This window comes from Sphingobium sp. WCS2017Hpa-17 (genome assembly GCF_031843765.1).
In the GTDB taxonomy this organism is placed as follows: Bacteria; Pseudomonadota; Alphaproteobacteria; order Sphingomonadales; family Sphingomonadaceae; genus Sphingobium.
In genome coordinates this window covers 1-112,435 of sequence record NZ_JAVTIV010000011.1, presented here as the reverse complement: position 1 = coordinate 112,435, position 112,435 = coordinate 1, and the positions used below count along the sequence as shown (strand labels likewise).

Below are 112,435 nucleotides of genomic sequence, written 5' to 3'. Positions count from 1 at the left end.
CATATGCGCATCGCGTCGCCGCCGACCAAGCATAGCTGCTTCTACGGCGTCGACACGCCCGAACGCACCAAGCTGCTGGCACACAAGCTGGACGTGGGTGGCATGCAGGACTTCATCCACGCCGACAGCCTGTCCTTCATCTCGATCGACGGCCTGTACAAGGCGCTGGGCGAAGCCAAGCGTGCGGACATCCGGCCGCAATATTGCGATGCCTGCTTCACCGGCGACTATCCCACCAAGCTGACTGATCAGGATGATGCGGTGGTGACCAACCAGCTGGAATTGCTGGCAGAGCGCGTCGTCTGACAAGCATCAAGTCCCCGTTCGTCCTGAGTAGCCACTGAGCGAAGTCGAAGTGGCGTATCGAAGGATCCTTCGATACGGGTCTTCGCCAAGCTCAGACCCTACTCAGGACGAACGGATTTCTATGTCTACTTCCAACCTTCCGCTTTCCGGCAAACTGGCCCTCGTCACCGGCGCGAGCCGCGGCATCGGCGCCGCCACGGCAGAGACGCTGGCCGCTGCCGGCGCGCATGTCGTGCTGACCGCCCGGACCAGCGGCGGGCTGGAGGAAGTGGAGGATCGCATTCATCAGGCCGGCGGCAGCGCCACGATCGCCCCGCTCGACCTTGCCGATGGCGAAAGCATCGGCCGGCTGGCGCAGGCGATCGGCGGGCGCTGGCGCGCGCTCGACATATTGGTGCTGAATGCCGCCACCCTTGGCTCGCTCGCGGCGGTGCCGGCAATCGACGCCAAGGAATTTGCCCGCCTTCTCACCCTTAACATCGCCGCACCGCAGGCGCTGATCGCCGCGTTCGACCCCATGTTGCGCGCCAGTGGCGACGCGCGGGTGGTGGCGCTAACCTCCTCCGTGGCTGCACCGCGCGCCTATTGGGGCGCCTATGGTGCGTCGAAGGCTGCGCTGGAAACGCTGGTCGGCGCCTATGGCGAGGAGGTGAAGAATATCTCCGCGATCCGCACCCATGTCGTCGATCCCGGCGCGACCCGCACGGCGATGCGCGCCCGCGCCTTCCCCGGCGAAGATCCGGCAAGCCTGAAGGGGCCGGAAGTGGTCGGCAAGGCGATCCTCGATCTGGTCCTGTCCGACGCCTCCACCGGCCACCGGATGCGCGTCGAGGGCTGACGCCGTCAGATGGGCTTGACCAACGTCACCTGCGCCACGTCGATCCCGCCGCCGCGAAAGCCGCCCTCGCAATACATCAGATAATAGCGCCACAAGGCCACGAAATGCTGGTCGAAACTGGCGGGTAGCAGGCCCTCCTCGATCGCCTGATCGAATTGTACCCGCCAGCGGCGTAGCGTTTCGGCATAGTCGATGCCGAAACGATGAACGTCGCGCCACTCCAGCCCGCCTTGTTCCGCCAGTGTGCGAAAGCGACTTTCCGACATGAGCATGCCGCCGGGGAAGATATAGGTCTGGATGAAGTCGGCACCGCGTGCATAGGATTCGAAAATGGCGTCGTCGATCAATATATATTGGATCGCCGCCTTGCCGCCGGGCTTCAACAGGCGATGGATGGCGGCGACATAGTCGGGCCAGTAGCGCTGCCCCACCGCCTCCACCATCTCGACGCTGGCGATGGCATCATATTGCCCCTGCGCGTCACGATAGTCGGTCAGCAGGATTTGCGCACCTGATCCCAGCCGGTCGCGCACATAATCGGCCTGTTCGGTCGACAGGGTCAGCCCGCTATAACGGATGGCGGCGCGCTCCATCGCCTGTTCCGCCAGCCCGCCCCAGCCGCAGCCGATTTCCAGCAGCGATCCACCGTCGCGCAGGTCCAGCCGATCGAGGATCGCATCCACCTTGCGCCGCTGCGCCTGCTCGAAATTCTCCAATGGGTCATTAGAATTGATAAATAAAGCGCTGGAATAATGCATATTTCTGTCCAGCCACAGGCTGTAGAAATCATTCCCCAGATCATAATGATAAGCGATGTTGTAGCGCGATCCGGCGCGGCTGTTGCGGCGCGCCCAATGCGCGAGTCGGCCGATCCAGCGCCCCGGACCATGTGGCCGTGCAACCTGCCCCAGCGCCACGGCATTGCGTATGAACAGGGCAAAGAGCGGCACCGGATCGGGACTGCTCCATTCCCCCGCTGCCCAGGCGCGATACCAGCCGGCCGATCCGCCAACGGCCAGCCGCACCAGCGCCCGCCAGCTTTGCAGGTCGACCTCGCATTGCGGCCCCGTCGCCCGACCGCCCAGCAGGCGGCGCGTGCCATCGGGCAGGGCCGCCTCCAGCGCGCCCTGCTCCAGCCCCAGGTCGATTCGATCCAGCAACCGGTGGAAGAGCGGCGCCAGCAGCCGGGACAACCATCGCGGCGCGCCCGATCGCGGCGGTCGTCGCACGGATAGCGCGCGCCTGCCGCGCCGGGGGTCGGTTGCATTCATGACGTCAATCTGCCGCAAGCCGGGCGCCGCTGCAATCACCCCTTGCTGCGGCGATAGGCCTCCAGCGCACGCTCGCGCCCTTCGCGATGGCCGATGATCTTGGCGGGATAGCCTGCGGGCCGTGCATCATGGGCGTCGGGATCGTGAATAGCCTCATCCGACAGGTCCGCCAGTTCCGGCACCCATTCGCGAATATAGCCGGCCGCATCGAATTTTTCCGACTGGGTCAGCGGCGCCATGATCCGGGTGAACAGATTGGCGTCGACGCCGCTCCCCGCGACCCACTGCCAGTTGACGCTGTTATTGGCATAATCAGCATCGACTAGCGTATCCCAAAACCAGCGTGCACCATGGCGCCAGTCGATCAGCAGATGCTTGATGAGGAAGCTGGCAGCGATCATGCGCACGCGGTTATGCATCCAACCCGTCGCCCAAAGCTGCCGCATACCCGCGTCCACGATCGGATAGCCGGTACGCCCTGCCTTCCACGCGGTGAAGTCCGCACCCGCTTCCCGCAGGTCGCGCCAACTCAGCCGATCGAAATCCGACCGCGCATTGGCCGATCCATAGGTCGGCAACTCGCAAATCTGGACATGGGCATAATCCCGCCAGATCAATTCCTTGAGGAAGATCGTTGCATCATGGCCTGAACTTTCGACCCGATGCCAGACATAGGCGGGGGACACTTCCCCAAAATGCAGATGCGGCGACAGGCGCGACGTCCCCTCGATCGACGGAAGGTTTCGCGCAGTCGGATAGTCACCCGCCTCATCCAGAAAATTGGCGACATTGGCTCGCGCGCCTTTCTCGCCCGGCGTCCAGTCGGCGGCAAAACCCTCCGCCCAATTGGGCTTCTCCGGCAGCAATCCCCACTCCCCCAGCGAATCACTCTTCGGCCACTGCGCCGGCGCCGCGATATGCGCGGGCGCCGGATGCGGCGGCGGGGGTGGCATATGCTCCATCACCGCGCGGGCGAAGGGCGTGTATATCCGATACATGCCGCCCGCCCCGGTCCGCACTGCGCCGGGCGGCAGCAACAGGCCGCCATCATGCAGGCACAGGTCCAGTATCTTCGCGACGGCCTTTTCGGCATTGCGCCACCAGGGTTCGTAATGATGCAGCGCATGGACCCGCGACGCGCCCACTTCCTTTGCCAGTGCCGCCAGCACATCCACGCTCTTGCCGCGGCGCAGAATCAGGCGTGATCCCTTTTCCCGCAGGCTTTCGTCCAGCCGGGTCAGACTATGGTGCAACCACCAATGGGAAGCGCCACCCATAGCCCATGCGCGCGGACTGTCATCATCCAACACATAGATCGGAATGACCGGCCCCTCGCTGACGGCAGCGGCAAGGGCGGCCTGATCGGACAGGCGGAGATCCTGGCGGAGCCAGAGCAGGACAGGTTCGGACATGGAACAGGCAATGCGCCCCGCCGCGCACGGTTCCAAGCGGCCCTTGGGGCATATTGCCTTCGATTTGGCGGTAACGCTTGTTCGCAAATCGGCAGTTCGATGATTCGTCCGGTGGACGCGGAGGCTTGCCGCGCTTATTCTGGTCCTGACGCCGATATGCGGCGGGATGGCGGCCCTTCAGGGGACGGGACGCGCCGTGACCATATTTTTTGGGGAAATCATGGCTTCGATGCCGAACGAACAGGACATAGGATACCGGCCATGCGTCGGGATCATGCTCGTCAATATGGATGGCAAGGTTTTCGTCGGCCAGCGGCTCGATAATGTCGTCGAAGCCTGGCAGATGCCACAAGGTGGCATTGACGACGGCGAAGACCCGAAGGCCGCCGCGCTGCGCGAACTGGAAGAAGAAACCGGCATCCGCAGCGATCTGGTCGAGATCATCGCTACCGCGAAGGACGAGCATTTTTACGACCTGCCGCCCGAACTGGTAGGCAAGCTGTGGGGCGGCAAATATCGCGGCCAGCGCCAATATTGGTTCCTCGCCCGCTTCGTCGGCAAAGATAGCGACGTCAATATCCAGACCAAGCATCCCGAATTTCGGGAATGGCGCTGGACGGCTCCCGACACGCTGCCGGACCTGATCGTCCCCTTCAAGCGCAAGCTGTATCGCGACATATTGCAGGAGTTTCGCGCACTTATATGATGAATTTGCGCATTAAGGCTTAAAATTCGCGGTCGGATGGTTATGACGGGGGCATGCGTGCCTGCCTGATCCCCCTGTCGTTGCTGACCGTCGCCCTGCCTTCGTTCGCAAGTGCGGCCGAATCGCCGCTGCTGCCGCCCTCTGTCCGCGAGATGATGGAAGCGGCGATCGCCAACGGTAACGAGACAGATATCGCCACCGTTGCTAAGATCGCCAAGCAGACCAATCCTGCATCCGCCGACGAAATCCAGCGCATGGTCAATAGCTGGAAGGAGCGGACCAAAGCCACGCATGACACGGTGATTCGCGAGGCGCGTTTCAACGAATTGTGGACCGGTCGCGTTGAAGCCGGCGGCTTCCGTTCCACCGGTTCCACCAGCGAACTGGGCATCAGCGCATCGGCCACCGCGACCCGCGCCGGCCTGCAATGGTCGCACAAACTGACTGCCGCCGCCGATTATCGCCGCGCCAACGGTGTCACCTCCCGCGAACGCTATTTCGCCGGCTACGAGCCGCGCTACGAATTCGACCCGCGCGGTTTTGCCTATGGCCTTGCCCAGTTCGAACGCGACACCTCCATCGGCTATGACGAACGCTACACCGCCTCAGTCGGCGTCGGTTACAAACTGATCGTCAGCAAACCGGTCGACCTGTCCGCCGATATCGGTCCGTCAGTGCGTCATGCCAAATATCTGATCGGCGATCGGGAGACAAAACTCGGTGTCCGTGGGTCGATGGCGCTGGCGTGGCGGGCCACGCCGACGGTGACGTTCAAGCAGACCGCGTCCGGCTATGCCGAAAGCGACGTCTACACACTCAACGCCCTGTCCTCGGTCGAAACCAAGGTCAGCACGCGGCTGTCGGCGGCCTTCTCCTATAATATCCAGTATGAGTCGGAGACGTTGTTGACGACCCGCGATCTCGATACGCTGAGCCGCCTGACCCTAACCTATGATTTCTGAACCACGCAATTTTATTGCGGGGGTGGAGAGACGCCCGACGCTCTGATAGATCAGAGCGGATGACGGATTTTTCATCGCAGGAACGGCTATTGCTCGACCATGCCGCGGCCGCGCCCATGTTGGCGCAGACGCAGGCCTGGGCGGCGATCAATAGCGGCTCGCGCAATCTGGACGGCCTCGCCCGCATGGCGGAGGTGCTGGCCGGCACTTTCTCCATCCTGCCCGGTGACCTGCGCCTGATCGACCCTGCACCGGTCGAAAGCGTGACGCCCGATGGCCGCGTCCAGCCGATCGCCCATGGCCGGCATCTCCACCTGTCTGTCCGGCCTAGCGCGCCGATCCGGGTACTGCTGACCGGGCATATGGACACGGTCTTTCCTGTCGACCACCCTTTTCAGGACCAGCGCTGGCTGGAGCCGGGCATATTGAACGGCCCCGGCGTGGCTGACATGAAGGGCGGGATCGCCGTCATGCTGGCGGCACTGGCCGCGATCGAGCAGACGGACGCCATCGCGACGCTCGGCTATGACGTCATCATCAACAGCGACGAGGAAGTGGGCAGTGCTTCCTCCGCACCGCTGCTCAGGACGGCAGCGGCCGGCAAGCTCGCCGCCTTCACCTACGAACCTTCCGCTCTGCCGGATGGCACGCTGGCCGGCGCGCGGGCGGGGAGCGGCAATTTCTCGATCATCGTCACGGGCCTGAGCGCCCATGCCGGCCGCAATCCCGATGATGGACGCAACGCCTTACTCGCCGCCGCCGACCTGGCGTTGCGGCTGAAGGCTGGCAGCGGGACAGGTTTCTCCTGCAACCCGGCGAAGATCGACGGCGGTAGCCCGAATAATGTCGTTCCCGACCATGCGGTGCTTCGGGTCAATTTCCGGCCCCGGACGCCAGCGGACGAAATCGCCGCCCGCGCCCTGATCGACCGGGCCATGGCCGATGTCGCCCGCGACCATGACGTCAGCCTGCATCTGCATGGCAGCTTCGGCCGCCCGCCCAAGCCGATGGATGCGAAGGCGCAAGCGCTGTTTGGACTGGTTCGCCAATGCGGCGCGGACCTTGGCCTCAGCATCGGCTGGCGCGACACCGGCGGCGTGTGCGACGGCAACAACATTGCCGCTTGCGGCGTGCCGGTGGTCGACACCATGGGCGTGCGCGGCGGCAGCATCCATAGCGACGCCGAATTTCTGCTGACTGACAGCCTGCCCGAGCGGGCGCAGCTGTCGGCGCTGGCCCTTTGGCGCATCGCGCAGGGGCAATTCATACCACGACATAATCAGACAGAGGGGATGACCGCTTGAGCTTCATCATGCGCATCGCGCGCGCGGACGATCTGCAAACGCTCTATGAAATGGCCAAGCTGACCGGGGGCGGCTTCACCAACCTGCCGCCCGACCGCACGTCGCTGGCCGCCAAGCTGGAACGCACCGAAAAGGCATTGGCGCGCGAAGGCGACGGGATCGAGGACGAACTGATCGTCATGGTGCTGGAAAATGTCGAGACGGGGCAGGTGCGCGGCACCTGCCAGATTTTCTCGACCGTGGGGCAAAGCTGGCCCTTTTACAGCTACCGCCTGGGCGTGCTGACCCAGCATAGCCGGGAACTGGGTCGCACCTTCCGCGCGCAAATGCTGTCGCTCACCACTGATCTGGAAGGATCGGCGGAGGTCGGCGGCCTCTTCCTCCACCCACGAGAGCGGGCCGAGGGGCTGGGCCTGCTGCTGGCGCGCAGCCGCTATCTCTATATCCGCGCCCATCGCAGCCGCTTCGGCGACAAGGTGCTGGCCGAATTGCGTGGCGTCATCGACGAAGCGGGCGGATCGCCCTTCTGGGATGGCCTCGCCGGCCGCTTCTTCGGCATGAATTTTCAGGAAGCGGACGAATTCAATGCCGTGAACGGCAACCAGTTCATCGCCGACCTGATGCCCAAGACGCCCATCTATACCGCCATGCTGACCGACAGCGCCCGCGCCGTCATCGGCCTGCCCCATCCCAACGGCCGCGCGGCGATGCGCATGCTGGAGACGGAGGGGTTCGACAATGCCGGCTATGTCGATATTTTCGACGGCGGCCCGACCATGGTTGGGCAGATCGACCAGTTGCGGACCATCGCCGGCGCACGCGACGTCACCCTGTCCGCCACCCATGAAAAGGGCGGGGAGAAAATGCTGATCGCGACCGGTCGGCTCGCCGATTATCGCTGCACCTGGGGCTTCGTGCAGCAGGATGAAAAGGGCGACATATCGCTCGATGCGGCCAGCGCCGCACGGCTTGGCCTCGACATCGGCGGTTCCTTCACCATGGCGGGGCGGGCATGAGCGTCAGGGAAATCAATTTCGACGGGATCATCGGTCCCAGCCATAATTATGCGGGCCTGAGCCTTGGCAACCTCGCCTCCGCCCGCAATGCCGGTGCGGTGTCGCATCCCCGCGCAGCAGCGCTGCAAGGGCTGGAAAAGATGCGCGGCAATATCCGTCTTGGCCTGACGCAGGGTATCTTCCTGCCGCAATGGCGCCCCGATGTCGCCTGGCTGACAAAGCTGGGCACGGACGTCGGCAATGCGGAACCGCATATAAGGGCGGCGGCGATGTCGGCCTCCTCCATGTGGGCAGCCAACGCCGCGACCATCTCCCCGGCCAGCGACACGGCGGACGGACGCACCCACCTGACCGTCGCCAATCTCGTCACCATGCCGCATCGCAGCCATGAATGGCCGCAAACGCTGGCGCAGCTCCGCATCGCCTTTTCCGACAGCCGCGCCTTTGCCATACATGATCCGATCCCCGCCCCCTTCGGAGACGAGGGCGCCGCCAACCATATGCGGCTGGCGCGAAGCCATGGCGAGGCTGGCGTGGAAGTCTTCGTCTACGGCCGGTCAGGCGGTGCTTTCCCGGCGCGCCAGCATGTCGAGGCCAGCAAGGCGATCGCCCGCAACCATGGCCTCGATCCCGCCCGCACCCTGTTCGTGGAACAGTCCGAAGCAGCCATCGCCGCCGGTGCCTTCCATAATGACGTCGTCGCCGTGGCGAACGAACATGTGCTCTTCACCCATGAACAGGCCTTCGCCGACAAGGCGACCTTCTATGCCGACCTGCGCGCCGCGCTGCCCTGCGTCGAAATCGTCGAGGTGCCGGCCAGCGCCGTCAGCCTGACCGATGCGATCAAATCCTATCTGTTCAACGCGCAACTCGTCACCCTGCCCGATGGCGGCGGCATGGCGCTGATCCTGCCGACCGAGGCACAGGAGACGCCGGCCGTCTGGGCATGGCTGGAACAGATGATAGCCGGCAACGGCCCGATCCGCCGGCTGGTGCCGGTCGATGTGCGCCAATCCATGGCCAATGGCGGTGGCCCGGCCTGCCTGCGCCTGCGCGTCGTCGCCGATCCCGCCGACATCGATCCCCGCTTCCTGGTCGACGAAGCACGGCTGGACGATATTGCGCAGATCGTGTCCCAATATTGGCCAGAATCCATCGAACCGCAGGATTTGAGCGATACACGGCTGATTGCCCGCATCGAACAATCATGGTTAACTCTTGTTGACCATTTGCAGCTGTCGGGCGACTTGTCTCCCTGACGGCGGGCAAGCCGGATGGGATGACATGGAACGGATCAAGAGCCTCTTCATCATCAAGACCAAGTTCGAGGCGTTCCTGGTCATCTACGCGCTGGCGCTGGGCGCGGCCGAGCGCGGTCATGTCTATATGCAGCAATATCCCGGCACAGGCGGCCATCTGTTGGCGCTCGCCTGTTCGGGTGCGGTCTTCATGGCAGGCGGCAAGATACTCGACGCGCTGGATTATCAGCGCGGCCTGTGACCACCGTCTGTAACTGCCACCTTCTTCCATAACGGATCGAACTGAACGATCCGATCGTCGCAGTCTCGCTTATCCTGCCCGCCATCCATGGCAAGGGAGGGACAGAGACATGCTCGATGATCGTCGCAGGCGCAGCGTGCCCGCAGCCGAACTGGTGCGCAACTTCGCCCATTGGCGGGAGGTCGGATCGCGCGAGCCGGTGATGGTCACGCATCATGGCCGCGAAACCCATGTCTTCATGGGGCTGGACCGGTTCCAGACGATGGCGCTGGGGGACGAAGACGCGCCAGCGCCCGACCGCACCTTCGAGTTGGCGGCGCGCATCCATCAGGGGCTGGTCCTATGCGGCCCTGACCTCAACATCGATTATGTGAACGGCGTCGCGCTGGCCATGGCCAAGCGCTGGGACCGGCATCTGGAGGGACATTCGCTATGGGATGCCTTCCCCGAATTGGCCGGCACCTTGACGGAGGCGCATATCCGCCACAGCCTGTCCTCCGGCGAGGCCAGCGCAGCCGATATCCCCTCGCCCTTCCGCGATGACGTCTGGCTGCATGTCCAGACCTTTCCCTTTGCCGGCGGCGTGGCGCTGCTGCTGCGGGACATTACCGCCGACATGCAGCGCCACCGGCTGGCCGACGTCAAATCGGCGATCCTCAAGGCGATGGGGGTGCATGGCGGCGTGGGCTATGTCCGCGTGTCGATGCGCGGCTTCATCGATGTGGTGAACGACAGCTTCTGCGCCATGGTGGGCCTCAGCGCCGATCGGCTGGCCGATGTGCCGGTCGCCGATCTGGTCGAACTGCCCGCCCGTCCGCTTTTCCGCGAGCGGCTGGAGCGGGTATTGCGCGGTGAAGGCGACATGCGCTTCGCGACGCAATTGCTGACCAATGAGGGCGCCGTCGCGCCGGTCGATGCCGCCATCGCCCGCCTGCACGGCATTTACGGCACGGAAGGCGCCGTGATCGTCGTCACCGCGCCCTGATTTGCCGATAACAGCGTCCATATCGGACGGAGTGCGCCGGTTCGACGCAAGCTTTGCGCGAAACTGCCCTTCCAGGCGCGATATGCAGCCGCCAGCCTGTGTAAAATCCATCAAACCCGGCGGGCGCTGGGCAAACCCGATCTTGAACAGCGCGTCCTATCATCGCTCTCATGACCTACGAAAGCATCCTTGCCCGACCGCGCCGGCTGCTGACCCGGCTCCTCCACCATCAGGCCGGCAGCAGCCTGATCGAGGCGGCCTTCGCCCTGCGGCTGCTGATGCTGCTGCTGATGGGCCTATTGGGCTATGGCAGCTGGTTCATGACCGCCCACAGCCTGCAACAGGCGGCCAATGACGCCGCCCGCGCTTCAGTCGCCGGACTGACCACGACCGAGCGCCGCACTCTTGTCGACCAGAGCATCCTTGCCGCCCGCGCGGCTTTCCCTGCACCTGCGGCTCAGACGATCGGCGTCAACACCGGTGAAAGCAGCGGCTATTACAGGGTCACATTGCGCTATAATCTGGCCAACGCCCCACTGTTCGCCGCCATCCCTGTGCCGCTACCCGGCAGCACGCTGGAACGCAGCGCAATCGTGCGGATCAGCAGCCAATGACCCGCCTTTGCCTCGCTCGGGCGCTGGCGCGCGATCGGCGCGGCGGCGTGACGCTAATCCTCGCCGGATCGCTTTTCATGCTGGCCGGTGCAGCAACCGTGGCCGTCGATCTCGGCTCCGTCTACCTCGCCCGGCGCCAGTTGCAGGGCGTGGCGGATGCCGCCGCCCTCGCCGCCGCGACAAGCGGGCGCAGCGCCGCAGAACAATTGATCGGCCAGAGCGGCGTCAGCGGCGTTACCCTCGCTACCCTCGACACCGGCAGCTATGCCGCCGATCCCGCCGTGCCAGTGGAGCAGCGTTTCCGCGCCAATGACCCCGCCGGCGGCGCGATGCGGGTCGAACTGCGCCGTCGCACGCCGCTCTTCTTCGGCCGGCTGTTGGTCGGGCGCGACGGCATAGACCTGAGCGCTCGCGCCACCGCCGCGCGCTCCGATGCCGCTGCCTTCTCCCTCGGCACCGGTCTTGCATCGCTGAGCGGCGGCTTGCCCAACATGCTGTTGTCCAATCTGGCAGGGACAGAACTCAACCTGTCGGTGATGGACTATAATGGTCTGGTCAGCGCCAATCTCGACCTGTTGGGCGTTGCTGATGCCCTGCGTGTGCGGACCGGGCGAGACGACGAAGCCTATGGCGCGCTGTTCGACCGGGAAATCCCTCTTTCCGACCTGCTGGGCGCGATGGCCGACAATGCCGGCAATAGCGCCGCCGCCCACACGCTGCTGGCACTGGCGAGCCGCATACCCGGCCGGTCCGTGCGGCTGAGCGACATCATCGATCTTGGGCCGATGCGCGGCGCCGCCAGCGCCAGCGGCCAGCCCAATATCTTGGTGGATGCCTTTTCGATGCTGCGCATGGTACTCAGCCCGCCATCGGGCACCAGCATCCCCATGGACCTGCGCGTCGCCGTGCCGGGCCTTACCAGCACACGGCTGATGCTGGTAACGGGTGAAGGCCAGGCCCGCTCCCCGCTGATCAGCGTTACCGCCAAGCGCGATGTGGTCCTGCGTACCGCCCAGACGCGTATCTATCTGGAAAGCACGGTCGCCACCGCCCTGTCGGGCATCGCATCGGTGCGCATCCCCCTCTATATCGAACTGGCCGCGGCCGAAGCACGCCTGTCCGACATCCAGTGCGGCGACAATGGCGGCGTCACGCTGGCGGTCACGCCGTCGGTCGGTTCTGTGGCACTGGGCGATATAGACTTGAACGCGCTCACCAACTTCTCCGTCCCGGCCAATCCGCGTGCTGCACTGCTGGCGCAAGCGCTGGGCACACGGGTCACCGGCTATGCCCATATCGGCCTGGGCGGCACGCAGACCCATAATGTCCATTTCTCGCCCGCCGAAATCAGCGCGCAGCAAGCCAAGACCGTCAGCACGCAGGATCTGACCCAGGGCATCGCCGCCAGCCTGACGGGGCAGACGCAGGTTCAGGTGTCGCTGCTGGGCCTGACCGTCAGCAACAGCCCGCTCAGCCCGCTGGTCGGCACCGTGCTGGGCACCACCGCGCCTTTGCTGGACGGCATCATCAACAGCGTCACCGCCACGCTGGGCGTCCGGGTGGGATCGGCGGAGGTGCGCGTGCATCAGCGCCGCTGCGGCATGGCGGCCGTCGTCGCCTGATCCTCTTGCTATCGCGCCGCTCCGCCTTCAGGAGCAATCTATGGGCGCTATCATGTTGCAGGGAACCGGATCGGACGTCGGCAAATCGGTGCTGGTGGCGGGGCTATGCCGCGCGCTGCTGCGCCGGGGCTATAGTGTCCGCCCGTTCAAGCCGCAGAATATGTCGAACAACGCCGCCGTCACCAGCGACGGGGGCGAGATCGGCCGAGCGCAGGCCTTGCAGGCCATCGCCTGCGGCGTGACGCCGCATACAGACATGAACCCGGTGCTACTGAAACCGCAAGCCGATCGCACGTCGCAATTGATCGTCCATGGGCAGGTGCGCGGCGCGCTGGGCTCCGGCAATTTCCGCAGCGCGCGCGGTGAACTGCTGGGCGCCGTGCTGGAAAGCTACGAGCGGCTTCGCGCTCAGTGCGACATCGTTGTGGTCGAAGGTGCAGGATCGCCCGCCGAAATCAATCTGCGCGGCGGCGACATCGCCAATATGGGCTTTGCCCGCGCTGCCGGCGTCCCCGTCATTCTGGTCGGTGATATCGACCGGGGCGGCGTGATCGCGGCGGTAGTCGGCACCCGCACGGTGATCGACCCGGACGACGCCGCGATGATCCGGGGCTTCCTGATCAACAAGTTTCGCGGCGATCCGGCCCTGTTCGAGGATGGTTATCGCCAGATCGAAACCCTGTCGGGCTGGCGCGGCTTTGGCGTGGTGCCATGGCTGAGTGCCGTCGCCCGCCTGCCGAGCGAGGATGCAGTCATATTGGAACGGCGCAGTTTCTCCGCCGCCGCGCCGCTCGTCGTCGCCTGCCCGGTCCTGCCGCGCATTTCCAATTTCGACGATCTCGATCCGCTGAAACTGGAGCCGGGCATCGACCTGCGCATGATCGGCCCCGGCCAGCCCCTGCCCGGTGACGCCGCGCTGGTGATCCTGCCGGGATCGAAAGCAACGATCGCCGATATGCACGCGCTGGTGGCACAAGGATGGGATATCGACATTCGTGCCCATCACCGGCGCGGTGGCGCCGTGCTGGGCCTGTGTGGTGGCTATCAGATGCTGGGGCGGACCATCGCCGACCCGGACGGGCTGGAGGGACCGGCGGGATCGGTCGCGGGCCTGGGCCTGCTCGACATCGAAACCCGCCTGACAGCGGGCAAGACGCTGGAACAGGTGCGGGGTTGCGCGCTGGACGCCGCTTTCAGCGGCTATGAAATGCACTTGGGCGTCACGACCGGTCCAGATTGCGAACGCCCCTTCGCGCTGCTGGATGGCACACGACCGGATGGCGCGATCAGTCGGGATGGCCGGGTAATGGGCAGCTATGTCCACGGTCTGCTGGGCAGCACCGCCCTGCGCGATGCCTTGCTGCGGCGGTTGGGTAGCGAATCGTCGGGGGCAGACTATGACCGGTCGGTCGAGGACGCACTGGACGAGATTGCCGCGCTGCTCGAAACGCATGTCGATATCGACGCGATGATCGCGCTGGCAATGGCGTGAGAGCAAAGAAAAAGGCGGCTCTCGCCGCCTGATCTTTCATCCCTCCAAAGGGAGAATGGTGCACCCGGAACGATTCGAACGTCCGACCCTCAGATTCGTAGTCTGATGCTCTATCCAGCTGAGCTACGGGTGCACTTTTCTCTGCAAAGGCAAAGGCTTGAAGCCCTGACCTATCAAGATGTTTCCAATGGTGCACCCGGAACGATTCGAACGTCCGACCCTCAGATTCGTAGTCTGATGCTCTATCCAGCTGAGCTACGGGTGCGTTGGAGAGGCGCAGATAGAAGCGCTTAGCAGATTGGGCAAGCCCCTTTTTTCCCTTTCTTGCACTTTTATGGCCCGGCAACTTTTAACCCCCGTTTTTCGTTGATGCGGTCAGGAGGATTCGATGATGAGCTTCAATCTGAACGAGGCGGCGCTGCTGCTGATTGCACTGGTGATCGGCTGGCTGCTGGGCCTGATGATGAGCGGTCGCGGCAAATATCGCCGGCTGTGGCGTGACGAGCAGATTGCCCATCGGCAGGCGATCAAGGATCGTGATGCACGCATCGAGGCGTCCAATGCCCGCATTGCGGAGCTGGAGCGACAGTCGGCCGGCCCGATCGGCGCGGGCACGGCGACAGCGGTTGCGGGCGCGGTACATGGCCGCGACGATCTGAGCCGCATCAGCGGCGTCAGCCAGACGCAGGAGGTCGCCCTGAACGAGGCCGGCTATCATCGTTACAGCCAGATCGCCGCACTCAATGCCGAGCAGGAAGCCACGCTGGAGGCTCGGCTGGGCCTGAAGCCTGGCACCATCACCCATGAGGATTGGCGCAAGCAGGCCGATGATCTGGCGCATGGCCGCAAGCGCGGCCTGTTCGGCTAATACGCATAGCCACAACGAAAAAGGGCGGGGTTTGATGCCCCGCCCTTTTCATATCATTTCTTCGCGAGCGCGGCCTGCGCCGCCGCCAGTCGGGCGATCGGCACGCGGTAGGGCGATGCCGAGACATAATCGAGGCCGGTCTGCTCGCAGAAGGCGATCGAGGCCGGGTCGCCACCATGCTCGCCGCAAATGCCGAGCTTGATGCCCGGACGGGTCTTGCGACCCCGTTCCGCCGCCAGTTCGATCAGTTCGCCCACGCCTTCAACGTCAATGCTGACGAAGGGATCGCGGGCGAAGATGCCCTTGTCCACATATTGCGTCAGGAAACGGCCGGCATCGTCGCGACTGATGCCGATCGTCGTCTGCGTCAGGTCGTTGGTGCCGAAGGAGAAAAATTCGCCGACTTCGGCGATCTCGCCAGCCTTTAGCGCCGCGCGCGGCAGTTCGATCATGGTGCCGACCAGATAATCGACGCTGCTGCCCTGCTCCTCGAACACTTCGGCCGCGACGCGATCGACGATCGCCTTCATTAGCTCCAGTTCCTTGCGGGTAGCGACCAGCGGGATCATGACTTCGGGGATCGGCGCGTCGCCCGAACGCTGCTTGACGATCAGGGCCGCTTCGAAGATCGCGCGAGCCTGCATCTCGTAGATTTCGGGATAGGTGACGCCAAGGCGGCAGCCGCGATGACCCAGCATCGGGTTGAATTCATGCAGTTCCGACGCCCGGCGCTTGAGCGTGTCAACGCTGACGCCGGCGGCCTTCGCCACTTCCTCGAACTCCGCTTCGCCATGCGGCAGGAATTCGTGCAGCGGCGGATCGAGCAGGCGGATGGTCACGGGCAGGCCGGCCATCACCATGAATATCTGGGCGAAATCGTCCCGCTGTTCGGGCAGCAGCTTGTCGAGCGCGATACGGCGGCCCTTCTCGCTGTCGGCCAGGATCATTTCACGCACGGCAGTGATGCGCGCCGCGTCGAAGAACATATGTTCGGTGCGGCACAGGCCCACACCTTCCGCGCCGAATTCGCGCGCGACCTTGCAGTCCTGCGGCGTTTCGGCGTTGGCGCGCACCTTCAGGCGACGAACCTTGTCGGCCCACACCATCAGCGTGCCGAAATCGCCGGCCAGTTCGGGCTGCACGGTCGGCACTTCGCCGGCCATGACTTCGCCGGTCGACCCGTCGATGGTCAGGATATCCCCTTCCTTCAACTCGCGGCCACCGATCTTCAATACTTTGTTGGCATTGTCGATCGACAGGCCACCCGCGCCGGACACGCAGGGGCGACCCATGCCGCGCGCCACAACGGCGGCGTGGCTGGTCATGCCGCCACGCGCGGTCAGGATGCCCTTGGCCGCGTGCATGCCGTGAATATCTTCAGGGCTGGTTTCGACGCGGACCAGGATGACCGCATCACCCAGTTCGTTGCGACGCTCGGCCGTGTCGGCGTCGAACACGATCAGGCCCGATGCAGCACCCGGCGAGGCCGGCAGGCCCTTGGTCAGCACATCGCGCGGCGCGCTGGGGTCCAGCGTCGGGTGGAGAAGCTGGTCGAGCGCGGCGGGATCGACGCGGGCAACGGCCTCTTCCTCGGTGATCAGCCCTTCGCTCGCCATGTCCACGGCCATCTTCAGCGCGGCCTTGGCGGTGCGCTTGCCCGAACGGGTTTGCAGCATCCACAGCTTGCCCTGCTGCACCGTGAATTCGATGTCCTGCATGTCGCGATAATGGGTTTCTAGGATTTCGAAGACCCCTGCCAGTTCGGCATAGGTTTCCGGCATCGCCTCTTCCATCGACAGCGGCTTGGCCCCGGCCCGCTCGCGCGCCGCCTTGGTCAGATATTGCGGCGTGCGGATGCCGGCGACGACGTCCTCACCCTGCGCATTGATCAGATATTCGCCATAATAGGCATTCTCGCCGGTCGACGGATCGCGCGTGAAGGCAACGCCGGTGGCCGACGTTTCGCCCATATTGCCGAACACCATCGCCTGTACGTTGACGGCGGTGCCCCATTCGCCGGGGATATTGTTCAGGCGGCGATAGACCTTCGCGCGCTCCGACTGCCACGATCCGAACACGGCCGAGATCGCGCCCCACAGCTGGTCATGCACATCCTGCGGGAAAGGCTTGTTCCACAGCTTTGCAACAAGCGCCTTATATTCGGCGACCAGCGCCTTCCAGTCGTCGGCCGTCAGCTCGGTATCGAGCGTATAGCCATTATCTTCCTTTGCGATTTCGAGCGCTTCCTCGAACGCGCCATGATCCAGTTCCAGCACAACGTCCGAATACATCTGGATGAAGCGGCGATAGCTGTCCCAGGCAAACCGCTCGTCACCTGACGTCGCGGCCAGCCCGACCACGGTTTCGTCGTTCAGGCCGAGGTTCAGGACGGTGTCCATCATACCCGGCATCGACGCGCGGGCGCCCGAACGGACCGACACCAGCAGCGGATCGGCAGCATTGCCGAACGTCTTGCCGGTGATGCCCTCGATATGGGCGATGCCGTTCGCGACTTCGGCGTTCAGGCTTTCGGGATATTTGCCGCCATCGACATAATAGCGGGTGCACATTTCCGTGGTGATGGTGAAGCCCGGCGGCACCGGCAGGCCGATCGCGGCCATGCCGTCCAGATTGGCGCCCTTGCCACCCAGCAAGTTGCGATCACCCTGCCCACCATCATCGACGCCGCCGCCGAAACGATAGACATAGCGCGTCGCGGTGCTGTTCATGATGGCCTCTTCCGTCGTAACCATGGTACCGGCTCTCCCTGCACTGATTGCCGTGTTGTGCGATGCAATAATAATGTCGCAAATAGCGACCTATGATAGAATAGAATAGGAAATAACGCGCTTAACTTCGCATATTTCCCACTCGTTTCGGAATTTAATTTCCTTATCCCGTAATTTTCGAAAAGTCCGCGACGTTGTGCACCGCAGCACGCACCCGCGCCAGCAGCGCGAGACGAGTCGTGCGCTTCGCCGGATCGGCGTCGTTGACCGTGACAGTTTCAAAGAAGGCATCGATCGGCGTGCGGAGCGTCGCGAGCGCGGCCATGGCACCCTCGAAATCCTCGGCCGCGACCGCCTGCGCCGCCCGCGGTTCCGCCGCATCGAGCGCGGCAAGCAGGTCGGCTTCGGCCTGTTCGGGCGTGTAGGACAGCGAAATCGCTTCGACGGTTTCGACGCCTTCCTTCTTGAGGATATTGGCGGCACGCTTGTACCCGGCGAGCAGGTTAGCGCCGTCATCGGTCGCGACGAAGGACTGAAGCGCCTTCACGCGGGCGAGCAGGCGGACGAGGTCGTCCTCGCCACCGAGCGCAAACACCGCGTCAATCAGGTCGTGCCGAACGCCGGCTTCCTTCTGCTGGACCTTGAGACGGTCGCCCGCGAAAGAAATAGACGCTGGGATGACTGACTTAACATCATCCCAATCTGCAAACCATTTATGCCACCCAGCATAACTCCGGAACATCGCTCCCAAGCGTCGCTCTTGATTGAATCTATTTTCTGCATCATCCGCAGCCGTGGGCATTTCTGGCAATGAGGCCAGATATGTCTCTTTAGCGGTTTCGTACATGCGATCTAATGCTTCAAAAGCGGCTCGGTCTTTTTTCAAACCCAAGTAAAGATACGCGTCGAGTTCTTCGGTTAGGCCTGGGATGTCCATCCCCATGGCTTTAACAAATTGCTCATGATAAATGACACCAAGCGCTTCAAAAACTTGCACGAAGCGCAGACGAAGTCCGTTGTCAAAAATTATTGCCAGAATACCAAGCGCTTGCCGACGAAGAGCAAATGGATCGCGTGATCCTGTCGGCCCTTCTTCAATACTAAAGAAGGCAAACAAACTATCCAGCTTATCCGCCAAACTCACCGCCACCGTAACCGGCGCCGTCGGCACATCATCGCCCTGCCCGACAGGCTTGTAATGGTCGCGGATCGCGTCGGCCACCGCATCGGGCAGGCCTTCGGCGCGGGCATAATAGCCGCCCATCACGCCCTGCAATTCGGGGAATTCGCCGACCATTTCGGTGACGAGGTCGGCCTTGGCCAGACGGGCGGCCTGTTCGGCGAAGTCGGCCAACTCTTTCTTCGTCATGCCAGCGAAGGCTGGCATCTCACTGCCTTGAGCGCCGGAAGAAGGAAGAGAGATCCCAGCTTTCGCTGGGATGACGGGATTAGAGGTAACGATCCCCTCTTCCACCAGCCAGCGGGCCAGCTTGGCCACCCGCTCCACCTTGTCCGCAACCGTGCCCAGCTTCTCGTGGAAAGTGATGCGCGTCAGCTTCTTCGCCTGCTCGGCCAGCGGCGTCTTGCGATCCTGCTCCCAGAAGAAGCGGGCGTCGCTCAGGCGCGCGGCCAGCACCTTGCGGTTGCCGGCGATGATCGCCGCGCCGCCATCCTTCGCCTCGATATTGGCCGTGCAGATAAAGGCCGGCGCCAGCTTGCCTGCCGCGTCACGCAGCACGAAATATTTCTGGTTGATCCGCAGGGTTAGCTGAATGACTTCAGGCGGCACCTCAAGGAAGGCCGGGTCGAAATCGCCCAGCAGCGGCACCGGCCATTCCGTCAGCCCCGCATTTTCCGCGATCAGGCCCTTATCCTCGATCACGCTGTAACCGTGCGCGGCGGCGGCCTCGTCGGCCTTCGCCGCGATGATCGCCTGCCGCTCCTGATGGCTGGCGATCACATGACAAGCGCGCAGCTTCTCGACATAGTCATGCGCGCCGCCGATGGTGATTTCGCCCACATGGTGGAAGCGATGGCCGAGCGTAGCATAGCCGGACCGCACGCCCTCAATCTCGATATCGACCAGCTCTTCGCCCAGGATCGCGACGATGCCCTTGAGCGGGCGGACCCAGCGCAGGCTTTCGGTCGTCTGGCTGGCCGCGCCCCAGCGCATCGACTTGGGCCATGGGAAAGCGCGGATGACGGCGGGCACGGCTTCGGCCAGCACATCGGCGGTCGCGCGGCCGGGCTTGTTCACCACGGCGAACCACACGCCGTCGCGATCTTCCAACTGGTCCTGCGTCAGGCCGGTCTTGCGCAGGAAGCCGTCCAGCGCCTGTGCCGGGGCGCTGGTGCGCGGGCCTTTAAATTCTTCGCTGACTGCGGCGGTTTCCAGCGGCAGGTCGCGCGCGATCAGCGCCAGACGGCGCGGCGTCACGAAACTGTCGATCGACGCGGGCTTCAGGCCGGCCTTGGCCAGTTCTTCGGCAAAGAGGCGGGCGAGGTCGTCGGAGGCCTTCAACTGCATCCGCGCCGGAATTTCTTCGCAGCGAATTTCAAGGAGGAAGTCAGTCATGGGTCAATACCATAATCCGTTCGCCCTGAGCCTGTCGAAGGGCGCGAGAGGAGGAAGCGTTGCGTGCGTGCTTCGACAAGCTCAGCACGAACGGAGATGGGGGCAGGACGGATTGTGCGGTCACGCGGCCCACCCGTTCACTTCCATCCACTTTTCGCAACTGCCCTTCGCCATGTCGCGCACCTGGCCCATATAGCTGGCGCGCTCCTGCACGGAGATCACCCCGCGCGCCTGAAGCAGGTTGAAGGTGTGACTGGCCTTGATCGCCTGTTCGAACGCGGCCAGCGGCACGCCATTTTCGATGCACTGGTCATATTCCGCGCGGCAATCCTTGAACCAGCGGAACAGCTTCTCCGTGTCGGCGACCTCGAAATTCCATTTCGACATCTGCCGCTCATTTTCGAGGAACACCTCGCCATAGGTGACGCCGGCATCGTTGAATTTCAGGTCATAGACGCTGTCGACGCCCTGAATATACATAGCGAGCCGTTCGAGGCCGTAGGTCAGTTCGCCCGCGACCGGCTTGCAATCATAGCCGCCCATCTGCTGGAAATAGGTGAACTGGGTGACTTCCATGCCGTCGCACCACACTTCCCAGCCCAGCCCCCAGGCGCCCAAGGTCGGACTTTCCCAGTCATCCTCGACGAAGCGGATGTCATGGACCAGCGGGTCGATGCCGATTTCCACCAGCGACCCCAGATAGAGTTCCTGAAGGTTCGCCGGCGACGGCTTCATGATCACCTGATACTGGTAATAATACTGGAGCCGGTTGGGATTTTCGCCATAGCGACCGTCGGTCGGGCGGCGGCTGGGCTGCACATAGGCGGCGTTCCAGGCGTTCGGCCCCAGCGCGCGCAGCGTGGTCGCGGGGTGGAATGTGCCCGCGCCGACTTCCATGTCGAGCGGCTGGAGAATGACGCAGCCCTGCTTCCCCCAATAGGCATGCAGGGTCAGGATCAGGTCCTGGAAGGAAAGCACTTTGCCTTCGGCCACGGATAGTCCTCAAAAATTGCTCTATAGAATGTCGCGCGCCTTGGCGCATGGCATGCTTATGGTCAAGGGAAAGCGGCGGGAAACAGGGTTAAGCGGCTTGCCCTGACGCCGCACGCTCCCCATTGAAGGAGGCATGAAGATGCTCCCCACCCTGTTCCGGGCGCTGAGCGCGGCGCTGCTGATGATCGGCGGCGTCGCGCAGGCTCGCACGGCCGACACCGCCACCCCTGCCCTGTGGCAGGTGAAGGACGCCGACACGACCATCTATCTGTTCGGCACCGTCCATGTGATGAAGCCGGATATCGACTGGTTCCATGGCGACATAAAGCGCGCCTTCGACCGGTCGGACACGCTGGTGCTGGAGATTATCGAGCCGGACGATCCCAACGCCATTGCAGGGACCATGGCCACGCTGGCGCTGGCGAAGGACGGGGTGAAACTGTCCGACCGGCTGACGCCGGAAGCACGGACAAAATATCAGGCCGCGATGGCGGCGAACAGCCTGCCCTGGCAGACGTTCGACATGTTCAATCCGTGGATGAGCGGCATGGCCCTGTCGGTCGCGCCGCTGGAGAAGCTCGGCTACAAGAATGACCTGGGCGCGGAGAAGATCCTGCGCAGCGCCGCCACCGGCGCAGGCAAGAAGGTCGAAGCGCTGGAGACGGTGGAGCAGCAGGTGGGCTTCTTCGCCGGCCTGTCGATGGAACAGCAATTGCAGTTCCTGAACGCCACGGTCGACGGCCTGCCCGACATGGAAAAGGAATTTGGCGACCTGCTGCGCTACTGGCAGGCGGGACAACCGGACAAGCTGGCCGCGTCCATGAACGAATCGCTGGAGGCGACACCGGAACTGGCGCAGGTGCTGCTCACTGGCCGCAACGCCAATTGGGCCAAGTGGATCAAGGCGCGCCTCGGCCAGCCGGGTACCGTGTTCGTCGCGGTCGGCGCTGGCCATCTGGCCGGCAGGGGCAGCGTGCAGGACCAGCTCAAGGCGCTGGGCGTCCAAACCAAACGCCTGAAGGAGGTCAAGCCATGAAGTCTATCCTGACCCGCCTGCTGGCGCTGTTCGCGCTGACGCTGGTCGCGGCCTGCGGGCAGGACAGCAAGCCCATGGCCAAGGTCGAGGGCGGCCCGGCCCTTTGGCAGGTGCAGCGCGGCGGCTTCAACGGCTGGCTGTTCGGCACCATCCATGTCCTCCCCAGGGGCGTGACGTGGGAGACGCCCGCGATCAAGGAGGCCATGGGCGCATCCGACCGGTTGGTCCTGGAAGCCGCCGACTTGCAGGACGAGCAGAAGACGCTGGCCCTGTTCGAGAAGATGGGCCGCAGCCCCAACCTGCCGCCGCTGGAAAAGCGCGTGCCTGATGGCGAGCAGGCTGCGCTGGGCAAGGCGCTGACCGATGGCGGCACCAGCAGCCAGTTGCTGTCCGGCTATGAAAGCTGGGCCGCCGCGATGCTGCTGTCCGCCGCCAGCCAGCAGGATCTGGGCGTCAGCCAGAGTGACGGCGTCGAGCCGGTGCTGATCGCCACCTACAAGAAGGCTGGCAAGCCGATCGGCGGGCTGGAGACGGTGGAGCGCCAATTCGCAGCCTTCGACACGCTGCCCGAAACCGCGCAATCGGCGCTGCTGGTGCAGACCATCCATGAAGCCAAGGGGATGAAGGCGCTCTATGACCGTATCCTCACCGCCTGGTCGAAGGGCGACATGGAAGCGATCGCCAAGGAAGACCAGAATGGCGAGCAGCCTGACCCGATGGTCGAGGAAGCCGTGCTGGTGCAGCGCAACCGCGACTGGGTGAAGGCGATCGAGCCGATGCAGGGCCGCCCCTTCATCGCCGTGGGCGCAGGCCATCTGACCGGACGTGAAAATCTGATCGAACTGCTCAAGGCCAAGGGCTTCACGATCACGCGGGTGCAATAACTCGATCCGTCATCCCAGCGAAGGCTGGGATGACACTTCTCTTGCAGCCCCGATTAAAGGCAGAGAGATGCCAGCCTACGCTGGCATGACGAAATAGCGATTGCCATGCCCACCCCTTGCCTTTCCGCCATTTCCTGCTAAAGGGCCGCCTTCCCGCGATGGTCATCCCTGGAGGCGTGGCGGGAAAGTACATCAATTTTGCTTTTGGAGACACGCAATGAGCGAGCAGCTTACGCTGTCGGCCGAGGCACGCGATCGGGCAGGCAAGGGAGCCTCCCGCGCTCTCCGCCGTGAGGGCCGCGTACCCGCCGTCATCTATGGAATGAACGAAGAACCCCTGTCGATCCATGTCGAGGAAAAGCTCCTCAACAAGCAGCTCGGCACCGGCCACTTCTTCAATTCGGTCATCATGGTCGAAGTCGGCGGCAAGACCGTCCGTACCCTCGCCAAGGACGTGGCCTTCCACCCCGTCACCGACCGTCCGCTGCACGCCGATTTCCTGCGCGTTTCGGAACATGCCACCGTTCACGTCCATGTGCCGGTGCGCTTCGCGAACGAAGACGCTTCGCCGGGCCTGAAGAAGGGTGGCGTGCTGAACATCGTGGCGCATGACATCGAACTGGTCGTCGACGCCGCCAACATTCCTGACGAGGTCGTTGTCGACCTGACCGGTCTGGAAGTCGGCGAATCGCTGCACATCAGCGCCGTGACCCTGCCCAAGGGCACCAAGGCCCTGCATGCCGACACCGACTTCAGCATCGCGACCGTCGTCGCCCCCTCGGCTCTCAAGAGCGCCGAAGGTGAAGCTGACGCCGAAGCTGCTGCCGAAGGCGAATAAGCCTTTCCCAGCTTTAAGCTATTTGCGAAATCCCGTTCGAGCCATGCTCGGGCGGGGTTTTGCTTTTCTGGAGGATTTCGATGCAGATCTGGGCGGGCCTGGGCAATCCGGGGCAGCAATATGCGATGCACCGGCACAATGTCGGCTTCATGATCGCGGACCTGATCGCGGATATGTATCGCTTCTCCCCTCCGAAAAAGCAGTTTCAGGGCTGGGTGCAGGAAGGCCGGATCGGCACGGAGAAGGTCATCCTGCTGAAGCCCGCCACCTTCATGAACGAAAGCGGCCGCTCGGTCGGCGAGGCGATGCGCTTTTACAAGCTGACGCCGCAGGATGTGACGGTCTTCCACGACGAACTCGACCTCGCGCCGATGAAGGTGAAGGTGAAGCGCGGCGGCGGCAATGCCGGGCATAATGGCCTGCGCTCGACCGACGCGCATATCGGCAATGATTTTCGCCGGGTCCGCATCGGCATCGGCCATCCTGGGCATAAGGACAAGGTCCATGGCTATGTGCTGGGCAATTATCACAAGAGCGAGATGGACGCGCTGGCCGACATGCTGGGCGCGATCGGCGCGGAGGCCGAATGGCTGGCGAAGGATGACGACGTCCGCTTCATGAACGAGATTGCCCGTCGTCTGGCGGATTGAACCTAAAAACCATTAACCCGTTTGCGCAGTGCAACATTGCCGGGCCATAAGACGCCGGGCGCATAACGCTTTCAGGGGATTTTGGGTGATTCAGACCGTTTCCACGACACCATTCAACGACCAGAAGCCCGGCACGTCCGGCCTGCGCAAGAAGGTCCGCGTTTTCCAGCAGCCCCATTATGCGGAAAATTTTGTCCAGTCGGTGTTCGACAGCCTCAATGGCTATGCAGGTGAAACTCTGGTTGTGGGCGGCGATGGCCGTTACCTGAACCGCGAAGTCATCCAGATCGTCATCAAGATGGCAGCCGCCAACGGCTTTGGCCGTGTCCTCGTCGGTCAGGGCGGCATCCTCTCCACCCCCGCCGCCTCGCACCTCATACGCTCGTCGGGCGCATTCGGCGGGCTCGTCCTGTCGGCCAGCCACAATCCCGGCGGCCCGGACGAAGATTTCGGCATCAAATATAATATCGGCAATGGCGGCCCGGCCCCGGAAAAGGTGACCGACGCCATTGCCGCCCGATCGCTGGTCATCGACAGCTACAAGATCCTCGACGCTGCCGATGTGGACATCGACGCGATCGGCACCAGCCAGCTGGGCGACATGAGCGTCGAGGTGGTCGATCCGGTCGCCGCCTATGCCGACCTGATGGAAAGCCTGTTCGATTTCGCGGCCATTCGTGCGCAGATCGCCGGCGGCTTCACCCTCGCTTTCGACAGCATGAGCGCAGTCACCGGCCCATACGCCGTGGAGATTTTCGAGCATCGCCTCGGCGCGCCTGCGGGCACGGTGATGAACGGCACCCCCCTGCCCGATTTCGGCCATCACCATCCCGACCCCAATCTGGTCCACGCAAAAGAGCTGTACGACCGGATGATGGCCCCGGACGCGCCCGATTTCGGTGCGGCGTCGGATGGCGACGGCGACCGCAACCTCATCATCGGCCGGCACAGCTATGTGACGCCATCGGACTCGCTCGCAGTGCTGGCGGCCAATGCCCATCTGGCACCGGGCTACAAGGCTGGCCTCAAGGGTATCGCCCGCTCCATGCCGACCAGCGGCGCGGCCGACCGGGTCGCGGAAAAGCTGGACGTGCCGCTGTACGAAACGCCGACCGGCTGGAAATTCTTCGGCAACCTGCTCGACGCAGGCATGGCCACCATCTGTGGCGAGGAAAGCGCCGGCACCGGATCGGACCATGTCCGCGAAAAGGATGGCATCTGGGCGGTGCTACTATGGCTCAACATCCTCGCCGTGCGCCAGCAGAGCGTAGCTGCCATCATGACCGATCATTGGGCGGCCTATGGCCGCAATTATTATGCTCGCCATGATTATGAAGCCATCGCCAAGGACAAGGCCGACGCGCTGATGGCCGCGCTGCGCGACAGCCTGGCCACTCTGCCGGGTAGCAACAACAGCGGCGGCACAGTGAAGAGCGCCGACGATTTCGCCTATACCGATCCCACCGACCAGTCGGTCAGCAAAAATCAGGGCGTGCGTATATTGTTCGAGGATGGATCGCGCGTGGTGTTCCGCCTGTCGGGCACCGGCACGGAAGGGGCGACCCTGCGCGTCTATATCGAGCGCTATGTCGGGCCGGACGGCGATCTTGGCCTGGAGACGGGCGAGGCCCTCGCCCCGCTGATCGCCGCCGCGCAGGAAGTCGCCGACATCAGCGGCTACACCGGCATGGACAAGCCCAGCGTCATCACCTGATCCCGGCGGCAGTGCGCAAAGCAGGCTTGCGCTGGACACAAACTCACAGCCGGGAAATGGGATAGCAATGCGCGCGCATTATGGGGACAGGCACTTTCTCCTGTCCCAAGGACCATCATGCGCCGTCTTGCTGCCTGTTTTTCCGCCTGCCTTGCTCTCCTTTCCAGCCCCGTCGGCGCGGCGACACGCGAAGACGAGCAATTCTGGCTCAACCTGACCGCGATGGGCTCGATCAAGGACGAACTCGTCTACTTCGCGGAAATCCAGCCGCGTATCGGTGACGGCGTGTCGCGCGTCGACCAGTCGTTGTTTCGCGGCGCGCTGGGCTGGAAACTCTCGCCGACCATGACCCTCTATCAGGGCTATGCCCATGTCGTCGTGCCGATCGAGGGCGGCAAGGACATCAATGAAGAGCGCAGTTTCCAGCAATTGAGCTGGACGCTGGGCAAGCCATGGGGCGGCGAATTGTCCTCCCGCACCCGGCTGGAACAGCGCTGGCGGTCGGATGGCGATGACATGGGCTGGCGCCTGCGCGAGATGCTGCGCTATGAAAAGCCGCTCAAGCCCGACAGCGATGCGATCAACGCGCTGGTCTATGCGGAGGGGTTCGCCGCGCTCAACGACACCGATTGGGGCGCTCGCGCCGGCTTCGACCAGCTCCGCAGCTTCGTCGGCGCGGAGATCGGCCTGCCGGGCGCATCGACGCTGGAGGTCGGCTATCTCAATCAACTGGTCAACCAGCGCGCCGGCAACACGCGCGTCAATCATGTCGCGTCGGTCACGCTGTTCTTCCGGCACTGATGAACAGCAAGTGATTGTTTATAAAGACAAATAGGATTCCTGTGCGACAGCGTCACGCAAAGATGCAGAAAAACTCAAGCATTACAGCACCTTAAAATCACGAAATCCGAAACAACTGTCCAACTCGCTGTCGCAAAATGCGTTTAGCGCCCATTGTCCGCGATGATGTCCACGCTGGTCTTACCGCCCGGCGCATCGGTGAACAGGATGAAATAGGCGCTGCCATCGGCGCCGCGCGTCCCGCCCAGCACATGATCGCCGCCCATCACCTTATGCTCGCCGTCATAGCCGGCGCGGCGTGCCAGCGTGTAATAATAGTCCATCACGCCCTGACGCGGCGCCGGCGTCACGAAGCTTGCCGCGCGCAAAGTGCAGCCATCCGCCTGCGCGCCCGCCGCCTCGGTCAGCTGCGCACCGGGATAAAGGGTAAAGGGTTCGGGCAACCGCTGCGCCCATTCCATGCCGTAATTCAGCTTCTTGGCGCAATTGCCCTTGCCCGCGCCATCGCGGGCGACCGCGCCCAGCGTCACGGTGGAGGCCAATGCCTCACCCTGCGTCGCGGCAGGTGCGCTGAGCAGCTTACCTCCCGCCAGTTTCACCGCCTGCGCTTGCGCAGCGCCAGCATCACCGGGCAGTAGCGGGACCGCGGCATTGGTGGGCTTGTCGGCCGTGCGCACGGCATTGCGGTTGGACTGGCCCACCAGTTGCGGATCGACCACGATCGGATCGGCCAGCGCGCCCTTCAGCGCCGGGTCGGTCGCATTGTCGGTCAGTTGCGCGTCGAGCGACGCAAGGCTGGCCTCCTTGTCCCCTTTGCCACAGGCGGCCAACGCCAGAACAAGAGCCATCATGCCAACAGACCGGAAACGCGCCATCCTTCACTCCTTCGTAAACAAGTCCTGAAGAGCAGAGGTTAATTTTCCGTTAGGACTTTTGGTGAATCTGCCGATTTTTGTGCAGATAGCCAGTGATGATCGACTGGCCTTGTCCCACTGTCTTGATCCGGGACAGATGAACGGCCATGGTCGGCCCTATGCTCAATATCCTGTCAGGCTTTATCGGCCTTGTCACCCTTGTCCTCATGATCCCGGCGGTGTTTCCGTTTCTGGGGGCGCTCAACTGGATCTTGATCCCGCTGGCGCTGTTCGGCGCCTTCATCGGCCTGATGTCGTCGAAGAAGGGCGGTCAGAATTTCTGCCTGATTGTGGCGGCCTTCGGTGCGCTGCGCCTGTTCCTGGGCGGAGGCATTTTCTGACACAGGATCATCTCGAAGCGCGCAAGGGATTGTTGGCGGCGCTGGGTGCCTATGGCCTGTGGGGCCTGTTGCCGCTCTTCTTCCGCCTGCTGCATCATGTCGACCCGGTCGAGATCGTGACCCAACGCATCCTCTGGTCGCTGCTGCTGATCCTGGCGATCCTTGCCGTGCGTAAGGGGATAGCGCCCTTCATTGCGGCGCTGCGCGACCGGCGGCTGGTCCTGCCGCTCGCGGGCTCGGCGATCATGATCGGCATTAACTGGCTGACCTATGTCTGGGCCGTCAATGAAGGCCATATCGTCGCTGCCAGCCTCGGCTATTTCCTCAATCCGCTGGTTAATGTGACGCTGGGCGTGCTCGTGCTCAAGGAAAAGCTGCGGCGGCCGCAGATGCTGGCGATTGCGGTCGCATCGGTCGGCGTCGCCATCCTCGCCGCCTCGGCGCTGACGACCCTCTGGATCAGCCTGTCGCTGGCCTTCAGCTTCGCCTTCTATGGCCTGCTGCGCAAATTGACGCCAGTCGCGCCGATGACCGGGCTGGGCGTGGAAACGGCGCTGCTGACGCCGCTCGCGATAGCCTATCTCCTCTGGGAACTCAGCCATGGCGGCACCGGCTTCGGGCAGGACGGGCCGACCACGGCGCTGCTCATCATCTCCGGTGCGGTGACCACCGTGCCGCTGGTGTTGTTCGCCATGGCCGCCCAACGCCTGCCGATGGCGACGCTGGGGCTGATGCAATATCTGGCGCCTACGCTCCAGTTTTTGAGCGGTGTCCTCCTGTTCGGCGAGAAGCTGAGCGGTGGGCAGATGGCCAGCTTCGGCCTGATCTGGGTCGGCCTCATCCTCTTCGCCAGCGACGGCATCGCCACCGCGCGGCGCAGCCGGATGGCAGCGGCATAAGGCTTGGCTAAATGCCGTGTCGCTCCTACTTAGGGGCCATGACTGGCACGACCCTGACCGACCGCGCGATCCTGAGAATTTCCGGCGAGGAAGCGAGGCCCCTGCTTCAGGGACTGCTGACCCGCGATGTCCTGAAACTGACGGAAGATCAACCGCGCTGGACCGCGCTGCTGACGCCGCAGGGCAAAGCGCTGTTCGACTTCATCCTGTGGGCGGATGGCGACGATGTGCTGATCGACTGCGAAGCCGCGCAAGCTGATGCGCTCGCCAAAAGGCTGACCCTCTATCGTCTGCGTCGGAAAGCCGTGATTGCGCGTGAGGACAGCCTGGCCGTGCATTGGTCGCTGGCTGCGTCCGATCGTCCGCTCGACCCGCGCCTCGCCGCGCTCGGCTATCGCTGGCTCGCGCCAGCCGATGCCGGTGACGCCTCGGCCACCTTCCGCGCCCATCGCCTGTCGCTCGGCATATTCGAGGGCGCAGGTGAACTGGGGCAGGACCAGACGCTCTGGCTGGAAACCAATGCCGAAGAACTGCACGGCGTCGATTACGACAAGGGCTGTTATGTCGGGCAGGAAAACACCGCCCGCATGCATTATCGCAACAAGGTGAACCGGCGGCTGATCGCGGTCCCGCTGGCGCAGGCCGACGAAAAACGCCAGCGCGCCGCCCTGCCCGACCTTGGCCTCTCGATCGAACTGCACCGGGTGGAATCGCTCGATCCCGCCACCCTGCCTGCCTGGCTTGCCTCCGCGATCAAAGATCAGGCCGCCGAATGAAGCGCATCCTGCTGGCGCTCGCCTGCGCCTTCACCCTGACCGCGCCGGCCGCCGCCGACACGCGCTGGACGCTGGTAAAAACCTATCCTCATGACGCTTCGGCCTTCACCGAAGGGCTCTTCTATCTGGACGGTGACCTTTACGAAAGCACCGGGCTGGAAGGGCAATCCGAAGTGCGCAAGGTCGCGCTGAAAACCGGCAAAGTGCTGCAAAGCCGGGTCATCGAACCACCCTATTTCGGCGAAGGCGTCGTCAACTGGCAGGATCGGCTTGTCAGCCTGACCTGGCGCCATCGCAGGGGTTTCGTCTGGAATCTGAAGGATTTCACGCCCATTTCCGATTTTCGTTATGAAGGCGAAGGATGGGGCCTGACGCAGGATGGACGGAGCCTTATCATGAGCGATGGCACCGCCCAGTTGCGCTTCCTAGACCCGGACAACCTGGCCGAACAGCGCCGCATCACCGTCACATGGAATGGGCGGGCGGTCGAACGCCTCAACGAACTGGAATATGTGCGCGGCGAGATCTGGGCGAATATCTGGTACGACACCCGCATCGCCCGTATCGATCCCGCGACCGGCGCGGTGATCGACTGGATCGACGTGGCCCCCCTGCGCAAGGCGGCGGGCGTCACCGACAGCGAAGCGGTCGCCAACGGCATCGCCTATGACGCGGAAAAGGACCGCGTCTTCATCACCGGCAAGAACTGGCCGAAACTGTTCGAGATCAAGGTGGAGCCCAAGCCCTAACCGCGCGGCTCGTTGCCATGCAGCTTTGCCCAGAGCGCGGCGGTTCCGGCCTCCTGCGCGCGGGTGGTGAACTGGGCGGCGATCAGCCAGCCCTTGATCGGGCGCAGCGGCAATATCGCGGTCAATATCAGCACCGGCACACCCACGGCCAGATGCACCCACAGGCCCGGTCGCGCCATGATCTCCAGCATCACGATGAACACCACGCCCGGCACGCAAGCAAAAAGTTGCACAAACACGGCGGGGCCATCGGCTGGATCGGCAAAGCTATAGTCCAGCCCGCACACCTCGCAATGGTCACGCACGGTCAGAAAACCGGTGAAGATATGCCCCTCGCCACAGCGCGGACAGCGGCCCATCACGCCCGTTTCATGCGCCGGCCGCTTCTTCCACGCCCTGCCATTCTGGTCGATCCAGTGGGTTTCGCTCGTCTGTTCCATATCGCCTCCAGCCATCCTCCCCATGTCGTATCGGGACCGCACTTATCAACTGCGCCTTTTGTCCTACCCTCGACTACGCCCAAGGCTGGCCTTTCCATGCACAAAGCGCTATCGGCGCGGCAATCCTTCTTTCCGATCTTGTAAGGCAGTCAAATGGGTTTTCGTTGCGGTATCGTCGGCCTCCCCAATGTGGGCAAGTCCACTCTGTTCAATGCGCTAACCGAAACGCAGGCGGCGCAGGCGGCCAACTATCCCTTCTGCACGATCGAACCGAATGAGGGCCGCGTCGCCGTGCCCGACGACCGGCTCCATACGATCGCCAAGATCGGCGGCAGTGCGAAGATCATCGAAACGCAGCTCAGCTTCGTGGATATCGCCGGCCTAGTGCGCGGCGCGTCGAAGGGCGAAGGGCTGGGCAACCAGTTCCTCGCCAATATCCGCGAGACGGACGCCATCGTCCATGTGCTGCGCTGCTTCGAGGATGGCGACATCACCCATGTCGAGGGCAAGGTCGATCCCATCGCCGACGCCGACACTGTCGAAACCGAACTGATGCTGGCCGACCTCGAAAGCCTGGAAAAGCGCGTCCCCAACCTCGCCAAGAAAGCGGCGCAGGGCGACAAGGAAGCCAAGGCCGCCGCGTCGGTGCTGGGGCAAGCGCTCGAGCTGCTGCGCGACGGCAAGCCCGCCCGCCTGACCGTGCCCAAGGATGTCGAGGAAGAACGTCTTTTCGCACAGGCGCAGTTGCTGACATCCAAGCCCGTCCTCTATGTCTGCAATGTCGAGGAAGAAAGCGCGGCCACCGGCAACGCCCATTCGGCCCGCGTGTTCGAAAAGGCCGCAGCGGAGAATGCCAAGGCCGTGATCGTGTCTGCCGCGATCGAGGCGGAACTCATCACCATGCCGATTGAGGAGCGCGCCGAATATCTCGAAGCGCTGGGCCTGACCGAAGCCGGCCTCGCCCGCATCATCCGCGCCGGCTACGAATTGCTTGGCCTCATCACCTTCTTCACGGTCGGCCCCAAGGAAGCCCGCGCCTGGACCGTGGCCAAGGGCAGCAAGGCGCCGCAGGCCGCAGGCGCAATCCACACCGATTTCGAAAAGGGCTTCATCCGCGCCGAAACCATGGCCTATGCGGACTATGTCCAGTATAACGGCGAAGCCGGTGCCAAGGAAGCGGGCAAGTGGCGCTCCGAAGGCAAGGAATATGTCACGCAGGACGGCGACATCATGCTGTTCCGTTTCAACGTCTGACCGCCGATGGCGCTGCGCCTTGGCCAGATACCTGCGCAGCGCAAGGCAGCATTCCCGCCCAGCGTCGATGCCAATACGCGCGTGCTGATCCTGGGAAGCCTGCCCGGCGATGCGTCGATCAGGCAGGGCGAATATTATGCCCATCGCGGCAACGCCTTCTGGGATTTGCTGGGCGATGTTCTGGATGAAGATCTGCGGGGCCAGCCCTATGCCATGCGGCTGAAACGGCTGCGGACCCGCGGCGTCGGCCTATGGGACGTGATCGAAAGCGCGGAACGGCCCGGCAGTCTGGACAGCAGCATCAAGGGTGCGGAATTGCGCGACCTGGGGTTGTTCGTGGACCGTCTGCCTGCACTTCGGGCGATCGGCTTCAACGGGAAGACGGCCAGCCTGCACGGGCGGCGACAATTGGGCGATCGACCGGGCCTGACGCTCATCGACCTGCCTTCGTCCAGTGGTGCCTATGCCAGCCTGTCGCGCGAGGCGAAGAAGGCGGCCTGGATGGCATTACGCGCGCCGCTCGCATAAAGCCTACCAAAACGTCACTTTACCGTCATGGCATCGCTGCTAAGCGACTTTTATTGCACAGAGCAAAAACAAGAGTCGCCATGTTGATCCGTAATCTCGCCTCCGCCCTTCTCGCCGTCACCGCGCTCAGCGGCTGCGTCACCGTCGAAACGCAGCGCACCGCTCCAACGGCGCAGATGGAGCAGCGCGCGCCGGTGACCCTGCTGGTGTCGATCGACGGCTTCCGCCCCGATTATCTGACCCGCGGCGTATCCCCCAATCTCAACGCGCTGGCGGCAGCGGGAGTTGAGGCGTCGATGCGTCCGTCTTTCCCGACCAAGACCTTCCCCAATCATTGGGCGATCGTCACTGGCGACCGCCCCGATCGCAGCGGCATCGTCGCCAATAATATGGAAGATGAGAGCCGGCCCAAGGACAAGTTTACCATGGCCAGCGACGACCCCTATTGGTGGAACGAGGCCGAGCCAATCTGGATCACCGCCGAGAAGCAGGGCGTGCGCACCGCGACCATGTTCTGGCCCGGTTCCAACGTCGCCTGGGGCGGCACCAAGGCGGCGGAATGGCCCTATACGATCAGCAACGGATCGCGCCCCAGCGACTGGGCGCAGTTCAATGAAGCGATCAGTCCGACCCAGCGGGTGAATGGGGTACTCGATGTGCTGCGCCGTCCAGTCGCGATCCGGCCGCGCTTTGTGACCCTCTATTTCGATGAAGTCGACACCGCCGGCCATGTCAACGGGCCGGACGCGCCACAGACGACGCAGGCCGTCGCCGACGTCGATGCGCATATCGGCGAACTGGTCGCAGGCCTGAAGGCGATGGGCCAGAGCGCCAACATCATCATCGTGTCCGATCATGGCATGGCCGCGAAGGCGAACGATCGGGTGATCGCGATCGACAAGATCGCCGATCCGGCCGACTATCGCACCGTCGAAGCCGGCCCCTATGCCAGCCTGGCCGCCATTCCCGGCCATGAAAAGGCACTGGAAGCAGAGCTGTTCAAGCCGCGCGATCATATGCAATGCTGGCGCAAGAGCGAAATTCCGGCCCGTTTCCATTATGGCACGCATCGCCGCATCCCGCCCTATTTCTGCCTCGCGGAAACCGGCTGGGTATTTCAGGCCACCACCCCGTCAAAACCCATTACGGGCGGCGACCATGGCTGGGACGATCGCGCGCCAGAAATGCAGGCCTTGTTCATCGCCAACGGCCCGGCCTTCGATACCAACTTCCGCCCTTCGCCCGACTTCACCAATGTCGACGTCTATCCTTTGCTGGCCCGTCTGCTGGGCGTGACGCCCGCCGCGTCGGACGGTAACGCCGCGGTGTTGCAAGGGTTGGTAAAGCCCTGACATTGACGTAAACGGAAAGCGAGCCTACATCCTCATCCGTTGCAAGTGGAGACGGATGAGGATGGAAGACATAGTCTATTTCGAGGATCTCGCGGTCGGCGATGGATTCGATTTCGGCCCGCTCACCGTTTCGCGCGAGGAAAGCATCGCCTTTGCCGCCGAGTTTGATCCGCAGCCCTTCCATCTGTCGGACGAGTCTGCGGCGACCACCCATTTCGGGACGATCTCCGCCAGCGGCTGGCATACTACCGCTCTGTTCATGAAAATGTTCGTCGCAGAGATGCAGAAGCATCCGGGGCGGCAGGCGGCCAGCCTTGGGGCGATGGGCGTGGATGAACTGCGCTGGCTGCGTCCGGTCCGGCCCGGCGACACGTTGCGTGGGCGGAGCGAAGTGATCGACAAGAAAGCCTCGCAAAGTCGCCCGGAAATGGGGATTGTCCGTAACAAGGTGACGATCTTCAATCAGGACGACAAGGCCGTCCTGACCATGATCCCGATCGCGATGTGGCGGACCCGACCCGCCTGAAACGACCTATTTTCGGCCGAAAAGCTTCTCGATATCCCCATGCCCCAGCTTCACCCAAGTCGGGCGACCATGGTTACACTGGCCCGAGCGCGGGGTGACTTCCATTTCGCGGAGCAGGGCATTCATTTCCGCGACGCTCAGCACGCGGCCTGCGCGGACGGAGCCGTGGCAGGCCATGGTCGCGGCGACGAGATCGAGTCGCTCCTTCAACGATAGCGCACTGTCATAGGCAGCCAGATCGTCGGCCAGATCCGTGACCATGCCTTGCACGTCGGACTGGCCAAGCATGGCAGGCACGGAACGGACCAGCATCGCCGAGGGACCGAAGCGCTCCAGATCGAGGCCGAATTCCTTGAGTTCGGCGATCCGCGCCTCCAGCCGGTCGCAGGCCGTTTCCTCCAGTTCGACCACCTCGGGCAGCAGCAGCGCCTGCGACGCGACCCCCTGCCCCTCCATCGCGCGGCGCATCCGCTCCAACGTCAGCCGTTCATGCGCCGCATGTTGATCGACGATGACAAGGCCATCCTCCGCCTCCGCGACGATATAGGTGCGCGCCACCTGCCCGCGCGCGACGCCGAGCGGGAAGCTGTGGCCTTCCGGCGCTGGTGCGGCGGCCGGTTCGGCGCGGGCCTGCGGCGGGGGTGTGATGAAGGAGGTGCGGCGGTCGGCAAAGGACGAAGGCGCGAACTGGTTGTAGCTGGGTGGTGGAGAAGCGCCCGCCGCCTCGAAGATCGGCATAGACCCGATCGGCGTGGGCGAAATCGGCTCAGGCTTCCAGGCCGACAGGGCCGCCGGATCGGCATTCTGCACCGCGCGGAAGCCTTCTGAATCCAGCGCCCGGCGCAGGCCGGACACGATCATGCCCCGGATCAGTGCCGGATCGCGGAAGCGCACTTCCGTCTTGGCGGGGTGGACATTGACGTCCACCTCCAGCGGCGGAACGTCCAGGAACAGAGCCACGACCGGATGGCGATCGCGCGCCAGCATGTCGGCATAGGCGCCGCGCAGGGCGCCGATCAGCAGACGGTCGCGCACAGGACGGCCATTGACGAACAGATATTGATGATCGCCCACGCCCCGATTGTAGGTGGGGAGCGAGGCTACGCCGGACAGTTGCACGCCGTCCCGCTCCAGGCTGACGATCACATGATTGTCGGCCAGCGCCCGGTCGGTCAGCGCGGCCACCCGCTCCTCGCGCGCTTCCCCGCCCTGCACGCCCAGCACCCGGCGCCCGTCATGCTCGACCGAAAAAGCGACCGAGGGATGTGCCATTGCGAGACGGCGGATGATGTCGAGGCAGGCGGCATATTCCGCCTTGGCCGTACGCAGGAACTTGCGCCGCGCCGGTACCTTCCCAAATAGCTGTTCCACGGCAACGCGGGTGCCGGGCGGAAGCGCTGCCGGCCCCTCCGATACCAGTTGCCCGTTGTCCACGGTGCGGTTCCAGCCATCGGCCCCTCGCGGTCGGCTGTCGATCGACAAGCGAGCGACACTGGCGATGGACGGCAGCGCCTCCCCCCGGAAACCCAAAGTGGCCACATTTTCAATGGCATCATCCGGCATTTTGGACGTGGCATGCCGTTCCAGCGCCAGCGCCATGTCGGACGAATCCATGCCGCAGCCGTTGTCGCTGACCTCGATCCGGTCCAGCCCGCCATTGGACAGGCGGATCGCGATGCGAGTCGCAGCCGCGTCCAAAGCGTTTTCGACGATCTCTTTCAGCGCGCTGGCGGGTCTTTCGACCACTTCACCGGCAGCGATACGATTGACCAGATGTTCGGGCAGACGGCGTATTGACATTGATTAGTGACTAGCCCAAGCGAGCGCTTTCCGCGAGCCGCGAACCCAAATTTTTTGCACTGCAAGGCGCAAGGAAGCTAAGGTTAACGGCAGGAGCAGAAACAGCTTTCCGACCGGTCCCCCTTGTCGCGTCGCGGGGACGGCGGGCGATACAGGATAAGGCATGTCGATCTTCTCGCGTCTCTTCAAATTCTCCTCGCAGGATATGGCTATCGACCTCGGCACTGCCAATACGGTGGTCTATGTGCGTGGTCGTGGCATCGTCCTAAACGAACCTTCGGTCGTAGCGGTCGAGACATTGAACGGCGTGAAGCGCGTGAAGGCGGTCGGCGTCGATGCCAAGCTGATGATGGGCAAGACCCCGGATTCGATCGAGGCCATTCGCCCGCTGCGCGATGGCGTGATCGCCGACATCGACGTCGCCGAACAGATGATCAAGCATTTCATCACGAAGGTGCATGGCGGCAAGCACAGCCCTTGGCGCGCGCCTGAAATCGTGATCTGCGTGCCGTCGGGTTCCACCAGTGTCGAACGCCGCGCCATCCGCGACGCCGCCAGCAATGCCGGTGCTTCGCAGGTCTTCCTGATCGAGGAACCCATGGCCGCCGCGATCGGCGCCGATATGCCGGTGACCGAACCGATCGGTTCGATGGTCGTCGACATTGGCGGCGGCACCACAGAAGTCGCAGTGCTCTCGCTCCGTGGCCTGGCCTATACGACGTCGGTCCGCGTCGGCGGCGACAAGATGGACGAAGCGATCGTCTCCTTCGTGCGCCGTCACCACAACCTGCTGATCGGCGAAGCCACGGCCGAGCGCATCAAGAAGCAGTTCGGCGTCGCCCAGCCGCCCGAAGACGGCGTTGGCGAAACGATCCACATCAAGGGTCGCGACCTTGTGAACGGCGTGCCCAAGGAAATCTCGATCAATCAGGGGCAGATTGCCGACGCGCTGGCGGAGCCTATCAGCACCATCGTCGAAGGTGTCCGGATCGCCTTGGAAAATACCGCGCCTGAACTGGCCGCCGACATTGTCGATCAGGGCATCGTCCTGACCGGCGGCGGCGCGCTGCTCAAGGGGCTGGACGATGAGCTCCGCGACGAGACGGGCCTGCCCGTCACCATCGCCGAAGATCCGCTGACCTGCGTCGCCATTGGCACGGGCCGCGCTATGGAAGACCCGATCTTCCGGGGCGTGCTGCAAACCGCCTGATCGGGAAGGACGCTTAGATGGCGCGGCCAGCCAGCCGACGCCCCGGTATCAACCGGAAGGCGCAATATAGCCTGTTCGCCAGCTATGTCGTGGCGGTGACCGGTGCGGCCATTGGCCTGCTGCTGGTGGTGGTCGCAATCTTCGACCCCACCGGCTTCGCCGCCATTCGTGTTGCTACGTCAGAGATCAGTCGGCCCGTTTCCAATGCGCTGAAAGGCATGGTGAGCGGGGTCGGATCGGTCGATGAGGTGCTGGCCGCCTATTGGCGCGCCGGATCGCAGAATATCGCGCTGCGCCGGCAGGTCGAGGCAGACCGCAATCGCATCATTGAGGCCAAGGGCGTCGCGCAGGAAAATGTGCGGCTGAAAAAACTGCTCAAACTGGTCGATTCGGACGCCAGCGAAGTGCTGACCGCGCGCCTGATCGCCTCCTCCGCTACCAGCGCCCGGCGCTTTGCGCGGCTGAACGCAGGACGGTGGCAGGGCGTACGGCCTGGCATGCCCGTGCGCGCGCCGGAAGGCCTGATCGGCCGTATTCATATTACCACGCCCAACAGCGCCGAAGTGCTGTTACTCACCGACACGAGCAATATCGTGCCTGTCCGCCGCGCCAATGACAGCATCCCGGCCATTTCGACGGGTCTTGGCGACGGATCGGTCGAGGTGCGCGCGTTGACAGCCGGCCGCAACCCCTTCAAGCCGGGCGACCTGTTGGTAACGTCGGGCATCGGCGGCGTTTACCAACCCAACATCCCAGTCGCCGTCGTCGTTCGCGCGCAGGGCGAAATCGCCTATGCGGTCCCGCTGGCCAATCCGGCCCGCGTCGATGCAGTCGTGGTGGAACGCGCGTTCGAGGATGCAGTCACCCGCCCCGGCCCGGCGCGCGCCGGCGTGGCGGACGAAACAGCAGCCAGCAACGTCGCCCAGCCATGATTGATCCGCACCTATATCATGTCCCACGGCTGGGGCGGCACCCATCCCGCTTCCGGCTGGCGGGCACGCCGATCATCACCGTATTGCTGGGCTCCTGTCTGACCGCCCTGCCGATCATCGCCCAGTCACCGGTCATGCCCCCCTTTGGCCTTTTGCTGCTCCTCGCCTGGCGGTTGTTGCGCGCGGATCTCTGGCGCGCGTGGATTGGCCTGCCGCTCGGCTTGTTCGACGATGTCATGAGCGGCCAGCCGATCGGATCAGCCATGTTCCTGTGGACCGTGGCGCTGATCGGCATAGACACGATCGAACATCGCATGGTGTGGCGCAGCTATCGTCAGGACTGGCTAATCGCGACCCTCGCCATTATCTTCTGCATCTCCGGTGGCCTGTTTTTCACACGGATCACGGGTGGAGGTAATGTGACGCTTTTCCTGGTCGCGCCGCAAATGGTCTGGACGATATTGCTGTTTCCCTTCGTTGTCCGCCAGTGCGCGCGGATCGACCGCTGGCGCGTGATGGCATGAAGTTTTCTTTCCCCAAGCGCAAGATCGTCACCGAAGCCACCCAATCCTTCACCTTCTCGCGCCGTGCGATGGTGGTCGGCGGATTGCAGGGCGCGATCGGCGCGGTGCTGGTCGGGCGCATGGCCTGGATCAGCGTGGTCCAGAACGAGAAATACAGCCTGTTGTCGGAAAGCAACCGCGTCAACCTGACGCTCATTCCGCCGCGCCGGGGCTGGATCATCGACCGCAATGGTCGACCGCTGGCGAATAATCGCACCGACTTCCGTGTCGACCTGATCCCGCAGCGCATGGTGGATGCCGAAGCGACAATCACCCATCTGGCCCAGTTGCTCAAGCTGGAGCCGGACGATGTCGATCGCATCCGCGAGGATCTGGAGAAATCCGCAGGCTTTCGCCCGGTGCAGGTCGCCGACAAGCTGACCTATGACCAATATGCCGCGATCAGCGTGCGCCTGCCCGACCTGCCTGGGGTTGCGCCGAGCCAGGGCTTTTCGCGTCACTATCCCGCCGGTGCGACGGTCGGCCATTTGCTGGGTTATGTCGGTCCGGCGACCGCCGAAGACTATAAGGCGCGGCGTGATCCGCTGCTCATCACCCCCGGTTTCAAGGTCGGCAAGGATGGGCTGGAAAAGGCGTTCGATCGCCATTTGACCGGCAAGCCCGGTGCCAAGCGGGTCGAAGTGACGGCGCGGGGCAAGATCGTGCAGGAATTGACGACCCGCACCGACACGCCGGGGCGCACGATCAAGCTGACCATTGACGCGGGCTTGCAGGAATTTGCCGGACGGCGGCTGGCCACCCAGAGCGGGTCCGTCGTGGTGATCGACTGCCATAATGGCGACGTGCTGGCACTGGCATCCATGCCCAGTTTCGACCCGAACAGCTTTTCCGACGGCATCAGCCATCTGGAATATGAAATGCTGTCGAAGGACGATCATGTTCCTTTGCGCAACAAGACGTTGCAGGGGCTGTATCCCCCCGGTTCGACGGTGAAGCCGATGGTTGCGCTGGCGCTTCTGGAGGCTGGCATAGGTCCGCAAGAGACTGTGAACTGTCCCGGCGCGATCCGTGTCGGCAACACGCTGTTCCATTGCCACAAACGGCGTGGCCATGGCCCGCTCAACATGCGTGGCGCGATCGCCCAGAGTTGCGACATCTATTTCTATCAGATGGCTCAGCGCATCGGCATGGACCGGATCGCCAGTATGGCGCGGCGCGTCGGCATGGGCCAGAAGTTCGACCTGCCCTTTCCCAGCCAGAGTTACGGCACAGTGCCAGACCCGGCGTGGAAGGAACGGAAATATAATCAAAAATGGCAAGTTTATGACACGGTGAACGCTACCATCGGTCAGGGCTATATGCTGATCAACCCGCTACAGATGGCGGTAATGGCAGCGCGGCTGGCGACCGGCAAGCAGTTGATGCCCAACTTCATCTTTGGCGCGCCAAGGCCCGATCCGGCTTCGGTCGGGGCGAGTGAAGAGCATCTGGTGGTGATCCGCGACGCCATGAATGCGGTGGTCAATGGCGGCGGTACGGGCGGCGCAGCGCGCAGTTCCATTCTCGGCGTCATGGTGGCGGGCAAGACCGGCACCGCGCAGGTGCGGCGCATCACCATGGCCGAACGCGCCGGCGGTGTGCGCGGCAACAGCTCTCTGGCATTCAAGCTGCGCGACCACGCCCTGTTCCAGGGCTTCGCGCCGTTCGACAATCCGCGTTATGCCATCGCCTGCATCATCGAACATGGCGGTCATATGATCCGGAACGAGGACGCTCCGATGATCGCCAGCGACACGCTATCTTACCTGTTCGACCCGGCCAAAGCGATGGAGAAACTGGAAACGCTAGAGAAAGGCTGGGGCGGGACGCCAACCGAGCGGCAGGCACGTCAGATGGCGTCTTTCCGCATTGCCAAGGCGATCGAGAAGGGGCAGGTGCCACCGCCAGCGGACAGCGCGATGAATGCGGCGGGCGGGAATGCATCTGCACCGGCTGCGTCGCAGCCCATTCCCGCAGCGGCGGAGGAAGATGATGTTCCGCCGCCCGCCAACAGCACGGCCGCGCCATGAGCATCGTTCCCAAGCCCCTGACCGAGTTCCCCTGGCGCATCCTGGCGCTGCTGCTGGCCATCGCCGGCTTCGGTACGATCGTGCTCTACAGCGCAGCAAGCGGCAGCATCTTCCCCTGGGCCGTCAATCAGGCGGTACGTTTCTGCATCTTTTCCGCCATGGCCCTGGGCCTCAGCCGCATTCCCGTCGAGGTCTTCGCCCGCTTCGCTTTTCCCGCTTATGGCGCAGTGCTGATCGCGCTGTTTCTGGTGGAACTGATCGGTGGGGTCGCCGGTGGCAGTCAGCGCTGGATCAACCTCGGCTTCATGCAGCTGCAACCATCGGAGTTTATGAAACCCATCATCGTTCTGACGGTCGCGCGCTTTTATGCGATGCTGCCCGTGGGCGAGATAAGGCGGTGGAACGCCATCTGGCCTGCGCTGGTGCTGATCGGCCTGCCGTTCATGCTGGTGCTTGTGCAGCCCGATCTGGGCACCGCGACGATGATCGCAGCGGGCGGCGTGACCGTCATGTTCCTGGCCGGCCTGCCGCTACGTCTGTTCGTCGGCACGGGGCTGGCCGGAGCGGCACTGATTCCGATCGCGTTCAGTTTCCTGCATGACTATCAGAAGAACCGCGTGCTGATTTTCCTCGATCCCGAGAGTGATCCGCTGGGCGCGGGCTATCATATCAGCCAGTCGAAGATCGCGATCGGATCGGGCGGGATCTGGGGCAAGGGCTTCCTGAAAGGCTCGCAAAGCCATCTGGACTATCTGCCGGAAGGTCATACCGATTTCGTCTTCGCTACCATGGCTGAGGAATGGGGCCTGCTCGGCGGCACGATGCTGATCCTGGCCTTCATGCTACTGTTCCGCTGGGGCATTCGTGTATCAATGCGCACGCAGGACAAATTTGCGCGCATGGCGGCAGCCGGCCTGACCACGACGGTCTTCTTCTATGTGGCGATCAACCTGATGATGGTGATGGGGCTGGCGCCAGTGGTGGGCATTCCCCTGCCCTTCATGTCCTACGGCGGGTCGTCGATGCTGACCGTGATGCTGTGCGTGGGCATCATCATGGCGATCGACCGCGCCGGGAAGCGTCGCGCCGGCACGGGAAATTGGCGATAAATCAGCCGCCTGTGAAAAAATTTTGTCATAAGGCGTTTTACTATTTGCAGAATCACAAGCGGCTGCTAACAGCCCGCCACGCCGGAGCGCAAAGCCGCCCCAGCATGGACGCATAGCTCAGTTGGTAGAGCAGCTGACTCTTAATCAGCGGGTCCTAGGTTCGAGCCCTAGTGCGTCCACCAAATCCCTTATTGATAGCGTTCTTCGCCGACGCATCCGTCCGGCAGGATAATTCGCACATATGTGCGTGGATGCTTAAACCGTCGTTCACACAGCCTCTCTTAAAACCGCAAGCGGCAGAAGGGCCAATGCCCTCACCATGTGATAGGGATCAAGGGTAGGCTTTATGAATGCATTCACATCGACTTCCGGAATTTTCCTTCTGGCGGCTCTTTGCACATCGGTCACGCCCGCTGCGGCACAGACAGGCGATGCGACCAAGGGCAAGGCCGTGTTTGCACGGTGTGCACTCTGCCATGATGTAAAGGCCGGCCCAAAGAAGATGGGCCCTTCGCTTGACGGCCTGTTTGGCCGGACGTCCGGAACCATGGCCGGCTTTACCTATTCGCCGGCCATGCAAAAGGCGAAGATCAAGTGGGACGCCAAGAGCCTGGATGCGTTCCTGACCAAGCCCACGGGACTTGTGCCGGGCAATCGCATGGCTTTTGCCGGTCTGCCCAATGCCGTCGATCGGGCCAACCTGATCGCTTATCTGGCGACCGCTACCAAATAGGGCGCGATCAGATACCCCCCGCCGTCACGACCCAGCCGCCGCGTTCCAGCGCGGCGCTGAGGTCGGCGGCGGAGGCAGTGAGCATTGCCGCATCCGTCGAACGAATCACGAAATTGGCGCCGGTGCGGCCTTCTCGGAAAAACGGATAGCTACCGATCTGGCAGCCTTCATAGGCCCGCTCGGTGGCGGCCAACAGGTCGGCAATCTCGCTTTCCGCGACCCAGCAACCGATCGTTACCGACTGAAGCGGCAAGCCGCCTTCCAGTTGGCCGGTCAGGCTGTCGAGCATGCCAGCGGTAATGGAGGGCACCCCGGCCATGATGAAGATGTTGCCGTGGCGGATGCCTGGCGCGCCGGACATGCGATTTTCGATGAGGGCGGCTCCAGCGGGTACGCGTGCCATGCGCAGCCGCGCTTCGGTCAGGCCGCCGCGAGTCTCATAATAGCCTGACAGGATCGCGCGCGCGCCTTCGTGGATTTCCACGCCTACGCCCAGTGCCGCCGCGATGGCATCGACGGTAATATCATCATGGGTGGGACCGATACCGCCGGTGGTGAAGAGGTAATCGTTGCGGCTACGCAGCGCATTCACCGCCTCGACAATGGCGTCCTGAACGTCCGGCACCACGCGCACTTCACGGAGGCGAATGCCCTGTACTCCCAGCCAAATCCCGATCTGGCTGACATTCCTGTCCTGGGTGCGGCCAGAGAGGATTTCGTCGCCGATGACAATCAGCGCTGCGGTCCAGATGCGGGTAGGATCGGCCATGGCCAGCCCATAGCCTGCCCCGTCCGCCCTGCCTAGCCGCCCTCTCGCATTATCCCGTCTCTGCGCCTATAAATGCGGCATGACCGAATATATGACGATGACGGCGGACACGCCGACCACCCGCTCAACCGCGATCAAGCTGTATGACGAATCCGGCTTTGCCGGCATGCGCAAGGCAGGACGCCTCGCTGCCGAGATACTGGACGCGCTGGTGCCGCATGTGGTGCCGGGCGTAACCACCGGCGAACTGGACGATATCGTCCGTCGCATGACGCTGGATGGCGGCGGCGTGCCGGCGACACTGGGGTATCGCGGTTATACCCATAGCTGCTGCATTTCGCTCAACAATGTCATCTGCCATGGCATCCCGGGCGAATATAGACTGAAGGATGGCGATATTCTGAATATCGACGTCACGCCGCTCGTCGATGGCTGGCATGGCGACACCAGCCGGATGTTCATCGTCGGGGAAGCCGCGATCAAGGCGCGGCGCCTGGTTGAAGTCACCTATGAATGCCTGATGCTGGGCATCGAGCAGGCCAAGCCCGGCAATCATCTGGGCGACATCGGCTATGTGATCCAGCGCCATGCCGAAAAGCATCGCTATGGCGTGGTGCGCGATTTCTGCGGCCATGGCCTGGGGCAGGTTTTTCATGACAGTCCGGAGGTCGTGCATATCGGCCGGCCCGGCACCGGCCCCGAATTGCGTCCCGGCATGTTTTTCACGATCGAACCGATGATCAACATCGGCAAGCCGGGCGTGAAGATGCTGGACGATGGCTGGACCGCCGTGACGCGCGATCGCACCCTGTCTGCCCAGTTCGAACATAGCATCGGCATCACCGAGACGGGCTGTGAGATATTTACCAAAAGCCCCGCTGGTTTCAACTGCCCGCCTTATTCGCTCTGACCATCGGATTGCTGCTTAAAAAACAGGCAACCCGTCATGATATTGCCCGGAATTCGGGCAATATGGACAAAGATTGCTGCATCGCCGAAAGCATGTCCTAGCGATTCGCCATTTGGCACGGTAATTGATTGTTAAGGGGAACGGCGCCTGCCTTGGGGGGCATGACGATCGTTCCTTGAAGGAAAGACGGATGCAGGTCGCGCCTGCATTCCGAACGTGCGTCATGGGTTGGGATTACGAGTGATGAAAAAGATCGAAGCGATCATCAAGCCGTTCAAGCTGGACGAGGTGAAGGAAGCGCTCCACGAAGTGGGCGTGTCCGGCATCACCGTCACCGAAGCCAAGGGCTTTGGCCGCCAGAAAGGCCATACAGAACTCTATCGCGGCGCCGAATATGTCGTCGACTTCCTGCCTAAGGTGAAGTTGGAAGTCGTGGTCGACGACGCCATGGCCGAGCGCGTGGTGGAGGCGATCAGTTCAGCCGCACAGACCGGCCGGATCGGCGACGGCAAGATCTTCATTTCGGCGATCGAGGGCGCGGTGCGTATTCGCACCGGCGAACGGGACAGCGACGCGATCTGATTTTTAACGGGTTCTCGCCGGCTCGCAGGGGGAAGACCTTCGGGGGCCTTGGCGGACGCATATCAACCTACCCCTTCGGGGGGGTATTATGAAAGAAGGGCAAGTTCACATGGCCAACACGCCAAAAGACATCCTGAAGATGATCGAGGAAAAGGAGATCGAATGGGTCGATGTCCGCTTCACCGATCCCAAGGGCAAGTGGCAGCACCTGACCATGGTGTCGAGCGTGCTGGGCGAAGATGAACTGACCGACGGCCTGATGTTCGACGGTTCTTCGATCGAAGGCTGGAAGGCGATCAACGAATCGGACATGATCCTGAAGCCCGATCTGGACGCCGTCTATGTCGATCCGTTCAGCGCCACCCCGATGCTGATCCTGTTCTGCGACATCGTGGAACCCGACACCGGCGAACTTTACGCTCGTGACCCCCGTTCGACCGCGAAGCGCGCCGAGGCCTTCGTCAAGTCGGCCGGTTTCGGCGACACCGTCTATGTCGGCCCGGAAGCCGAATTCTTCATGTTCGACGACGTGCGCTTCGAAAATGATTATTCGCAGAGCTACTTCAAGATCGACGACATCGAACTGCCGACCAACACCGGCAAGGAATATGAAGGCGGCAACTTGGGCCACCGCCCGCGCGCCAAGGGCGGCTATTTCCCCGTCGCGCCGGTCGATCCTGCAACCGACATCCGCGCCGAAATGGTCACCACCATGCTGGAAATGGGCCTGCCGTGCGACAAGCATCACCATGAAGTCGCCGCCGCGCAGCACGAACTGGGCCTGACTTTCGGTACGCTGGTGCAGACCGCCGACCGCATGCAGATCTATAAGTATGTCGTGCAGATGGTCGCCCAAGCCTATGGCAAGACTGCAACCTTCATGCCCAAGCCGATCGCGCAGGATAATGGTTCGGGCATGCACACCCATATGTCGATCTGGGACGGCGGCAAGCCGCTCTTCGCCGGCGACGGCTATGCCGGCCTGTCCGACATGTGCCTCTACTTCATCGGCGGCGTCATCAAGCATGCCAAGGCCCTGAACGCCTTCACCAATCCGACCACCAACAGCTACAAGCGCCTGGTGCCGGGCTTCGAAGCCCCCGTTCTGCTGGCCTATTCGGCGCGCAACCGCTCGGCATCCTGCCGTATTCCCTACGGTGCGGGCACCAAGGCGAAGCGCGTTGAGTTCCGCTTCCCCGACGCGATGGCCAACCCCTATCTCTGCTATTCGGCGCTGCTGATGGCGGGCCTCGACGGCATCGAGAACAAGATCCATCCGGGCGCCGCGATGGACAAGAACCTGTACGACCTGCCACCCGAAGAGCTGAGCCAGGTGCCGACCGTCTGTGGTTCGCTGCGTGAAGCGCTCAACAGTTTGGAAGCCGACTATGAGTTTCTGCTGAAGGGCGACGTGTTCACCAAGGACCAGATCGATGCCTATATCGAGCTGAAGTGGCCCGAAGTGTATCGCTGGGAAATGGCGCCTTCGCCGGTCGAATTCGACATGTACTACAGCGCCTGATCCTTCGTTCAGGACTGAAATCGGGGAGGCCCGGTCGCAGTATGCGGCCGGGCCTTTTCCTTTGGGCATTCAGCGCCCACATGAGGCGGATGACGCTTGCCTCCCTCCGCCTCACCCATCCCATCATCCAGGCGCCCATGGCCGGCGTATCGACCCCGGCCATGGCGGCGGCCGTGAGCGAAGCGGGGGGATTGGGATCGATCGGCGTGGGCGCTGTGGATACGGCAAGGGCGCGTGAGATGATCGACGCCGTGCGGGCGCTGACGAGCCGGCCGTTCAACGTCAATCTGTTCGTTCATGCCCCTGCCCGACCGCAGCCGGAGGTTGAAAGGCGCTGGATCGACGCTCTGACACCCGTCTTTGCCAGTCATGGCGCGACACCACCCACAGCACTGCGGGAAATCTATCGCAGCTTTGCGCAGAATGACGCAATGCTGGAAATGCTGATCGCGGCGCGGCCGGCAGTCGTCAGCTTCCATTTCGGCCTGCCTGGTACCACGGCCATCACTGCCTTGAAGGCGGCGGGCTGCCTGCTTCTGGCCAGCGCGACCAATCTGGACGAAGCGCTGGCGGCCAAGGCTGCCGGGGTCGACGCCGTGGTGGCGCAGGGCATAGAAGCCGGCGGGCATCGCGGCATGTTCGATCCCGATGCGCCGGACGCGGAATTAGGCGTGCTACCGCTGACCCGCCTGCTGGTGGCACAAGCGAGCCTGCCTGTCATTGCAGCAGGCGGGATCATGGATGGACGCGGGATCAGGGCGGCGCTGGACCTGGGAGCCGTGGCAGCCCAATTGGGTACCGCCTTCATCGCCTGCCCGGAAAGCAGTGCGGACGATACCTATCGCGCAGCCCTGTTCAGCCCAGCGGCGCATCAGACACTATTGACGCGAGCGATATCAGGCCGGCCAGCTCGCTGCCTTACCAATCGCTTTACCCAATGGGGCCTGGAGACTGGCCTGCTCATTCCAGACTATCCGATCGCCTATGACGCCGGGAAAGCGCTCAATCAGGCCGCCAAGACGGCAGGTGAAGGTGGCTATGGCGCGCAATGGGCGGGACAGGGTGCTCCATTGGCGCGTGTGTTGTCGGCGGCCGATCTGATGAAACAGCTGGTCGCGGAAATGCAGGAAGCTGGTGCGTGACGCCCTTGTTCCTGCGACAGCGAGTTGGACAGCTGTTTGGCGATGTTACGGCCGGCGATCGGGAATAGAAGCCCCGAAAAGCAGCACCGGCTCACCCGGCGGAGACAGGGCGATTTCGCCGCCGCTTTCGATCACCATCTGACGGATCATCCAGGCAGCGGCGGTACGGGAAGCCAGTCCCTCGATTGGCAGAGTGCCGGCCAGCGCACCGCGCAGGTCAGGATCGAGCACGACCTTCGGCCCTTCGCCACGCACGACAATCTCGGTCAGGCCAGGCCGCTTTTCCGCACCGATATCCAACTGGCCGCCGCGCACCAGCGCGTCGCCGGCAATCAGCGCCAGATTAAGCAATATCTTGGCCGCCAGCTTGTCGAGCATCTGTTCCTCAACCAGCCAGCCAACCTTCACCCGGCCGGCAGTGGCGAACATGCCTTCGATCGCGACCTTGGCCTCATGCGGCGGGACGGCGTCGCCGAAGCCGCCGGCAGAGCCGAAGGCCAGGCGGAAGAATTTGAGCTTGTTGGCCGACGTCTTCGCACTGTCGGCCAGCAGGTCCAGACAGCGCTGACGCATTTCCGGGTCGGTTTCATCCGCCATCAACTCCAGCCCGTTGTTGAGCGCACCGACCGGGCTGAGCAAATCATGGCACAGACGCGAGCAAAGCAGGCTGGCAAATTCGATACTGTCGGTCGGATGGGTCATGCGGATCAGGGTCGCCTGATTAGGAGGAAAGGAAGCGCTTATCTGGCTAATGCGCTGCACGGACGGCCGATGCAAGCCCGGCCTGCCGCCTTTCGGTCACCGACTGTCGAGATGCATTTTGGTAAATTGGACGTTAACCGCCGTACCCGGCCCAGCACGCCATAAAGTCGCCTCCCCACCCCCGATGATAAGCCACAAACTTCCGTCCGGGCTGGCGCAGGCTGCATCGGTGGCGGAGGGTGAGGCAACACCCGATGGATGGGAATGATAGTGGCCGATGATCGCAGGGCCACCCGATCGGGTAGCACGATAGGCCGCGATCAGGGCGGTCGGATCCAGCTCGAAATGACGGGCCGGATCAGCAGCGACATTGGCAGCCGGGATGATGGCTTCTATCTGGCTTGCCGTGCCTAGCAGCAGGCCACACACTTCATGCTGGTCGGCCGCTGCCAGGGCCACGATTTGTTCCAACAGCGATCTTGAAATTCCTACAATCATTCCTACATCCGTAACCAATGGTTCCGGGGATTTCCATCATCGAAGCAATTATCAGCGAGGCGCAGGACGGGTTGCGGCTCGATCGTGCACTGGCGGACCTTTTGCCAGACTTGTCGCGTGAACGGATCAAGGGTTTGATCAGCGACGGGCAGGTGGCATCCGCACAAGTTTCGAAGATCAACGCATCCATGAAAGTGGCTGTCGGTCAGAGCTTTACCGTCACCCTGCCCCCGCCGGTGCCGCTGGACACCGTGGCACAGGATATCCCGCTGACCATCGTGCATGAAGATGCCGACCTGATCGTGGTGGACAAGCCGGCCGGGCTGGTCGTTCATCCCGCCGCCGGCAATCTGGACGGGACGCTGGTCAACGCACTCCTTCACCATTGTCAGGGACAGCTATCCGGCATTGGCGGCGTGGCCCGGCCGGGCATCGTGCATCGCATCGACAAGGATACGTCGGGCCTGCTGGTCGTCGCCAAATCCGACAAGGCGCATGAAGGGCTGGCCCGGCAGTTCAAGGATCATAGTATCGACCGGCTCTATGCCGCGATCGTCTATGGCGTGCCGGTCCCCGGTTCCGGCACGGTGGACGCCTGGGTCGGTCGGTCCGACGCTGATCGAAAGAAGATGGCGGTTCATCGGGAAGGTCGGGGCAAACATGCCGTGACCCATTATCGCATGGTGGAACGTTTGCAGGGCGCGGCGATGGTCGAATGTCGGCTGGAAACGGGCCGTACGCATCAGGTTCGCGTCCATATGCACCATATCGGACACCCCTTGATCGGTGATCCGGTTTACGGTAGAGAAAGAAAAGGTTTCAAATCAATACTGGAAACGCTGGGTTTCAAAAGGCAGGCATTGCACGCCAAAAGCCTGGGGTTCATACATCCGGTAACGAGCGAACGGCTTATGTTTCAAAGTGTATTGCCCGGCGATATGCAGGAACTGTTAAGCCAGCTCCACGTATAGGTTCTGACAAGTTTGCGACGGTGCAGGACGCCTCTTCTGGGTCCCGCCGCGCATGAAAGGGAAAGGTAACGACATGGCCAAGAGCAATGTCCCGGCGGTTCCGGCACTGGGCGGTGAAGCCAGCCTCAACCGCTATCTCTCTGAGATCCGCAAGTTTCCTCTGCTGACGCCTGAGCAGGAATATATGCTCGCCAAGCGCTATGAGGAGCATCAGGATCCCGAGGCGGCCGCACAACTGGTCACGTCGCATCTGCGCCTGGTGGCGAAGATCGCGATGGGCTATCGCGGCTACGGCCTGCCGGTCAGCGAGCTGATTTCCGAAGGCAATATCGGCCTGATGCAGGGCGTGAAGAAGTTCGAGGCTGAGCGCGGCTTCCGTCTGGCGACCTACGCCATGTGGTGGATCCGCGCTTCGATTCAGGAATTCATCCTGCGCAGTTGGTCGCTGGTCAAGATGGGCACCACCGCGTCGCAGAAGAAGCTGTTCTTCAACCTTCGCCGGATGAAGAACAATATCGAAGCCTTCGAAGATGGCGACCTGCGCCCTGAGGATGTGACCAAGATCGCGACCGATCTGGGCGTGTCCGAGGATGACGTCGTGTCCATGAACCGCCGCATGGCGATGGGCGGCGATACGTCGCTCAACGTGCCGATGCGCGAAGATGGCGAAGGCCAGTGGCAGGATTGGTTGCAGGACAATGATCCGTTGCAGGACGAGCGCGTCGCCGAGGAACAGGAAAAGACACAGCGTCATGAGATGCTGGTCGAGGCGATGACCGATCTGAACGATCGCGAAAAGCATATCCTGGCCGAGCGTCGTCTGGCGGAAGAACCCAAGACGCTGGAAGAGCTGAGTCAGGTTTATGGCGTGTCGCGCGAGCGTGTGCGCCAGATCGAGGTGCGCGCTTTCGAGAAGCTGCAAAAGGCGATGATGCGCATTGCCGGCGATCGCCTGGGTAAGATGGCGCGTTTCGCGCTGGCCTGATCGGTTGGATAGAGTGACAGAGGAAGCCCCGGAGTGATCCGGGGCTTTTTTATTGTCCGGGCTTCGCGGGCGGGTGTTGGTTAACGAGCTTGATCGTCCCTGAACGCAACGGCAGGAGCATCCCTCTCCTTCCCCGATACCGGAATTAAAATGCAGAAGTTTCTAAGACTTATAATCGTTCTTTTGGTCGGCATCACAGTCATGTTTGGCGGGCGCTGGTATGCCTATGTCGCGCATGCGGACAGTCCCGATGATGAGGTTGGCATTGCGCTGAATGGCTATATGCCCGCATCGTTGCGCAACTGGGGCTGCCACAAGATGCAGGCGCGCTTCGCCGACCAATTGCCTCCGCATGGTTGCGCAGGGCCGGATGGACGTAGCTGGCTCTGATCGAAGCGCCTCTCGGAGCGGTAGGTCTTAGAGCTGCTGCTCCATTCCGAGACTATCACCTCCGTAGGTTCCGCCCCCAGCCACGGCTGTGAAGCCGTTGCGGACCCAGAAGGCGTCCGCGCCATTGACAGCCGTGAGCGCGATCCGCGCAAAGCCGCCCCGTCTCGCCTCATCCCGCACGATCCGGATCGCCGCCTGTGCCGCGCCACTCCCCCGCGCATCGGGTAGCAATGCGAGATCATGGAGATAATAATGATCGGCAAATCCGGGTAGCGCCTGTATCAGAAGGTTCAATGCCGGCGGTTGGGTGCCTGCCCAAGGGTGGCTGATCAGATAGCCTGTCGCCTTGCCATCCCGTTCCAGCAGCCAGCAACCCGCTGGATAGAGTTGCAAGCGCTCGACATAGACGGCCGGCTGTTCGGTATAATCACCGTGAACGGCATCTGAAATGGCCGTGACGGCCGGAATGTCAGCCGCAGCCATGGGACGCCAGTCGCTCATGCCGGGACGTCCAGCGCGTGGCGGGCGGCCGCGAGTATCTCGTCGGACAGTGCCAGATCGGCGACGCCGCGCGCCAGCACCATGGCGCCGACCATCTGCGCCATGCGAGCCAGAGCTTCCTGCCGATCCATGTCCGGCGCGGACTGTTGCAGAATAGTAGTCAATTCCTCAAAACCCTGACGGAAGGCACCCGCCAGGTCGCCGCCGCGGCGGGCGGCATCCGGTCCCAGCGCGATCAGGGCACAGCCGGTTTCCGGGGCGTCGCGGTTACGGGCGCTGAGATAATTGGCGGCGATGGCAGTGGGCGCATTACCCTCCCCAGCTTCCGCCGCGACGGTGCGCCAGCGCGTGGCGCTATTGGCGAGCGAGGCGGCGCAGGCTTCTGCAATCAGCGCATCCTTCGATCCGAACTGGTTGTAGAAACCGCCATGGGTGAGGCCGCATTCACGCATCACCTCGCCTATGCCAACACTATCCACGCCGCGAGCGCGAAACAGACGCGATGCGGCATCCACTACCTTCTCGCGATTGCGTGCAGCCTGATCGCGACTGACCTTCATATCCGGCTCTCCTATATTGGCCTCTTGACCTTATATATGATGCTCATCATTTAACGCCAGTCCGATTGTCACCCGAAGGGGGAAGTTGATGCTGTCGAACCTTCTTGCACGCCGCCTGTCCGCGCGGAACATTCATTATGGCTGGGCGGTGGTCGGCGCGACCTTCCTGACCATGCTGGTGGTGGCGGGCGCGGTCGGGGCGCCGGGCGTGTTCATCATCCCGTTGCAGAAGGAATTTGGCTGGAGCGCGGCGGATATCAGCGGCGCTCTGGCCATCCGTTTCCTGCTGTTTGGCGGCATGGGGCCGTTTGCCGCCGCCTTCATGAACCGCTTTGGCGTTCGGCGGATGATGCTGATTTCGTTGTCGATCGTGATCGGTGGACTGCTGCTGTCACTGGGCATGACGCAGTTGTGGCAATTGGTGCTGCTGTGGGGCGTGGTGATTGGGCTTGGCACCGGCATGACTGCGATGGTGCTGGGGGCGACGGTGGCGACACGCTGGTTCGGACAGCGGCGTGGGCTGGTGATGGGATTGCTGTCGGCCAGTACAGCGACCGGACAACTGGCGTTTCTGCCGCTGCTGGCGGGACTGACGGAGGCCCATGGCTGGCGCATGGCGCTGTTGCTGGTGTGCGGGTCGATCGTGGTGGCCGGGATTGCGGTCATCCTGTTGATGCGGGATCGGCCGTCCGACCTTGGTCTGGCTCCCTATGGCGAAAGCGAAGTTCAGGCCGTCCCGCCCCAACCCGCCAGTCTGGGCGCGCTGCTGGTCATGCCGATCCAAGTGTTGCGCGATGCAGCGCAGGTGCCGACCTTCTGGATCCTCTTCTTTTCCTTTTTCGTTTGCGGCGCCAGTACCAACGGTCTGATCCAGACCCATTTCATCGCCATGTGCGGCGATTATGGGCTGGCGGCAGTGGGCGCCGCGTCGATGCTGGCGATGATGGGTTTCTTCGACTTTTTCGGGACGCTGGGATCGGGCTGGCTGAGCGACCGGTTCGATAATCGCTGGCTGCTGTTCGTCTATTACGGCCTGCGCGGCCTGTCCCTTCTCTATCTGCCGTTCAGCGACTTCTCGCTCTACAGCCTGTCGCTCTTCGCGGTCTTCTACGGCCTCGACTGGATCGCGACCGTGCCGCCGACGGTGAAGCTGACGGCGCAGCGCTTCGGCCCGGAGCGAGCGAACATCGTCTTCGGCTGGATCTTCGCCGGGCATCAGTTGGGCGCGGCCAGCGCGGCGCTGGGCGGTGGTTTGGCCCGCACCGCCTGGGCCAGCTACATGCCTGCCTTCATCAGCGCGGGCATCCTCTGCCTGATCGGTGCGGCCATGGTACTGTTGATCAACCGCGATCAGCGGCGCGGAACGCTCGCGACCGCTTGATACGGGTAAGGCGGGCGCGCTACCAACGGGGGTATGAAAGCTCCCACCGCATCGCCCCGCCGCCGCGCCCGTTGGATCATGATCCCGGTCAAGATCCTGCTTGGCTTCATTGCCCTGTCGCTGCTGATGGTGGCGATCTATCGCTTCGTGCCGCCGCCGGTGACGCTGACGATGCTGTTCGATCCCAATGGCATCACCAAGGACTGGACCAGCCTGGACGAGATCGACCCGGACATGGCGCGGGCAGCGATCGCCGGGGAGGATGGGAAGTTCTGTAGTCATCACGGTTTTGATGTGGATGCCATCGCCAAGGCGGCGATCCACAATGCCAGCGGTGGGCGCATTCGTGGCGGATCAACCATCAGCCAACAGACCGCGAAGAATGTCTTCCTGTGGCAGGGCGGCGGTTTCGTGCGCAAGGGGCTGGAAGCCTGGTTTACCGTCCTGATCGAGGCGATCTGGGGCAAGAAGCGGATCATGGAAGTCTATCTGAACGTCGCGGAGACGGGGATCGGCACCTATGGCGTGGAGGCCGGATCAATCCGTTATTTCCATCATGGTGCGGGCAAGATGAACCGGGCCGAAGCCGGGCGGATCGCCGCTGTGCTGCCGCTGCCTAAGAAGCGGGCGGCCGTGGCGCCAAGTGGCTTTACCCGCCGCTATGGGAATACGATCGCGGCACGGATCGGCGTGGTCCAGCGGGACGGGCTGGATAGCTGCCTGCGTTGAGTGGCGCCTTAACTTCGCACATTTCCCGCAGATTTTGACATGAAGTTGCGCTGGCCTGATCCTATCGGAAAGCGGCATAGGCAAGGATAGCTGGAAACGCGGGAATAGGACAGCGGGATGGCAGGCCACGAAAAAGGGCGGGGATTGCTCCCCGCCCTTTCTTGTTTGTGGTGTCGATCGACTTTTAGAAGCCGATGATCAGCGAGGCGCTGATCGCGCGCGGCGAACCGAAGTTCACGAAGGCCGACGAAGAGCTAGCCAGCGTGTCCAGACCGCCGCTGAACGAGCCGACATAGAATTTGTCGAACAGGTTGCTGACGTTCAGCTGGATCGCGCCCTTTTCCATACCGAGGCTGGCGAGCGAGTAGCGCAGGTCGATGTCGACGACGGTGTAGGCACCGAACTTCGCACCGGGTGCGATGATCTTGGTACCCGCCGTGCCATCAGGATTGGTGATGGCCACCGACTGCACTTCGCCGTTGATGTCGTTCATATAACGCGAGCTGGTCTTCTTGGCCTGCACGCCCATGGTGAAGTCACCGAAGTTACCCTGCAGGCGGCCACCGAACAGGTACTTGGGTGCGCTGCGCTCACGCTTGCCGGCAGTGCGAAGGTAAGCGACGCCGTCCTGAATGTAGCACAGGCCGGCCAGCGCGATGTCGCTGGTGGCGGCGCAGCTGCCGGTCACAGCGTCGTTCTGGATTTCCGACTTGATGTACGAACCGAACAGATAAGCCGTCACTTCCTTGATCGGGCTGTACGAGATGCTGCTGTCGATGCCGTACTTCTTCACAGGACCCAGGTTGGTATCGGTACCGTTGCCGTCGATGTCATAAGCGGTGACCAGACGGTTCTTATACTTTGAATACCAGCCGGTGATCGCAGCCTGCACCTTCGACGAATTGTAACGGATGCTGGCGTCGAAGCTGTCCGAGGTTTCAGCAACGCGATAGGCCGATTCGCTGTCCGCCGGGAAGACGAAGGCATTGTAGAGCGCGTCGGTGCTGGGCACCGAGATGTTCTTGGCATAGCTGCCCGCGATGCTGATTTCCGGCGTGATCTTGAAGGTCGCGCCGACGTTCGGCAGGAACTTGTCATATTTCAGCTTGCGCGCCTGCGGCAGAGCCGAACCGGTCGCCTTGCCCGTGGTCGCGTCATAGCTGTACGGGTGGGTCGCGATATAATCGGCGATCTGGTCGGTCGGGACGCAGTTGACGAAGCCGCCCGAGCTGGTGGTGAAGCAGTTCTGGTTCAGCTCGCGCTTGAAGAAGGGCAGACGACCACCGATGAGGACGGTGAGCTGGTCTTCAAAGAATTGGCCACGATATTCGCCAGCAATCTGATTGAGTTCGGCGATCGACTTGCGGTCACGCTTTTGCAGGACGTTGCCGGCAGCATCGGTGATCGGATCGTTGATCGGGAAGACGTCGAACGGCGTGCCGCCCTGGTCCAGGAAGCCGGCAGCGCCGGTCTGGCGGTGACGGGCGCGATCGTAGCTGTACGACAGGCGAACGCGGTGGGCGTCGCTGATTTCGTAGGCGAGGTTCGCGATACCGACCCAGCGGCGGGTGTTGGTCTGGCTGGGCTGAAGCACGGTGACACGGCCGAGCACGCCGTCGCCGTTCAGGTCGCGGCCGAAGTAGAAGCTGCCATTATAGTTGCCGGTACCGGTGAAGCCGGTCGCATCGGTGAAGAAGGTTTCGTTGGCGCTGGTGGTGCCGCCGCCATTGGCCTTCACCCACTGATAGGCGCCATCGACCGAGAAGGTCAGGCGTTCGGTCAGCGTGAACTTCGAGTTCAGGCGGACGTTGCCGGTGTTGGACGGATTGAAACGGCGCTCAAATTCGGTACCGCAGGTGTTGGGTGTGCTGGTTTCGCTGACATTGCAGGGATAGCCACCGCCGGTGGCAGTGTTGCCGATATTGTAGAAGCGGCCCGATTTGTCGCCGGTGATGGCGTTGGCGCGCAGCGGCGAACCACCGAAATTGTTGCGGTTCTGGTTGTAGTGGCCGGCGATCGAGATGAAATCGCCATTATCGCCAATGTCCTGCCAGATCTTGGCGTTATACTGCTGCTTCGACACCTTGCCATAATTGGCGAAGGCCGCATCGTTGCGCAGACGCGAGGCCGAGAACCAAGCCTTGGTGCCATGGCCGGTCAGGTCGCCGGTGTTGATGACGCCGAACATGCGGAAATAGGGGCGATCGCCCGCGCCATCGGCGAGGATATTGCCGTAGCTGGCGCTGGCCAGGACACCATATTCGTCGCTCGGCTCCAGCGTCTTGATGTTGACGGTGCCGCCAACCGCCGCAGCGGTGGGGCTGTCGACGTCTGTCGAGCCCAGGTTGACGTTGACGTTTTCGATCAGTTCGCCATCGACCTGCTGGTTGGTGTAAACCGCATAGTTGCCCGAGTCATTGAGCGGGATACCGTCGAAGGTCTGCGAGATGCGGTCCGAGCTGAAGCCGCGGATGGTGAAGCTGCCGCCCGACGAACCCCAGGGGTCGTTGTTGGTGAAGCTGACACCCGGCACCAGGTTGATGATTTCGTTGATGGTTTGACCGGGGCGCTGTGCCTGGATGATTTCCTGACCCAGCACGACCTTCGCCTTGGGCGAGTCGGGGATCTTGATGCCGGCGACGCCCTGATTGACGGTTGCGCCCGTTACGACGATCGTGTCGAAGTCGTCCGAACCGGTCGACTGTGCGAATGCGATGGCGGGGCTGGCGACGGCGATCATCGCGGCGCTGCCCATCAGAAATTTCTTCATTTGACCCTTGTCCCTTTTCAAGAGTGGCGCGAGCCACGCCTCTTAAACCTGTCTGCTCTTTCAAGCCGGCGCCGCTCTTGGCGGCCTCTGGCGACGGCCCTGTGATGCGTCGATTGCAATTTTGTTACAATGCACCCACAGGACTGTCACATTCCTCTCCTGCCCCACCCGCTCAGGCTTCGGGACGACCCGCCTTTGATGATAATTTATTGAAGTTTCATGACAATTTGTCGGCGAGGCGCACTAGTTTGACACTGGTGCAATTTTGCAACGCAGCAGGAATTTTTGTGCAGCGCACGCAAGCGTAATGAAAAAGGGCCGGCGATCGCTCGCCGGCCCTTTATTTCATACGGGTAGAATGGGTCAGGTCAGGCGGCGTCTTCGGCCCGCTTTTCCTTTTCGCTGAACACCCGAATCGGTTCCTTGGTCCCGGCGACGACATCCTTGTCGACCACCACTTCACCAACGCCCTGCATGGACGGCAGGTCGAACATGGTGTCCAGCAGGATCGCTTCGAGAATGGATCGCAGGCCGCGCGCACCGGTCTTGCGCTCGATCGCCTTCTTCGCGATCGCGGTCAGCGCATCGTCGGTGAAGCTGAGTTCGACATTCTCCATGTCGAACAGCTTGCCATATTGCTTGACCAGCGCGTTCTTCGGCTCGACCAGGATCTTGACCAAAGCGGTCACGTCCAGATCTTCCAGCGTCGCGATGACGGGCAGACGACCGACAAATTCGGGGATCAGGCCGAATTTGAGCAGATCTTCCGGTTCACTCTGACGCAGCAATTCGCCGGTCTTGCGTTCTTCGGGCGCAGCGACATGGGCGCCGAAACCGATCGACTTGGCTTCGAGGCGATCGCCGATGATCTTTTCGAGGCCCGCAAAAGCGCCGCCGCAGATGAACAGGATGTTGGTCGTATCGACCTGCAAGAATTCCTGCTGCGGATGCTTGCGGCCGCCCTGCGGCGGAACCGAAGCGGTGGTGCCTTCCATGAGCTTGAGCAGCGCCTGCTGCACGCCTTCGCCCGACACATCGCGGGTGATCGACGGGTTCTCCGCCTTGCGGCTGATCTTGTCGATTTCGTCGATATAGACGATGCCGCGCTGCGCCTTCTCGACATTATAGTCGGACGCCTGAAGCAGCTTGAGGATGATGTTTTCCACATCCTCACCGACATAACCGGCTTCGGTCAGCGTGGTCGCGTCGGCCATGGTGAAGGGCACGTCGAACGTCTTGGCCAGCGTCTGCGCCAGCAAGGTCTTGCCGCAGCCAGTCGGACCGACGAGCAGGATGTTCGACTTGGCCAGTTCCACCTCACCCGGCTTGGAGCCGTGGTTGAGGCGCTTATAATGATTGTGGACGGCAACCGACAGCACGCGCTTGGCGCGCTTCTGGCCGATCACATAATCGTCGAGCACATCGCAGATTTCCTGCGGGGTGGGCACGCCGCCATCCTTCTTGCCGACAAGACCGCCCTTGGTCTCCTCGCGGATGATGTCGTTGCACAGTTCCACGCATTCGTCGCAGATGAACACGGTCGGTCCTGCGATCAGCTTGCGCACCTCATGCTGCGACTTCCCACAGAAGGAGCAGTAAAGTGTGCTTTTCGAATCCGAACCGGTAAGCTTAGTCATTCGCCATTCTCTCTTCCCCCCCGCTTTACGTTCACCATAACCGCGTTCGGTGAGGGATTTTCTGGTCCAAAGGCCATTCTAGACCGCGGCGCGCCCGTTCCACAAGGGTAGAAAGTGACGCGACGCGGTAAAGATTGTCTTTAAGCCTCGCTTGTTTCCGCCGCGACCGGGCGGCGATCGAACACTTCGTCGACCAGACCGAACGCCTTGGCTTCGTCCGCTTCGAGGAAAGTGTCGCGGTCCATCGCCTTTTCGACCGCTTCCAGCGTCTGGCCGGTGTACTTGACGTACAGGTCATTGAGACGGCGGCGGATGCGCAGGATTTCCTTGGCCTGGATCTCGATATCCGACGCCATGCCCTGCGCGCCGCCGGACGGCTGATGCACCATGATGCGGGCATTGGAGAGCGCGATGCGCTTGCCCGGTTCACCCGCCGCGAGCAGGAAGCTGCCCATCGAGGCGGCCTGACCGATGCAGACGGTGCCGACCTGCGGACGGATATATTTCATCGTGTCATGGATCGCCATGCCGGCCGTCACCACGCCGCCGGGCGAGTTGATGTACATCCAGATGTCCTTCTTCGGATTTTCCGATTCGAGGAACAGGAGTTGGGCGACGATCAGCGAAGCCATGTGATCCTCGACCTGGCCGGTGACGAAGATGATCCGTTCCCGCAGCAGGCGCGAGTAAATGTCGAAGCTGCGTTCACCGCGGTTCGACTGTTCGATGACGATGGGGACCAGGGCGGCCATGGGATCGGTCATGATATCGGTCATTGTGCTCTTTCAGTCTGGTGCTTTTGCCCAGCCCCTACATCGGCACAAAAGGCGAATGGTTCAAGGGGGAAGGCGTTACCGCCTTCAGGGCAGGAGTGAGGATCAGTCGCGGCGGCCGTAGTCGGATGGCGCGCGGAAGGCGAGATAGGCAAGGCGGCGGACTTCGCGACGACCGCGCACGACCGTGTCGAGGATAAGCCCGCACATGGCCGACAGGGTCGCCAGGATCATCACGCCGGTGACCAGGATCGCGGTGGGGAAGCGCGGGACCAAGCCAGTGTGGAGATAGGTGACGATCAGCGGCGCGGCAAGGCCAAGGGCCAGCGCCGCAAGGAAAGCCGCGATGATGCCGAAAAACAGGATCGGCCGTTCGATGCGGTACAGGGTGATGATCGTGCGCAGGATGCGAAAGCCGTCGCGATAGGTGCTGAGCTTGCTCACCGAGCCTTCCGGGCGGGCGCCATAGGCGGTCATGACCTCGGAGACGGGCATGGCGAGTTCCAGCGCGTGGACGCTGATTTCCGTCTCGATCTCAAAGCCGGCGGAAAGAACCGGGAAGCTTTTAACGAAGCGGCGCGAGAAGACGCGGTAGCCCGAGAGGATATCGGTGAAGCTGCGGCCGAACAATTGCTTGAGCAGGCTGGTCAGCGCCCAGTTGCCGAAGCGATGGCCACGACGATAGGCTTCCTCCACCTGATCGCGGCGGCAGCCGACGACCATGTCCAGATTATCCTCCAGCATGGCAGCGATCATCTGGGGCGCGGCGGCGGCCTCATAGGTCGCGTCGCCATCGGCCATGATGTAGATATCAGCGTCGACGTCGGCAAACATGCGGCGGACGACATGGCCCTTGCCCTGCTGCGTTACGCGGCGGACAATGGCCCCTGCTCCGGCCGCAAGGTCACGGCTGCCGTCGGTGCTGTTATTGTCGAATACGTAGATATCGGCGGCGGGCAGCGCGCGGCGAAAATCCTCCACCGTCTGCACGATCGCGCCGGCTTCATTATAGCAGGGCAGGATGACCGCGACGCGCGGTGCCGCGACGGCCGTTTCGCTATTCACTGCGGGAAATTCCTTCATCGCCTCTCACGCCCTGCCTGATCGTCCGGACGGCATGGCGCATCATCCTTAACATTTCATCTGCCATGGCCATTCTGCAAAGAAAAGGCCGCCATAAATGAAAAGCGCCCGGGCTTCGCGGAGAAGCCGGGCGCTCATCATGTCGGCAAGGACAGGCTTATTCGGCCTTGGCGGCAGCCTTCTTGGGAGCAGCCTTCTTCTTGGGCTTCTCCTCGGCGGCGGCGTCTTCTGCCACGGCGTCGTCCTTCTTGGCGGCGGCCTTCTTGGGCGCAGCCTTCTTAGGGGCTGCGTCTTCAGCGGCGTCGTCGGCCTTCACCTCTTCAGCGGCGTCCTCTGCCTTCTTCTTAGGCGCAGCCTTCTTCGCCTTGGGCTTTTCATCGCCATGGTCATGGCCGCAGCCGGGACCGTGGACGTGGGGCTTCAGATCGCCATCTTCGGCTTCGATCGCGGCTTCCAGTTCCTCACGGCTGACGGCACGGTCGGTGACTTCCGCCTTTTCGAACAGGAAGTCGACGACCTTGTCCTCATAGAGGGGCGCGCGCAGCTGAGCAGCGGCCATCGGATCCTGACGAACGTACTGGACGAAGCGTTCGCGGTCCTGCGGGCCGTACTGCTGGGCCGCCTGCATGATCAGACGGTTCATTTCCTGATCGTTGACGACGACGCCATTGGCCTGGCCGATTTCCGAGAGGAGCAGACCAAGGCGGACGCGACGCACGGCGATGGCGCGATAGTCTTCCTTTTCGGCTTCCATTTCGGCGATCGCGGCGGCCGGATCTTCCTCATGGGTCGCTTCATGCTGAAGCTGCTGCCAGATCTGGCTGAATTCGGCTTCCACCATGCTGGGCGGCACGTCGAAATCATGGGCAGCGGCGAGCTGGTCCAGCAGCTTGCGCTTCATGTAGGTGCGGGTCAGGCCATTATGTTCCTGCTCGATCTGGCCCTTGAGCAGTTCCTTCAGCTTGTCCAGACCTTCCAGACCCAGCGACTTGGCGAATTCTTCATCCACCTTGGGCTTGTCGGCGTTCAGGATCGACTGGACGGTGATGTCGAATGTCGCGGCCTTGCCGGCGAGGTGCGCGGCACCATATTCCTCAGGGAAGGTGACCTCGATGGTCTTTTCCTCGCCCTTCTTCACACCGGTCAGCTGCTCTTCGAAGCCGGGGATGAACTGGCCGGCGCCGATCTTGAGGTTCACGCCTTCGGCCGAACCGCCTTCGAACGCTTCACCATCTACCTTGCCGACGAAATCGATCTTCAGCGTGTCGCCGTCCTTCGCCTTGTGGCTGGCGGCATATTCTTCGAGCGCGCCCTGCTGGCTGGCGATGCGGCCGGCGGCTTCATCCACCTGCGCGTCTGCGACTTCGGCGGTCAGGCGTTCCAGCTTCAGACCCTCGATGCTGGGCGCAGCGATTTCGGGCAGCACTTCCAGTTCGACTTTGACCTCGGCATCCTTGCCGAATTCGAAGCCTTCGTCCAGCTCGACCGAAGGCTGCATCGCGGGACGCAGCTTCTGGTCGGCGATCAGCTTCTGGATGCTTTCCTGGATGCTATTGTTCAGGGCGTCGCGCTGAAGCGATTCACCGTGCATCTTCTTCACGAGGTTGGCAGGCACCTTGCCGGGACGGAAGCCGGGCATCCGCACCTGCGGTGCGATCGCGGCGACTTCCTTTTCGACGCGGGCGTCGATGTCCTTCGACGTGATGGTTACGGTGTAGGCGCGCTTAAGGCCCTCGTTCAACGTCTCGACAGTCTGCATCTCTTCTCTCAAACGCTTTCTTCAGCTGAATTTCGGTGGCGTCGCCGCAGGCGGCGTCTGGTGCGGGCGAAGGGACTCGAACCCCCACATCATACGATACCAGAACCTAAATCTGGCGCGTCTACCAGTTTCGCCACGCCCGCATCGGTCGCCGGTCGGCGCGGCATAGAGAAAAGCGCGGTAAGAGGCAAGCTATAGTGGCACGCCCTGCGGAACCGCGATGCGGCCCGAACGTAGGTCCGATAGATTACACAGGAGAGACAGACATGGCCACTCGCCCCGATCACGATCCCGACGGCATCCCCGCGCCTGACCGGATCGAGCCACAGTCGCCCGACGAGATGCCGCCGCCGACCACTCCGGCGGAAACGCCGATGACGCAACCGGACGAAATCAGCCCTGTGGGCCCGGATTATGACCAGCCCGACAGCGCCCCGACCGAGTTGCCGCCGCCACCGGATTAAGGAGCGCGGATCGCCCAGCAAAGGATTGCAGGGACATAAGTGTGCGCTCGCGGCAACATATCCACAATTAATTTGCGATCGCGGGAACCATTTTGGTTGTTTGCCGAAAAATGACCCTTGGGTGGCTGGACAGGCCCCTGCATCCATGATTGAAATATGTCATCGAAAAGACAAAAACATAAATAGTGGAGAGGCGCGGCTGACAAAATAAGGGGGTCATCGTGCACAGGGTTCGCGCTAAACTGGACTGGTTCAAGACGGTTATCCTGCCACAGGAAGCCGCCCTTCGTGGCCGCCTCCGCAGAATCCTGCCATCCACCCATGAACTGGAGGATATGGTCGCAGAGGTTCTGGCCCGCGCCTATGCCACGGAAAATTGGGAGAATGTGACGACAGGCCGCGCCTATCTGTTCACCATCGCCCGCAATCTCGTCATCGACACGGCGCGGCGCAACAAGGTGGTCAGCTTCGAAACCATCGCCGATCTGGAATTGCTGGGTGGCGAGAATAATATCGAAGCGCAACTCCATGCCCGCGAAGCGTTGCGCCAAGTAGAGGCGATCGTCGAGTCGCTGCCGACCCAATGCCGCCGCGTATTCATTTTGCGCCGCATCCATGAAAAATCGATGCTGGAAATAGCGGAGGAAATGTCTCTATCCGTTTCTACTGTTGAAAAACATCTGGCCAAAGCCATCGCGATAGTTATGCGGGCCTGGGCAGAACGTGAGGAAACGGACTTCGAGCGTGCAGGCGTCGGGACCAGGTTCGAACAGCGGCGACAGGGACGCGATCGAGGCGCAGGCCGCATGCCTGCTAGCCCGGCTTAACAACGACCCCAGCCCGCAAGACGAAGCAGATATTTGTGCCTGGATCGAAAGCGATCCGCGCCATGCCGTCGCCTTCGCCCATGCCGAAGCCGCATGGGAGGCCGCCGAGCGGCTGAAAAGTGCTGCCGCCGACATCACGCTGCCACCAATGGCCGCGATCGTCAGCGAGGAACAGCAGCGCCGCCTGTCGCGCAACATCATGATCGCCGCCGCCGTCGCGGTGCTTTTCTTCATCGTCGCCGCGATCGTCACCGTGCGCACCTTCAGCGGCATCGACCGCTATCAGACCGCCATCGGTGAATTGCGCGACATCGCACTGGACGACGGGTCCATCCTGCACCTCAACAGCGACAGCGAAGCGGAGGTTCGTTTCACCGGCAATGGCCGCAAGGTGCGGATCATCAAGGGCGAAGCGTCGTTTGATGTCGCCCATGACCAGAAGCGCCCCTTCGATGTCGAAGCCCGGTCGGCGGTGATCCGCGCGGTAGGCACCGCCTTCAACGTGCGGATGCGCCCGTCCGTCATCGAACTGACGGTAACGCAGGGCACGGTGACGGTCCATTCGGGTGGAAGCACGGCGCAGAAGGTCAAGGCCGGCAGTGGCGCCGTGATCCAGCCACGCACCATCGCCCTCACCCATCTCGGCCCCAAGCTGGTCGACCAGCGCACGGCCTGGCGCGAACAGATGGTCGAACTGGACGGCGAAACGATCGAGCAGGCGGCGGGCGAGTTCAACCGCTATCGCGCGACGCCGATCCTGATCGGCGATTCGCGGGTGTCGGCGCTGCGTATCGGTGGACGTTTCCGCATCAACGACAGTCGGGAATTTCTGTCGGCGCTGCAACTGAGCCTGCCAATCCGCGCGGTTCATGGCGAGGATGGATCGGTGATGCTGCTCTATCGTGACGACGAACCGGCAGCACTGGCGGCCAACTAAGCCATATTACATCGCATTGTCGGCGGCATTGAGCGCGTCGTCGAAGCTTTCGGGCAGCGGCGGCTGGACCGGACGATCGCAGCCTTCTTCTTTCATATGGGCGCGCAGCGCGTCCATGCGACCGAGGTTCCAGCGGGCGAGCGGCACGCCAAGCGGGCGGAATTCGGCCCGGTCGAACAGTTCCACCACATAGGATTTGCAGAGGTCGTCCACCTGATCGAGCGAAAGCATGCCCAGGTTCATCACCATCGGCTTGCCCGGCACGCCGTTGCGGCCGCGCACCAGATCGGTGACGTAGAGGCCGCCGCGCGGATCGACCAGCACGACATCCGCCTCGCTCGAATCGATCAGGCGATGGCTGGCGGCATAGGGTGCGACGAAGACATGGGTGCGCCAGACGAGGAAACCGCTGGCCAGCGCGGTGATGGCCACGCCGATGATCAGCGGGCGCAGCGCGCCCTGTGGCCGGAACCGCGCCCAGCCAAGGCCGGCGAGCAGGCAGAAGGGACCGATGAAGCCATGGGCGTAGCGGAAACCCCAGCCATAGCCCTGCGCCAGAGCGAGCAGGCAGCCAGCCACGCAGCCCAGCGCCAGCGGCAGCGCGATTTCCTGCCCCCGGATCATCGCCCGCCAGCGCATGCCGGCAATGCCCAGCGCGGCCAGTGGAACCATGAGTATGTTGTTCCAGGCCATGTACCGGGTCAGGTTGACCAGCGGTTGCCAGCGATCGCCGAGACGCTGGAACAGGCTGCCCACCTTGTCCGCCACGCCGGCCGAGGGGCGTACGTCCATCGGCGCACCCAGCGCATGCATCAGGAAGCCGGGCCAGATCTTGGCCCAGATGATGACGATCGCCACCAGCGTCAGCACATGGAAGGCCGCCACCGCCCAGCGCCGCGCCAGCAGCATCCACAGGATGAAGGGCGCAATGAAGATAGGCGGGAAATGCCATTGATGCAGGCCGGCTGCGATGAGGGCGACCACCCCGGCACTCAGATGCCCGACCAGTCCGCCACGCAGGACCAGCGCCAGCCACACCATGTTCAGCGCGAAATGGCCGGTCATGGCATAGGGGGTCATGGCGGTGACCCAGAGCTGGCTGGAAGAGAAGCCCAACAGCACCGTCACCCAGACCGCATCAGGGCGATCGGGCATCAGGTGCAGCGCCACCCGCCACAGCGCGAACAGACCCGCCATCAGCAGCACCGGCCCGGCGAGGTTGGGATCGCCCAATTGCCAGAAGAGCGCCTGAATGGCGCTGTTCACGGGCAAATAGGCCGCCGTCCAGTAATCCGCCGCGCCGAAGGGCGAGAAGAATTCGGGCATGATCGCGCGGCGATACGGTTCCCATTCCATCGGGATCGGCCGGGCGAACAGGCCTTCGCGCATGTAAGCGGCAGCGAAGCGGGCGACTTCCTCATCCCGGCTGATCGCATAATCCTGAAACAGGGCATAATGGCCGGCCCATGCCGCTATCCCCAGCAGAACGATCAGCGGCACGACGATGCGCGCGGTCGGCCGGGGGAACGCGAAGCCCTTCCCCTCCGCCCAGGGCGCGGCCAGCGCGAGCAGCAGCAACGATCCCAGCAGCGCGGGGAAGTCCTGATCCAGCAGCAGGATGACGGCCAGGCTGACGCCCTGCCGATAGGTGACGTGCCAGAGGAAGGTCGCGCCCAGCCACAGTGCCAGTCCTATCGCGCCTGCGAGGAACAGGCGGCGCGCGCTGACGGACCCGACTTGAGCGCCCATGGTCAAGACTCGACCAGCGTCCGGTTGACGAAGATGCCGTCCATTTCGACCAGCAGGGGGAAATGCCCCTTATTATTGGCGAAGAAAGCGGAGGGGACGAAGCCACGATCGCCCAGCCAGTCGATCATCGCGCGATAGCCGGTGCCGCCTTCATAGATGGGGCGGACGCCCAGTTCCGTCTGAACGCCGAGCATGTCGGTCAGGACCGCGCCTGCGCCTTCGCACACCGAAAGATCATGGCCCTGCGTGTCCATCTTTAGGAAAGGGCGCGCAAAGCCATGCTGCGCCACCAGTTCGGGGAGCAGTGTGTCGAGGCGGCGGCATTGCATCTCCACCGTCTTCGTCACCTTGTTGCGGTCGGCGAAGATGGCGTCCTGTTCGCCCGACGGTTTCTTGAGCGAACTGAACTGGTCGGCGGCCATGATGTTGAAGCTGGCGGTGCCGTCGAAATCGGACAGGGCCATGTTGAACACATGCCAGTTACGATCGGACGCGGCGGCCTTCTGCAACTGCGCAAATACGTCCGGGTTCGGCTCGAAGGAGAGGATCAGCCCCTTATAGCCGGCATCCTTGCGTAACATGGTCGCATATTGGCCGCGATTGGCGCCGACGTCGAACAGGCAGTCGACCGCAAAGGCCGACAGGAAGCGCTTGAGCGCCTGAATTTCGGGATATTGATGGACGCGGCCCGCCAGCGCGAGGCGCAGGGCCAGCTTGCGGTCGGCGAGTTCGCGCAGATAGCGGTTCATGCGCGTGCGGCCAGTACGGTTTCATAAATGCCGATGGTCGCCACCGCCATATCCTTCCAACTTCCCATTGCCTGTCCATAGGCGCGTGCCTGCGCCCCATGGCTGTGCCTGATGGCCGCGCTTTCGATCAGCGGCAAGAGGGCTTGGGCCAGAGCCGGCGCATTTCCCGCTTGCACCCTGACAGCGACGCCGTCCGGCAACTGGCCGAACATGCCGGCATCGGACGTCACCATCGCCTTGCCATGGTGCAGCGCGGACAGGAAGGCGCCGCTTGAATCGATATGGCGGTACGGGAAGACAATCATGTCGGCACGGGCCATATGGGCGTCGAGCCGGGGTTCGGTGAGAAAGCCGAAGTCGGTAATGAGCCGGTGGGAAAAGCCCGCTTGCGCGACGGCGTCGATCAAAGGCGCAACGTCCATGAATGGCTTGCCGGCGAGGACCAGTTCGAAGGCATGGCCGGCGCGCCAGAGCTGAAGGCAGGCTTCGATCAATATATCGACGCCCTTATAGGGGCGGATGGTGCCGAAGAAGAGCAGGCGTGGGACCGTTGGCGCCGGGATAGCGGCGAGGTCGGCGGGCGTAGCCGGGGCGAGGCGCATCGGCGGGTGCGGGGTCACATGGATGCGGGCGGGATCGACGCCTTGCCCCGTCAGTGCCGCGCAGGTGGTGTCGCCATGGACGATCAGCGCGTCGAACATGTCCAGCAACGCGCGATAGCCGCGCCCCTGCAAGCCGGCATCGGCATGATAGGCGTCGGCATTATGGACGGTGTGGACCAGCGCCGTGCGCCCCTTTAGCCGCTTCAGCATCAGGCGGTCGGCAGGCGCGAGCGGGAGCCACTGGACATGGACCACATCTGCTTGCGTCAGCGGATCGAGATTACCCAGCGCGCAGGTCAGGCCATATTCCGCTGCCTTGGCGTGACGGAAGGCGCGCCCCTCCCCCAGTCGCGTGCGCAAGGCTTCGCTGCGGCGGAAAAAATGGGGGCGATAGGTGTAGTTTTGCGGCAGGATCGCGTCGGTATCGCGCATCGGGCGGCCAAGCAGGCTGACGTCCACGCCCTCCCCCGCCAGCGCCGCGCAGAGGCTGTCGTCATAGCGCCCCGTGAAGAGCGAGGGATCGACCATGGCAATCTTCATGGCCGCACCAGCCGGCGCAGCGAGAGAAGGTGCAGCATGGCCACGCCGAGCAGCGTCAGCGCGTAGAGCGCAAGGAAGGCGAGGTCGAACCGGTCCGGCCAGAGCAGCAGGGCGAGCGGCGCGCTGGCCAGCGATCCGGCGAGGAAAGGCAGAGAGCGGGCGAGCAGTTCGCCAAACCGCCCCAGCGCCGCCTGCACATAGACGGAAACGCTGAGCAGGGTCAGCGCCGCGAGCGCGAGAACGATGAGGAAAATGTCGGCCCGGTCGATGGCAGCGCGACCGTCGAACAAGATGGTGAACAGCCGGTCGCCTGCCAGCAGCAGCAGGGCGGACAGGGTGACGGCGAACAGCATCGCCGCCATCAGCGCACGGCCGAGCAACTGGCGCAAGCGTGCCGTGTCGCCGGCGTGAAACGCGCGGGTGATGCGGGGTAAGGCGGCCTCTACCGTGGCGCGGACCAGCATGGAGAGGGCGCGCGACATCTTGAAGAAAAAGTCGAAAACCAGCATCGGCCGGGCATCGCTGGTGGCCAATGCGATCGTGAAATAGGGCGCGTTATAGGCAATGATGTCGGAGACGGTGAACGCCGCCGACGCGCCGATGTCGCGCAGATAATGGGTGCGGACATGGCCGCCGCCGACGCGAAAGGCCAGCCAATGGCGGCGCGTCATGGCGAGACGGCGATGGACATGGCCGATCGCATAGCCGATCACCATTATGCTGACGACGAGTTGCAGCGCGATCGACAGGCGCGGGTCCAGGCCCGCCAGCATCGCGAGCAGGAGGCCGATGGTCACGACGCGGCGGGCGCAGTCCAGCCCTTCCCACAGGAAATTGCCGTCCACCGCCGCCAGTGCCCGCTTGGCCAGCAGAGCCGGCAGGTTAAGGCAGGCGGAGAGGAAAAAGAGAAGGAAGAGCAATGGCATGCCGGTCGAAAGCCAGCCCCCGGCCAGCGCGACGAGCAGGATCGCCGTGGCGCCGACGACCAGCAGGCCGAGGAAGAGAAACAGGACGCCCATTTCCTCCAGCCGGAAGCCGCCATCCTGCGCCGCCTCTGCTCCGCCCAGCCAGTGCCGCCGCAAACGCGCATAGATGATGCTGGTCAGACCGAATTCCGCCGAGATGGTGAAATTGCCGAAGGCGACGAGCAGCAGGAAGGCCTGAAACTCGGCGATCGGCAGCACGCGCACGAACACGAAGGTGACGGCGAAGCCCCAGACCAGCACCAGTCCGACATTGGCAAGCTTCACCAGAGCCAGAAAGCGGGCCGAGCCTTCCAGCCGCGCGAGGCGGCTCACCGTGCGGACTCTCCGCCCGGCTTGCGCGCGCGGAACAGCCGGTCGTCCAGCCCATGGAAATGACGGGTCGCGACGTCGATCGACGCGGCGTCGATTTCCTCCAGATCGAACCCGGCGGCGCGGATGCGATCGGCGAAGTCCGGGCCGTACTGGCGCACATGATCCCACTGGCCAAAACGGCGCTCCCGCTCACGTGGCGGGATGTCGAAGCTGCCGTCCTCGGTCGGCTTGTCCCATAATGGCACGATCAGCCAGGCTTCGCCGCCGGGCTTGAGCGCGCGATGGATGTTGCGCAGCACGGCCATGTCGTCGGGCACATGCTCCATCACATGGCTGGCGTAGAAGAGGTCGTAGCGGTCGCTGTCCGCCAGTTCCATCAGGTCGACACGGTGCATGTGCGGCACGGTGTAGCGGGCGGGATCAAGGTCCGCCGGGACATAATCTGCGGCGGCGGAGAAACGCTTGACCAGACTGCCCTCATTGGGGGCCATGTGCAGGATCGCGCCGGCGGTTGGCACAGTGAGCGTTCCCTGCTGGATCAGCCAGTTCATCAGCCGCTCGCGCGGCGAGGCACCGCAGTCCGGGCATCCCCATTCGCCGTTGTCGCCATAGCGGAAAAAGCCAACGACCGGCGTGCCGCAGGCCGGGCAACTGCGCGTCGGGCGCGCGCCCAGGGCCTTGCGCAGTTTCAGCGCGGTTTTGGTCAGATGCTTGCCGGCAGCCTTGGCCACCCGCTGGACAGTAATCACTGGTTGCTCCGCGCAGGGAAGTTGAAAGGCCGCGCTATACTATAAGCGCCGGGTAATGCGAGAGGCTTTCGGGCGAGAGGCTTTCGGGATCAGGCCAGCAGTTCGCGCACCAGATCGGGCACCAATATGCTGGCCGGGCCGAGCCGCGTGTCATCGAAATAGACGCTGCCGGCGGACGGGTCGAGATTGAGTTCCAGCGTGCGCGCGCCGACATGGCGGGCAGTCTGGACGAAGCCGGCAGCCGGATAGACCGCGCCCGACGTGCCGATCGACACGAACAGATTCGCGTCGCGCACGGCATCGTCGATGCGATCCATTTCATAAGGCATTTCGCCGAAGAAGACGATGTCGGGGCGCAACCGGGGCTGACCGCAGCCGGTGCAGGCACTGCCGGGCGGGAGGGCATCCGCCCATGCCACCGCCTTGCCGCAAGCGGCGCACAGCGCAGATTTGAGTTCGCCGTGCATGTGGACCAGCCGCTTCGCCCCGGCCCGTTCGTGCAGGTCATCGACATTCTGCGTCACGATCAGCAGGTCGCCGGGCCAGGCGGCGTCGAGCACAGCCAGCGCCTGATGCGCGGCATTGGGCTGCACCTCCGCCAGCTTCGCGCGCCGCTCGTCATAGAAGCGATGCACCAGCGCCTCGTCCCGCGCCAGCGCTTCGGGGGTGCAGACATCCTCCACCCGATGCCCCTCCCAAAGGCCATCCGGCCCGCGAAAGGTGGCGAGGCCGGATTCGGCGGAAATGCCTGCGCCGGTGAGGATGACGATGGTCTGGATGTCCTTCAGCATAGCGCCATCCTATTGGCGAAAAGCGATGAGGCAAGACACTGGCTTGACGATCCGTGCGGCGCAGGAAAGATTACGCCTTCGGCAGGCGCAAGGCGGAGTGAAAATACGGTTATGCTTTATCCCGGCGATCCGGTTCCGCGTTTCCATGTCCGGGGTCTGACCAATCCGCGCTATGCGTTCGGCAGCGCCGCCGGCCGCTATGTGGTGGTGACCTTCATCGGCAGTTCGGGCGCGCCGGGTGCCGCGACATTCTATCGCCAGATGCGCGAGACGGTGGGGCCGTTCGATGATGTCTTCGCCAGCGCGTTCATCGTGACCAACGATATGCGCGACGAGACGGCCGGTCGGCTGGAGGAGCGCTATCCGGGCCTGCGGATCTTCCTGGACGGGGATCGGGCGATGGCGAAGCTGTTCGGTTGCGTGCGGCAGGACGGGAAAGGCGGCGACTCCATCGCCGTGACAAGCTGGATACTGGACCCCGGCCTGCGGGTGATCCGTACCCTGCCTGTTGTCGATCTGGAACGGCATCATGCCGAACTCTGCACGGCGCTGGCGGATTTGGCGCCGCCGCGGGAGGATCGCGACAGTTGGGCGCCGGTGCTGAAAGTGCCGGGGATTTTCGAGCCGGCGCTGTGCCGCGACCTGATCGCCTATGCCGACGGCCAAGGGCTGGAGGAAAGCGGCTTCATGAGCACCGATCCTACATCGGGCCACACCGTGCTGGAGGTGGATCATCGCCACAAGCGGCGCAGCGATTGCAGCATCGACGAGCCGAAGCTGCGCAATGCGGTGCAGGCCCGTATCCTGCGGCGACTGGTGCCGCAGGTGGAGCGCGCCTTCCAGTTTCGGGCGACGCGCATGGAGCGCTATCTGATATCCTGCTATGATGCGGGTTCGGGCGGCTATTTCCGGCCGCACACCGACAATAGCACGCTGGGCACGGCGCATCGCCGCTTTGCCGTGTCGATCGGCCTGAACGCGGAAGAATATGAGGGCGGTGATTTGCGCTTTCCCGAGTTCGGTATGCGTACCTATCGCCCCGATACGGGGGGCGCGATCGTCTTTTCCTGTTCGTTGTTGCATGAGGCCCTGCCGGTAACGAAGGGGCGGCGGTTCGTTGTGCTGCCCTTCCTCTATGACGAGGCGGCGGCGCAGGTACGGCTGGACAATGCGCGGCACCTGAGCGACCCGGAACTGCGCGACCATGTGCTGCGATCGGTGGGCAAGCCGGTGATGCAGGAAAGCTGACGCGCGGGATGACAAAGCCGCGTGGCTCTGGCATCGGCCAAGTCCTGACGAATAGAGAATGAGGCGGGACATGACGACGATCGGCATTTTCGGAGCGGCGGGCCGGATGGGGCGCGCGATCGCGCAGGTTGCTGCCGACACTGGCTTGGGGCTCGCTGGCGGTACCGATCGCGACCCGAGCGGCGAGATTGCGCCGGGCATCGCCATGACCGCCGATCCGCTGGCGCTGGCGGAGGCGAGCGAGGTGCTGATCGACTTTTCCGTGCCGGGCGCGCTGTCCGCCCATCTGGACGCCTGCATTGCGGCGAAGAAGCCGATCGTCATCGGCACCACAGGGCTGGAACCGGTGCATCATGCCCTGATCGACGAGGCAGCGGTGCATATTCCGATTTTGCAGACCGGCAATACGTCGCTGGGCGTCAACCTGCTGGCGGCGCTGGTGGAGAAGGCCGCTGCTGGCCTGGGCGATGATTGGGATATCGAGATTGTCGAGATGCATCACCGGCACAAGGTCGATGCGCCGTCGGGCACCGCGCTGATGCTGGGCGAAGCGGCGGCGCGCGGGCGGCATATCCCGCTGGCCGATCATAGCGATCGTGGCCGCGACGGCATCACCGGTGCGCGGACGCCGGGCGATATCGGCTTCGTCGCGCTGCGCGGCGGATCGGTGGCGGGCGACCATCAGGTGATCTTTGCGACCGAAGGCGAGCGGATCGAAATCGGCCATCGCGCCGAAAACCGCACCATCTTTGCGCGCGGGGCGGTCAAGGCGGCGCGCTGGCTGGTCGGACAGCCGGCCGGGCGCTACGACATGAAGGGCGTGCTGGGCCTGTAAATGAACAAGGCGCAGATCTTCGATTTCTTCAGCCGTCTGGCAGAAGCCAATCCCGCGCCGGTGACGGAGCTGGAATATGGCAATCCCTATCAGTTGCTGGTCGCGGTCACTTTGTCCGCGCAGGCGACCGATGTGGGCGTGAACAAGGCGACGCGCGCGCTGTTCCGCGAAGTGACCACGCCGCAGCAGATGGTCGATCTGGGCGAAGAGGGTTTGAAGCAGCACATCAAGACGATCGGGCTGTTCAATACCAAGGCCAAGAATGTGATCGGCCTGTCGGCAATATTGGTGCGCGATTTTGGCGGCGAGGTGCCGGAGGATCGCGATACGCTCACTACCCTGCCCGGCGTCGGGCGCAAGACGGCCAATGTGGTGGTGAACACCGCCTTCGGACAGGAGACGTTCGCCGTCGACACCCATATCTTCCGCGTCGGCAACCGGACCGGCCTGGCGCCGGGCAAGACGGTGCTGGCGGTGGAGGACAAGCTGGATAAGCGGGTGCCCGGCCCGTTCCGGCGCGACGCGCATCACTGGCTGATCCTGCATGGCCGCTATGTCTGCAAGGCGCGCAAGCCTGAATGTTGGCGCTGCATCGTGAGCGAGCTGTGTCGGTTCAAGCCCAAGACGCCGGCGCCGAAGACGGCATTGCCAAAGGCGGCCTGAACCCGCGCTAAGGCGTTCTCGCGCCGTTCATGACAAATCGGATAGGCATGACGGATAGTCCCGCGCCACGCCGTCGATTCGACGTGATATGAGGAGAGAAGCCATGTCCGTCCATTTTGCCAAATTTGCCCTGTGCGCCGCGCTGGCCGGTATCGCCCTGCCCGCGCTCGCCAAGGAAAAGCCCGATCCCTATGTGCCCGCCAATGGCGCGGCGATTGACTGTGTCCAGATCCAGTCGATCCGATCGACCAATGTGCGCGACGACCGCACGATCGATTTCATCATGAACGGCAACAAGGTCTACCGGAACAGCCTGCCCAACAGTTGTCCCAGCCTGGGCTTCGAGAAGCGGTTCCTTTACAAGACCAGCCTGTCCCAGCTTTGCTCGGTCGATATCATCACCGTGCTATGGAATGCAGGTCCCGGATTGCAGCCGGGCGCCAGTTGCGGCCTGGGCAAATTCCAGCCGATGGAGAAAGCCGCAAAATAAGATGGGCTGAGGTGATTTTGACGCTGGCGCAGGGCCAAGGACTTTGCTACCCGCCCCTCCTGACCAGCGTCATGCACCCATAGCTCAGCTGGATAGAGCGTTGCCCTCCGAAGGCAAAGGCCAGTGGTTCGAATCCACTTGGGTGCACCATTTATTTTCTTTTCAGCCTCAAGCGCCGGCGGCCACACCCGTGGCCTTGGCTATCCTCGCATAAGCTCGGGCGGCCGTTCAGCCTTGCGAACCCTTACGGGTTCGAGATCAAAGCAATCTGCCTCGGCTCTGTTCGTGATCGAGCAGCCAGCGTTTCACCTCCACGCCGCCAGCAAAGCCGGTGAGCGCGCCGTTGGTGCCGATGACGCGGTGGCAGGGCGCAATGATCGAGATAGGGTTGCGGCCATTTGCGGCGCCAACTGCGCGGCTGGCGGTGGGATGACCGATGGCACGGGCGATGTCCCCATAGCTGCGTGTTTCGCCGAAAGGGATGGCGCACAGCGCTGCCCAGACCTTTTGCTGGAAATCCGTGCCTCGGAAATCGAGCGGTACGGTGAACATCTGCAAGTCGCCCGCGAAATAGGCCGTCAGTTGCTGCGTTGCCTGCGTCAGGATCGGGTGATCGGCGTGTGTTTGCCGTTCGGTCAAGCGGACGCGGGCGGGATCGTCATCCTCCCACAGGATCGCCACCAGCCCCGTGTCGCTGGCTACCAAAGTCAGTGTGCCGACCGGCGAGGAGAAAAGGGTTTCGACGAGAGCCATATAAAAAATCTCCGCTACCTGCCCTATGGCCGATAGCGGAGATTATGCGCCGAGGCTTCCCCTGGCTTGCTTTCAAAGTCGATCGCGGCCTATTTCAGGCCGCCGCCCATCGCCCGATAGAGTTCGACCATATTGGTCGCGCGGGTCAGGCGCGTTGCGACCAGGCTCTGTTCAGCGCTGTAGAGGGAACGCTGCGAATCCAGCGTCGTCAGGAAGCTGTCCACACCGGCGCGGAAGCGCGCGTCCGACAGGGTATAGGCCACACGGGCGCTGTCGCGTTGCGACGTTTGCGCCTCCAACTGCTGCGTCATCGTGCCGCGACGGGCGAGCGCGTCGGCGACTTCGCGGAAGCCGGTCTGCACGCTCTTTTCATAAGTAGCGAGCATCGCGTCATAGGTCGCCCGAGCGTAGCGCAAATTGCCCTTGTTCCGGCCGAAGTCGAAGATCGGCAGGGTCGCGCTGGGGGCGACCGACCATGTGTCGCTACCCGACTTGAACAGACCGGACAGACCAAGGCTGACCGTACCCAGCGCCGCCGTCAGCGAGATGGTCGGAAAGAAGGCCGCGCGGGCCGCGCCGATATTGGCGTTGGCAGCGAGCAGATTATGTTCGGCCGACGCGATATCGGGACGACGCAACAGCACATCGGACGAAATATCCGCAGGCAAATTGTCGAGCGTCGCGTCCTTCTGCTCCAGGGAATTGGGCAGGTCAGTCGCGGGCACCGTGGTTCCGGCCAGCAGGTTGAGCGCATTCTGGTCCTGCGCCACCAGCGTTGTCGCGGCCGCTATATCCGACCGGGCGCTGTCATAGCTGGTCTGCGCCTGACGCACTTCCAGTTCCGAGGCGATGCCCTTGGCAAAACGCGCCTTGTTCAATTCGAGCGTCTTGCCGAACGCCTGTTCGAGATCGCGGGCGATGCGCAGCCGTTCCTGATCCGCCGCCATGGTGAGCCAGGCATTGGCGGTTTCCGCGATCAGCGCGGTCTGTGCCGCATTGCGGGTTTCGACACTGGCGAAATATTGCTCCTGCGCCGCCCTGGTCAGGTTACGCACCCGGCCGAACAGGTCGATTTCCCAGGAGGAAATGCCCAGCTGCGCCTGATAGACGTCGGTGTTGAGGCGCTGGCTCTGGCCGAACTGGACGAGCGGCTGTTCCGAATAGGTCGCCGTGCCGGTGCCTGCCACGGTGGGGAGCAGGTCGGCGCGCTGCACCTTATATTGCGCCCGTGCCTGTTCGACATTGGCGAGGGCGACACGCAGGTCGCGATTATTGGCAAGCGCGGTTTCGATGACGCGGGCCAGGCGCGCGTCGGTGAAGAAATCGCGCCATGCCGTGTCGGCCGGGACGATCGCCCCTGCCCCGCTATTGGTGGCATAGGCGTCACCCTGGGGCGTGCCGGCCGGAACGGGGAGTTCCGGCCGCACATATTTGGGCGCCATGTCGCAGGCGGCGAGCGCCAGCGAAAGGGTAATGGCGCCGAGCGCTTTGATGTTGCGCTTCATCTTCAAGCCTCCTGCGGCGCGTGCGGGGTGTCCGTATCGCCTGCCGCGTCTTCATGGTTCTTATGTTCGCGGAACAACCGCTTCACGACGGTGAAGAAGACGGGGACGAAGAAGACCGCCAGCACCGTCGCCGACAACATGCCGCCGACAACCGCCCAGCCGATCGCATTCTGACCGCCTGCACCCGCGCCGGTCGACACCGCCAGCGGCAGCACGCCGAAGATGAAGGCGAAGCTGGTCATCAGGATCGGCCGCAGACGCAGCTTGCCCGCTTCCAGCGCCGCCTTGGCCGGCGACAGGCCCTCGCGCATCTTTTCTTCGGCAAATTCCACGATCAGGATCGCGTTCTTTGCCGACACACCGATGGTGGTGATGAGGCCAACCTGAAGGTAGATGTCGTTGTTGAGGCCCGCCACGGTTGCGGCGATCACCGCACCCAGCACGCCCAACGGCACCACCAGCATGACCGCGATCGGCACCGACCAGCTTTCATACAACGCGGCCAGACAGAGGAAGACGATCAGCATCGAGAGCGCATATACATAGGAGGACTGGCCGCCCGACGTCTGCTCCTCATAGGAGATGCCGTTCCAGCTGTAGCCGATACCGGCTGGCAGCTTGGCCGCATATTCCTCCATCGCCTTCATCGCGGTGCCGCTCGACACGCCGGGGGCTGGCGCACCCTGTATGTTTATCGCGGGCACACCGTTGAACCGTTCCAGCCGCGCCGGTCCCTGCACCCATTCCGTCGTGGAGAAGGCAGACAGGGGCGCCATCGTGCCGCTGCTGCCACGGACATGATAGGCGCCGATCGCTTCGGGCGTTGTGCGGAATGGGGCATCCGCCTGCACATATACCCGCTTCACGCGATCGCGGTCGATAAAGTCGTTGATATAGGCGCCGCCCAGGTTGGTGCTGATCGTGTCGTTGACGTCCGTCTGGGCGATGCCCAGCGCGCCCGCTGCCGCCTGATCGACGTTCAGTTTCAATTGCGGCGTGTCTTCCAGACCATTGGGACGGACCTGCGCCAGGCGCTTGTCGGCCATCGCCATGCCGAGCAACTGGTTGCGAGCCTCCAGCAGCTTTGCATGACCGAGATTGCCCTGGTCGAGCAACTGGAAGTCGAAACCGGACGCATTGCCCAGTTCCTGCACCGCCGGCGGCACGAACGCGAAGGCCATGCCCGCAGAGATTTTATGGAAGGCCATGTTGGCGCGCAACGCAATGGCCGGGACATGATTGTCCGCGCCCTTGCGATCTTTCCAATCCTTCATCCGGGCAAAGACGATGCCGACATTCTGCCCCTGTCCGACGAAGCCGAATCCGGCAACGGTAAAGACGGCGGACACATTAGCCTTTTCATCGATCAGATAGTGATCGCGCATCTTGGCCAGGGTGCGTTCAGTTTCCTCCATGGTGGTCCCAGCGGGCAGCGACACCTGGTTGATGATCATGCCCTGATCTTCATCGGGCAGAAAACCACTGGGCAGACGCATGAAGACGAAGGCCATGCCGACCACAATCAGCCCATAGGCGAGCATGGTCCGACCCCAGCGATGCTCCACCTTCTCCACACCGCGACCGTAGCGCACCACGCCCTTGTCGAAGGTTCGGTTGAACCAGTCGAAGAAGCGGCCGAAGATCGAGCCGATCGGGCCGTTCCAGCTATGACCGTGCGATGCAGGTTTGAGGATGGTAGCGCAAAGCGCAGGCGTGAGGATCAACGCCACCAGCACCGACAGGATCATCGAGGAGACGATGGTGATCGAGAACTGGCGGAAGATGACGCCCGTGGACCCGCCGAAGAAGGCCATGGGCAGGAACACCGCCGACAGCACCAGACCGATGCCGATCAGCGCACCGCTGATTTCGTCCATCGACTTTCGCGCAGCCTCACGAGGACTTAGTCCCTCGTCCTGGATCAGACGCTCGACATTTTCCACGACGACGATCGCGTCATCGACCAGCAGGCCGATCGCCAGCACCATACCGAACAGGGTCAGCGTGTTGATGGTGAAGCCCGCGACGCTCAGGATCGCGAGCGAACCCAGCAGCACCACCGGCACTGCGATGGTCGGGATCAGCGTGGCGCGCCAGTTCTGGAGGAACAGGAACATGACGACGAAGACCAGCAGCACGGCTTCGAACAGGGTATGGATAACCTGTTCAACCGACAGCTTGACGAAGGTCGAGTTGTCGACGGGGAAGTCATATTTCACCCAGTTGGGGAAATTTTTCGACAGTTGATCGACCCGGTCCTTCACGGCCTTGACCGTGTCCAGCGCGTTGGCGCCGGGTGCCAGCTTGATGGCGAAGCCCGATGCGGGATGACCGTTGAACTTCACGCCAAAGCCGTAGATTTCAGCGCCCAGTTCGACACGCGCAACATCCGACATCAGCACGACCGAACCGTCGCTGTTACTGCGCAGGCGGATGTTGCGGAATTCCTCCGGCGTGCGGAGGCGCGATTGCGCGGTCACTGTGGCGTTGAGCGCCTGCCCCTTGGGCGAGGGCGATCCGCCGATCTGGCCGGCCGACACCTGAGCATTCTGGGCGGTGATTGCCGATTTGACGTCGCCAGTGGTGACGCCAAGATTGGCCATCTTATATGGGTCGAGCCAGATGCGCATTGCATATTGCGAGCCGAACAACTGGGTATCGCCGACGCCGGTGACGCGGCTCAGCGGATCTTGCAGGCTGGACGCAATGAAGTCGCTCGCATCTTCCTGATCGTGGATACCGTCATCGGAATAGACGGCCATGATGAGAAGGAAGCTGGAGGTGGACTTGCCGACGCGCAGGCCCTGCTGCTGCACTTCCTGTGGTAGCAGCGGGGTTGCCTGCGACAGCTTGTTCTGGACCTGGACCTGCGCGATGTCGGGGTCCGTGCCCTGCTCGAAGGTCAGGGTGATGTTAAGATTGCCCGACCCGTCGCTGGTGGACGAGAAATAGCGCAGATTGTCGATGCCTTTGAGCTGTTGCTCGATGATCTGCGTCGTCGTGCTTTCCAGCGTCTGGGCATTCGCGCCGGGATAGGTGGTCTGGATCGTCACGGCGGGCGGCGCGATTTCCGGGAACTGCGCAACCGGGAGCGACCGGAGCGCGAGCAGGCCGGCGAGCATGATGACGATGGCGATGACCCATGCGAAGATGGGCCTGTCGATAAAATAGCGGGCCATGGCTTAGTGCGCCTCGCCCTGATTGCCGGCCTGCTTTTCAGCCGGTGCGGCACCCGTAGCGGTCGCGCCGCCTTCAACTGCGGTTATCTGCTGCGGCGCACCGGGCTTCACGACGGTGCCGGGGCGCAGGTTGACCAGCCCCTCCACGATCAGCTTGTCGCCGGGCTTGAGGCCATCGGTGACGATCCACTTGTCGCCGACCGCACGATCGACCGTGACCTGGCGCATTTCGACCTTGTTGTCCTTGCCCACGACCATGGCGGTCGCACGGCCCCGCGCGTCACGGCTGATGCCCTGCTGCGGCGCAAGAATTGCCTGCGTACGCTCGCCCTCGATCAGCTTGGCACGGACATACATGCCGGGCAGCAACAGGCCTTCGGGGTTCGGGAAGGTCGCGCGCAGCGTCACCGCGCCCGAGGTAGCATCCACCGTGACTTCCGAGAATTGCAGACGCCCTTCGATCGGGTAGAGACTGCCATTAGGCAGCACCAGTTGGATACGCGCACCCTGCGCCTCACTGATGCCGCCCTTCTTCATCGCCTGCTTGAGGTCGATGATCTGGGCCGCCGATTGCGAAACGTCGACATAGACGCTGTCGGTGCGCTGGATGGTGGTGAGCGCATCGGCCTGGCCGGCTTGCACCAGAGCGCCCGGCGTGAAGAGCGAGCGGCTGATCCGGCCGGAGATGGGCGCGCGGATGCGGGTGAAATTCTGGTTCACCTGTGCCGCCTGAAGCGCGCCACGCTGCGCTGCAACATTGGCGCGCGCCTGCTGCGCGGAGGCATCCGCATTGTCATATTCCTGCCTCGACACCGCGTTGATACCGACCAGTTCCTTGTAGCGCTGCGCCTGAAGCGCAGTGGAGCGGATCGCCGCCTGGGCATTGGCGAGCGAACCCTGCGCCTGCGCGAGGGCGGCGCGGTAGGGCGCATCGTCAATTTCGTAGAGCAACTGCCCGACGCGAACATAGCCGCCTTCCTGGAACAGGCGGCGACGAATCACGCCGCTGATCTGCGGTCGAACCTCAGCCGTTTCGACTGCCACGATGCGGCCGGGCAATTCGTTCAACAGCGGTGCCGTTTCGGTCTTGAGCGTGACGACACCGACCGCGGGCGGCGGTGGCGCGGGCTGCTCCTGCTGCCCGCAGGCGCTCAGCGCGAAGGCCGACGCGCACGCCAGCAACCCGATGATTGTCCCCTTTTGCATCGCTTGAATATCCGTTTTTTAGGGATCGAAGACTTTGGAATGAACGTTCATTCCGCTTGCCCGGCAGGTACGATCATGGCAATGCGATTTCAAGAGGCAAAAAACGCCGAAAGGGTAAAGATGGTTGCAGTGCAGCAGGAGAAAAATGGTCGGACGCGCATTTTGGCGGCCGCCCGCACACTTTTCGACAGCCATGGCTTCCATCAAACGTCCATGGCCGAGCTTGCGTCAGCGGCCCAGGTGTCGGTCGGGCAGATTTATCGCCTGTTCAAGAGCAAGGAAGATATCATCGAGGCATTGGTGCATGACGATGCCGACCAGTGGTGCGGGCAACTGGGTGCCTTGCAAGCGCGTCTGGATGCCGGTGCGCTGACCGTGGAAGAAACGTTCGAGCAATTGTTGCTCCAGACGATCGACGAAAAGGACGAGGCGCTGGCCTTCGACATATTGGCCGAAAGTTTCCGCAATAACGAAGTGGCAGATACGGTGGGCGAGATGTGTCAGCGTTTTCGGGCCTATCTCCGCGATTTTGCGTGCGCAGCCAACGACAAGCTGTCGGGCGAGGCACTGGACGCCGCCGAGGAGATGCTGCTTGCCTGCCTGTTCGGCCTTGGCCATCGCAGCATATCGCGCCCTCGCCTGTCCGCCGCTGCTGCTGCTGCACGGACGGCGCAGATGATCATCGCCGCGCTACGCGGCGTGCAATAATCAGCCTGTGCGGCGGTAGACGTCGACGGTTTCCCGCGCGCAGCGATCCCAGCTATATCCGCCAGCCACCGCCAGCCCCGTTTCTCGGGCCTGCGCACGCCATGACTCGTCGGTCAGCGCCTGCTCCAGGTTGCGCGTAAACCCATCCACATCCTCCGGCTGGACCAGCATCGCCGCACCGCCCGTAACTTCCGGCAGGCAGGATGCATTCGACACGACGGTCGGGATGCCGCTGGCCATCGCCTCGACCGGCGGCAGGCCGAACCCTTCATAGACGGACGGATAGACGAACAGCGCCGCGCCGGCATAAAGAAGCGGCAGGTCTTCGTCGGGCACGAAGCCCAGATAGCGAACCCAGCCCTGACGCGCGCCCTTGTCCATCAGGTCGCGAACGGACTCGCTGAGCCACCCTGCCCCGCCAGTGACCATCAGCGGCCAGCGGGTGCGGACGACCGGCGGCAACGCTTCCCAGGCCCGCAGCAATTCGGTGATGCGCTTGCGCGGTTCGACGGTCGAAACGCAGAGGGCATAGCCCTGATAGGCAAGATCGTAGCGGCCCAGCGTGGTCGCGATGTCATCGGCGTCGCGGGGATGGAAGGCCGTGCTGGCGGCGAGCGGTACGGCCGTCACGCGCGAAAGATCCAGCGACAGGAAATCCGCCACCTCGGCCCGTGTCGTCTCACTGTCCGTGATGAAATGGGCAGCACGCTCGACCGACAGGCGGAAATAGCGCTCGAACTGCTGGAGCCGCGCCTGCGGATGGGTTTCGGGATAGCGGAAGACCGACAGGTCATGGATGGTGATGACCCCGCCTTCCCCGGCGGCCGGCAGGAAATAATTGGGCCCGTGGAAGAGATGCGAGCGCATGACGCTGGCATTTTGCAGGTCGCGCAACCAGCCAGTCCGCTTGCGGATCATGCGGTGCAGTTTGTGGCGGCGCTTGCGCGGCACAGGTTCAGTGAGCAGCGTGGCAGGATCGTCGATCCATTCGCCATTACGATAGAAACGGACGGCATCGACCGACTGACCGATGCGCTGTGCCAGTTCCCAGCTATAGCGGCCGATGCCCGACAGGCGCGGTTCCAGGGCTTCCACCGAGAGGATGACGCGCAAGCTCATGGGGCAACATTCCGCAGCGCAACAGCCGCATAAATCCGAACCATAATCCGGCCGACCGGTAAGATCATTGCGCCGCTATTCCCTGCATGTTGAGACGGAACCGCCATGGAACAACGCGGTAGCTGGCATGACGACCGGTAGGCAAGCGCAAATCCGCAGCAGCCGCCCCGCCGCGTGATCGGCTCCTTCCGTCGCGACCGCTGCTGCGCCGCCGCAACCGACCGATGATCGACGGATTTAACATGCGTAAGTTTTTCGGGAGGCATTTCATGCAGATAGAAGCCGCTTTCGACCGAGCCTATTTTGAAGCGCGGATGGAACGCAATCGCCAGCTTGCCGCACAGTCCAGCGATCCGACGATCCGGGACCTGCATCTGGAATATGTCCGCCTCTACGAACAATTGATGGAAGCGCCGCAACCCGCGTGACGGACGGGGCGGCGCTTTCCTGCATCATCAGCGCGCCGCCACCCCTTCGGGAAGGACCACAGCCGACCAGCTCTTGCCCGGCACCAGATATTTGGTGGCCAGTGCCTGCAACTGGGCCGGCGTGACGCTCAGCATATCCTGCGACATGTTCTTCATCGCCTCGACATAGCGGGCGTCATGGGTGGCGCCCTCCATCTGGTTCATCCAGAAGGAATTGCCGGTGCTTGCCCGCATCAGCAACTGCCGCATCGGCGCAACCGCGCGTTGCAGTTCATCGTCGCTGACCGGCGTTTTCGCAAGATCGGCCGCCGTATCCTTCACCACGCCATAGAAATAGGCGATCCGGTCGGGCCGCACCTGGCTGGTGACGAGGATGTAACCGCCACTTTCATAGGAAAAAGGCCAGTTATTCTGGACGCTGGGCGAATAGGCGGCTCCTTCGGTAGAGCGCAGCTTGTCGAACAGGCGATCGTTGAAGATCTGCGTCAATATTTCGAGCTGGCGCCCTTCCTTTTGCAGGTCGAAGCCGCCGGCCGTCGGCCAGGCCATGACCGCCGCCGCCTGCTCCTTGTCGCCCTTGTGCCGCAACACGACAGGCGCTTCGACATGGGCCGGGAAGCGCATCGCCTTGTTCGCAGCCGGAACCGGGACATCGGGACGAGCAGGCAGCGCGCCGAAGGTCGCCGCGACCGCCTGGATCGCCTCCTCCGCCTTAACCTGACCGAAAATCTGCACCTCGATCGGGCCGGAGGCGAGGATCGGTTCCCACGTCGCGCGGAAGGCCTGCGGGGTCAGCCCGTCAATCTCCGCACGCGATGGCGTGCGGAACCGCACATCCTTGTCATGCAGCAGCCAGTTGAGATCACGCCCCAGCACCGAATCCGGGGACCGCGACATGGCGTCATAGGCAACCGCCGCGCCGGTCTTGACCCGCGCGAGCGGCGCCGGATCCCAACCGGGCACGGCCAGCTTGGTCGCGAACAGGCGCAACTGGTCCGCATAGTCGGCCGGACGCGTCACCACCTGCATTTCGAACGCATCATCGTCCGTATTGAAACTCATGCCCATGCGACGGCCGTTGGTCAGGTCGTCCAGTTCACGCTGGCCAAGCGTGCCAATGCCACTGGCCACCAGCGCATAGTCCGCCGCCCAACTCGGCACCGGCTTGGTCGGCGAGAAGGCTTGCTGCCCATGGCCGAAGCGGACGTTGATCCGCACCTTTTCCGTTTCCGCATCATTGGCGAACAGGGTCAGCTTGACGCCGTTGGAGAAGGTGACGCTTTCCATCCCCTGCAAGGCGACCGGCGTGCGCGACACCACGGTACCGGGCGGGCCGAGTTTGGGCAGGTCGTCCATCGTGACCGCCTTGTCCGCAAGCCGCGCATTGGTCGCCGCCTTGACCGGCGCCGCCACGGCGGCGGCCAGCTTCGCGTCGAGGCCGGGCTGGATTTTACCGGTCACCAGCAGCGCGCGGAAAACGCCAGCGGAGAAGAGCCGACGGGTGGAATCCAGAATCTTCTGCGGCGTCATGGCAGGCTTGCCCGCGCGGAAAATCTCCACCGCCGCATCCGGGCTGACCGTAGTTTCGCGAATGTCCACGGCGCTAACGAGATCGCTGGCCTGCTTGGCGCCCGGTTCGGTGTCGGCATTTTCGACCTGGATCGAAAGCGCCGTGTCCATCTGCGCATATTCGCGGTCGATTTCGGCCTGGCTGGGCGGCGCCGCCTTTGCGTCCTCCACCACGGCGCGGACGTCGGCCAGCGCCTTCTCCCAATTTTCCCCAGTCGGGATGATGGTCATGAAGGTGCCATCGACGGAGCGACTGACATCCTGTTGCTCGACCCCTGCCTGAAGGAAGCTGCCGCCACCGCGCGCGGCCTGCTCCAGCCGGCGACTGATGATCTGCAAGGCCAGCATGTCCGTCAGCTTGTCCTGATTATAGACGATCGTATCGGCATGGGGCGTCCAGGGCCGCAGCCAGGCGAGCGTCAGGCCAAGGGGGACGCCGGGCTCCACCACCACGCGGGTTGCCGGAAGCTTTGGATTGGGCTCGCCGAAATCAGGCAAGGGCGCGCCCTTGCCGGGCGCGGCCCAGTTCCCGAAATGATCCTTGATCAACTGTTCAGCCTGCGCCGGATCAATATCGCCGGCGATTGCGATCACGGTATTTTCCGGGCGATACCAGCGCTGGTGGAAGGACTCCACTTTAGCCGCAGTAGCGGCCGTCAACGTGGCTACGGTGCCGATCGGCGCATGATTGGCCAACGGCTGACCCGCGAAGAAATGGAGGCGGCTGGCGTCGGACATGCGCATTTGCGGGCCGTCGCTTTCACGCTTTTCCGCCAGCACCACGGCGCGTTCGGCGTCTACAGCGCTGTCCACGATATTGGGGTCGGTCATCATGCCGGCGATGATCTTCATGCTTTCGGCAAGGCTGGCCGGCGTCGCCTGCGGCAGGTCGAGCGCATAGGTGGTGCCGGTCGGCGTCGTCGCGGCATTGCTGTCGCTACCAAAGGTGACGCCAAGGCGCTGCCAGATCCGCTTGGATTCACCATCGGGGACATGGCGCGAGCCACGCATCGACAGATGCTCGATGAAATGGGCGTAGCCCAGCTCATCAGGCTGTTCCATCAGCGAACCGGCATCGACCCGCAGGCGCATCGACACCTGCCCCGGCGGCACGCCGTTGCGGCGAACAGCATAGCGCAGGCCGTTGGGAAGCGTACCGAACCGCCAGGCCGGGTCGATCGGCACGTCGCTATTGTCATAGAGCCACGGACGCACCTGCACCTGACCGACAGGCGCGCCCTGCGTCGTGCTGGCTGGGGCATTGTCGGTCCGGGCCGCGAGCGGGGCTCCGGACAGAAGCAAGGCGAGGACAGAGAGCGAAGCGGCCGAACGGCGGGGAAAAAAGCGCATAGGCAAGGGAGCCTAACGGCATTTTCCTGAATGACCACTGACAAAGCGGTCATATTTGGGGTGACGCTCAGGATGACGCCCTTCGACAGGCTCAGGGCGAACGGTTCATCATTGGCTGGTCAGTTTTCCAGCCGTTACGCACGAAAAAGGGGAGAGGCCGCAGTGCAGGCCCCTCCCCATTTTGCTTTCGCTTTATATCAGCGCGGCGCGCCGGTGCGCTGGACGGCGCCCTTGTGCGTGCCGACACCGCCGCGACCACGGCCGCGACCGCGGAAGGGCTTCTTCTCGCCGCCCTCGGCATCGGTGCGATGTGCGCGATCGGCCGATCCACGCTGCTGCTTCTGGCCGTCCTGATAACGACGCTGGCCGTCGGCGCGACGCGCCTGCTGCTGCGGAGTCTGGCTCGGCCCCTTCTTGGGCGCGGCAGGCTTGGGCAGGTTGCGGACAGCTTCCAGGAAATTTTCCGGCAGCGGCACGATTTCCGGCTTCACCTTGGTCGCCCGCTCGATCGCCTTCAGATAAGGCCGCTCGTCATCCGCCACGAAGCTGATCGCGATACCATCGGCGCCGGCGCGTGCGGTACGGCCGATGCGATGGACATATTGTTCGGGCACGTTGGGGATTTCGAAGTTGATGACGTGGCTGACGCCCGACACGTCGATACCGCGCGCGGCGATGTCGGTCGCCACCAGCAGTTTCACCTTGCCCTGACGGAAGGCCTGGAGCGCGGTGGTGCGCTGGCCCTGGCTCTTGTTGCCGTGAATCGCGAATGCGTCGATCCCCGCCCCTTCCAGGAAGCGCACGACGCGGTCGGCGCCATGTTTGGTGCGGGTGAAGATGAGCGCGCGGTCGATATCCTCATTCTTGAGGACGATGTGCAGAAGCGCCTGCTTTTCCGCCTGGTTGACGAAGGTAAGCTGCTGGCGCACGCGCTCCGCCGTGGTGGATTGCGGGGCGACGCTGACCTTGACCGGATCGTTCAGGAACTGAGCGGCGAGCGCCTCAATCTCTTTGGGCATGGTGGCCGAGAAGAAGAGGTTCTGGCGATCCTGCGGCAGCATCTTGGCGACGCGCTTCAGGGGATGGATGAAGCCCATGTCCATCATCTGGTCGGCTTCGTCGAGAACGAAGATTTCCGTATCCTTGATGGTGAAGGCGCGCTGGTCGATCAGGTCGAGCAGACGGCCAGGCGTGGCGACGACGATGTCGACACCGGGCGCCAGAGCGCGGATCTGCTTGCCGATCGGCACGCCGCCGAACACGGTTTCCACCGACAGGCGCAGGAAGCGACCATAGTCACGGAAGCTCTGCGCGATCTGCGCGGCGAGTTCGCGGGTGGGCGACAGCACCAGCATCCGGCAGCCCTTGATCGGGGTCGGCTTGGGATTGCGGGCGAAATAGTCGAGGCTGGGCAGCGCGAAGGCAGCGGTCTTGCCGGTGCCGGTCTGGGCGATACCGCACAGGTCGCGGCCTTCCAGCAGGACGGGGATCGCCTTTTGCTGGATCGGGGTGGGATTGGCATATTTCTTGGCGGCAAGCGCCTTCAGAATCGGCTCAGAAAGGCCGAGGTCGGTAAATTCCATGGATATTGCTCACAAGTCGGCCGGGCGCCGACTGTCTGCAAGACGCAGAGAGGGCGCAAGGCGGGTTACGAAACGACCCGCGTGAAAAGGGAAGCCTCAAGCTTGGCGCAGACTGTCATTGGCCGGTCCGTGGTCCTCGCCTGACCATGTGGTCAATTGGGATTGCGGACGATCACGCTGCCAATCGCTGGGGGACCAAGACGGTCCGTCTGCTGCGCTGCAACGCATATGGCGGAGTTACCGTAAAATTGCAAGCGGCCGCGCATTGACGCGCGGCCGCCCTTCTAATCGAATATGCGATCAGAGCGCCACTTCGGCATGCTTGCCCTTCATTTCGTCGCGGACGTCGCCGCCGAACAGCATCTTGAACACGCCCTTCAGCGACATGTCCGATCGCCATATCTCGGCCGTGCCCAGGTCGAAACGCAGCATCAGCAGGTTGGGATCATTGCGTCCGCCGGGATACCAGGCTTCGACTTCCTTCGACCAGTATCGGTCGATGGTGGCCGGATCGGTTTCCGGTGCCAACGCGCCGTCGATGCAGGCGAAGAGATTATGATCCTTCGCCGCGAACTGGGCCATGGCCGGCCCGCCAGGTGCCAGCCGATTATCGCGCGACGTGTAGAACCAGAAGCAGTGATTGGCCTTCGGATCGAGTTGCGCGGTCATGGGCAGGCTATGGTCGGTGCTGTGACTCAAACCTACCATGAGGAAGGGGCTGCTCGACAGTTCGGCCCAGAAACGGTCCTTGATATCGGTCGCGTCGGTCATCGTCCAAACTCCTTGGCTGTTTTCCTTTCAATCGCCGGGCAGCGGCGAAGTTCCGAAACGCTTGATCTTGGCCCCGACCATCGCCACATGGAACTCATGCTGATCGAAACCGAACTGACGCCCAATCCGGCGACCATCAAATTCCTGCCCGGCCGCGAGGTCATGGGAGCCGGCACGCGCGATTTCGCCACGCCCGAGGAAGCAGAAGCCTCCCCGCTGGCGGATGCACTGTTCGGGCTGGGCGATGTGACCGGCGTCTTCTTTGGCAGCCACTTCGTGTCGGTTACCATCGCGCCGGGCGCGGAATGGTCCGACGTGAAGCCCGATGTCCTGGCCACTCTGCTGGAGCATTTTTCTGCCAACATGCCGCTGTTCACCCCCGGCAGCGCGGCCGGCATCACCGTCCCCGCCGAAGACAGCGGCTTCACCGATGATCCGGAAGATGCCGAAATCATCGAGCAGATCCGCGACCTGATCGAAACCCGCGTTCGCCCCGCCGTGGCGAATGACGGCGGCGACATCATCTATCGCGGCTTCGACAAGGGCACCGTTTATCTCCAGATGCAGGGCGCCTGTTCGGGCTGCCCCTCGTCCAGCGCGACGCTCAAGAACGGCATCGAGCAGTTGCTCAAACATTATGTCCCTGAAGTAACGGAGGTGCGCGCGGTCTGATCGACCGTTTCGCATCGCGCGACATTTGGCAAATCGGGGCGGATGGACTAACCGCAGGACGAATCCATAGGATGTGGATGCGTAAGGGGAGTTTCGTTTGCGCCTTTTGGTGATCGACACCGCCACCCAGGCCCTGTCCGTCGCACTGCTGGAACATGGGACGCCTATCGGGCGCTTCCACGAAGTCGTCGGGCGCGGCCATGCCGAAGCCCTGCTGCCGGCTATTGCCGCGCTGCCCGAGGGCGGCCGCGCCGACGCGATTGCGGTGGATGTGGGACCAGGCAGTTTCACCGGCGTACGGATCGGTATCGCCGCGGCCCGTGCCCTGGCGCTGGCCTGGTCGATCCCGCTGCATGGCTATAGTGCACCTGCCATGATTGCGGCCAAGGCAGCGCAGGCACATGGCGACGGACCCATCGCCGTGACCATCACCGGCGGGCATGGCGAATTGTTCTGGCAATGCTTCACGGCGGACGGTTTGAAGGCAACCAGCGCCATCACCTCCACGCCAATCGCCGAGCTGGCGACAACCCTCGACGCCGACTTGTTCTATGGCACCGGCGCTGAAGCGCTGGTGACAGCGCGGGGTGACGGCACGGCAGTCAGCCTTTATCCCGATGCAGCCGATTATGGCCTGATCGCGGGGCTGGAGCCATTGCCGCCAAGCCCGATCTATGGACGCGGCGCCGATGCAAAGACCATGGCAGAGCGCGCTGCATCATGATCCCGGCTCTGCAACTCGACACTTATGACGATGGCGCGCGCAACGCGCTGGGCGATGCGATGGATGTCATGGTCCGCGCCTTCGATCCTGTCTATGGCGAGGCCTGGACGCTGTCCCAACTGTCCGGCGTGATGATGATGCCCGGAACATGGCTGACGGTCGCGCGACTGGATGCCGCACCGCTGGGCTTTGCGCTGGTGCGTTCGGTACTGGACGAGTGCGAATTGCTGCTGCTGGCGGTCGATCCGCTTTGGCGCGGACGCGGCGTCGGAGAAACGCTATTGCGACACAGTCTGCACACTGCACGACGCAGAGGCATCACTTCCATGAACCTGGAAGTGCGTTCTACCAATAAGGCCGTCAAACTATACGAGAAAACCGGCTTCGAATATGTACATCGTCGCCCCGGTTACTATCGCGGTAATGACGGTCAACTTCATGATGCACTGAGTTTCCGCATCGACATGCTGGCCTGATACAATAGGCCCTTGCGAAATCCTGCGGCAAGGTCTAGCGAACATACACCGCTCCTGAAACAAATTCCTCGGGCGGGTCGCACAACAATATAGCCTTGTAGGAAACGGTAAAATGGAAACCGAATCGGCCCAGAGCGAGCTGCTCATTACTTTGACGTCGGACATTGTCGCTGCCCACGTCTCCAACAACAGCGTCGCCGTCTCCGACGTGTCTTCGCTGATTCAGAATGTGCATGCCGCGCTTTCCAGCCTCAGCCAGCCCGCCCCTGTGCCGGAAGTGAAGCCGGAACCCGCCGTTTCGGTGCGTTCGTCGATCAAGCCCGACTACATCATCTGCCTGGAAGACGGCAAGAAGCTGAAGATGCTCAAGCGCCATCTGATGACCCATTATCAGATGACGCCGGAAGATTATCGCGCCAAGTGGGGCCTGCCGGCCGACTATCCGATGGTCGCGCCCAACTATGCCGAACAGCGCCGCAGCCTGGCGAAGAAGATCGGCCTGGGCACTAAGCGCCGTCGCACCGCTCGCGGCAAATAATCGACACGCCGACCATGACCGTCTGACGGAAAGGGGCGCGTCGCCGACGCGCCCCTTTCCTGTTTGGGGAAAAGCCGCTAGGCTTTCCCCGCCTATTCGCAAAAGCAACCAAGCGAGCCTGCATGAACCGCAAAATCGACGTCGAAGCCCTGTGTCACGAAAAAGGGCTGCGCATCACCGAACAGCGCCGCGTGATCGCCCAGGTGTTGAGCGACGCCACCGATCACCCCGATGTCGAGGAACTGCATAAACGGTCCGCCGCGATAGACCCCGGCATCTCGATCGCGACGGTATATCGCACCGTCCGCCTGTTCGAAGAAGCTGGCATTCTGGATCGCCATGACTTCGGTGACGGCCGCGCCCGGTATGAAGCGGCACCGGAATCACATCACGATCATCTGATCGACGTCGAGACTGGTAATGTCATCGAATTCGTCGATCCGGAGCTGGAATTGCTCCAGAAGCAGATTGCCGAGAAACTGGGCTTCCGCCTGGTCGATCACCGCATGGAACTGTACGGCGTCGCGCTCGACCGCAAGGACTGATCCGGTTTGGCCGGCGTCCGTCGCCTGTTGCGGATCGGGGCGCTGGTCGGCAGCCTGCTGATCTGCCTTCTACCACATTTGCTGTGGCGCATCATGCGCCGCCCTTCCCCTTGGCCACGCCGCTTCCTGGCGCTTGCCGCCCGGTCCGTCGGCGCAAAGGTCAGGATGGCGGGGCCGCCTCACGCCGGCGACATGTTCCTGCTCGCCAATCATGTCAGCTGGATCGACATATTGGCGCTGGGCGGCGCGACTGGCGCCGCCTTCGTTTCCCATGATGGGGTGGCGCGCTGGCCGGTGATCGGCTGGTTGGCGGCGCAGAACAACACATTGTTCGTCGCGCGCGAACGGCGTGGCGCACTGTCAGGACAATTGGATGCGTTGCGCGCGGCAATCCTGGGCCATCAACCAGTGGCGCTGTTTCCCGAAGGCACGACCAGCGACGGCAGCGGTTTGCTGCCGTTCAAGCCGGCGCTTCTGGCGGTGTTGTTGCCACCGCCGCGCGCGGTGATGATCCAGCCGGTGCATATCGATTATGGCGCGGATACTGCCGCTATCGCCTGGCATGGCGACGAACCAGCCGGTGCCAACGCCATACGCATATTGGGCCGCAAGGGGCCGCTGGTCGTAACGCTGCGCTTTCTGGCGCCATTCGATCCCGCCACCTGCCCTGATCGCAAGATTATTGCGGCCATGGCACGCGAACGGATTGCGCAGAGCATAGCGACACATCAGAACCCTTCCGCTTGCGCGCCTCCGCCTGTATAGCGGCAAGGATGAATCGTACCGACGCCCCAAAAACTCCAGCGACTTTCCACGTCAAATCCTTCGGCTGCCAGATGAACGTCTATGATGGCGAGCGCATGGCCGAGATGCTGGGCACACACGGCATGACCCCCGCAGCCGAAGGGGCCGAGGCCGATCTGGTCATCCTGAATACCTGCCACATCCGTGAAAAGGCGGTGGACAAGGTCTATTCCGACATCGGTCGCATGGTACGCGACGATGGCAGCCGCCCGATGATCGCGGTCGCCGGTTGTGTCGCACAGGCCGAAGGCAGCGAGATCCAGCGCCGGGCACGCAATGTCGACATCGTCGTCGGCCCACAAGCCTATCATCGTCTGCCCGATCTGATCGACAAGGTCGGACGCGGCGAGGAAGCCGTCGATACGGACATGCCGCTGGCGTCCAAGTTCGGCGCCCTGCCCGCCCGTACCAAGCAGGCGCGGCCGACCGCTTTCCTGACGATCATGGAAGGGTGCGACAAATTTTGCACCTATTGCGTGGTGCCCTATACGCGCGGCGCGGAGATCAGCCGCAGTTGGAGCGCGATCATCGACGAGGCCAAGGCGCTGGTCGATGGCGGCGTCCGCGAAATCACGCTGCTGGGCCAGAACGTCAACGCCTGGACCGGCGAGGATGACAAGGGCCGCTTGCAGGGCATGGACGGCCTGGCCCGCGAACTGGCGAAGATCGGTGACCTCAAGCGCATCCGCTATACTACCAGCCATCCCAATGACATGAGCGACGGCCTGATCGCCGCCCATGGTGACGAGCCCAAGCTGATGCCTTTCCTGCATTTGCCGGTGCAGTCGGGCAACGACCGTATCCTGAAGGCCATGAACCGGAGCCACAGCGTCGATAGCTATCTGCGCATCATCGAGCGGGTGCGCGAGGCGCGGCCGGATATCGCTTTGTCGGGCGATTTCATCGTCGGCTTCCCCGGCGAAACGGATGCGGAGTTCGAGGATACGCTGAAGATCGTGGAGCAGGTGCGCTACGCCCAATGCTACAGCTTCAAATATAGTCCCCGCCCCGGCACCCCGGCAGCCGACATGGATCACCAGATCCCGATGGCCGTGATGGACGATCGGCTCACCCGTCTTCAGGCCGTCATCAATCGCCATCAGGTAGAGTTCAACGCCGCCACGGTCGGCCGCACCACGGACATTCTTCTGGAGCGCAAGGGCCGTTATCCTGGCCAGCTGATCGGTAAATCGCCCTGGCTCCAGTCGGTGGTCGTCACCGCGCCGGATCTTACCATCGGCGACATGGTTGAAGTCGATATCATCACTGCCGGCCCGAACAGCCTGGCCGGCGAACTTAGCAGGAGGAAGGCCGCTTGAACCAAAACACCGTCGTTCCCGCGCTTGCAGGAACTCATCTTCGCCCCTGTCCACCAGGAACGAACGGCGGAAGATGGATACTCGCCTTTGCGAGGATGACGGACGGAACAAGGGGCTGACCATGGGCAAGAAACCGAACCACCACCATCGCGAAGATGTTGCCGAGCGGGCACGGCTGGAGGTCGTCTTCGAACGGCCGCACCTGCTGACCACTTTGTTCGGCCAATATGACCAGAATCTGGTCGCGATCGAAAATCGGCTGGGCGTCTATATCGCCGCGCGCGGTAACAAGTTGCAGATCGAGGGAGAGGCCCATGCCGCCAACCGCGCGCGCGACGTGATGACCGGCCTCTACAACCGCATCGTCGCGGGACAGGAAATCGACGCCGGTGCGGTCGAGGCGGTGATCGCCATGTCGTCCGAACCGACGCTGGACGGTATCATCCGCCATGACGTGGCCGAACCGCCCAAGGTGATGATCCGCACGCGCAAGAAGACGATCGTGCCGCGCAGCGCGACCCAGGTCACCTATATGGAGGCGCTGAACCGCAACGACATCATCTTCGCGCTTGGCCCGGCAGGTACCGGCAAGACCTATCTGGCGGTCGCGCAGGCTGTGAGCCAGCTCATCAGCGGCAGCGTCGATCGGCTGATCCTGTCTCGCCCCGCCGTCGAAGCCGGCGAAAAGCTGGGCTTCCTGCCCGGCGACATGAAGGAGAAGGTCGATCCCTATCTCCGCCCGATCTACGACGCGCTGCACGACACTCTGCCGGCCGAACAAGTCGAGCGGCGGATTGCGAGCGGCGAGATCGAGATCGCGCCTCTGGCCTTCATGCGCGGGCGGACGCTGGCCAACGCCTTCATCGTGCTGGACGAAGCGCAGAATACCACCATCGCCCAGATGAAGATGTTCCTGACCCGCTTCGGCGAAGGCAGCCGCATGGTCATTTGCGGCGACCCCAAACAGGTCGATTTGCCGCAGCCGGGCATATCGGGCCTCGCGGACGCGGTGGCGCGCCTGGACGGCGTGGAAGGGATCGCCATGGTGCCGTTCGGCATCGCGGATGTGGTGCGCCATCCGGTCGTCGGGCGGATCGTCCAGGCCTATGAGGGGCCGGATGCCTGAACTCCACGGAAAGAAGCATAATGATTGAAGTCGCCGTCCTCCATGAAGAAGGCTGGCCCGGTATCGACTGGGACTTTCTCGCCCAGCGTGCCGTGGCCACCGCCATTGCGCACAGCCCCTATGCCGCCTTCGCGGCTGACCAGACGTTGTATGAGGTGGCGGTCAAGCTGACGTCGGACGAGGAAGTCCACAGCCTCAATCGCGCCTATCGCGACAAGGACAAGCCGACCAACGTCCTGTCCTTTCCGATGGTGCAGGATGATCTGCTTCAGGCCACCGCCAATACCGACGATGGCGAAGTATTGTTGGGCGATATCGTGCTGGCGGAGGGCGTTTGTGCCACCGAAGCGGCGGAAAAGGGCATTTCGGTCGCCGATCATGCCACGCATTTGATTGTTCACGGGACTTTTCATTTGCTTGGATATGACCATATGGACGACAATGAGGCCGAAGCGATGGAAGCGCTGGAGATTGCAGCGCTTCTAAGCATGGGCCTTGCCGATCCCTATGCGGATCGAAATACAGGGGATTGAAGGACATTATGGCTGAAGGCAGTCCGAAGGACGGCACCGCTTCGAAAGAAGGGGACAGTAGCAACGAGGGCGGATTATGGAGCGGCATCAAGTCGCTCCTGTTCGGCGAGAATGAGGAAACCAGTCTCCGCAAGGAACTGGAAGAAACGCTCGACGAATATGATGAAGATGAGCAGGACGAAAATGCCGGCCCGCCTGCCAAGGGCGACCTGTCCGCGATCGAGCGGCAGATGGTGCGCAACCTGCTGCATTTTTCCGAACATACGGTCGATGACGTCGCGGTCCCCCGCGCAGACATTATCGCGATTGAGGAGAAGGCGAGCTTCGCTGACCTCGCCGCCCTGTTCGCAGAGGCCGGGCATAGCCGTATTCCGGTCTATCGCGACACGCTCGACACCATTGTCGGCATGATCCACATCCGCGACGCCTTCGCCATCCTGGCCGGCAAGTCCCCAGTGCCCGAGACGCTGGAACCGCTGATCCGCCAGCCGCTCTATGTGCCCGAAAGCATGGGCGCGCTCGACCTGCTGGCGGAAATGCGCGCCAAGCGGACCCATCTGGCCATCGTGCTGGACGAATATTCCGGCACGGAGGGGTTGCTGACCTTCGAGGATCTGGTCGAGGAAATCGTCGGCGACGTCGAGGACGAGCATGACGATGCGCCCGAAGCGATGCTGGTGCCGCTCGATGGCGGCCTGTGGGACGCCGATGCACGCGCCGAACTGGACGATGTGGCGGACGAGATTGACGAGAAGCTGGGCGAGGTTGAGGAAGATGTCGACACGCTGGGCGGCCTGGCCTTCGTGCTGGCGGGCCGCGTGCCGGAACCGGGCGAGATACTCGATCATGGTCCCAGCGGGTGGAAGCTGGAGATCGTCGCCAGCGACGGCCGCCGCGTGACCCGCCTGCGCCTGCACCCGCCGGTCGAACGGGAAGAGGTGGAGGAATAGGCGGCCTGAAGCAGCAATTTTTCGATACAGAGGCGAAATGTTAAGCCTGTGCGCGCATAGCCTGCCATAGGGAGATGAGGCGTCATCGTCCTTCGATCAACATGGTAGGCAATGCGAAACGAGCGTAGCAAATTTCAGAGTGGCGGCAGTGCGGACATGATGTTCGCCACGCCATGGTCACCGATCGAGACATTGCTGCTGGCACTGCTATGCGCGGCCACCCTGTTCTTCGCTGTCATCACGCCGCCCTTCCAGGCGCCGGACGAAAACCAGCATTATATGAAGGCACTGGCGTTGGTGCAGGGCGATGTCCTGACCCGGCAGCAGGGCGAGGCGATCGGCATCGACCTGCCCCGCGCGGCGCTGGACATTCATGCCGTCGATTTTCCGACCGATGTACCGCCCACCCCGCGCCGGTTCGATCGCGCGCAGATCGCCGCCAGTGCGCAGGCGGATGCCGGGCGCTCCGGCACGAGCTTTGCCGATTTCCCCAATGTCGCCAGCTATGCGCCAAGCCTTTATGCACCCGGTGCGGTCGGGTTGACGATCGGCAAGGCGATGGGCCTGCCCTGGATCGATGCCTTCTATGTGGGGCGGCTGGTCAATGCGCTGACGGGACTGGCGCTGCTGATCGCGGCGCTACGGCTGTTGCCGTTCGGGCGCAATGCGCTGCTGGCGACGGCGCTGCTGCCGACCTTCGCCTATCAGACCGGATCGCTGTCTCCCGACGCGGTCATCAACGGGTTGGGCTTTCTGGGACTGGCACTGGCGCTGCGCACCGGGTTCATGACGGCCACGCCGGCGCGATCGACCGCCCTGCTGGTGACCGGACCGCTGCTGGCGCTGTGCAAGGGCGTCTATCTGCCGCTGATGGCCGCCGGGCTGCGCTGGCAGCAGCATCGCCGCGATATGCGACCGGGCCTGATTCTGGGCGCGATGGCGCTGGGCGCATTCGCTTTCGTCGGCTGGATGCATTATTCGGGCGGCAGCCAGGCGCTTTACCATATCCAGTCGCGCCGGACCGGCGAGACGATGATGACCGCGCCGCTGGGCGAACAACTCAACATCGTGCTGCATGATCCGGTCGGCTATGTCCGCATCTTGGTCAGCAGCGTAATTGAGCGGACACCGGTCTATGCGTTGCAGATCGTCGGGCGGTTCGGCTGGAACGCCATATTGTTGCCGCTACTTGCCTATCCGCTAGCCCTGCTGATGCTGGGGGCCGGTGTTGCCAACGGGAGCGGCGCGCGCTTCGGCATGGGCCAGCGGCTCTGGTGGCTGGCGGTGGCGGCGGGCATCGCGCTGCTGATCGAAACGGCCATGTACCTGACCGGGACACCGCTGGGCGCAGACTATATCCAAGGGACGCAGGGGCGCTATTTCCTGCCGATCCTGCCGCTGGTGCTGATCGCCCTGTCTCCGGCGGAAGCGGTGCGCGGCGCGCATAAACTGTTCGCCATCGCCGCGATCCTGCTGGCCCTGATCGCGGCGGCTACTGTGTTCGACAGTTTCTGGGTGCATGGCTTCGTCACCAGCGACGGCATGCCGCCGCACAGCAGCATCGGCCGCGCCTTGCTGCTACCCTCGCCGCGTTGGTAGCCAGATCCGGCAGAAGGCGAGCCAGCCCAGCCCTTCGATCCAGCCGGCGGTGACGTCGCTGGGCCAGTGGACGCCGAGCCAGACGCGGCTGATGCCGATCAGCGCGATGATGGCGGCCGCCACCCCATAGCCGGCGGGTCGCGCGATCAGCATCGCCAGCGCGCCGAAAAACATCATGTTCCCGGCCGCGTGACCACTGGGAAAGCTATATGTATGGACGACGTCCAGATGCGGCAGAAGGTCGGGCCGTGGGGCGGCGAAAATCTGCTTGAGGATCAGGTTCAGCGCCGTGCCACCGGCCATCATCGCGGCCAGCCAATAAGCGCTCTTTCGCCGTCCGACCCAGAATAGCGTACCTAAAGAAAAGGCCAGCAATATCAGCCGACCCGCCGTTCCGCCGACGGCGGAGGCGCTGCGCATCCATGGCGTGACATGCTGTCCCATGGCGCTGTCCCGCGCGGCCCCTGCCCGCTCCATCAATCCGACATTCAGCCCATCGAGCCATCCCGCGCGCTGCATGAGCGCGATCGCCAGGACGCAAAAAAGCGCGAGAGCCAGAGCCCCCGCGCCTTTCACAACGGTTTTGCGCCGATCAGATATGGAGCGCGCGCCCATAGGCCGCGAGCACGCTTTCGTGCATCGATTCCGAGATGGTCGGATGCGGGAAGACGGTGTGCATCAATTCCGCCTCGGTCGTCTCCAGCGTCTTGCCGATGGTATAGCCCTGGATCATTTCCGTGACTTCCGCGCCGATCATGTGGGCGCCCAGCAGCTCGCCGGTCTTGGCGTCGAACACGGTCTTGGTGAAGCCTTCCGCCTCGCCCAGCGCGATCGCCTTGCCATTGCCGATGAAGGGGAACATGCCGACCTTCACCTCGTAGCCCGCTTCCTTCGCCTTGGCCTCGGTCAGACCGACGCTGGCGATCTGCGGATGGCAATAGGTGCAGCCCGGAATGTTGCGCACATCCATGGCGTGGGGATGCTTGCCGGCGATCGCCTCCGCCACGATCACGCCTTCATGGCTCGCCTTGTGCGCCAGCCATGGCGGCGCGGTGACGTCGCCAATCGCCCAGATGCCGTCCACATTGGTCTTGCAGGTCGGATCGGTGACGATATGGCCCCGCTCCGTCTTGATACCCAGTTCCTCAAGGCCGATATTCTCGGTGTTGGGGACGATGCCGATCGCGACGATGACATGGCTGTAGTCGCCGGTAACGACCTTGCCGTCCTTGTCCTTGATCGCGGCCTTCACGCCGTTCGCACCAACTTCCAGCTTGTCGACGCCAGCGCCGGTGAGGATGGTCATGCCCTGCTTCTTGAGCGCCTTTTCGAGGAAGGCGGACACGTCCTTGTCCTCGACGGGAACGACGCGGTCCATCATTTCGACGACGGTGACGTCGGCGCCCATGTCGTTATAGAAGCTGGCAAATTCGATGCCGATCGCACCTGATCCGATGACCAGCAGCTTGGCCGGCATTTCCGACGGGGTCATGGCGTGGCGATAGGTCCACACGCGCTTGCCGTCCGCCTTGGCGAAGGGCAGGTCGCGGGCGCGGGCGCCAGTGGCGACGATGATGTTCTTCGCGGTCAGCTCTTCGGTCTTGCCGTCCTTGGTAACGGTCAGCTTGCCTTTTCCGGTCAGCTTGCCGTCGCCCATATGGACGGTGATCTTGTTTTTCTTCATCAGGTGCGTCACGCCCTGATTCAGTTGCTTGGCGACGCCGCGCGAACGCTTCACGACAGCTTCGATGTCGGCGCTGATCTTCTCAGCCTTGAGGCCATAATCGCCGGCATGCTGCATATAGTGGAAGATTTCCGCCGAGCGCAGCAGCGCCTTGGTCGGGATGCAGCCCCAGTTGAGGCAGATGCCGCCCAGATTTTCGCGCTCCACGATCGCGGTCTTCAGGCCCAGTTGAGCCGAACGGATGGCGGCCACATAGCCGCCGGGGCCGGAGCCCAGAACGATGACGTCGTAATTCTCAGCCATGGTCAGTCTCTCTAATCTTATTCCGCCGGAAGGGGCGGCACGGAACGGGGCTGACGATCTTCACCGATCGCCACGAAGGTAAAAGTCGCCTTGGTCACGCGATAGCTGCGGTCGTCATGGCGCGCGCGGCGCCAGGCTTCGACCTCGATCTTCATCGACGTGCGGCCAACCGAAACGAGCGTCGCGAACACGGACACTTCATCGCCGACCACGACCGGGCGGAGGAAGGTCATACCCTCCACCGCGATGGTCACGGCACGGCCATGGCCATGGCGGGCGGCAACCGAACCGGCCGCACTGTCCATCAGGCTCATCAGCCAGCCACCGAAAATATCCCCGTAAGGATTGGTATCGGCCGGCATGGCGATGACGCGGACCGCCGGGCTTTCGACCGGCGGCTGTTCGTCGACGAAAGGCATCAGGCGAGCAGGCCGATCGGGTTTTCGATCAGCTGCTTGAATGCCTGCATCAGGCGGGCGCCGTCGGCGCCATCGATGGCGCGGTGATCGAAGCTGCCGGTGGCCGACATGACGGTCGCGATCTGGACCGAGTCATCTACGATATAGGGCCGCTTCTCGCCCGCGCCGATCGCCATGATCATGGCCTGGGGCGGGTTGATGACGGCTTCGAACTGCTTGATACCGAACATGCCCATGTTGGACAGCGAGGCGGTGCCGCCCTGATATTCCTCAGGCTTCAGCTTGCCGTCCTTGGCGCGGGTGGCGAGATCCTTCATCGCGGTCGAGATGGAGGCCACGCCCTTGCCGGCTGCGTCGGTGACGATCGGGGTGATGAGACCACCAGGGATCGACACGGCCACGCTGATGTCGGCGCGCTTGAATTGCAGCATCTGGTCGCCAGCAAACTGCACGTTGCACTCAGGCACCTGCTCCAACGCGACGCCGAGCGCCTTGATCAGCAGGTCGTTGACCGACAGCTTGACCTTGCGGCTTTCGAGGCCGGCGTTGAGTTCGCCGCGCAGCTTGAGCAGCTTGTCGAGTTGAATGTCGACGGTGAGATAGATGTGCGGCACCTGCTGCTTGGACTCGGTCAGGCGGCGCGCGATCGTCTTGCGCATGCCGCTGAGCTTGACGACTTCGTGCGGGATGCCGAAGTCCTGCGCGGCGGCAGCGACCGGTGCGGGGACTGCGGCGGCCGGGGCAGTAGCGGCGGGCGAAGCAGCCGGTGCGGCGGCAGGAGCAGCAGCGCCGGGCTTGGCGCCCTCAATATCAGCCTTCACGATACGGCCGTTGGTGCCGGTGCCGGTGACGCTCGCAAGGTCGATGCCCTTGGCTTCGGCGAGGCGACGGGCCAGCGGGCTGGCCTTCACGCGGTCGCCCGAGGAGGCGGCGGGAGCGGCAGCCGTTTTGGCGGGCACGGCGTCAGCTTTGGAGGCGGCTTCGGCCTTTTCAGGCACCGGATCGGCCTTGGGTGCGGGGGCAGCACCACCGCCAGCGGCGGCAGCGGCGACATCTTCGCCTTCCTCGGCGATGATGGCGATGACGGTGCCGACCTTCACCCCTTCGCTGCCTTCGGACACCAGGATCTTGGCGATCACACCTTCATCCACGGCTTCGAATTCCATCGTCGCCTTATCGGTTTCGATTTCGGCGAGCAGGTCGCCCGACGACACGGTGTCGCCTTCCTTGACCAGCCATTTGGCCAGCGTCCCTTCCTCCATCGTCGGGGACAAAGCGGGCATCTGGATCGTCTTGCTCATGCTTTCGGGCCTCTTCTTGGCTTTACGGCTTTGGTCGTTGGGGCCGTGTTTTCACCCATTCGCCGCTTTGGTCAAGCGACGGCTTGCCAGACCCGCTTTTAAGGCTCACATTTTACCGCTATGGTTAGATGATGCCTTTTGCAGAAACATCGGGCCATAAATAGCATGCGGGAGCGATAAGAAGTGCGGACATATCTGGTCGTCGTGGACGAATCGCCGGAAGCCGAAACCGCGCTGCGCTTCGCCGCGCGCCGCGCCGCCAAGACCGGGGGCGCCGTGCGCATCCTGGCGCTGATCCCGCCAGCCGAGTTCGTCCAATGGGGCGGCGTGCAGGCGACGATGGAGGATGAGGCGCTGCAACGCGCCGAAGCGCTGGTAACGAGCGCGGCCGGCACACTGACCGACGAATCAGGCATCCGGCCCAGCATCACCGTGCGACAGGGCGATGCCGTCGCCGTGGTGCGCGGCACGCTGGAGGAAATGGACGATGTGGCGGCACTGGTGCTGGGCGCCGCGGCCAGCGGCAATCCGGGCAAGCTGGTGACGCACTTTGCCGGCGCGGATGCGGGCAAGCTGCCCTGCCCGCTGATGATCATTCCGGGCGGGCTTGATAGCGACGCGATCGATCGGCTGAGTTAAAAATCCTCCCCTGTGTGGGGAGGAGTAATTAGCGCTTATGCTTGCCCCGCTTGGCCCCAATATGGCGGATATTTTTCGGGCGGCCGCGATGCACGACACCCGGACGGGTGCGGTCGCGCTTCATCGGGCCACCGCGCGGGGCAGGATTGTCGGGCAGTTCGAAGCGAAGCGAGCCGTTGATCGGGTCGGCCTCCGCCAGTCGCAGTTCCAGCCGCTGGCCGACCGTGTAGCGATCGCCGCTCTCTACGCCCTGCAACGCCTTGCCCGCTTCGTCATAGAAGAAATGTTCGGCCCCCATGGTCGATACCGGCACGAGGCCATCGCCGCCCAGCCCATCGACCGTGGCGAAGAAGCCGAAATTCTGAACGCCGGTGATGCGCGCCTTCACCACTTCGCCGACATGGGCGGAGAGGAAAGCGGCGACATAGCGGTCGACCGTCTCCCGCTCCGCTTCCATCGCGCGGCGTTCATGGCCGGAAATCATTTCGCCGACCCGACCCATATTCTCATAATCCTCCTGACTGAGGGAGGAGCGGTCCGGGATCGCCTTGTCCTTGGGCGCGGGCAGGTCGAGGCCGTAGGCACCAACAAGGGCCCGGTGCACCAAAAGGTCGGCATAGCGGCGGATGGGCGAGGTGAAATGCGCGTAGCTGCCCAGCGCCAGTCCAAAATGGCCCATATTCTGCGGCGCATAATAGGCCTGGGTCTGGCTGCGCAGGATCTGGGTCATGATCTGCTCCTTTTCCTCCGACTCCCCGACCTTGCGGATCAGGGCGTTGAAGGTTGCCGGGCGGATGACCTGCCCCAGCGCGAAGTCGATGTCGAAGGTGGCGAGATATTCCTTGAGCGCGACCAGCTTGTCGCGACCGGGGGTTTCATGGACACGGTACATGACCGGCGCCTTCTTCGCCTCCAGCGCCTTGGCCGCCGCGACGTTGGCGGCGATCATATAGTCCTCGATCAGCATATGGGCGTCGAGCCGTTCGCGGACCGCCACGCTGACGATCTTGCCAAATTCGTCCAGCACCACGCGCCGTTCGGGCAGGTCGAGCGCCAGCGGATCGCGCGCTTCCCGCGCCTTGCGCAGCAGCGCCCAGCAGGCCCAGAGCGGCTTCAGCGCGGGTTCGAGGAGATCATTGCTCTTCGTACCGTCGATCGCGGCCTGCGCATCTTCATAGGCCAGCACCGCTACCACCCGGATCACGGCGCGGGTGAAGCGCCATGCCGTCACCTTCCCATTGGCGTTGATGGTGAGGTGACAGGCCATGGCGGCCCGGTCCTGTCCCGCGCGCAAGGAACACATGTCGGACGACAATTCGTGCGGCAGCATCGGCACGACCTGATCGGGGAAATAGACGCTGTTGCCGCGTTTGCGGGCTTCCTTGTCCAGCGCGCTGCCGGGGCGGACATAGTAGCTGACGTCGGCGATGGCGACGATCGCCTTGTAGCCGCCCACATTGCCTTCATCCTCGTCCGGCGTGGCCCAGACGGCGTCGTCATGGTCGCGGGCATCGACAGGGTCGATGGCGACGATCGGCAGGTGGCGCAAATCCTCCCGCTTGTCTTCATGCAGCGGCAGGGCCGACGCTTTGACCGCTTCCTCCTCGGTCCGGTCGGGGAAGACATGGGGGATGCCATGTTTGTGGATGGCGATCATGCTGAAGCTGCGCGGGGCGAAGGGATCGCCGAGAATATCGGTGACGCGGGCGGAAATGCGCGGCGGGCGACCATGAGGTTCGGCCAGCACCAGATCGCCGGGCTTGGCGGTGCCGACGTCGCTGATCAGCGTATCCTTGCGGATGCGCTTGTCGACCGGGCGCAGCCACAGTTTGCCGTCGGCCATCTGCTCGACCACGCCCAGCAATTCCTCGCTGGCCTTGGCGAGTTTCTTCATCGGGTGGGCGACCCAGCCCTTCCCCGCTTCCTCCGTGCGAGCGAGGATGCGGTCGCCGATGGTCAGCGCACCGCGTTTGCCCCGTTCGACCACGCGCAGGCGGGGCGCGGGCTGGCCTTCGGCTTCCCACCGTTCGGGCGTGGCGATCAGGGTCGTGTCGTCCACATCGACGATGCGCAGCACCGTGACCTTGGGCACGCCGCCCATCTTGTGGAAGGCGCGAGCCGGGCCAAGGTCGATCAGCCCCTCGTCCGCCATGTCCTTGAGCAACGCCTTGAGCGCGATCTTCTCCTGCCCTTTCAGGCCGAACGCCTTGGCGATTTCGCGCTTGCCGGCGGGCTGGTCCGACGTGGTGATGAAGTCCACCACCTGATCGCGGGTCGGGAAACCGGCGGGACGGACTTTGGTGCGGGCGGGTGTCTTGCTTTTGGGGGTCGATGCCATGGACCAGCTATAGGGATGCGGCGGCGGCTATACCAGCGCTATGGCGGGCCGATGATGACGCTTCGTTGGAGCAGGCATGAACGCCCTGATCCTGATCGCCGCCGCCGCGAGTGCCGCCCCCTTGCCCTCCCCCGTCCAGAAGGATGGCGCGGAGCATTATGTGTGGGGCGGGGTGAATGACGGCTGGCATCTGGTGAAGCGCGACGACCTGTCGGTGATTGAGGAGCGCATCCAGCCGGGCGCGGCCGAGGTGCGGCACTATCATGAAAAGGCGCGACAATTTTTCTATGTGCTGGCGGGCGAACTGACGATGGAAGCGGCAGGGCAGACGCACCGGCTGACGTCAGGGCAAGGGATAGAGATCGCGCCGGGAGTACCGCATCAGGCGCAGAACCGGAGCGCCTCACCGGTGAAGATATTGGTTACATCAACACCCAAAAGCCATGGCGATCGGGTGGAAGCACCGCTGGCGCAATAGGATGTGCGCTGCTTAACTTCGCACATTTCCCGCATGTTTCGACATTTTGATGCGCGAGTTGGAAATTTTGTTTCTACGACGTGGCGCTGGTTAATGACGGTACAGAGCCACATCCGGTTTAGCATGGGCAAGGGCGTGTAGGACAGAAATGGGTGGAGAGCGGCCATTCCCCTCCCGCCTGCGGGAGGGGCAGCGAGACTTGCGCGCGCAGCGCGTTAGTCGCAGCGGGGTGGGCTGTCGCGACGTCCAGTCCACCCCCTAGCCCCCTCCCGTAAACGGGAGGGGGGCCATGTCCATTTCTGGTCGTTTCCAGCCCCTACCCCGCCAGCTTGCTCGCCCTTTCCCGCCAGGCCTCTGCCAGGACCGGCATGGTGGCCAGTGCCTGCACCGCTTCGGGCTCGCGCTTGTGGCCGCTGCCGATGAGCAGGTGGAAGACGCGGGCTATGCTCCAGTCGGGCAAGGGGCGGTCCAGCAGGTCCATGCGCGTGCCCGCCTGCGCCTCCCCTTCGCGCAGGACGCGGAAGTAAAGGCCGCTGCGGGCGGTCTTGACGATGGTGGCCATGATGTCGCGCGCACCGAAGCGGTGGTCGAGCTTCCAGCAGGGCTGGCGGCCATGGCTGACTTCCACGATCGCGCTGCCCAGCGAGAAGCGATCGCCGAGGCATATGTCGGTTTCGGTAAGGCCGCGCGAGGCGATATTTTCGCCAAAGGCACCGGGCGCGTCGAGCAGGCTCTGGTCGGGCTTGCGTTCGCGCCACCAGCCATAATGATCCTGCGGATAGAGGTGGATCGCCTTGTCCCAGCCGCCATGGTGGATGCGATCGGCCACGGCATCCCGTTCAAACCCGTCCCATGTGATGCGGACCGGGCCGTCAACCGGCTGCTTGGCGATGGCGCTGTAATCCTCGCCGCGGAACGGGACGGGCGTGCCGACCAGCAGCGCGTCGATGGTCATGGATGGGGTCGTCATGGACCCACATTGCCATGGTTGCGCGCCGGAGGCGATGGCCGCTTGTCCGGGACAGGCCTTGCTCCGCCAATTCTCGTTTTCGCCGGAAGAGCGGTCAGCCCGCGCTCAGTTCCGAGCGCAACTTCAGGACATGGCCGCCATTGTCGGCGGTGATGAGATAGGCGGGGTCGCGGGTCGAGCCGTTGCGGCGGATCAGCGATCCTTCGATCGTGCGCTCGACATGGCGGTCGAACCGTTCCGCGATGCGCCCTCGGCCGACGCCCTGCCCCCAATTCCATTTGACCCGCGTTCCCTTACGGAATGTCTCGGTCATGGGGCATCCTCTCCTATTTTGGGCACATGCTGCGCCGGCCGTTACTCGTCGTCAGCGAAGGCAAAATTCCCGGCGAGCACTCTGGTTCCCTTGGGTTTTCACGCGGGTTGATATAAGGGGCGCCGATGGATGCTACCGGCCTGCGCGTTGCCCTGTTCAGCGGCAATTATAATTATGTCCGCGATGGTGCGAACCAGGCGCTCAATCGCTTCGTCGGCTATCTGCTGAAGCAGGGCGCGGCGGTACGCGTCTATTCACCGACCACCGATACCCCCGCCTTCGAGCCGGCCGGCGATCTGGTCAGTACCCCCTCCTTCCCGGTGCCGGGGCGCAAAGAATATCGGGTGCCGCACCGCATGTCGGCGGCGGTTCGCCGCGACCTCAAGGCATTCGCGCCCAATATCGTCCATCTGTCCAGCCCCGATCCGCTGGGGCATCGGGCGCTGAGCTGGGCGCGGGCGCGCGGCCTGCCGACGGTGGCATCGGTGCATACGCGGTTTGAAACCTATCCGCGCTATTATGGGCTGGCCTTTCTGGAGCCGCTGATCGAATCCATCCTGCGCCGCTTCTATCGCCGCTGCGACGCGATCGTCGCGCCGTCCGAATCGATGGCGCAACTGCTGCGCAACCAGCGGATGAATTATGATGTGGGCATCTGGACGCGCGGGATCGACCGGGAGATATTCAACCCCGGCCGGCGCGACATGGCATGGCGGCAATCGCTGGGCATAGGCGATGATGCACCGGTAATCGGCTTCATCGGCCGGCTGGTGATGGAAAAGGGGCTGGACGTCTTTTCCGACACGATCGATCAGTTGACCGCGCGGCAGGTGCAGCACAAGGTGCTGGTCGTCGGCGAAGGCCCGGCGCGCGAATGGTTCCAGAACCGCTTGCCCCATGCCGTGTTCACCGGTTTCCAGAAGGGCGCGGAGCTGGGCCGCGCGGTGGCCGGCATGGACATGCTGTTCAATCCGTCGGTGACGGAAACGTTCGGCAACGTCACGCTGGAGGCGATGGCATGTGGCCTGCCCACGGTCGCGGCGCGCGCGACCGGCAGCGAAAGCCTGGTGACGGAAGGCGTGACCGGCCGGCTGATCCGCCCCGGCGCGATCAGTGCCTTTGCCGATGCGCTGCAAGCCTATTGCATCAATGCGGATGCCCGCCACGCCGCAGGCGCCGCCGCGCAGGCGCGGGCCGAGCGCAATGGGTGGGATCAGGTCAATCAGGCGCTGGTCGACACCTATCTGCGCGTCATTGGGCAGCGGGCGCAGGGGCTGGCGCCGAAATCCAGCCCGGTTCCATAATCCGTCCCATCGCCTATATCGGTGGCGATGGCCGACCTTTTCGCTCCCGATGACCTGCCCGGTGCCGATGTGCCGGCCGATACCGCCCCCCTTGCCGACCGGCTGCGCCCGCGCACGCTGGCCGATGTGGTCGGGCAGGAACATCTGACCGGGCCGGACGGCGCGATTGGCCGGATGGTGGCGGCGGGGCGGCTGTCCTCCATCATATTGTGGGGGCCGCCCGGCACCGGCAAGACGACCACGGCACGGCTGCTGGCGGATGCGGTGGGGATGCGTTTCGCGCCCATTTCGGCCGTCTTCTCCGGCGTGGCCGACCTGAAAAAACTCTTCGCCACCGCGAAGGAGCATGCCCGACGCGGCGAGAAGACCTTGCTCTTCGTCGACGAAATTCACCGCTTCAATCGGGCGCAGCAGGACGGCTTCCTACCCTTTGTCGAGGATGGCACGGTGACTTTGGTCGGGGCCACGACCGAAAATCCGAGTTTCGAGCTGAACGCGGCCCTGCTGTCGCGGGCGCAGGTGCTGATCCTGCGCCGGCTGGATGCCGCCGCGCTGGAGCAGTTGCTGGACCGGGCCGAAGCGCTGACCGGACGGCCGGTGCCAATCGACGCCGCCGCGCGCGAGGCGCTGGTGGCGAGCGCGGATGGCGACGGGCGCTTCCTGCTCAATCAGGTCGAGACGCTTTATTCGATCGACTTGGCCCAGCCGCTCGATCCGGCCGGCCTGTCCGCCCTGCTTCACCGCCGGGTCGCAGTGTATGACAAGGATCGGGAGGGGCATTATAACCTCATTTCCGCCCTGCATAAGTCGCTGCGCGGGTCGGACCCGCAAGCGGCGCTCTATTATCTGGCACGGATGCTGACGGCGGGGGAAGAGCCGCTCTATGTGCTGCGGCGACTGGTGCGGTTCGCGACCGAAGATATCGGCCTCGCCGATCCGCAGGCGGTGGTGCAATGCCTGGCGGCGAAGGATGCCTATGATTTTCTGGGGTCGCCGGAGGGCGAACTGGCGATCGTGCAGGCGTGCCTCTATTGCGCGACCGCGCCCAAGTCCAACGCCGGTTATATGGCGATGAAGGCGTCGTTCAAATCCGCGCGCGATACCGGATCGCTGATGCCGCCGATGAACATCGTCAACGCGCCGACCAAGCTGATGAAGCAGGTCGGCTATGGCAAGAACTATCAATATGATCATGATGCGGCGGAGGGCTTTTCCGGGGCCAATTACTGGCCGGAAGAGATGACGCCGCAGACCTTCTATACGCCGACCGAGCGCGGGTTCGAGGCGCGGATCGCCGAGCGGATCGCCCATTGGGACCGGTTGCGGGCGGAGCGCGGGGGACAGTGACGCCCCGCTTTGCGCGGTTCGCGGCGATCGACTGGTCGGGAGCCAAGGGGGCGCGGCACAAGGGGATTGCCGTGGCGCTGTGCGAAGGCGGCGATGCTGTGCCGTTCTTGGTTGCCGCGCCGGATGGCGTCTGGTCGCGACAGGCGGTGGCGGACTGGCTGATCGGCGCCGCGCAGGAGGCGCCGACCCTGTTCGGCTTCGACTTCAGCTTCGCCCCGCCCTTTGTCGCGCGGGGCGGCTATCTGCCGGGCGATGTGGTGCCGAAGGACGGGCCGGCCTTCTGGGCCTATGTCGATGCGATCTGCGACGATGCGGATCTGGGCGCGGCGGGCCTGCTGGAGGTCGCCCATCGCCGCCATTTCTATTTCGGCAAGGCGGACGGGGTAAAGGCGGATTTCATGCACAACCGTGTCTGCGAGGCCCATTATAATGCCGGCGGCGGCGGCAAGCCGTCCACCGTCTATGACGCAATCGGTGCAGCGCAGGTGGCCAAGGCCAGCTTTGCCGGTATGCGACTGCTGCATCATGTGCGACCCCATGTGCCGGTCTGGCCGTTCGATCCGATACCGGACGCGGGATCGCTGATTGTGGAAATCTACACCAGCATCGCCGCCCGCGCCGCCGGACGGCCCAAGGGGCGCACCAAAATACGCGACAGGGCGGCACTGGACGATGCGTTGGCGGCGCTAGGATCACAGCCGCATGGTGGCGTAATGCCCGACGATCATGGCGCGGATGCGATCGTAACCGCCGCATGGATGCGACGGGCGGCGTTGCAGCCGGACCTTTGGACACCATCCGCAATGACCGCGCAAATCGCTCGCAGCGAAGGATGGACCTTCGGCGTCAGCTGACCGCCATCCCAAATGGCACATTAACTTTTATTCATGGAATAAAAGCCGTTCCCGCTGCGTAAATGCCGACAAATGTGTCGGGGTAAGACAGTGAAAGAAGAAGAAGTCCATCTGGTGCCGGTCAGCCTTCAGGGCCGTGCGGAGGCATGCGAGGAGATCGCCGCGCAGGCGCGTGCGGGCGCCGACCCCGGAGAATTGCTGGCACGACTGGCCTTGATCATGGCAGCAGATCTTCGGGATCAAATGTCGCTTTGAACGCTATCCGGTCCCGCAACGGGCCGGACTCTAACCGCATGATGGCCCACCGACCGGCAAGGATGCTGTTTCATGCGTTGACCGGGAAATCGGGTTTCTCTAGGGACGCACCAGATGGCCGGATTAGCACAGCGGTAGTGCAGCGGTTTTGTAAACCGAAGGTCGGGGGTTCGATCCCCTCATCCGGCACCAGGATTTCCGGGCTTTTGGCCCAATTCACATCATAGTTCGAAGGTGCGCGTGAACCTTCAATAAGTCAATGCCTCAGCCGCGTTGGCGAGGAATGATGGCGAAAATCTTCCATAAACACGCTCTGTGATTCGGCTATCAGTGTGGCCAAGAAACTGAGCAATCTGAGAAAACGGCGTGTTTGCCTCTGCCATCCAGACGGCAGCACTGTGCCGCATCATGTGTGGCGTGGCCTTCAAGCCTGCCCGGCGCGCGGCGGCGGCAAATCCGTTTTTGATCGATGCAACCCTTTCCCTACCATGCTCGACCACAAAGTCAGACATCGCGCCTGCTTTAGCCTCTTCCAGCGCGGCGCGAAGCTGCGCATTCATTGGCACGGTCGCCCTGTATTTGCTCGTCTGCACCCGCTCATGCGGATTGAGGATGATGACATTACGATCGAAGTCCACCCGATCCCAGGTCAGATCCAAAAGCGCGTTGGTGCGCGCGCCGGTGCCAACCGCCAACTGGAGGAAGAGCCGAATATGCGGGGCCTGAGCATTTTCCAGAAGCCTCCGAAATTCCGCCTTGCTCAGGTGTCCCACCGTCGATGAGGGGAAGGCCGGCATTTTGATAAAAGGCGCCTTGCTTATCAACTTGGCCTTTTCCGCCCAATTCAGGGCCGCCCGTATCACCGCCAGTTCGTTGCGGACTGTGATCGGCTTGCAGTGCGCACGCTTGGCGCGGTAGTCGTCTGGCGTCTTGCCATCAATGCGAGCGACCGGGAGATTGCCCCAGAACGGTTTCGCGGCCTTCCAAGCGACCGTTGCCCGCTTGATCGAGAGCATCGACGACTTCTCAGCCAGATATGCGTCAACCGCCTCCCCCACTGTATGCGCCTGCCCGCCTATTGACCGGCGTTGCCAGAATGAACGAGCTGCGGCCTCTGCCGACGCTCGATCAGCCGTTCCAAGCGAATGTCGGTGGCGTCGTCCCTCCTCATCTGTCCAGACGATGGCGAGCAGCTTTCGGTATCGTTGCAGGGTGTAGTCTGGCATTCAAATCGTTCCACTTCGTCCGCCCTGATCCGCAAAAGCTTGCCGCCCAACTTGAACGCCCGGAGGCTTCCGCCCCGAATCAGGGAATAGACGGTATCTGTTCCACAGCCCCAATGCTCGGCAAGGCTGGCAACGCTGAAAACCTGCGCAGTCATTCCCCCTCCCCCTTCAATGCAGCGTCCGGAGGCGCAGGAAGCGGCATCCAGTGCGAATAATCGTCTATGCTGGACCAGCCATGGTCGCAATCGGGATGGATTTCGCCCGTCTCGTCGTCAGCCCAGATGACATAGGTTTCCCACCAGCGCGCGTCCGTCTTGACGTTCCGGACAATGGCGGTCGCAAGGAAATGGGTGCCATCACGCGGCGCGGTTTCGATCGGTTGCCAGCCACCATCGCCATCAAGCGATGCCACTCGACACGGCCAGCCGCCACAATAGTCCCGAAAGTCCGCCTCCATTCCGCGATCACGGATGAAGCTAACCATGCTGCGCGCCCATGCTTCGTGGTTGAGTTTATTCATCCCCCACCTCCACCACCCGCATCGGCAACGGAGGCCGCGATGCCGGGTCAACGTCATCGCTGAACCGGCGCTCAATCTCGCGATCTTCCGCCCGGTGTTCGGCGCACATCAGGCCATGGTCGGCGTGCTGGCCTTCGCAGGCTTCCGAC

Annotated in this window: 111 protein-coding genes and 6 tRNA genes (1 of these 117 cut by a window edge); 72 read left to right on the top strand and 45 right to left on the bottom strand. The window is 63.2% G+C overall.

Annotated features, from left to right (window positions below):
- Positions 1–306 carry the 3' portion of an amidophosphoribosyltransferase gene (purF, locus tag RQH62_RS15875; protein ID WP_311269702.1) on the top strand. Its footprint begins 1,155 nt before the window's first position, so the window shows 306 of its 1,461 coding nt (coding positions 1,156–1,461); its start codon lies beyond the left edge, outside the window; the stop codon is at positions 304–306.
- Between the two features lie 121 nt (positions 307–427).
- Positions 428–1,144, top strand: coding sequence for an SDR family NAD(P)-dependent oxidoreductase (locus RQH62_RS15870; RefSeq protein WP_311269701.1), 717 nt, complete (start codon positions 428–430; stop codon positions 1,142–1,144).
- A gap of 5 nt (positions 1,145–1,149) precedes the next feature.
- Here RQH62_RS15870 and RQH62_RS15865 read toward each other — a convergent pair whose 3' ends face one another.
- Together RQH62_RS15865 and RQH62_RS15860 are read right to left on the bottom strand one after the other, a co-directional pair.
- Complete coding sequence (locus RQH62_RS15865) at positions 1,150–2,415, bottom strand: cyclopropane-fatty-acyl-phospholipid synthase family protein (RefSeq protein ID WP_311269700.1); 1,266 nt, start codon at positions 2,413–2,415, stop codon at positions 1,150–1,152.
- Positions 2,416–2,450: 35 nt separating this feature from the next.
- Positions 2,451–3,827, bottom strand: coding sequence for a deoxyribodipyrimidine photo-lyase (locus tag RQH62_RS15860; RefSeq protein WP_311269699.1), 1,377 nt, complete (start codon positions 3,825–3,827; stop codon positions 2,451–2,453).
- A gap of 220 nt (positions 3,828–4,047) precedes the next feature.
- Here RQH62_RS15860 and RQH62_RS15855 point away from each other — a divergent pair, with 220 nt between their 5' ends.
- The 10 genes from RQH62_RS15855 (at position 4,048) to RQH62_RS15810 (ending at position 14,028) form a co-directional block, all read left to right on the top strand.
- Positions 4,048–4,533, top strand: a complete 486-nt coding sequence (locus RQH62_RS15855; protein ID WP_311269698.1) for an RNA pyrophosphohydrolase — start codon at positions 4,048–4,050, stop codon at positions 4,531–4,533.
- 53 nt (positions 4,534–4,586) lie between these two features.
- Positions 4,587–5,495: a DUF481 domain-containing protein gene (locus RQH62_RS15850; protein ID WP_311269697.1), complete on the top strand. Its 909-nt coding sequence runs from the start codon at positions 4,587–4,589 to the stop codon at positions 5,493–5,495.
- Positions 5,496–5,554: 59 nt separating this feature from the next.
- Positions 5,555–6,799 (top strand): hydrolase, encoded by a 1,245-nt coding sequence (locus RQH62_RS15845; protein WP_311269696.1) that lies wholly within the window; start codon positions 5,555–5,557, stop codon positions 6,797–6,799.
- Positions 6,796–7,815, top strand: a complete 1,020-nt coding sequence (locus tag RQH62_RS15840) for an arginine N-succinyltransferase (RefSeq protein ID WP_311269695.1) — start codon at positions 6,796–6,798, stop codon at positions 7,813–7,815. The genes RQH62_RS15845 and RQH62_RS15840 overlap by 4 nt, the downstream gene beginning before the upstream one ends.
- Positions 7,812–9,074 carry an N-succinylarginine dihydrolase gene (locus tag RQH62_RS15835; protein ID WP_311269694.1) on the top strand — a complete coding sequence of 421 codons (1,263 nt, stop codon included), beginning with the start codon at positions 7,812–7,814 and terminating at the stop codon, positions 9,072–9,074. Before RQH62_RS15840 ends, RQH62_RS15835 begins: the two co-directional genes overlap by 4 nt.
- Before the next feature lie 25 nt (positions 9,075–9,099).
- Positions 9,100–9,315, top strand: coding sequence for a hypothetical protein (locus RQH62_RS15830; protein ID WP_184264730.1), 216 nt, complete (start codon positions 9,100–9,102; stop codon positions 9,313–9,315).
- Between the two features lie 109 nt (positions 9,316–9,424).
- Positions 9,425–10,300, top strand: a complete 876-nt coding sequence (locus RQH62_RS15825; protein ID WP_311269693.1) for a PAS domain-containing protein — start codon at positions 9,425–9,427, stop codon at positions 10,298–10,300.
- A 170-nt stretch (positions 10,301–10,470) separates the two neighbouring features.
- Positions 10,471–10,914: a TadE/TadG family type IV pilus assembly protein gene (locus RQH62_RS15820; RefSeq protein ID WP_311269692.1), complete on the top strand. Its 444-nt coding sequence runs from the start codon at positions 10,471–10,473 to the stop codon at positions 10,912–10,914.
- Positions 10,911–12,536: a pilus assembly protein TadG-related protein gene (locus RQH62_RS15815; RefSeq protein WP_311269691.1), complete on the top strand. Its 1,626-nt coding sequence runs from the start codon at positions 10,911–10,913 to the stop codon at positions 12,534–12,536. Before RQH62_RS15820 ends, RQH62_RS15815 begins: the two co-directional genes overlap by 4 nt.
- A 40-nt stretch (positions 12,537–12,576) precedes the next feature.
- Positions 12,577–14,028, top strand: coding sequence for a cobyric acid synthase (locus tag RQH62_RS15810; protein ID WP_311269690.1), 1,452 nt, complete (start codon positions 12,577–12,579; stop codon positions 14,026–14,028).
- Positions 14,029–14,084: 56 nt separating this feature from the next.
- Here RQH62_RS15810 and RQH62_RS15805 read toward each other — a convergent pair.
- Positions 14,085–14,161: transfer RNA gene (locus RQH62_RS15805), tRNA-Arg, on the bottom strand.
- A 55-nt stretch (positions 14,162–14,216) separates the two neighbouring features.
- A tRNA-Arg gene (locus RQH62_RS15800) sits at positions 14,217–14,293 on the bottom strand.
- A gap of 126 nt (positions 14,294–14,419) precedes the next feature.
- Between RQH62_RS15800 and RQH62_RS15795 the strand changes: the two genes are divergently transcribed.
- A complete protein-coding gene (locus RQH62_RS15795; RefSeq protein ID WP_311269723.1) occupies positions 14,420–14,896 on the top strand; it encodes a hypothetical protein in 477 nt (158 codons plus the stop codon).
- 53 nt (positions 14,897–14,949) lie between these two features.
- On the opposite strand, the gene ppdK is transcribed toward RQH62_RS15795, so the two are convergent.
- From ppdK to RQH62_RS15780, 3 genes are all read right to left on the bottom strand, one after another.
- Positions 14,950–17,649: a pyruvate, phosphate dikinase gene (gene ppdK, locus RQH62_RS15790; RefSeq protein WP_311269689.1), complete on the bottom strand. Its 2,700-nt coding sequence runs from the start codon at positions 17,647–17,649 to the stop codon at positions 14,950–14,952.
- Between the two features lie 139 nt (positions 17,650–17,788).
- A complete protein-coding gene (gene glyS, locus RQH62_RS15785; RefSeq protein WP_311269688.1) occupies positions 17,789–20,200 on the bottom strand; it encodes a glycine--tRNA ligase subunit beta in 2,412 nt (803 codons plus the stop codon).
- Between the two features lie 120 nt (positions 20,201–20,320).
- A complete protein-coding gene (locus RQH62_RS15780) occupies positions 20,321–21,193 on the bottom strand; it encodes a glycine--tRNA ligase subunit alpha (protein WP_311269687.1) in 873 nt (290 codons plus the stop codon).
- A 133-nt stretch (positions 21,194–21,326) separates the two neighbouring features.
- Here RQH62_RS15780 and RQH62_RS15775 point away from each other — a divergent pair, with 133 nt between their 5' ends.
- The 6 genes from RQH62_RS15775 to RQH62_RS15750 all read left to right on the top strand — a co-directional run bounded on the left by RQH62_RS15775 (position 21,327) and on the right by RQH62_RS15750 (position 27,116).
- Entirely contained in the window at positions 21,327–22,229 is a 903-nt protein-coding gene (locus RQH62_RS15775) for a TraB/GumN family protein (protein ID WP_311269686.1), read from the top strand.
- Complete coding sequence (locus RQH62_RS15770; protein ID WP_311269685.1) at positions 22,226–23,113, top strand: TraB/GumN family protein; 888 nt, start codon at positions 22,226–22,228, stop codon at positions 23,111–23,113. Before RQH62_RS15775 ends, RQH62_RS15770 begins: the two co-directional genes overlap by 4 nt.
- A gap of 217 nt (positions 23,114–23,330) precedes the next feature.
- Positions 23,331–23,951: a 50S ribosomal protein L25/general stress protein Ctc gene (locus RQH62_RS15765; RefSeq protein WP_311269684.1), complete on the top strand. Its 621-nt coding sequence runs from the start codon at positions 23,331–23,333 to the stop codon at positions 23,949–23,951.
- Positions 23,952–24,031: 80 nt separating this feature from the next.
- On the top strand, positions 24,032–24,601 hold the full coding sequence (gene pth, locus RQH62_RS15760) for an aminoacyl-tRNA hydrolase (RefSeq protein WP_311269683.1): 570 nt from the start codon (positions 24,032–24,034) through the stop codon (positions 24,599–24,601).
- 85 nt (positions 24,602–24,686) lie between these two features.
- Entirely contained in the window at positions 24,687–26,315 is a 1,629-nt protein-coding gene (locus RQH62_RS15755) for an alpha-D-glucose phosphate-specific phosphoglucomutase (protein ID WP_311269682.1), read from the top strand.
- A gap of 117 nt (positions 26,316–26,432) precedes the next feature.
- A complete protein-coding gene (locus RQH62_RS15750) occupies positions 26,433–27,116 on the top strand; it encodes a DUF2490 domain-containing protein (protein ID WP_311269681.1) in 684 nt (227 codons plus the stop codon).
- Positions 27,117–27,259: 143 nt separating this feature from the next.
- On the opposite strand, the gene RQH62_RS15745 is transcribed toward RQH62_RS15750, so the two are convergent.
- Positions 27,260–27,991: a hypothetical protein gene (locus RQH62_RS15745; protein WP_311269680.1), complete on the bottom strand. Its 732-nt coding sequence runs from the start codon at positions 27,989–27,991 to the stop codon at positions 27,260–27,262.
- Between the two features lie 158 nt (positions 27,992–28,149).
- Between RQH62_RS15745 and RQH62_RS15740 the strand changes: the two genes are divergently transcribed.
- The 4 genes from RQH62_RS15740 to RQH62_RS15725 are packed head-to-tail and all read left to right on the top strand — an operon-like array spanning position 28,150 to position 30,795.
- Positions 28,150–28,371 carry a hypothetical protein gene (locus RQH62_RS15740; protein ID WP_150426082.1) on the top strand — a complete coding sequence of 74 codons (222 nt, stop codon included), beginning with the start codon at positions 28,150–28,152 and terminating at the stop codon, positions 28,369–28,371.
- A 29-nt stretch (positions 28,372–28,400) separates the two neighbouring features.
- A complete protein-coding gene (gene rarD, locus RQH62_RS15735) occupies positions 28,401–29,270 on the top strand; it encodes an EamA family transporter RarD (protein ID WP_405053559.1) in 870 nt (289 codons plus the stop codon).
- 38 nt (positions 29,271–29,308) lie between these two features.
- Entirely contained in the window at positions 29,309–30,046 is a 738-nt protein-coding gene (locus tag RQH62_RS15730) for a folate-binding protein (RefSeq protein ID WP_311269678.1), read from the top strand.
- The gene (locus tag RQH62_RS15725) at positions 30,043–30,795 is read left to right on the top strand and encodes a glutaminyl-peptide cyclotransferase (RefSeq protein WP_311269677.1); all 753 of its coding nucleotides are present in this window, start codon (positions 30,043–30,045) and stop codon (positions 30,793–30,795) included. Before RQH62_RS15730 ends, RQH62_RS15725 begins: the two co-directional genes overlap by 4 nt.
- Here RQH62_RS15725 and RQH62_RS15720 read toward each other — a convergent pair.
- Positions 30,792–31,235, bottom strand: a complete 444-nt coding sequence (locus tag RQH62_RS15720; RefSeq protein ID WP_405053558.1) for a DUF983 domain-containing protein — start codon at positions 31,233–31,235, stop codon at positions 30,792–30,794. The genes RQH62_RS15725 and RQH62_RS15720 overlap by 4 nt on opposite strands.
- Positions 31,236–31,388: 153 nt before the next feature.
- Here RQH62_RS15720 and ychF point away from each other — a divergent pair, with 153 nt between their 5' ends.
- The 4 genes from ychF to RQH62_RS15700 all read left to right on the top strand — a co-directional run bounded on the left by ychF (position 31,389) and on the right by RQH62_RS15700 (position 34,895).
- Entirely contained in the window at positions 31,389–32,489 is a 1,101-nt protein-coding gene (gene ychF, locus RQH62_RS15715; RefSeq protein ID WP_311269676.1) for a redox-regulated ATPase YchF, read from the top strand.
- A 6-nt stretch (positions 32,490–32,495) separates the two neighbouring features.
- Entirely contained in the window at positions 32,496–33,017 is a 522-nt protein-coding gene (locus tag RQH62_RS15710; RefSeq protein ID WP_311269675.1) for a DNA-deoxyinosine glycosylase, read from the top strand.
- A gap of 80 nt (positions 33,018–33,097) precedes the next feature.
- Entirely contained in the window at positions 33,098–34,369 is a 1,272-nt protein-coding gene (locus RQH62_RS15705; protein WP_311269674.1) for an ectonucleotide pyrophosphatase/phosphodiesterase, read from the top strand.
- A gap of 61 nt (positions 34,370–34,430) precedes the next feature.
- Positions 34,431–34,895 (top strand): MaoC family dehydratase, encoded by a 465-nt coding sequence (locus RQH62_RS15700; protein WP_311269673.1) that lies wholly within the window; start codon positions 34,431–34,433, stop codon positions 34,893–34,895.
- A gap of 6 nt (positions 34,896–34,901) precedes the next feature.
- On the opposite strand, the gene mutL is transcribed toward RQH62_RS15700, so the two are convergent.
- Entirely contained in the window at positions 34,902–36,695 is a 1,794-nt protein-coding gene (gene mutL, locus RQH62_RS15695; protein WP_311269672.1) for a DNA mismatch repair endonuclease MutL, read from the bottom strand.
- 163 nt (positions 36,696–36,858) lie between these two features.
- Between mutL and RQH62_RS15690 the strand changes: the two genes are divergently transcribed.
- From RQH62_RS15690 to RQH62_RS15660, 7 genes are all read left to right on the top strand, one after another.
- Complete coding sequence (locus RQH62_RS15690; protein WP_024019606.1) at positions 36,859–37,905, top strand: rod shape-determining protein; 1,047 nt, start codon at positions 36,859–36,861, stop codon at positions 37,903–37,905.
- Between the two features lie 17 nt (positions 37,906–37,922).
- Entirely contained in the window at positions 37,923–38,837 is a 915-nt protein-coding gene (gene mreC, locus RQH62_RS15685) for a rod shape-determining protein MreC (RefSeq protein ID WP_311269671.1), read from the top strand.
- On the top strand, positions 38,834–39,361 hold the full coding sequence (mreD, locus tag RQH62_RS15680; protein WP_311269670.1) for a rod shape-determining protein MreD: 528 nt from the start codon (positions 38,834–38,836) through the stop codon (positions 39,359–39,361). Before mreC ends, mreD begins: the two co-directional genes overlap by 4 nt.
- Positions 39,358–41,430: a penicillin-binding protein 2 gene (gene mrdA / locus RQH62_RS15675; RefSeq protein WP_311269669.1), complete on the top strand. Its 2,073-nt coding sequence runs from the start codon at positions 39,358–39,360 to the stop codon at positions 41,428–41,430. The genes mreD and mrdA overlap by 4 nt, the downstream gene beginning before the upstream one ends.
- Entirely contained in the window at positions 41,427–42,539 is a 1,113-nt protein-coding gene (rodA, locus tag RQH62_RS15670) for a rod shape-determining protein RodA (protein ID WP_311269668.1), read from the top strand. Before mrdA ends, rodA begins: the two co-directional genes overlap by 4 nt.
- Positions 42,540–42,645: 106 nt before the next feature.
- Positions 42,646–42,721: transfer RNA gene (locus RQH62_RS15665), tRNA-Lys, on the top strand.
- Between the two features lie 164 nt (positions 42,722–42,885).
- Positions 42,886–43,272, top strand: coding sequence for a cytochrome c family protein (locus RQH62_RS15660; protein ID WP_311269667.1), 387 nt, complete (start codon positions 42,886–42,888; stop codon positions 43,270–43,272).
- A gap of 7 nt (positions 43,273–43,279) precedes the next feature.
- Here RQH62_RS15660 and RQH62_RS15655 read toward each other — a convergent pair whose 3' ends face one another.
- Complete coding sequence (locus RQH62_RS15655) at positions 43,280–44,041, bottom strand: molybdopterin-binding protein (RefSeq protein ID WP_311269666.1); 762 nt, start codon at positions 44,039–44,041, stop codon at positions 43,280–43,282.
- Positions 44,042–44,120: 79 nt separating this feature from the next.
- Here RQH62_RS15655 and map point away from each other — a divergent pair, with 79 nt between their 5' ends.
- The 4 genes from map (at position 44,121) to RQH62_RS15635 (ending at position 48,197) form a co-directional block, all read left to right on the top strand.
- Positions 44,121–44,951, top strand: a complete 831-nt coding sequence (gene map, locus RQH62_RS15650) for a type I methionyl aminopeptidase (protein WP_311269665.1) — start codon at positions 44,121–44,123, stop codon at positions 44,949–44,951.
- Between the two features lie 243 nt (positions 44,952–45,194).
- The gene (locus RQH62_RS15645; RefSeq protein ID WP_056693865.1) at positions 45,195–45,533 is read left to right on the top strand and encodes a P-II family nitrogen regulator; all 339 of its coding nucleotides are present in this window, start codon (positions 45,195–45,197) and stop codon (positions 45,531–45,533) included.
- Between the two features lie 109 nt (positions 45,534–45,642).
- Positions 45,643–47,055: a type I glutamate--ammonia ligase gene (gene glnA / locus RQH62_RS15640; protein WP_311269664.1), complete on the top strand. Its 1,413-nt coding sequence runs from the start codon at positions 45,643–45,645 to the stop codon at positions 47,053–47,055.
- Between the two features lie 89 nt (positions 47,056–47,144).
- Positions 47,145–48,197, top strand: coding sequence for a nitronate monooxygenase (locus RQH62_RS15635; protein WP_311269663.1), 1,053 nt, complete (start codon positions 47,145–47,147; stop codon positions 48,195–48,197).
- 45 nt (positions 48,198–48,242) lie between these two features.
- Here the strand turns inward: RQH62_RS15635 and RQH62_RS15630 are convergent, their stop codons facing one another.
- Entirely contained in the window at positions 48,243–48,899 is a 657-nt protein-coding gene (locus RQH62_RS15630; RefSeq protein ID WP_120250019.1) for a histidine phosphotransferase family protein, read from the bottom strand.
- 96 nt (positions 48,900–48,995) lie between these two features.
- Entirely contained in the window at positions 48,996–49,397 is a 402-nt protein-coding gene (locus RQH62_RS15625; protein ID WP_311269662.1) for a M67 family metallopeptidase, read from the bottom strand.
- A gap of 17 nt (positions 49,398–49,414) precedes the next feature.
- On the opposite strand from RQH62_RS15625, the gene RQH62_RS15620 reads away from it, so the two are divergent.
- From RQH62_RS15620 to RQH62_RS15610, 3 genes are all read left to right on the top strand, one after another.
- Positions 49,415–50,368, top strand: a complete 954-nt coding sequence (locus tag RQH62_RS15620; protein WP_311269661.1) for an RluA family pseudouridine synthase — start codon at positions 49,415–49,417, stop codon at positions 50,366–50,368.
- A 73-nt stretch (positions 50,369–50,441) separates the two neighbouring features.
- Positions 50,442–51,353, top strand: coding sequence for an RNA polymerase sigma factor RpoH (gene rpoH, locus RQH62_RS15615; RefSeq protein WP_311269660.1), 912 nt, complete (start codon positions 50,442–50,444; stop codon positions 51,351–51,353).
- 183 nt (positions 51,354–51,536) lie between these two features.
- Positions 51,537–51,743 carry a hypothetical protein gene (locus RQH62_RS15610; RefSeq protein WP_311269659.1) on the top strand — a complete coding sequence of 69 codons (207 nt, stop codon included), beginning with the start codon at positions 51,537–51,539 and terminating at the stop codon, positions 51,741–51,743.
- 27 nt (positions 51,744–51,770) lie between these two features.
- Here RQH62_RS15610 and RQH62_RS15605 read toward each other — a convergent pair whose 3' ends face one another.
- Both RQH62_RS15605 and RQH62_RS15600 read right to left on the bottom strand, forming a co-directional pair.
- Positions 51,771–52,244 carry a GNAT family N-acetyltransferase gene (locus RQH62_RS15605; RefSeq protein ID WP_311269658.1) on the bottom strand — a complete coding sequence of 158 codons (474 nt, stop codon included), beginning with the start codon at positions 52,242–52,244 and terminating at the stop codon, positions 51,771–51,773.
- Positions 52,241–52,804 carry a TetR/AcrR family transcriptional regulator gene (locus tag RQH62_RS15600; protein WP_311269657.1) on the bottom strand — a complete coding sequence of 188 codons (564 nt, stop codon included), beginning with the start codon at positions 52,802–52,804 and terminating at the stop codon, positions 52,241–52,243. The genes RQH62_RS15605 and RQH62_RS15600 overlap by 4 nt, the downstream gene beginning before the upstream one ends.
- Positions 52,805–52,892: 88 nt before the next feature.
- Here RQH62_RS15600 and RQH62_RS15595 point away from each other — a divergent pair, with 88 nt between their 5' ends.
- Complete coding sequence (locus RQH62_RS15595; protein WP_311269656.1) at positions 52,893–54,185, top strand: MFS transporter; 1,293 nt, start codon at positions 52,893–52,895, stop codon at positions 54,183–54,185.
- A gap of 33 nt (positions 54,186–54,218) precedes the next feature.
- On the top strand, positions 54,219–54,914 hold the full coding sequence (gene mtgA, locus RQH62_RS15590) for a monofunctional biosynthetic peptidoglycan transglycosylase (protein ID WP_311269655.1): 696 nt from the start codon (positions 54,219–54,221) through the stop codon (positions 54,912–54,914).
- Positions 54,915–55,098: 184 nt separating this feature from the next.
- Here the strand turns inward: mtgA and RQH62_RS15585 are convergent, their stop codons facing one another.
- The 6 genes from RQH62_RS15585 to RQH62_RS15560 all read right to left on the bottom strand — a co-directional run bounded on the left by RQH62_RS15585 (position 55,099) and on the right by RQH62_RS15560 (position 63,079).
- Positions 55,099–57,684, bottom strand: a complete 2,586-nt coding sequence (locus tag RQH62_RS15585) for a TonB-dependent receptor domain-containing protein (protein ID WP_311269654.1) — start codon at positions 57,682–57,684, stop codon at positions 55,099–55,101.
- Positions 57,685–58,052: 368 nt separating this feature from the next.
- A complete protein-coding gene (clpX, locus tag RQH62_RS15580; RefSeq protein WP_311269653.1) occupies positions 58,053–59,321 on the bottom strand; it encodes an ATP-dependent Clp protease ATP-binding subunit ClpX in 1,269 nt (422 codons plus the stop codon).
- 140 nt (positions 59,322–59,461) lie between these two features.
- Positions 59,462–60,097, bottom strand: a complete 636-nt coding sequence (gene clpP, locus RQH62_RS15575; RefSeq protein ID WP_311269652.1) for an ATP-dependent Clp endopeptidase proteolytic subunit ClpP — start codon at positions 60,095–60,097, stop codon at positions 59,462–59,464.
- A gap of 102 nt (positions 60,098–60,199) precedes the next feature.
- Positions 60,200–61,177, bottom strand: coding sequence for a glycosyltransferase family 2 protein (locus tag RQH62_RS15570; protein ID WP_311269651.1), 978 nt, complete (start codon positions 61,175–61,177; stop codon positions 60,200–60,202).
- A gap of 157 nt (positions 61,178–61,334) precedes the next feature.
- Positions 61,335–62,936 carry a trigger factor gene (gene tig / locus RQH62_RS15565; protein ID WP_311269650.1) on the bottom strand — a complete coding sequence of 534 codons (1,602 nt, stop codon included), beginning with the start codon at positions 62,934–62,936 and terminating at the stop codon, positions 61,335–61,337.
- 58 nt (positions 62,937–62,994) lie between these two features.
- Positions 62,995–63,079: transfer RNA gene (locus RQH62_RS15560), tRNA-Leu, on the bottom strand.
- A 123-nt stretch (positions 63,080–63,202) separates the two neighbouring features.
- Here RQH62_RS15560 and RQH62_RS15555 point away from each other — a divergent pair.
- The 3 genes from RQH62_RS15555 (at position 63,203) to RQH62_RS15545 (ending at position 65,164) form a co-directional block, all read left to right on the top strand.
- Complete coding sequence (locus RQH62_RS15555; RefSeq protein WP_311269649.1) at positions 63,203–63,400, top strand: hypothetical protein; 198 nt, start codon at positions 63,203–63,205, stop codon at positions 63,398–63,400.
- 221 nt (positions 63,401–63,621) lie between these two features.
- Positions 63,622–64,227 (top strand): sigma-70 family RNA polymerase sigma factor, encoded by a 606-nt coding sequence (locus RQH62_RS15550; protein ID WP_311269648.1) that lies wholly within the window; start codon positions 63,622–63,624, stop codon positions 64,225–64,227.
- Positions 64,145–65,164 carry a FecR domain-containing protein gene (locus RQH62_RS15545; RefSeq protein WP_311269647.1) on the top strand — a complete coding sequence of 340 codons (1,020 nt, stop codon included), beginning with the start codon at positions 64,145–64,147 and terminating at the stop codon, positions 65,162–65,164. Before RQH62_RS15550 ends, RQH62_RS15545 begins: the two co-directional genes overlap by 83 nt.
- Positions 65,165–65,170: 6 nt before the next feature.
- Here RQH62_RS15545 and RQH62_RS15540 read toward each other — a convergent pair whose 3' ends face one another.
- The 6 genes from RQH62_RS15540 to RQH62_RS15515 form a co-directional block, all read right to left on the bottom strand.
- Complete coding sequence (locus RQH62_RS15540) at positions 65,171–66,913, bottom strand: MFS transporter (RefSeq protein WP_311269646.1); 1,743 nt, start codon at positions 66,911–66,913, stop codon at positions 65,171–65,173.
- 2 nt (positions 66,914–66,915) lie between these two features.
- Positions 66,916–67,662 carry an FkbM family methyltransferase gene (locus RQH62_RS15535; RefSeq protein WP_311269645.1) on the bottom strand — a complete coding sequence of 249 codons (747 nt, stop codon included), beginning with the start codon at positions 67,660–67,662 and terminating at the stop codon, positions 66,916–66,918.
- Positions 67,659–68,804 carry a glycosyltransferase family 4 protein gene (locus RQH62_RS15530; RefSeq protein WP_311269644.1) on the bottom strand — a complete coding sequence of 382 codons (1,146 nt, stop codon included), beginning with the start codon at positions 68,802–68,804 and terminating at the stop codon, positions 67,659–67,661. The genes RQH62_RS15535 and RQH62_RS15530 overlap by 4 nt, the downstream gene beginning before the upstream one ends.
- Positions 68,801–70,102: a hypothetical protein gene (locus RQH62_RS15525; protein ID WP_311269643.1), complete on the bottom strand. Its 1,302-nt coding sequence runs from the start codon at positions 70,100–70,102 to the stop codon at positions 68,801–68,803. The genes RQH62_RS15530 and RQH62_RS15525 overlap by 4 nt, the downstream gene beginning before the upstream one ends.
- Positions 70,099–70,851, bottom strand: coding sequence for a methyltransferase domain-containing protein (locus tag RQH62_RS15520; RefSeq protein WP_311269642.1), 753 nt, complete (start codon positions 70,849–70,851; stop codon positions 70,099–70,101). Before RQH62_RS15520 ends, RQH62_RS15525 begins: the two co-directional genes overlap by 4 nt.
- An 89-nt stretch (positions 70,852–70,940) precedes the next feature.
- Positions 70,941–71,642 carry an NAD-dependent deacylase gene (locus tag RQH62_RS15515; RefSeq protein WP_311269641.1) on the bottom strand — a complete coding sequence of 234 codons (702 nt, stop codon included), beginning with the start codon at positions 71,640–71,642 and terminating at the stop codon, positions 70,941–70,943.
- 111 nt (positions 71,643–71,753) lie between these two features.
- Between RQH62_RS15515 and RQH62_RS15510 the strand changes: the two genes are divergently transcribed.
- The 5 genes from RQH62_RS15510 (at position 71,754) to RQH62_RS15490 (ending at position 75,028) form a co-directional block, all read left to right on the top strand.
- Positions 71,754–72,890 (top strand): 2OG-Fe(II) oxygenase, encoded by a 1,137-nt coding sequence (locus RQH62_RS15510; protein WP_311269640.1) that lies wholly within the window; start codon positions 71,754–71,756, stop codon positions 72,888–72,890.
- Positions 72,891–72,960: 70 nt separating this feature from the next.
- On the top strand, positions 72,961–73,725 hold the full coding sequence (gene dapB, locus RQH62_RS15505) for a 4-hydroxy-tetrahydrodipicolinate reductase (RefSeq protein WP_311269639.1): 765 nt from the start codon (positions 72,961–72,963) through the stop codon (positions 73,723–73,725).
- The gene (gene nth, locus RQH62_RS15500; RefSeq protein ID WP_311269638.1) at positions 73,726–74,388 is read left to right on the top strand and encodes an endonuclease III; all 663 of its coding nucleotides are present in this window, start codon (positions 73,726–73,728) and stop codon (positions 74,386–74,388) included.
- Positions 74,389–74,491: 103 nt separating this feature from the next.
- Positions 74,492–74,878, top strand: coding sequence for a hypothetical protein (locus RQH62_RS15495; protein ID WP_311269637.1), 387 nt, complete (start codon positions 74,492–74,494; stop codon positions 74,876–74,878).
- Between the two features lie 73 nt (positions 74,879–74,951).
- Positions 74,952–75,028, top strand: a tRNA-Arg gene (locus tag RQH62_RS15490).
- A 108-nt stretch (positions 75,029–75,136) separates the two neighbouring features.
- Here RQH62_RS15490 and RQH62_RS15485 read toward each other — a convergent pair.
- From RQH62_RS15485 to RQH62_RS15470, 4 genes are all read right to left on the bottom strand, one after another.
- Positions 75,137–75,631 (bottom strand): methylated-DNA--[protein]-cysteine S-methyltransferase, encoded by a 495-nt coding sequence (locus RQH62_RS15485; RefSeq protein ID WP_311269636.1) that lies wholly within the window; start codon positions 75,629–75,631, stop codon positions 75,137–75,139.
- A gap of 89 nt (positions 75,632–75,720) precedes the next feature.
- The gene (locus tag RQH62_RS15480; RefSeq protein ID WP_311269635.1) at positions 75,721–77,136 is read right to left on the bottom strand and encodes an efflux transporter outer membrane subunit; all 1,416 of its coding nucleotides are present in this window, start codon (positions 77,134–77,136) and stop codon (positions 75,721–75,723) included.
- 2 nt (positions 77,137–77,138) lie between these two features.
- Positions 77,139–80,315 (bottom strand): efflux RND transporter permease subunit, encoded by a 3,177-nt coding sequence (locus tag RQH62_RS15475; RefSeq protein WP_311269634.1) that lies wholly within the window; start codon positions 80,313–80,315, stop codon positions 77,139–77,141.
- 3 nt (positions 80,316–80,318) lie between these two features.
- On the bottom strand, positions 80,319–81,521 hold the full coding sequence (locus RQH62_RS15470; protein ID WP_311269633.1) for an efflux RND transporter periplasmic adaptor subunit: 1,203 nt from the start codon (positions 81,519–81,521) through the stop codon (positions 80,319–80,321).
- 120 nt (positions 81,522–81,641) lie between these two features.
- Here RQH62_RS15470 and RQH62_RS15465 point away from each other — a divergent pair, with 120 nt between their 5' ends.
- Positions 81,642–82,229: a helix-turn-helix domain-containing protein gene (locus tag RQH62_RS15465; protein WP_311269632.1), complete on the top strand. Its 588-nt coding sequence runs from the start codon at positions 81,642–81,644 to the stop codon at positions 82,227–82,229.
- On the opposite strand, the gene RQH62_RS15460 is transcribed toward RQH62_RS15465, so the two are convergent.
- Positions 82,230–83,348, bottom strand: a complete 1,119-nt coding sequence (locus RQH62_RS15460; RefSeq protein ID WP_311269631.1) for a glycosyltransferase family 1 protein — start codon at positions 83,346–83,348, stop codon at positions 82,230–82,232.
- A 269-nt stretch (positions 83,349–83,617) separates the two neighbouring features.
- On the opposite strand from RQH62_RS15460, the gene RQH62_RS15455 reads away from it, so the two are divergent.
- Positions 83,618–83,776 (top strand): hypothetical protein, encoded by a 159-nt coding sequence (locus RQH62_RS15455; protein WP_311269630.1) that lies wholly within the window; start codon positions 83,618–83,620, stop codon positions 83,774–83,776.
- 27 nt (positions 83,777–83,803) lie between these two features.
- On the opposite strand, the gene RQH62_RS15450 is transcribed toward RQH62_RS15455, so the two are convergent.
- From RQH62_RS15450 to RQH62_RS15440, 3 genes are all read right to left on the bottom strand, one after another.
- Positions 83,804–86,695: an insulinase family protein gene (locus tag RQH62_RS15450; protein WP_311269629.1), complete on the bottom strand. Its 2,892-nt coding sequence runs from the start codon at positions 86,693–86,695 to the stop codon at positions 83,804–83,806.
- Between the two features lie 197 nt (positions 86,696–86,892).
- A complete protein-coding gene (locus tag RQH62_RS15445; RefSeq protein ID WP_311269628.1) occupies positions 86,893–88,278 on the bottom strand; it encodes a DEAD/DEAH box helicase in 1,386 nt (461 codons plus the stop codon).
- A 300-nt stretch (positions 88,279–88,578) separates the two neighbouring features.
- Entirely contained in the window at positions 88,579–89,049 is a 471-nt protein-coding gene (locus RQH62_RS15440) for a pyridoxamine 5'-phosphate oxidase family protein (RefSeq protein WP_311269627.1), read from the bottom strand.
- Between the two features lie 96 nt (positions 89,050–89,145).
- Here RQH62_RS15440 and RQH62_RS15435 point away from each other — a divergent pair, with 96 nt between their 5' ends.
- The 11 genes from RQH62_RS15435 (at position 89,146) to RQH62_RS15385 (ending at position 98,335) form a co-directional block, all read left to right on the top strand.
- Entirely contained in the window at positions 89,146–89,721 is a 576-nt protein-coding gene (locus RQH62_RS15435) for a NifU family protein (protein ID WP_311269721.1), read from the top strand.
- A gap of 97 nt (positions 89,722–89,818) precedes the next feature.
- Positions 89,819–90,445, top strand: coding sequence for a tRNA (adenosine(37)-N6)-threonylcarbamoyltransferase complex dimerization subunit type 1 TsaB (gene tsaB / locus RQH62_RS15430; RefSeq protein ID WP_311269626.1), 627 nt, complete (start codon positions 89,819–89,821; stop codon positions 90,443–90,445).
- Positions 90,442–90,921: a GNAT family N-acetyltransferase gene (locus RQH62_RS15425; protein ID WP_311269625.1), complete on the top strand. Its 480-nt coding sequence runs from the start codon at positions 90,442–90,444 to the stop codon at positions 90,919–90,921. The genes tsaB and RQH62_RS15425 overlap by 4 nt, the downstream gene beginning before the upstream one ends.
- A gap of 112 nt (positions 90,922–91,033) precedes the next feature.
- On the top strand, positions 91,034–91,459 hold the full coding sequence (locus tag RQH62_RS15420) for a MucR family transcriptional regulator (protein WP_311269624.1): 426 nt from the start codon (positions 91,034–91,036) through the stop codon (positions 91,457–91,459).
- A 122-nt stretch (positions 91,460–91,581) separates the two neighbouring features.
- Entirely contained in the window at positions 91,582–92,004 is a 423-nt protein-coding gene (locus RQH62_RS15415; RefSeq protein WP_056693986.1) for a Fur family transcriptional regulator, read from the top strand.
- A 6-nt stretch (positions 92,005–92,010) separates the two neighbouring features.
- On the top strand, positions 92,011–92,769 hold the full coding sequence (locus RQH62_RS15410) for a lysophospholipid acyltransferase family protein (RefSeq protein WP_311269623.1): 759 nt from the start codon (positions 92,011–92,013) through the stop codon (positions 92,767–92,769).
- An 8-nt stretch (positions 92,770–92,777) separates the two neighbouring features.
- Entirely contained in the window at positions 92,778–94,127 is a 1,350-nt protein-coding gene (gene miaB / locus RQH62_RS15405) for a tRNA (N6-isopentenyl adenosine(37)-C2)-methylthiotransferase MiaB (RefSeq protein WP_311269622.1), read from the top strand.
- A gap of 121 nt (positions 94,128–94,248) precedes the next feature.
- Positions 94,249–95,253, top strand: coding sequence for a PhoH family protein (locus RQH62_RS15400; RefSeq protein ID WP_311269720.1), 1,005 nt, complete (start codon positions 94,249–94,251; stop codon positions 95,251–95,253).
- 20 nt (positions 95,254–95,273) lie between these two features.
- Entirely contained in the window at positions 95,274–95,786 is a 513-nt protein-coding gene (ybeY, locus tag RQH62_RS15395) for an rRNA maturation RNase YbeY (protein WP_311269621.1), read from the top strand.
- Positions 95,787–95,794: 8 nt separating this feature from the next.
- Positions 95,795–96,736 carry a hemolysin family protein gene (locus tag RQH62_RS15390; RefSeq protein WP_311269620.1) on the top strand — a complete coding sequence of 314 codons (942 nt, stop codon included), beginning with the start codon at positions 95,795–95,797 and terminating at the stop codon, positions 96,734–96,736.
- Between the two features lie 111 nt (positions 96,737–96,847).
- Positions 96,848–98,335: a DUF2142 domain-containing protein gene (locus tag RQH62_RS15385; RefSeq protein ID WP_311269619.1), complete on the top strand. Its 1,488-nt coding sequence runs from the start codon at positions 96,848–96,850 to the stop codon at positions 98,333–98,335.
- Here RQH62_RS15385 and RQH62_RS15380 read toward each other — a convergent pair.
- Genes RQH62_RS15380 through RQH62_RS15365 form a run of 4 tightly spaced genes read right to left on the bottom strand, consistent with a single transcriptional unit; the run spans position 98,315 to position 102,042 of the window.
- The gene (locus tag RQH62_RS15380) at positions 98,315–98,950 is read right to left on the bottom strand and encodes a phosphatase PAP2 family protein (protein ID WP_311269618.1); all 636 of its coding nucleotides are present in this window, start codon (positions 98,948–98,950) and stop codon (positions 98,315–98,317) included. The genes RQH62_RS15385 and RQH62_RS15380 overlap by 21 nt on opposite strands.
- Positions 98,928–100,322: a dihydrolipoyl dehydrogenase gene (lpdA, locus tag RQH62_RS15375; RefSeq protein WP_311269617.1), complete on the bottom strand. Its 1,395-nt coding sequence runs from the start codon at positions 100,320–100,322 to the stop codon at positions 98,928–98,930. Before lpdA ends, RQH62_RS15380 begins: the two co-directional genes overlap by 23 nt.
- A gap of 17 nt (positions 100,323–100,339) precedes the next feature.
- The gene (locus tag RQH62_RS15370) at positions 100,340–100,741 is read right to left on the bottom strand and encodes an acyl-CoA thioesterase (RefSeq protein WP_311269616.1); all 402 of its coding nucleotides are present in this window, start codon (positions 100,739–100,741) and stop codon (positions 100,340–100,342) included.
- Positions 100,741–102,042: a pyruvate dehydrogenase complex dihydrolipoamide acetyltransferase gene (locus RQH62_RS15365; protein ID WP_311269615.1), complete on the bottom strand. Its 1,302-nt coding sequence runs from the start codon at positions 102,040–102,042 to the stop codon at positions 100,741–100,743. The genes RQH62_RS15370 and RQH62_RS15365 overlap by 1 nt, the downstream gene beginning before the upstream one ends.
- A gap of 183 nt (positions 102,043–102,225) precedes the next feature.
- Here RQH62_RS15365 and RQH62_RS15360 point away from each other — a divergent pair, with 183 nt between their 5' ends.
- On the top strand, positions 102,226–102,681 hold the full coding sequence (locus RQH62_RS15360) for a universal stress protein (protein ID WP_120249974.1): 456 nt from the start codon (positions 102,226–102,228) through the stop codon (positions 102,679–102,681).
- A 28-nt stretch (positions 102,682–102,709) separates the two neighbouring features.
- Here RQH62_RS15360 and rnr read toward each other — a convergent pair whose 3' ends face one another.
- A complete protein-coding gene (gene rnr / locus RQH62_RS15355; RefSeq protein WP_311269614.1) occupies positions 102,710–105,019 on the bottom strand; it encodes a ribonuclease R in 2,310 nt (769 codons plus the stop codon).
- 76 nt (positions 105,020–105,095) lie between these two features.
- Between rnr and RQH62_RS15350 the strand changes: the two genes are divergently transcribed.
- A complete protein-coding gene (locus RQH62_RS15350; protein ID WP_311269613.1) occupies positions 105,096–105,497 on the top strand; it encodes a cupin domain-containing protein in 402 nt (133 codons plus the stop codon).
- A 316-nt stretch (positions 105,498–105,813) separates the two neighbouring features.
- On the opposite strand, the gene RQH62_RS15345 is transcribed toward RQH62_RS15350, so the two are convergent.
- Positions 105,814–106,467 carry an MOSC domain-containing protein gene (locus tag RQH62_RS15345; RefSeq protein WP_311269612.1) on the bottom strand — a complete coding sequence of 218 codons (654 nt, stop codon included), beginning with the start codon at positions 106,465–106,467 and terminating at the stop codon, positions 105,814–105,816.
- A gap of 94 nt (positions 106,468–106,561) precedes the next feature.
- Entirely contained in the window at positions 106,562–106,780 is a 219-nt protein-coding gene (locus RQH62_RS15340; protein ID WP_311269611.1) for a DUF2945 domain-containing protein, read from the bottom strand.
- 125 nt (positions 106,781–106,905) lie between these two features.
- On the opposite strand from RQH62_RS15340, the gene RQH62_RS15335 reads away from it, so the two are divergent.
- The 5 genes from RQH62_RS15335 to RQH62_RS15315 all read left to right on the top strand — a co-directional run bounded on the left by RQH62_RS15335 (position 106,906) and on the right by RQH62_RS15315 (position 110,732).
- The gene (locus RQH62_RS15335; RefSeq protein ID WP_311269610.1) at positions 106,906–108,084 is read left to right on the top strand and encodes a glycosyltransferase family 1 protein; all 1,179 of its coding nucleotides are present in this window, start codon (positions 106,906–106,908) and stop codon (positions 108,082–108,084) included.
- 27 nt (positions 108,085–108,111) lie between these two features.
- Positions 108,112–109,431: a replication-associated recombination protein A gene (locus RQH62_RS15330; protein ID WP_311269609.1), complete on the top strand. Its 1,320-nt coding sequence runs from the start codon at positions 108,112–108,114 to the stop codon at positions 109,429–109,431.
- Positions 109,428–110,285 carry a hypothetical protein gene (locus tag RQH62_RS15325; protein ID WP_311269608.1) on the top strand — a complete coding sequence of 286 codons (858 nt, stop codon included), beginning with the start codon at positions 109,428–109,430 and terminating at the stop codon, positions 110,283–110,285. Before RQH62_RS15330 ends, RQH62_RS15325 begins: the two co-directional genes overlap by 4 nt.
- Positions 110,286–110,375: 90 nt before the next feature.
- Positions 110,376–110,540: a hypothetical protein gene (locus tag RQH62_RS15320; RefSeq protein WP_311269607.1), complete on the top strand. Its 165-nt coding sequence runs from the start codon at positions 110,376–110,378 to the stop codon at positions 110,538–110,540.
- A gap of 117 nt (positions 110,541–110,657) precedes the next feature.
- Positions 110,658–110,732, top strand: a tRNA-Thr gene (locus RQH62_RS15315).
- Positions 110,733–110,788: 56 nt separating this feature from the next.
- Here the strand turns inward: RQH62_RS15315 and RQH62_RS15310 are convergent.
- Genes RQH62_RS15310 through RQH62_RS15305 form a run of 3 tightly spaced genes read right to left on the bottom strand, consistent with a single transcriptional unit; the run spans position 110,789 to position 112,250 of the window.
- Positions 110,789–111,724 carry a tyrosine-type recombinase/integrase gene (locus RQH62_RS15310; protein ID WP_405053560.1) on the bottom strand — a complete coding sequence of 312 codons (936 nt, stop codon included), beginning with the start codon at positions 111,722–111,724 and terminating at the stop codon, positions 110,789–110,791.
- Positions 111,616–111,921, bottom strand: coding sequence for a helix-turn-helix domain-containing protein (locus RQH62_RS24955; RefSeq protein ID WP_405053557.1), 306 nt, complete (start codon positions 111,919–111,921; stop codon positions 111,616–111,618). The genes RQH62_RS15310 and RQH62_RS24955 overlap by 109 nt, the downstream gene beginning before the upstream one ends.
- Positions 111,918–112,250 carry a DUF551 domain-containing protein gene (locus RQH62_RS15305; protein ID WP_311269605.1) on the bottom strand — a complete coding sequence of 111 codons (333 nt, stop codon included), beginning with the start codon at positions 112,248–112,250 and terminating at the stop codon, positions 111,918–111,920. The genes RQH62_RS24955 and RQH62_RS15305 overlap by 4 nt, the downstream gene beginning before the upstream one ends.
- Here RQH62_RS15305 and RQH62_RS15300 point away from each other — a divergent pair.
- Positions 112,249–112,435, top strand: a 187-nt coding sequence (locus RQH62_RS15300) for a hypothetical protein (protein ID WP_311269604.1), incomplete at its 3' end; no start/stop codon positions are given. The genes RQH62_RS15305 and RQH62_RS15300 overlap by 2 nt on opposite strands.

Excerpts from the sequence above, each read along its gene's own strand:
- rpoH (WP_311269660.1), top strand. The coding sequence starts at position 50,442 with ATGGCCAAGAGCAATGTCCCGGCGGTTCCGGCACTGGGCGGTGAAGCC.
- RQH62_RS15620 (WP_311269661.1), top strand. The coding sequence starts at position 49,415 with ATGGTTCCGGGGATTTCCATCATCGAAGCAATTATCAGCGAGGCGCAG.
- RQH62_RS15530 (WP_311269644.1), bottom strand. The coding sequence starts at position 68,804 with ATGAAGATTGCCATGGTCGATCCCTCGCTCTTCACGGGGCGCTATGAC.
- RQH62_RS15765 (WP_311269684.1), top strand. The coding sequence starts at position 23,331 with ATGAGCGAGCAGCTTACGCTGTCGGCCGAGGCACGCGATCGGGCAGGC.
- lpdA (WP_311269617.1), bottom strand. The coding sequence starts at position 100,322 with ATGGCTGAGAATTACGACGTCATCGTTCTGGGCTCCGGCCCCGGCGGC.
- RQH62_RS15380 (WP_311269618.1), bottom strand. The coding sequence starts at position 98,950 with ATGGGCGCGCGCTCCATATCTGATCGGCGCAAAACCGTTGTGAAAGGC.
- RQH62_RS15345 (WP_311269612.1), bottom strand. The coding sequence starts at position 106,467 with ATGACGACCCCATCCATGACCATCGACGCGCTGCTGGTCGGCACGCCC.
- ychF (WP_311269676.1), top strand. The coding sequence starts at position 31,389 with ATGGGTTTTCGTTGCGGTATCGTCGGCCTCCCCAATGTGGGCAAGTCC.
- RQH62_RS15860 (WP_311269699.1), bottom strand. The coding sequence starts at position 3,827 with ATGTCCGAACCTGTCCTGCTCTGGCTCCGCCAGGATCTCCGCCTGTCC.
- RQH62_RS15460 (WP_311269631.1), bottom strand. The coding sequence starts at position 83,348 with ATGAGCTTGCGCGTCATCCTCTCGGTGGAAGCCCTGGAACCGCGCCTG.
- RQH62_RS15535 (WP_311269645.1), bottom strand. The coding sequence starts at position 67,662 with ATGAACCGCTATCTGCGCGAACTCGCCGACCGCAAGCTGGCCCTGCGC.
- RQH62_RS15690 (WP_024019606.1), top strand. The coding sequence starts at position 36,859 with ATGTCGATCTTCTCGCGTCTCTTCAAATTCTCCTCGCAGGATATGGCT.
- mrdA (WP_311269669.1), top strand. The coding sequence starts at position 39,358 with ATGAAGTTTTCTTTCCCCAAGCGCAAGATCGTCACCGAAGCCACCCAA.
- RQH62_RS15835 (WP_311269694.1), top strand. The coding sequence starts at position 7,812 with ATGAGCGTCAGGGAAATCAATTTCGACGGGATCATCGGTCCCAGCCAT.
- RQH62_RS15830 (WP_184264730.1), top strand. The coding sequence starts at position 9,100 with ATGGAACGGATCAAGAGCCTCTTCATCATCAAGACCAAGTTCGAGGCG.
- rnr (WP_311269614.1), bottom strand. The coding sequence starts at position 105,019 with ATGGCATCGACCCCCAAAAGCAAGACACCCGCCCGCACCAAAGTCCGT.
- RQH62_RS15745 (WP_311269680.1), bottom strand. The coding sequence starts at position 27,991 with ATGGCGCGTTTCCGGTCTGTTGGCATGATGGCTCTTGTTCTGGCGTTG.
- RQH62_RS15740 (WP_150426082.1), top strand. The coding sequence starts at position 28,150 with ATGCTCAATATCCTGTCAGGCTTTATCGGCCTTGTCACCCTTGTCCTC.
- RQH62_RS15750 (WP_311269681.1), top strand. The coding sequence starts at position 26,433 with ATGCGCCGTCTTGCTGCCTGTTTTTCCGCCTGCCTTGCTCTCCTTTCC.
- RQH62_RS15855 (WP_311269698.1), top strand. The coding sequence starts at position 4,048 with ATGGCTTCGATGCCGAACGAACAGGACATAGGATACCGGCCATGCGTC.
- RQH62_RS15605 (WP_311269658.1), bottom strand. The coding sequence starts at position 52,244 with ATGAGCGACTGGCGTCCCATGGCTGCGGCTGACATTCCGGCCGTCACG.
- RQH62_RS15810 (WP_311269690.1), top strand. The coding sequence starts at position 12,577 with ATGGGCGCTATCATGTTGCAGGGAACCGGATCGGACGTCGGCAAATCG.
- RQH62_RS15825 (WP_311269693.1), top strand. The coding sequence starts at position 9,425 with ATGCTCGATGATCGTCGCAGGCGCAGCGTGCCCGCAGCCGAACTGGTG.
- RQH62_RS15480 (WP_311269635.1), bottom strand. The coding sequence starts at position 77,136 with ATGAAGCGCAACATCAAAGCGCTCGGCGCCATTACCCTTTCGCTGGCG.
- RQH62_RS15495 (WP_311269637.1), top strand. The coding sequence starts at position 74,492 with ATGTCCGTCCATTTTGCCAAATTTGCCCTGTGCGCCGCGCTGGCCGGT.
- RQH62_RS15305 (WP_311269605.1), bottom strand. The coding sequence starts at position 112,250 with ATGGTTAGCTTCATCCGTGATCGCGGAATGGAGGCGGACTTTCGGGAC.
- RQH62_RS15465 (WP_311269632.1), top strand. The coding sequence starts at position 81,642 with ATGGTTGCAGTGCAGCAGGAGAAAAATGGTCGGACGCGCATTTTGGCG.
- clpX (WP_311269653.1), bottom strand. The coding sequence starts at position 59,321 with ATGACTAAGCTTACCGGTTCGGATTCGAAAAGCACACTTTACTGCTCC.
- RQH62_RS15385 (WP_311269619.1), top strand. The coding sequence starts at position 96,848 with ATGCGAAACGAGCGTAGCAAATTTCAGAGTGGCGGCAGTGCGGACATG.
- RQH62_RS15455 (WP_311269630.1), top strand. The coding sequence starts at position 83,618 with ATGCAGATAGAAGCCGCTTTCGACCGAGCCTATTTTGAAGCGCGGATG.
- RQH62_RS15625 (WP_311269662.1), bottom strand. The coding sequence starts at position 49,397 with ATGATTGTAGGAATTTCAAGATCGCTGTTGGAACAAATCGTGGCCCTG.
- RQH62_RS15870 (WP_311269701.1), top strand. The coding sequence starts at position 428 with ATGTCTACTTCCAACCTTCCGCTTTCCGGCAAACTGGCCCTCGTCACC.
- RQH62_RS15570 (WP_311269651.1), bottom strand. The coding sequence starts at position 61,177 with ATGAAGGAATTTCCCGCAGTGAATAGCGAAACGGCCGTCGCGGCACCG.
- clpP (WP_311269652.1), bottom strand. The coding sequence starts at position 60,097 with ATGACCGATATCATGACCGATCCCATGGCCGCCCTGGTCCCCATCGTC.
- RQH62_RS15445 (WP_311269628.1), bottom strand. The coding sequence starts at position 88,278 with ATGGAATTTACCGACCTCGGCCTTTCTGAGCCGATTCTGAAGGCGCTT.
- pth (WP_311269683.1), top strand. The coding sequence starts at position 24,032 with ATGCAGATCTGGGCGGGCCTGGGCAATCCGGGGCAGCAATATGCGATG.
- RQH62_RS15475 (WP_311269634.1), bottom strand. The coding sequence starts at position 80,315 with ATGGCCCGCTATTTTATCGACAGGCCCATCTTCGCATGGGTCATCGCC.
- mreC (WP_311269671.1), top strand. The coding sequence starts at position 37,923 with ATGGCGCGGCCAGCCAGCCGACGCCCCGGTATCAACCGGAAGGCGCAA.
- RQH62_RS15865 (WP_311269700.1), bottom strand. The coding sequence starts at position 2,415 with ATGAATGCAACCGACCCCCGGCGCGGCAGGCGCGCGCTATCCGTGCGA.
- nth (WP_311269638.1), top strand. The coding sequence starts at position 73,726 with ATGAACAAGGCGCAGATCTTCGATTTCTTCAGCCGTCTGGCAGAAGCC.
- RQH62_RS15795 (WP_311269723.1), top strand. The coding sequence starts at position 14,420 with ATGAGCTTCAATCTGAACGAGGCGGCGCTGCTGCTGATTGCACTGGTG.
- RQH62_RS15440 (WP_311269627.1), bottom strand. The coding sequence starts at position 89,049 with ATGACCGACGCGACCGATATCAAGGACCGTTTCTGGGCCGAACTGTCG.
- RQH62_RS15655 (WP_311269666.1), bottom strand. The coding sequence starts at position 44,041 with ATGGCCGATCCTACCCGCATCTGGACCGCAGCGCTGATTGTCATCGGC.
- RQH62_RS15515 (WP_311269641.1), bottom strand. The coding sequence starts at position 71,642 with ATGCTGAAGGACATCCAGACCATCGTCATCCTCACCGGCGCAGGCATT.
- RQH62_RS15845 (WP_311269696.1), top strand. The coding sequence starts at position 5,555 with ATGACGGATTTTTCATCGCAGGAACGGCTATTGCTCGACCATGCCGCG.
- RQH62_RS15435 (WP_311269721.1), top strand. The coding sequence starts at position 89,146 with ATGCTGATCGAAACCGAACTGACGCCCAATCCGGCGACCATCAAATTC.
- RQH62_RS15770 (WP_311269685.1), top strand. The coding sequence starts at position 22,226 with ATGAAGTCTATCCTGACCCGCCTGCTGGCGCTGTTCGCGCTGACGCTG.
- dapB (WP_311269639.1), top strand. The coding sequence starts at position 72,961 with ATGACGACGATCGGCATTTTCGGAGCGGCGGGCCGGATGGGGCGCGCG.
- RQH62_RS15330 (WP_311269609.1), top strand. The coding sequence starts at position 108,112 with ATGGCCGACCTTTTCGCTCCCGATGACCTGCCCGGTGCCGATGTGCCG.
- RQH62_RS15850 (WP_311269697.1), top strand. The coding sequence starts at position 4,587 with ATGCGTGCCTGCCTGATCCCCCTGTCGTTGCTGACCGTCGCCCTGCCT.
- RQH62_RS15370 (WP_311269616.1), bottom strand. The coding sequence starts at position 100,741 with ATGCCTTTCGTCGACGAACAGCCGCCGGTCGAAAGCCCGGCGGTCCGC.
- RQH62_RS24955 (WP_405053557.1), bottom strand. The coding sequence starts at position 111,921 with ATGACTGCGCAGGTTTTCAGCGTTGCCAGCCTTGCCGAGCATTGGGGC.
- RQH62_RS15700 (WP_311269673.1), top strand. The coding sequence starts at position 34,431 with ATGGAAGACATAGTCTATTTCGAGGATCTCGCGGTCGGCGATGGATTC.
- RQH62_RS15485 (WP_311269636.1), bottom strand. The coding sequence starts at position 75,631 with ATGGCTCTCGTCGAAACCCTTTTCTCCTCGCCGGTCGGCACACTGACT.
- RQH62_RS15450 (WP_311269629.1), bottom strand. The coding sequence starts at position 86,695 with ATGCGCTTTTTTCCCCGCCGTTCGGCCGCTTCGCTCTCTGTCCTCGCC.
- RQH62_RS15725 (WP_311269677.1), top strand. The coding sequence starts at position 30,043 with ATGAAGCGCATCCTGCTGGCGCTCGCCTGCGCCTTCACCCTGACCGCG.
- RQH62_RS15730 (WP_311269678.1), top strand. The coding sequence starts at position 29,309 with ATGACTGGCACGACCCTGACCGACCGCGCGATCCTGAGAATTTCCGGC.
- RQH62_RS15415 (WP_056693986.1), top strand. The coding sequence starts at position 91,582 with ATGAACCGCAAAATCGACGTCGAAGCCCTGTGTCACGAAAAAGGGCTG.
- RQH62_RS15595 (WP_311269656.1), top strand. The coding sequence starts at position 52,893 with ATGCTGTCGAACCTTCTTGCACGCCGCCTGTCCGCGCGGAACATTCAT.
- RQH62_RS15775 (WP_311269686.1), top strand. The coding sequence starts at position 21,327 with ATGAAGATGCTCCCCACCCTGTTCCGGGCGCTGAGCGCGGCGCTGCTG.
- RQH62_RS15820 (WP_311269692.1), top strand. The coding sequence starts at position 10,471 with ATGACCTACGAAAGCATCCTTGCCCGACCGCGCCGGCTGCTGACCCGG.
- ybeY (WP_311269621.1), top strand. The coding sequence starts at position 95,274 with ATGATTGAAGTCGCCGTCCTCCATGAAGAAGGCTGGCCCGGTATCGAC.
- RQH62_RS15630 (WP_120250019.1), bottom strand. The coding sequence starts at position 48,899 with ATGACCCATCCGACCGACAGTATCGAATTTGCCAGCCTGCTTTGCTCG.
- RQH62_RS15635 (WP_311269663.1), top strand. The coding sequence starts at position 47,145 with ATGACGCTTGCCTCCCTCCGCCTCACCCATCCCATCATCCAGGCGCCC.
- RQH62_RS15815 (WP_311269691.1), top strand. The coding sequence starts at position 10,911 with ATGACCCGCCTTTGCCTCGCTCGGGCGCTGGCGCGCGATCGGCGCGGC.
- RQH62_RS15470 (WP_311269633.1), bottom strand. The coding sequence starts at position 81,521 with ATGCAAAAGGGGACAATCATCGGGTTGCTGGCGTGCGCGTCGGCCTTC.
- RQH62_RS15660 (WP_311269667.1), top strand. The coding sequence starts at position 42,886 with ATGAATGCATTCACATCGACTTCCGGAATTTTCCTTCTGGCGGCTCTT.
- mreD (WP_311269670.1), top strand. The coding sequence starts at position 38,834 with ATGATTGATCCGCACCTATATCATGTCCCACGGCTGGGGCGGCACCCA.
- RQH62_RS15335 (WP_311269610.1), top strand. The coding sequence starts at position 106,906 with ATGGATGCTACCGGCCTGCGCGTTGCCCTGTTCAGCGGCAATTATAAT.
- RQH62_RS15645 (WP_056693865.1), top strand. The coding sequence starts at position 45,195 with ATGAAAAAGATCGAAGCGATCATCAAGCCGTTCAAGCTGGACGAGGTG.
- tig (WP_311269650.1), bottom strand. The coding sequence starts at position 62,936 with ATGCAGACTGTCGAGACGTTGAACGAGGGCCTTAAGCGCGCCTACACC.
- mutL (WP_311269672.1), bottom strand. The coding sequence starts at position 36,695 with ATGTCAATACGCCGTCTGCCCGAACATCTGGTCAATCGTATCGCTGCC.
- RQH62_RS15350 (WP_311269613.1), top strand. The coding sequence starts at position 105,096 with ATGAACGCCCTGATCCTGATCGCCGCCGCCGCGAGTGCCGCCCCCTTG.
- RQH62_RS15585 (WP_311269654.1), bottom strand. The coding sequence starts at position 57,684 with ATGAAGAAATTTCTGATGGGCAGCGCCGCGATGATCGCCGTCGCCAGC.
- miaB (WP_311269622.1), top strand. The coding sequence starts at position 92,778 with ATGAATCGTACCGACGCCCCAAAAACTCCAGCGACTTTCCACGTCAAA.
- RQH62_RS15705 (WP_311269674.1), top strand. The coding sequence starts at position 33,098 with ATGTTGATCCGTAATCTCGCCTCCGCCCTTCTCGCCGTCACCGCGCTC.
- RQH62_RS15365 (WP_311269615.1), bottom strand. The coding sequence starts at position 102,042 with ATGAGCAAGACGATCCAGATGCCCGCTTTGTCCCCGACGATGGAGGAA.
- RQH62_RS15710 (WP_311269675.1), top strand. The coding sequence starts at position 32,496 with ATGGCGCTGCGCCTTGGCCAGATACCTGCGCAGCGCAAGGCAGCATTC.
- ppdK (WP_311269689.1), bottom strand. The coding sequence starts at position 17,649 with ATGGTTACGACGGAAGAGGCCATCATGAACAGCACCGCGACGCGCTAT.
- RQH62_RS15390 (WP_311269620.1), top strand. The coding sequence starts at position 95,795 with ATGGCTGAAGGCAGTCCGAAGGACGGCACCGCTTCGAAAGAAGGGGAC.
- RQH62_RS15600 (WP_311269657.1), bottom strand. The coding sequence starts at position 52,804 with ATGAAGGTCAGTCGCGATCAGGCTGCACGCAATCGCGAGAAGGTAGTG.
- RQH62_RS15510 (WP_311269640.1), top strand. The coding sequence starts at position 71,754 with ATGCTTTATCCCGGCGATCCGGTTCCGCGTTTCCATGTCCGGGGTCTG.
- RQH62_RS15400 (WP_311269720.1), top strand. The coding sequence starts at position 94,249 with ATGGGCAAGAAACCGAACCACCACCATCGCGAAGATGTTGCCGAGCGG.
- RQH62_RS15420 (WP_311269624.1), top strand. The coding sequence starts at position 91,034 with ATGGAAACCGAATCGGCCCAGAGCGAGCTGCTCATTACTTTGACGTCG.
- RQH62_RS15425 (WP_311269625.1), top strand. The coding sequence starts at position 90,442 with ATGATCCCGGCTCTGCAACTCGACACTTATGACGATGGCGCGCGCAAC.
- rodA (WP_311269668.1), top strand. The coding sequence starts at position 41,427 with ATGAGCATCGTTCCCAAGCCCCTGACCGAGTTCCCCTGGCGCATCCTG.
- map (WP_311269665.1), top strand. The coding sequence starts at position 44,121 with ATGACCGAATATATGACGATGACGGCGGACACGCCGACCACCCGCTCA.
- glnA (WP_311269664.1), top strand. The coding sequence starts at position 45,643 with ATGGCCAACACGCCAAAAGACATCCTGAAGATGATCGAGGAAAAGGAG.
- glyS (WP_311269688.1), bottom strand. The coding sequence starts at position 20,200 with ATGACTGACTTCCTCCTTGAAATTCGCTGCGAAGAAATTCCGGCGCGG.
- RQH62_RS15340 (WP_311269611.1), bottom strand. The coding sequence starts at position 106,780 with ATGACCGAGACATTCCGTAAGGGAACGCGGGTCAAATGGAATTGGGGG.
- RQH62_RS15555 (WP_311269649.1), top strand. The coding sequence starts at position 63,203 with ATGGCCACTCGCCCCGATCACGATCCCGACGGCATCCCCGCGCCTGAC.
- RQH62_RS15540 (WP_311269646.1), bottom strand. The coding sequence starts at position 66,913 with ATGGGCGCTCAAGTCGGGTCCGTCAGCGCGCGCCGCCTGTTCCTCGCA.
- RQH62_RS15720 (WP_405053558.1), bottom strand. The coding sequence starts at position 31,235 with ATGGAACAGACGAGCGAAACCCACTGGATCGACCAGAATGGCAGGGCG.
- mtgA (WP_311269655.1), top strand. The coding sequence starts at position 54,219 with ATGAAAGCTCCCACCGCATCGCCCCGCCGCCGCGCCCGTTGGATCATG.